Here is an 89,307-nt window from a genome sequence, read left to right on the forward strand (position 1 = left end):
ACCACCTGCAGCTATTTTTATGGGAGATACTGGTTCGTTGGCTCTTGGAGGATTATTAGGGACTGTTGCAGTCGCTACGAAGCACGAAATTGTTTTGGCTCTTATTGGTGGGCTTTTTGTTGTGGAAGCTTTTTCGGTCGTTATTCAGGTTGGTTATTTCAAATTAACAAGAAAACGAGTGTTTCTTATGGCACCGATACATCATCATTTTGAGAAAAAAGGCTGGACTGAAAGCCAAGTCGTGATACGCTTTTGGATTATTTCAATTGTTCTCGCTCTCATAGGTCTTTCAACACTTAAATTGCGGTGAGAATGTGATTTCTGTTACGTGTTATAAAGGTCAAAAAGTTGCTCTGTTTGGGTTGGGACAGTCTGGACTAGCAACGGCACAAGCATTGATGCGTGGCGGTGCAGAAGTGGTGGCGTGGGATGATAGTCCTTCAAGCGTGCAGATGGCTTTTCGGCACAATATTCCAACGCGAAATCTCCGTTATGAAGATTGGTCAGAATTTGTTGCATTGATTGTAGCTCCTGGAGTTCCTTTAAATTATCCTCAACCCCATTGGGTTGTTGAAAAAGCACGAAAAAAAAATATAGAAATTATCGGTGATATTGAATTATTTGTTCGTGCGCGCCAGCATTTTTTACAGCATTATGGTTTTTGTGACCAAGATGTTCCTTTCATTGCGATTACGGGGACGAATGGAAAGTCAACCACAACGGCTTTACTTGCGCATTTGTTGGAAAAAATGGGTTATGATGTGCAGGTGGGGGGGAATATCGGAAAGGCAATATTGACGCTTAAGCCATTTGTTAAAAAACGTATCTATGTGATTGAATGTTCATCATTTCAAATTGATCTTACTCCCTCTCTTCAGCCGACCATTGGACTTTTATTGAATTTAACACCTGATCATATTGATCGACATGGGAGTTTTGCCTGTTATGTGCAAACCAAAAGGCATCTGATTGCTCAGGCTTCTCAGGCTTTCATTTCAGTTGATGATGCAGCTTGTCGGGTTTTATATCAACAGTTACTTCATGATGGGAAGCAAATTGAGGCAGTTTCCAAGGATCATTTTGTTGAAAATGGTTTTTATGCAGATGGGACCAAGCTCTTTTCTGTTCGTCAAGGACAGCGCCATATGCTTGCAGATCTTGCTCCTATGGCGGTGTTACGTGGGAGACATAATGCGCAAAATGCCCTTATGGCATTAGCAACATTGCAGGCTTTAAAAATAACTGATCCTTCTGTGAACAAGCATTTAGCAAGTTATAAAGGGTTGGATCATCGTATGCAGCAGGTGCGTAAAATGGGGGCGGTTTTGTTTATCAATGACAGCAAGGCTACTAATGCAGATGCAACAGCTCCTGCGCTTTCCACCTTTAATGATATTTTTTGGATTGTTGGGGGACAGGCAAAAAAGGGAGGGATAGAGTCTCTTAGAGAATTTTTTCCTAAAATTCGTAAAGCCTATTTGATTGGGAGCGCGGCAGAAGAATTTGCTCGCACTATTGGATCTGCGTTTCCCTTTTCTATAAGTTTAACTTTGAAAAATGCGGTGCGTGAAGCAGCTGTTGACGCAATGGGTTGTAAGGAAAAAGAGGTGACGGTTCTTTTGTCACCTGCTTGTGCAAGTTATGACCAATTTAAAAATTATGAAATGCGAGGCGAAGCATTTGTCTCTTTTGTGATGCAGTTACAATAAAAAAGCATCAGTTATAAAAAAATATTTTTGCGTTAAGACTCCAGAATCTTTTTTTGTGTAATTTAGTTTTTAAAGTGTTTGTTAAACAGGCTGGGGAACCATATCACTTTGAGATAATTTATAAAATGGATAAGGTGGATATCATGGTGACGCGTGCAGATAGAGATCCAATTGCTAATTGGTGGTGGACGATTGATCGCTCTATCTTTGCAGCTTGTTTAATTTTAATGGGAATTGGCATTATGCTGTCTTTTGCTGCCAGCCCTATTATTGCAAAAAAAATCGGAATTGCTGATAGTTTTTATTTTGTTCGGTGGCATATCATTTTTAGCATTTCAGCATTTTTTACGATGGTTACCATTTCCTTTTTTTCGCTTTCTAATATTCGTCGTTTATGTGCTCTTTTGCTCATTGTAACGCTTGCTCTTATGGTTGCAACCTTATTTTGGGGTCCAGAATTAAAGGGAGCACGGAGGTGGATTCTACTATTTGGTTTTTCTGTACAGGCTTCAGAGTTTATGAAGCCAGCTTTTGTGGTTATGTCCGCTTGGCTTTTTTCAGAACAGATACGCAGGAGGGGAATTCTGGGTTATACGTTAGCGATTCTACTTTATGCCATTTGTTGTGTGCTTCTGGTTTTGCAGCCTGATATTGGACAAACAGTTTTAATAAGTGCAACATGGGGGGGGCTATTTTTTATTGCTGGTGTACCTCTTACCATTATTTTTCTCTTTCTCATTTTAGGCGTTGTAGGAATTATTTTAGCTTATCTTTTTCTGCATCATGTGCGCGAGCGTATTAATGGTTTTTTGACAGGTGAAGGGGATACGTTTCAAGTGGATGTAGGACGTGAGGCTATTTTGAATGGTGGTTGGTTTGGGCAAGGCCCTGGGGAGGGAACAGTAAAACGTATCATTCCTGATAGCCATACAGATTTTGTATTTTCCGTTGCTGCTGAAGAATATGGTATTATTCTTTGTTTATTAATTATGATGCTTTTTGGCTTTATCGTTATGCGTTCATTGTATATAGCCATGAATACACGTGATTCCTTTATACGTCTTGGTATTACTGGCATAGCAATGATGATTGGCTTTCAATCAGCGATTAATATGGCCGTTAATCTTCACTTAATTCCTCCAAAAGGCATGACATTGCCTTTTATTTCTTATGGTGGTTCTTCGATGGTGGCGATTGCGTTTTCAATGGGCATTTTGCTCAGTTTAACACGTCGTTGGCCAGAAGCGCGCCTTTCAGCTTTTTCTTCCTCTTCTGTCTTGGATACCCCTTATGAATGATAAAAAAGTTATTGTTTTGGTGGCTGGTGGTACAGGTGGACATCTTTTTCCTGCTGAAGCCCTTTCTGTTGAATTAAGGCAGCGTGGATATGATGTTCATTTAATAACAGATGAAAGAGCACGACCTTTTGTTCGGTGCTTTGATGAAGGGCATATTCATATCGTTTCATCGGCAACATTTACACGACGCCATCCTTTTGCTCTGATAAAGACGTTTTGGTCTTTGCTAAGGGGGATGGGGCAAACGTTGGCGTTGTTTTATAAATTACGTCCTGTTCTTGTTGGAGGATTTGGGGGGTATCCGAGCTTTCCTCCTCTTTTTATTGCGGCCTTAACGAGGCGTGTAACATTTATTCATGAACAAAATGCTGTTATGGGGCGTGCCAATCGGGTGTTGGCAATTTTTGTGCGTGCAATCGCTGGTGGTTTGTTGTCACCAAAAGGCGCTTATGCTCATAAAATACTTTTGACGGGGAATCCTGTCCGTGAGGCTGTGTTGAAGGCGGCCAAAATTCCTTATCATTCTTCAGAGGGAGAAAAGCCATTTAATTTTTTGATTTTTGGAGGTAGCCAAGGGGCTTCTGCTTTTTCACATATTGTTCCAGAAGCTATTGCTTTATTTGATGATAAGAACCGTAAACGTTTACGAATTGTACAGCAAGTCCGCGGTGAAGCAGGAAGGTTGATCAAAATCTATCGTGATATGGGCGTACAAGCAGAAGTTGCTCCTTTCTTTGATGATATGGCTGAACGTATGGCACATGCTCATTTTATTTTGTCGCGCGCTGGGGCTTCGTCCGTTTGTGAGATAGCGGTGATTGGTAGACCTGCTTTGCTTGTTCCCTATCCCCATGCTTTAGATCATGATCAGGCTGCCAATGCAGCTCTGCTTGCTCGTGTAGGTGGTGCGCAAATTGTATCAGAAAAAGATTTAAATGCACAAAAGCTTTTTTCTCTTTTAATGCACGCTTGTTGTGCGCCCCATTTATTGGAAAAACAAGCGCTTGCTGCAAAAAAAGTTGGACAACCTCATGCAACCCGTTGCCTTGCTGATATGGCTGAGTCCTTAATTGCAGGGCGATTGTTGTCAGATATAAAAGAGGAGCTTTTTAATGAAAATGCCACTTGATATAGGCGTTATCCATTTTATCGGAATCGGGGGGATCGGTATGAGTGGAATTGCGGAGGTTTTTTATAATCTTGGCTATAAAGTTCAAGGGTCAGATCAAGTTGAAAGTGCAAATGTTGAACGTTTGCGGAAAAAAGGAATTAACGTTCATATAGGTCATTGTGCTGAAAACTTAGGGAATGCAGAGGTTGTTGTTTTTTCTACTGCCGTTAAAAAAACAAATCCTGAGTATATTGCTGCAAAGGAAAGACATTTGCCGCTTGTCAGACGTGCAGAAATGCTGGCGGAGCTGATGCGGTTTCGGCGTGCAATTGCGGTGGGTGGTACACATGGTAAAACAACAACCACATCAATGGTCGCAGCCCTTCTTGATGCTGGTCATTTTGATCCAGTGGTGATTAATGGCGGTATTATTAATGCTTATGGTACGAATTCTCGTACAGGAGATGGCGATTGGATGATTGTTGAAGCTGATGAAAGTGATGGTACATTTTTAAAGCTGCCTGCTGATATTGCTGTTATTACTAATATTGACGCTGAGCATTTGGATCATTATGGAAATTTTGATGCTGTGCGTGAGGCTTTTCGGCAATTCGTAGAAAATGTTCCTTTTTATGGTTTTGCTGTTTTGTGTCTTGATCATCCAGAGGTTCAGTCATTGGCGGGCCGTATTGATGATCGTTGGGTGATCACTTATGGTGCAAATCCACAAGCGGATGTTCGTTTTCTTAATCTTTCGATGGATGGTCAAAAAACGCATTTTGATGTTCTTGTTCGCTCACGCAAAACAGGAAGAAAGATTGAGTTGAAAAATTTGCTTTTGCCCATGGCAGGGCAGCATAATGTTGCTAATGCAACGGCGGCGATTGCTATTGCGCATGAACTAGGCATTTCAAATGAAGCTATAAAAAGGGGCTTAGCAGAATTTGGCGGAGTAAAACGGCGTTTTACGCGAACAGGAAATTGGCGTGGCATTGAAATATTTGATGATTATGGACATCATCCTGTTGAAATAAAGGCTGTTTTGCGTGCAGCACGTGAGAGTGCAAAAGGGCGTGTTATTGCGATTGCACAACCCCATCGGTATTCACGTTTGTATCATTTATTTGATGATTTTTCTGCTTGTTTTAATGATGCAGATACAGTGTTGATTACGCCCGTTTATGCGGCTGGTGAAGAGCCTATTGTAGGATTTGGTTCTCAAGAATTGGTAGAGCATATTAAAATGGCGGGTCATCGTGATGTGCGCTTGATACATAGTCTGGAAGATGTCGTGTCTCTTGTCTCAAAATTTGCTCAGGCAGAGGATTATGTTGTTTTTCTTGGTGCTGGCAATATCACACAATGGGCTTGTGCGTTGCCTCATCAATTAGCGGTATTGGATGGTCATGGTAAATTTTCAGCACATTGATGGTGAGGCGCTATTGGCGCAATTGCAACCACTGTTGGGTGGCGTGAGAGGAAAGCTTACACCTAATGTTGAGATGCGTAAGGTAACGTGGTTTCGCACGGGCGGGTTGGCAGAGCTTTTTTATCAGCCTGTTGATGAAGAAGATTTGGCTCTCTTTCTTCAAAATTTGCCTGAATTTGTTCCTGTAACAATTGTCGGTATTGGTTCTAATCTTCTGGTGCGTGATGGGGGGGTTCCTGGTGTTGTGATTCGTCTTTCGCCAAAAAAATTTGGGCAAGTGAAGCAAGTTTCTCCAAAAGGCTTTTTAGTTGGTGCTGGTACGGCGGATAAACATTTAGCTGCTGCCGCTTTAGAAGCTGAGATTGCAGGTTTTCATTTTTATCATGGTATTCCCGGAGGTCTTGGAGGAGCTCTCAAAATGAACGCGGGTGCGAATGGTGTTGAAACTGCAGCGCGTGTTGTCGAGGTCTATGCGCTGGATCGTAAAGGGCAACGTCATATCTTGAGTGTGAAAGATATGCATTATTCCTATCGCCATTGTGATATTCCTAAAGATTTTATTTTTACGGCTGCTTTATTAGAAGGAAGAATCGGCAATAAAGATGATATTCGTGCTGCTATGGATGAAGTTGCCCTCCACAGAGAAACAGTGCAACCTATTCGCGAAAAAACAGGGGGGTCAACTTTCAAAAATCCTGAGAATACATCCGCGTGGCGCGTGATTGATGAAGCAGGGTGTCGTGGTTTACAGATTGGTGGCGCTCAAATGAGTGAAATGCACTGTAATTTTATGATTAATACAGGGCAAGCAACAGGATATGATCTTGAAGCATTGGGAGAAACAGTGCGTGCGCGTGTTTTTGCAAATTCAGCCCACCTTTTACAATGGGAAATAGAGCGTATTGGTCAATTTGAGCGTGGTCGAAGTGTTTCTCCTTTTGATCCATTTCATTGATTTATTGTTCACTAAAAAAGTGAAAATAAAAAATTGAGTCATTTCAAAGAGATAATAAAAAAATTCTATTAAGAATCAATAAATTAACAAAGAATCTCTTGCATCAGGCTTTTGAGTCTGATTCATTATGCAAAATGCTAGGTTATTGATTCGCAAGGATAAACTTTGTTTTTCCTGTATGTGGTGCTGATGTATTCTATATAGACTACATATAGTATGCGAAAGAGGGTGATTTATTATGAAAGATAAACATATAGCTGTGTTAATGGGAGGTTTTTCTTCTGAACGGTCTATAAGTTTATCTTCGGGGGCGGCGTGTGCTGATGTTCTAGAGGTGCAGGGGTATCGCGTGAGCCGCGTGGATGTTGACGCTCATATTGCTTCTGTTCTTGAACAGTTGCAGCCCGATATTGCCTTCAATGCATTGCATGGTCCATTTGGTGAAGATGGCCGGATCCAGGGGATTCTTGAATATTTAAAAATTCCTTATACCCATTCTGGTGTGATGGCATCCGCTTTGGCAATGGATAAGGGACGTGCAAAAATTATCGTTGAAAATTTTGGGGTTTGTGTTGCTCCTTCTCGTATCATGAGCCGCTTTGCTTTGGGACAAACGCATCCCATGGAGCCTCCTTATGTAATTAAACCTGTGTGTGAAGGATCAAGTTTTGGTGTTGTCATTGTCCAGGAAAATGAAGCAGCACCGCCGCATAGTATTGGGGGAGCTGAGTGGGGGTATGCTGATGAGGTGATGATTGAAAAATATATTCCTGGTCGTGAATTGACTTGTGCTGTTTTGGGGAATGAAGTGCTGGATGTGTGTGAAATTCTTCCCGATAAACACTTTCCATTCTACGATTATGACTCGAAATATAAAACGGGTGGTTCTCTTCACATTTGTCCTGCACAACTTTCACTAAATATTTACCAAAGTGTGCAAAGAATGTCTTTAGCAGCCCATCAGGCGATAGGGTGTCGAGGTGTTAGCCGTTCTGATTTTCGTTTTGATGAGAAAACGGGAGAATTGGTTTGGCTTGAAATTAATACGCAACCCGGTATGACATCGACGTCTCTTCTTCCTGATATTGCAAAAGCGAGCGGCCGTACTTACGGCGATATTGTTCAATGGATGGTGGAGGACGCATCATGTATGCGTTGAATGTTAATAAAACAAATGTTCCGATGGAGGTGCTTTCAGTGCCGGCTTTGCCACGTCTTTATCGTCGTTTTCTCCGGTTTATGTTTGAGTTTGTTTTTGTCAATATTCATATTCCACGCCATTTCGGCTCTTTTGCTGTTGTATGGTTTTTCTTTGTTACGGCTTTTTATGGACTTTCATCAAGTGGTCAGATGGCTGTGATCGTAAATACGATCATATTGGATAGTAGTTTTGTGGTCACTCATGTCGATATAAGCGGTAATAAGCGCTTGGCAAAGCAGGATATTTTTAAAATTTTAAAACTTGATGTTGCGCCTTCTATATTCACTTTTGATGTTGAAAAAGCACGTTCTCTTTTGGAAAAACAGGCTTGGGTGCAATCGGCTAATGTTCAGAAAATTTATCCCAATAGAATGCGCATTTCCATTGTGGAGCGTGAACCCTATGCCATTTGGCAACATGATGGCATAATGGATATTGTTGATAATACAGGTCGTGTCATTGTGCCTTTTAAAGGGGAAATTGTTCGGGATTTACCTCTTGTGGTTGGGCAGGGTGCACAAAATGCTGCTAAAGTGTTTATTCAAGCGCTGTCAGTCTATCCGGAAGTATATGATCGTATTCGTGCTTTTGTGCGGGTAGGTGATCGACGTTGGGATCTTGTTTTGAATAATGGAATGCGCGTTATGTTGCCTGAAAATGGTGCTCTTGAAAGGCTTTCTTCTCTTTTTTCGTCCGGTACAATGCAAGATCTTTTATCTCGCGATATTCTCAGTGTTGATTTACGTCTTGCTGATCGAATTACTGTTTCTTTATCAGATGAAACGTTGGAGCGTTATCATACTACTGTAGCAGAAGAAGAACGTATTTTAAAAGCGCGAAAGGCAGGAAGCCTATGATGCTGCTCAGATCACATCATTTGAAGGGGCGTAAAACACGTTTTTTAACGGTACTTGATGTCGGTTCAAGTAAGATTGTTTGTCTTATTGCTTGTTTGCGTCCTTTGAAGCATGCGCACTATTTACATGGTCGTACACATTCTACGGAAATTCTAGGCTTTGGAGTGCAGCGTTCACGTGGTATTAAATCTGGTGTTGTCATGGATATGTTTGCAGCAGAACAATCCATAAGATTGGCTGTTGATGCGGCAGAAAAAATGGCGGGTTTGGTGGTGGATTCAGTGATTGTGAATTTTTCCTCAAGTCGATTACAAAGTGCTTTGATTAATGGAAAGGTCCATTTGAATGGTCGTGAAGTCACCAAGCGTGATATGCGTATGGCCTTTTCAGATGTTTCGCGTAAAGCCTTTGATGCTGAACGTCATGTTATGCACTCAGTTCCAGTTTCTTATGTATTGGATGGAGATAAAGGAATTTTTGATCCTATTGGCATGGCAGGGGAAACATTTGGTGTCGACGTGCATGTGGTAACAGCAGAAACAGCCTCTTTGCGTAATTTAGAAACTTGTATTAATCGTGCACATTTGAGTGTTGAAGCAATGGTTGCTACTCCCTTTGCAAGTGGTCTTGCTGTCTTGATGAATGATGAGGCGCGTTTAGGGGCTGCATGTATTGATTTTGGTGGTGGAACAACAACATTTTCAGTGTTTTTTGAGGGGAAATTTATTCATGCGGATGCTCTTGCTGTTGGGGGGCATCATGTGACTCTTGATGTTGCGCGCGGATTTTCTATGTCTTTAACAGAGGCGGAACGTTTAAAAGTTGTTTATGGTTCAGCACTTTTAACAAGTGCTGATGAGCGGCAAATGATTAATGTAGCAGAAATTGGGAGTGAACAGCGTGAAACTCAATATCCTCGCGCGGTTCTTGGGCGTATCATTCGTGCGCGTGTTGAAGAAATTTTAGAAATGGTCCGTGATTGTTTAAATCGTTCTGGTTTTGGTCACATCATTGGTAAACGTGTTATTTTGACTGGGGGAGCAAGCCAGTTAACAGGATTGCCAGAAATGGCACGTACTATATTAGGAAGAAATGTTCGTATCGGGCGGCCTTTAGGTATTTCGAGGCTTCCTTCTCTTGCAAAAGGGGCGGCGTTTACATCTGCTGTTGGGTTGTTAATTTATCCGCAATTGGTGGGGTTTGAAGAAAAAACAATGCAGGCGGCAGGAAATCATTTATCGATGGGCACGCGTGGATATTTTCAGCGTGTTGGTCAGTGGTTGCGTGAGAGTTTTTAGTTAAGTGTCTAGTTGGATAAATTTCATCGCTTTGGCTTGCGGTGTCTTATGAGAAGGAAAAGAAAATGACGATTAATCTGCATCGGCCAGATATCGCGGAATTGAAGCCACGCATTACCGTTTTTGGTGTTGGAGGTGGTGGCGGGAATGCCGTGAATAATATGATAAATGCTGGTCTTCAGGGAGTTGACTTTGTTGTTGCAAATACGGATGCACAGGCTTTGGCTATGTCAAAGGCTGAACGTGTTATCCAACTTGGGGCAGCTGTGACAGAAGGTTTGGGTGCTGGGGCTTTGCCGGAAGTTGGACAAGCGGCGGCGGAGGAATGTATTGATGAAATTATTGATCATCTTGCAGACTCTCATATGGTTTTCATTACTGCTGGTATGGGGGGAGGAACTGGAACAGGAGCTGCTCCCGTTGTTGCTCGCGCAGCGCGTGAAAAAGGTATTTTGACTGTTGGTGTTGTGACAAAGCCGTTTCAGTTTGAAGGCGCACGTCGTATGAAAACGGCAGAGGCTGGTATTGAAGAATTACAAAAGTCTGTCGATACATTGATTGTTATTCCCAATCAAAATCTTTTCCGTATTGCAAATGATAAGACAACGTTTGCTGATGCTTTTGCTATGGCTGACCAAGTGCTTTATTCTGGTGTTGCTTCCATTACGGATTTGATGATTAAAGAGGGTTTGATTAACCTTGATTTTGCTGATGTTCGTTCTGTTATGCACGAAATGGGTCGAGCCATGATGGGAACGGGTGAGGCATCTGGTGATGGGCGTGCTTTGGCTGCGGCTGAAGCTGCTATTGCAAACCCATTGTTGGATGATACCTCTATGCGTGGGGCGCGTGGTTTATTGATTTCTATTACGGGTGGTCGTGATATGACTCTCTTTGAAGTTGATGAAGCTGCTAATCGTATTCGTGAAGAAGTAGATGCTGATGCGAATGTGATCTTTGGCGCTATTGATGATGAGTCATTGGAAGGTGTTATTCGTGTTTCTGTGGTTGCCACCGGTATTGATCGTGAAGTTAGTGATGTGGTTCAGTCCTCTCATCCTCAGATTCAAAGGACTGCTTCTTCAATACGCAAGAGCGATCCTGGAACGTCACACAGTTCTTTTCATGTTCAATCTTCGCCTCTGCGTTCTGAGTCAATGGTAGAAGTAATCGAATCACTTGAAATAGAGAAGGGTAAATCAACCGGAGAACAGTTCCGTCCCAAAAGTCAAATTTTTGCACATCCTGCAGACTCAATGACGACACGAAGTGCGACGAATGCTGTTGCGTATGGTTCAAATGCTGTTCAGGAACAGAGATCAAATGTGCCTCGTATGCAAGTAAGCCGTGGTTCTCAACAGGCGATGACGGCTCCTGTGAGTATGGAGGCAACAGCGCATGTTCTTGATGAGATGACAGGGCTTGTGAAGCAAAAAGAAAAGCCAGTGCAACCAAAACAAATGCAAGCGCGCGCTCCAATGCGTATGCCTGAGTTAAAGGATTTTCCACCTGTTGCTCATGGACAAAGTCAAAGAACATTTGTGACTGATCAAGGTCCTCGTAATCTTTGGCAGCGTTTGAAACAGAGCTTGACACATCGTGAAGAAGCTGAGCCAGAAGCGAGGCTGGAGCCTGCTGTTAGATCGTCTCAGCAGAAAGAGTCTCATGTTTACAATAAAAATTCTCAGGCGCTTTCTCAAGATGCTTCTGTTTATGTTCCACGTCGTTCTGGTGAGCTGCATCCTCAGGTACCACAAGATCAGCGTACATTTATAAGTGAAGAAGATCAGTTGGAAATACCAGCATTTTTACGTCGTCAGGCAAATTAATTGATGAAAAATGAGGTAAAGTAAGAAATTTTATTATTTCTTTAATGATCAGACAAAAATTATACAGTAAAATATATTACTGTTTTTTGGATAAAATACTTTGTTTAAAAAAAACCGCTTATAATAAGCGGTTTTTTTTTATTATTTACTATGAATATTTTTTATAGTTTTATAAATTTTGTTAAAAGATGTACAAGCAATTTAATAACATGATATGATGAATTTAGTACCAAAATATCAGTCTACTCTTAAAAAAGCAGTAACATTTAAGGGGATTGGCGTTCACAGTGGCTGTTTGTCAGTGGTAAAGATTTGTCCAGCGGATGTTGGGTGTGGTATTGTTTTTAAGCGTTGTGGATTAGACGGAACAGAGAAAATATTTCAAGCCCATGCATCGCAAACAGGAGAAACTGAATTATCAACAGTACTTGGAGATGAAGATGTAAGGGTTGAAACAATTGAACATTTGATGGCGGCAATTGCTGCTTATAATTTGGATAATCTTGTTATTGAAGTGTCACATAATGAGATTCCTATTTTGGATGGTTCAGCGTGGCTATATTGCCAAGCTTTTGAAGATGTTGGTATTGTACAGCAAAATGCGTTGCGTTCTTATTTCATTATAAAAAAGCCGGTGCGGGTTGAAGGAGCTCATGGTGTTGCAGAGCTTTTGCCATTCGATGGACGTCGTTTTGATATAACGATCTCTTTTCCTTCTTCTGCTATTGGTAAGCAACATTTCAGTTTTGATCTTACCACACGAGGGTTTAGGGATGATTTGTCACGTGCACGCACTTTTGGTTTTATCAAAGACGTGGAGGAATTAAGGCTTTCTGGAAAGGCGAGAGGTGCTTCTTTGGAAAATTCTCTTGTTATCGACCTTAATGATAAAATTTTAAATCCCGATGGTCCTTATTGGGAGAATGAATGTGTTCGGCACAAGATGCTTGATGCGATTGGTGATACTGCTTTGCTTGGGGCACCTTTTATTGGATTATTTCGTTCTTATTGTAGTGGGCATAGAATTAATGCGCAATTGGTGAAGGCTGTTTTGGCAGACGAATCATATTATGAAAAAAGCTTTTTAGAGAAAGAGTAAAAAAATTGACAAGATTTTTTTATCGTTTATTTGATTTTTAAGGGGATGATTGACCTAAACTGCTAAATTGGTTATGTGGATTTTAAAGTGATATGGTATAAAACCTTTGATAAATTGTTTTTGCTACAAGGTGATATTCTGTGGAGGCCGGAAAAACTATGAAAAAATCTCATGTGTGCATTGGAAATATGACATATAGAAAATCTAACATTGTACGCAAGATATTGGGGGTGGTGCTTTTGGGAAGCACCTGTATGTTAGCGGGATGCCTCTTTAAAGAGAAAAATACCCTTGATCCATCTGCTTATGTTTTGAAAATAGAGCCACCAGATGTTTTATATAATCAGGCGCTTGCTAGCCTTGAAAGTGGGCGGCTTGGGGACGCATCGAAGAAGTTTTTGAAGATTGAAAAACAGTACGCTTATACAGACTGGGGACGTAAATCTTTGGTCATGGGTGCTTTTACTAATTATCGACTCGGAAAGTATGATGATTCAATTAGTATGGCTCAACGCTATATTACTCTTTATCCAGGGTCGACTGACTCGGCTTATGCATACTATATTATTGGTCTTTCTTCTTTCCGTCGGATTCCTGATGTTACGCGTGATCAACGTGACACGAAACGTGCTATTGCTGCTATGCAGCTTCTTATAGAGCGTTATCCTAATTCTGAGTATGTCAAGGATGCTAAGGATAAAATCCGTTTTGGTCGCGAACAACTGGCTGGTAAAGAAATGCAGATTGGCCGTTATTATGAAGAGGGACGGCGCTATCTTGCGGCAAGTAGACGGTTTCGTACCGTGGTTGAGGAGTATTCTGATACAAATCAAATTGAAGAAGCACTTTTCCGCTTGACTGAAGTTAATCTTGCTCTCGGCTTAACGGCGGAAGCACAGACGGCAGCAGCTATTTTAGGACGTAATTATCCCAAAAGTGAGTGGTATAAATTTTCTTATAATCTCTTGCAGAAGAATAAAATATCGCCACGTGAGCATAAATCTTCTTGGATCTCAAATGCTTTAGGTGGTGACAAGAAGAGGATACGTTGATTCTCTATGTTGGTACAGCTTTCGATTCATAATATTGTTTTGATCGAAACGCTCGATATTCATTTTACAGCGGGGTTGACGGTTTTAACTGGAGAAACGGGTGCGGGGAAGTCTATTCTCCTTGATGCTTTATCACTTGCTCTAGGGGGGCGGGGTGATGCTTCGCTTGTGCGTCATGGGGCTGACCGCGGGCAGGTCACAGCTGTTTTTGATGTGTCTGTTTCACATCCTGCACGTCAACTTATTCGTGAGAATGGTCTTGATGATGAGGGTGATATTATTTTACGACGTGTGCAATCAAGTGATGGACGTAGCCGTGTTTTTATCAATGATCAGGTGTCTAGTGTTGCATTGATGCGGAGTGTTGGCCGTTTGCTGGTTGAAATCCATGGACAACATGATGATCGTGCGCTTGTTGATGTTGCTACACATCGCCAATTATTAGATGCCTTTGGTGGTCTTGAAGATGAAGTGGAAAATTTGCGTCAGTGTTATCACTCATGGCGTGAATTTGAGGAGCGTTTGCAACGGCAGCGTCTTAAAGTAGAGAGTGCTGTACGGGAGGTTGATTATCTTCGTGCGTGTGTAGAAGAGCTTGAAAAGCTTGATTTTAAAGTTGGTGAAGAGGAAGCTCTTTCTCTTCGTCGTGCTGATATGCTTAAATTAGAAAAAATAGCAACAGATATTAAAGAAGCGGATGATCTTTTAACGGGTCAAAAATCACCAATCCCAGTGCTTTCTAATTTGGTGAGGCGTTTGGAGCGGAAAATTCCTGAGGCGCAAGAACTTATTGCACCTGTGGTGAAATCTATTGATGAGGCATTGCATGCACTTGCAACAGCACAAGAAGGTATTGAGACGGCAATACGAGCATTAGATTTTGAACCTGATGAATTGGAACGGATAGAAGAGCGTCTTTTTTCTCTTCGGGGTTTTGCTCGTAAATATCAAGTTTCTGCGGATGAATTGATTCAGTTACGCGATAAAATGGACGCAGAACTCGCTGATTTTGAAGAGGCTCAGACTATATTGACACGTTTTGAAGATGAGGCAGAGCAGGCAAAGAAAAATTATGATACATTGGCGCAAGCCTTAACAATAAAGCGTCGGGAGACAGCAAAGCATTTATCTGAAAGTGTTATGGCTGAGTTGCCGGCATTGAAGTTAGAGAGGGCTGAATTTATTGTTGAAATGCAAAGTGATGTGGAAAAGCGGAGTGCAGAGGGATGTGATCGTATTGAATATTGGGTGCGGACAAATCCTGGAACACGTGCTGGGCCGATGCTTAGTGTGGCTTCTGGCGGTGAATTATCCCGTTTTTTGCTGGCATTAAAAGTTGTTTTATCTGATCGAGGATCAGCACCGACGCTGATTTTTGATGAAATTGATACAGGTGTTGGGGGGGCTGTTGCAGCGGCTATTGGGCAACGGTTGCAACGCTTATCAGAACATGTCCAAGTTTTCGCTATTACGCATGCTCCACAGGTTGCATCGAAAGCGCATGGTCATTTTCTTATTTCAAAAATTGAGAGTCATGATAAAGGACGCTTTGTTACTGCGATTCATAAAATGAAAGAGCATGAGCGTGCAGAAGAAATTGCCCGTATGTTGGCTGGAGAACAGATTACTGAAGAAGCGCGTGCAGCGGCTCAAAAGCTTCTCGCATAAAGGTAATTAGTCAGCGATAAAAATACTAGAAAGCTTATATTTATTGAGATTCACTTGATGAGGAGGCGTGGGAGGCCCTTGTGGCAGCGCTTGTAATTTGGAATAGATTTTATGAACAAAGATGCATATAAAAATCTCACAGCTGTTGAAGCAGAACGTGAATTAGAGTGGTTGGCAAAAGAGATTGCACGTCATGATGTGCTTTATAATCGTGATGATCAGCCTGAAATTTCTGATGCAGAATATGATGCTTTACGTCGTCGTAATGCAGAAATTGAAGCTCTTTTTCCAGAGCTTATACGTATTGATTCTCCTTCACATAAAATTGGAGCACCAATTTCTGAAAAATTTGAAAAATCTGTTCATGTACAGCCTATGCTTTCACTTGATAATGCGTTTAGCTCTGAAGATGTTACTGAATTTGTTGAGCGTATTCGTCGTTTTTTACGGCTTCCAGAAACACAAGTGTTGGAAATAACAGCGGAGCCAAAAATTGATGGTTTATCTTTGTCTTTGCGGTACGAAAAGGGGCAGCTTGTGCGTGCGGCAACGCGTGGGGATGGAACTGTCGGTGAAAATGTGACGGCAAATGCCCGAACAATTGCTGATATTCCACAAGTTTTGCAAGGTGATTTTCCTGGTATCATTGAGGTGCGTGGTGAAGTTTATATGGGGCGGGAGGATTTCCAAGCACTGAATATCAGCCAACAAGAGAAGGGCAAGTTAACCTTTGCCAATCCTCGAAATGCGGCGGCTGGTTCTCTCCGTCAGCTTGATTCACGGATAACCGCTAGCAGAAAACTTCAATTTTTTGCTTATGCTTGTGGTGAGGTGAGTGAAATATTGGCAGAAAGTCAAATGGAGATGATGAAAAAGCTAAAAGAGTATGGCTTTGTTATCAATCCATTAACAAAAGTCTTTAAGACAGTAGAAGACATTATTTGCTATTATCACGATATCGAAGAATGCCGTCATTCTTTAAGCTATGATATTGATGGCATTGTTTATAAGGTCAATGATTTGATGCTCCAAAAGCGCTTGGGGTTTGTTTCTCGTTCGCCGCGTTGGGCTATCGCCCATAAATTTCCAGCAGAAAAAGCGATAGCGCTTTTGGAGAATATTGACATTCAAGTTGGGCGCACGGGAGCTTTGACACCTGTTGCACGTCTTACGCCTATTACTGTTGGTGGAGTGGTGGTGACCAATGCTAGTTTGCATAATGAGGATTATATTAAGGGAATTGGTCATAAAGGAGAGCCCATTCGTGAAGGGCGTGATATCCGTGTAGGCGATAGCGTGATTGTACAACGTGCTGGTGATGTGATCCCTCAAGTTATTGATGTTATCATTGAAAAACGCCCGAAAGATGCTGCTGTTTTTATTTTTCCTCATTTGTGTCCAGCTTGTGGGAGTCATGCTGTTCGTGAAGTGGGAGAAGCCGTGCGTCGCTGTACAGGGGGGCTTATTTGTCCTGCACAAGCAATTGAACGTATTCGTCATTTTGTTTCACGCAATGCTTTTGATATTGAGGGCTTGGGTAAAAAACAGGTAGAGTTCTTTTTCCATGTTCAAGATGAGGCGCTTTGTATTCATACACCAGCCGATATTTTTACTTTACAACGGCGCCAAGAAAAATCTTTGATACGTTTGGAAAATATGGAAGGTTTTGGTACTGTTTCAGTGCGGAAATTGTATGATGCCATTAATGCGCGCCGAGAAATTCCGTTGAGCCGTTTTTTGTTTGCATTGGGGATTCGTCATGTTGGCGAAGTGAATGCACGCCGCCTTGCACGCGCTTATAAAAATTATACAGCTTTTGAGACTGCGGCTATGGAAGCACTTATGCCATGTGATAAGGAAAATGAAGAAGGAAATGAGGCTTGGATAGAGCTTACCAATATCGAAGGAATTGGACCACAGGTAGGGAGCGCAATTGTTGATTTTTATCAAGAAGCGCATAACCGTGAGATTTTATCTGTTTTGCTTGAAGAAGTAATACCTCTTGATGAGGAGCCTATCATAGCAGATTCTTCACCAATAGCAGAGAAGATCATTGTTTTTACAGGAACTTTGGCGCATATGTCACGCGATGAAGCAAAAGCATTGGCAGAGCGATTAGGGGCTAAAACATCTGGTTCACTTTCTAAAAAAACAGATCTTCTTGTTGCAGGACCTGGAGCGGGCTCCAAGTTGGCTAAAGCTGAGGAATTAGGTGTTGAGGTTATCGATGAAGAGGCTTGGCTACAGCTGATTGAGAAACATAATGTTTAGAGGGATTTTTCCAGAAGATCGTATGCTGTTTGTATGATTATCTCTCTTACATTTTTGGGGGGATGAAATCAAAAAGGGGGATAATAGGGGCTGTTTTTTGCAAAAACAGAGCGCCATATATTTTGATATTTATTAAGTTATTAAAAATGATTAACGTTGAACTTAAATATTAAACTTAAACTATTATGATGAAGAATATACAAGGTTATTATTAGTAAAAGATATAAATTATTACTGTGAAGAAAGGTAAAATTTTTGAACAAATATGTATAATTTAATCCAAAATGCCGTAATAAACCAATTATAATGACGTAATAGAAATATAACGCGGAAGATTACAAAATATAATAAAACATTCCGCTATAAATGAATAAGGGATATAACTGCGAGTTGTTTATTATGTTGAATTATAAAAGATTACTGGTATCTATGCTTATCAGGCATTATTAGATGGTACACTTGTCCAATTTCATTACAAAATTTCGGATATTCACTAATGCGTCTAGCAGCATAATTTTTTTTCTGACTTCCTTCATCTCTCTCAAATTTCTCAGCATAGGAAATTTCGTTTATTAGAGCTAGTATTTGGACTGAGAATATTTCAGAATTAAATACCATTCGTGCATATCTAAACATTGGATCTGTCGAGTTCATGACCAGATTTTTTGCCCAAATGAAATCGCTTTCTTTCCAATTATATTGAGAACGTAACTTATGTATGTAGGTAGGTAGGGATAATGCCGGAAATTTTTTATTATACTCTCTCTGTAATAAGTCCACAAGGCATGCACACCAAACAACTTTCGCATGGATAAGATTTATATTTTCAGGAATTAGCACTATCATACCAGGGTTTAGAACATGATATACACCATAACTCTTATTATCCAGATATTTTTTCGCAATTTCTAGACGCTCTTCGTATATATTATCAGGATATTGTGTCTTTACGTACTCTTCGTATAATTTATCGTACTTATTTGGAGTAATGACTTGATTTTCAGAAAATACAGCAATAGGAACTCGCTTAAATTTAGTAATTTCCTTCAATACAGAAGGCCCAATATAGTATCCAAAAATAATATTATGGAACAAAATAAAACTATACGCATTAGGATAATCACTTTATTTCTAAAATACTGGATAAGGATATAGCTTATTAAGATCTGTGCTTAAGATTTTGTTAACTAACAAGCCATAAGATACACGCTTTATTGTGTCTTTTTCAAAGTATTTGTGAAATTTTGTAGAGAGCTTGAATCTCCTTTACTTATGTGACTGTTTTTGTGTTATGTAGTTTTTCATATACTCTGTTATTGTTGTTAATTTTTTAGCTGAATGACATGTTCAGGTAAAAACATATACCTCCATATATGTTGTTTTCATACTGTGCAGTTGGAAACTATTTATATTGTGGATAACGTTTTTCAACAATAAGTAATAGTCTAGAAAATAATATTGTACTGTTAACTATGCAAATAAATAAAAAACCTTAACGCTGATGTTATCATCATGCTATTTCTTTTAAATTCTAAATACTTAACTTTTATTTCATAGCAGATTCTATTTTATTGTAGCAATATGTATTATAAGGAATTACAGCTGTTGAAAATAACTCAAGAATTTAAAAATATAAATTATCATTATGAAGCAAACAAAAAGGTAAAATTTATTCGAATAAATATGCAGAATTTTTGAATCCAAACAGCGTAATAAGCTGGTTATAATAGGTGTTTTAGAAATACGATGCGGAGGATTACAAAATATAACGAAAGTTTCCATATAAAAGAAATAGGGATATAATAATGTCTAGATGGAGATCGCCAAGATAAGTATTACCACGTATAGGTGTATCTCATCTTGCTTCACCGAGGTTAGCGTTTACCGTACCAGCAAAAAACTTGAAGTATCTTGTAGAAATATTTTTTGTATTTCCTGATGCAGATACATATTTTTCCCTTAAAAAGAGAAGATCCTGTGTTTTGTAGAAAGAGTAAAAGTTATACGTTGCTTCATTTAAAGGGGCATTGTTGCTTCTTTTGCCCATTTTTTATCTTCTTCGTTCAAGTAAGGTGCATTCATCTGATAAACGCGCGCATGGTAATCATTGAGCCATTGTCGTTCTTCTTGTGTCAAAAGCTCTGGAAGGATTAACCGTCGATCAATGGGGCAAAGTGTGAGTGTTTCGAACGAGAGCATTTCTATATCTCCACCATCAATTTTTTGTGCTGGCTTCACAATCATCAAATTTTCAAGACGGATACCAAAAGCGCCTTCGCGGTAATAGCCTGGCTCGTTTGAAAGAATCATACCGGAGATGAGTTCTTGGCACCCTTTGCGAGAAATATTTTGCGGTCCTTCATGGACAGAAAGATAAGATCCAACACCATGACCGGTGCCATGGGCATAATCAAAACCAGCTTTCCACAATGCAATGCGTGCAAGAGAATCAAGGTCTTGTCCTCGTGTGCCTTTTGGAAATCTGATAGTTGAAAGAGCAATCATGCCTTTGAGGACAAGCGTAAAACAGTGTTTTTCTTCTTCTCCAATATTCCCAATTGCTACGGTGCGTGTGACATCAGTCGTACCATCACGATATTGTCCACCTGAATCAACGAGGTAAAGTTCACCGGCTTTGAGTTGTTTATTTGTTTGCGTTGTTACACGATAATGAATAATGGCACCATTTTCTCCTGCTGCTGAAATTGTATCAAAAGAAAGATCTTTAAGTTTTTCTCCCATTTCTTTTGCTGTATTTATGCGAAATTCTTCTAATTTTTGAGCAGCGGAAATTTCACTTATTGACCCTGGTATTTGTTTATCTAACCAAGAAAAAAAACGGGTTAGGGCAACACCATCGCGTAGATGCGCTTTGCGTGCGCCATAGAGTTCTGTGTCATTTTTAATGGCACGTGGTAGAGCAGCAGGATCAGTAAGTGTGATAAAAGAGCTATTTTTTTCTTCAATAACAGTTCGTAATTTTTCGCATGTTAGCTGTGGATCTAAGGCAAACACTGTCCCTTTTTGAACATACTCTTTGATCTTGGGAATAAGCTGTTCTGGTTCATATAATTTTGCATAACGTTCTAGATATTGTTTCTGTTCTACACCAAGTTTTTTGTTGTCAATGAATAAAGCTGGTGTTTCGTTAAGTGGAATGAGAGCAAAACAAAGGGAAAAAGGCGTGTTGGAAACATCATTGCCCCGTATGTTGAATGTCCATGCAATGGAAGAGGGGTCTGTAAAAATAAAAGCATTTGCATGAGTTTGCTGTATATCTTTGTAAATCAAAGCGAGTTTTTCATTTGTATCGCACCCAGCATATTTGAGAGGGTGAATTGATAAGGCAGATTGTGGTAATTTTGGTTGATTATGCCAGAGCAGATCAATGGGATTATGTTGAACTTCTACAAGTTTTCCACCTGCTTTCATTTCTAATGCATTTCTCAATGCATCGGTGGCAGCAATCGTGTGGAGCCATGGATCAAAGCCAATAGAAAGTTTTTGACCATTTTTTTCAAGCCATTGTGAGGGAGGACAAGTTATGAGATCTTCATAATTAAAAATATCAGGATCAGTTTGTTGGCGAACTTGGAGCTTATATCGCCCATCTGTAAATATGATGGCTTTGTTTTTTAAAATCAGTGCAATCCCAGCTGAGCCAGTAAAGCCGGTTAGCCAGCTAAGACGTTGAGCATGAGGGGGGACATATTCTCCTTGATGCTCATCGCACCGCGGAACAAGAAAACCATCGAGTCCAAGGTGATTGAGTTCTTTACGAAGGCAAGAAATGCGTTCTGCTGCATAAGCAGGATTTGTTGTCGCCTCAAAAGATTGATACATAACGACGTCCTTTTCTTTTATTTTATTTTATTTCAGGTGTATCGTAACCCATCCTTGCCGGTGGTATGTTTCGATATGCTTCAGTCCTTGTTTTATATAAGTCTCCAAAACATGGGCATGTTGTTCTTCAAGAATTCCAGAGAGTATAAGTGATCCCTCTTTTTGAAGTGCCGTTACCACTTCTTGCGCAAGTTCAATAAGCGGATTAGCAAGGATATTGGCAACAATGAGATCAAAAGGGGCTCGTGATGCAATTGCATCATGGGCAAAACCTGTTGCTGTAATAGCTGTAACAAATTCATTGACATCATTGAATTCGATATTGTGTTGTGCAACTTGAACAGCAATTGGGTCAATATCGGATGCAAGCACAGTAATTGGTTTGAGCATTGCTATGCCAATGGCTAGTACACCGCTCCCAGTACCAAGATCAAGGGCATTTTGGGGATTTTCGTGTTTCATGACTTTGGCGATCATTTCTAAACAACCGGCTGTTGTTCCATGATGTCCGGTGCCAAAAGCTTGATTAGCTTCAATTTCAATAGGGAGAACATTTGCTGGAATGGCGTTTCGGTTGTGACTTCCATGAAGGAAAAAAGGACCAGCTTGCACAGGTTTTAGTCCTTCTAGGCTTTTTTGTACCCAATCAATGTTGGGTAAAATTTCCATATTAATTTTATCAAAATCTATAGAAAGAATTTTGGCAAAACGTTTCAATGCGTTCTCTTGATTGTCTTGATCGACATATAGAGAAAGCTCATATACAGCATTTTGTTCATCTATCTCTGTAAGAGCAAGAGGATAACCTTCTTCGTCAAAGGCTGTTTCTATAAGGGTATAGAACCGTTCTGCTTCATTTTTAGAAGCAGTATAATAGAGGCGAATTTGTTGCGACATGCTGTTCTTTCTTTTGATCGGCTTTTTTTAGTTTAAGATGAGTTTTTTTAACCGTTCAATGGCGATTTCATCTTTTAATTCGCTATCGCTTTCTTTCGTGTCATAACGGATAACGCCAGCTAATTTTCCACCTTTTTTGAGTAAAAAAACTGCTGCTGTATGGTTATATGTATAGTTTCCATCTGTTTCAGGAACTTTTTCAGCAACGATGTTGAAAGAATTGACCATTTTATGAACTTTATCAGGATCTCCACTAATGCCAACAATTTTATTGTTAAAATTACTGAGATAATCATGGAGTACTTTTGGTGTGTCACGTTCAGGATCAACAGTCACAAACCATATACCTAATTTATCAGCTTCAGGACCAAGGGCTGTAAGCCATCGATCAAGATTCATCAGTGTGGTAGGGCAGCTTTCAGGACACATAGTGAAGCCGAAAAAAATTATTGAAGGCTTGCTTCGAACATCAGCCTCAGTAATATTTTTCCCATTAGAATCAGTGAGAGTAAAGTTATCACCTAAAGGCTTATTTGTCAGCGTATCATAACTAAAAACACCTGCAAGAAATATGATTGTCAGCCCCAAGATGCGTATTACATTTTTCATAGTTTGACTCTCTTAGATAGATCGAGAAATTGTAACATCGGCAGGTTTGTTTTGCAATGTTTGTTTCATGGTTGATTTTATTGGCTTGATTGGTATGTCTTTCCATATCTATTGATGAAACATTGGTGAAAGATGTATGAATATTGAGAAAGATCTTCGATTTCATGAAAGTGAGCCTCGTATCCATACGACAGCGCGGCTGCATGGTTGTAAATTAGGGCGCTATGTGGAAATTAATGAGCGGGTGATTTTACGGGATGTAACCGTTGGAGATTTTTCTTATTTAGAGCGTAATAGTGAGGCTATTTATAGCGATATTGGGCGCTTTTGTTCTATTGCATCTCATGTACGGATGAATGCGTTGGAGCATCCTATGGAGCGCGTTTCAACGCATAAAATAACCTATCGTCCAAACGAATATTTTCGTTATATGGCATTAGATAGTGGTTTTCGTGAAAGGCGTTGTGCAAAACGTGTTATTATTGGGCATGATGTGTGGATTGGATATGGTGCGGTTATTATGCCTGGGGTGACAATTGGTCATGGCGCTATCATTGGCGCGAACGCTGTTATAACGAAAGATGTTTTGCCATATACGATTGTTGTTGGGGTGCCTGCTAAACGGTTGCGGATGCGTTTTCCCAATCATGTCATAGAATGCCTTTTAGATATGGCTTGGTGGGATTGGCCGCTTGATAAAATTCACAACGCATTGCCTGATATGCAAAATTTGCCCATTGAAGCTTTTGTTCGTAAATGGAAATGACATTCAGAATAAAATAAAGTGGTTTCTTGAAAAAACTGATCGTGGTTTACTTGTAATTAAGCTTTGTTTACAAAATTGTCTAGTACACGCTTTTCTCCGGCTTTTTCGAACATTATTGTCAATTTATGATCGTCTATTGTTGTAATACGACCATAACCAAATTTTATGTGAAAAATCCGATCATTGACAGAAAAATCTGATGGTACATGAGAGATTGATTGAGAGATAACTTTCCCTTCAATATTCTTGTTTTTTTGTGCACGCTTTTGTCTTGCTGTTGCATAGTCACTATAAAAGGAATCGTGATGTTGAAAGGAAGATTTTCCATAACCACCATAGGATGTTTCCATTTCTACAACTTCTATATGTTCTGCTGGTAATTCATCTAGAAAACGGGAGGGAAGAGCAGGTTGCCAAAGTCCATGAATTCTTCGATTCGATACAAACCATATATGCAAATATTTTTTTGCTCTTGTTAGACCTACGTAAGCAAGGCGCCGTTCTTCTTCTAATCCTGAACGTCCACCTTCATCTAATGAGCGTTGGTGGGGAAAGAGTCCTTCTTCCCAACCTGGAAGGAAAACTGTTTCAAATTCAAGTCCTTTGGCTGAATGAAGTGTCATGATGTTGACTGCATCCATATTTTCATTATTTTCCGTTTCCATAACGAGTGCAACATGTTCCAAAAAACTTTGAAGATTTTCAAATTGTTCCATGGAACGAATCATTTCTTTAAGATTTTCTAGTCTTGTAGGAGCCTCTGGTGAACGATCTTCTAACCACATGGTTGTATAACCAGAATCATCAAGGACGATCTCGGCAAGTTCTCTATGAGGAGTGTCTTGAAGCATATTTTGCCAGCGGCGGAAGTTTTCAATAAGGCTTCGTAACGCACTGCGTGCCTTAGGCTTTAATTCATCTGTTTCAATGATGTCAGCGGCAGCAGAAAAGAGAGGAACAGCACGTGCACGTGCACTCTCATAAAGAATGCGCAGGGTTGCATCTCCTATGCCGCGTTTTGGTGTATTAATAACACGCTCAAAAGCTAAATCATCAGTAGGTTGGACAACAACGCGTAAATAAGCCATGGCATCACGTATTTCCATTCGCTCATAAAAACGAGGACCACCAATGACGCGATAATTAAGGCCAAGTGTTACAAAACGATCTTCAAATTCACGCATTTGAAATGATGCGCGTACCAATATAGCCATATGATTTAATGCATGACCGGTTTGTTGTGCGCGTTCGATTTCTTCTCCGATTGCTCGTGCTTCTTCTGCCGAATCCCATGCTGAATGAATTTTTACCTTTTCTTCCTCACTCTTTATTTGAGCAGAAAAAAGGACTTTTCCCAGTCTTTCTTCATTATGAGCAATGAGATGGGAGGCGGTTTTAAGAATATGAGATGTTGAGCGATAATTGCGTTCTAGACGAATAATTTTAGCAGAAGGAAAATCTTTTTCAAAACGTAATATGTTTTCGACTTTTGCACCACGCCATCCATAAATGGATTGATCATCATCACCAACACAACAAAGATTAACATGTTGACCTTGAGGATGTTGGGCCAAAAGGCGAAGCCAAAGATATTGTGCTGTATTTGTATCCTGATATTCATCGACAAGAATATAACGAAATTGAGAATGGTATTCGCGAAGAATATCTGGATTATGTTGGAAGATAGAGATAGAATGAAGTAGAAGGTCACCAAAATCACAAGCATTAAGATTTTTTAATCGATTTTGATAACTGTGATAAAGTTCACGTCCCATGCCGTTACCAAAGGAATGAGCATCACTTTTTGAGATATGTGTTGGTGAAAGTCCTTGATTTTTCCAAGAATCAATCATCATGGCAAGGTTTCGTGCGGGCCAACGCTTATCGTCTAATCCTTCAGCTTGAATAAGTTGTTTTAAAAGTCGAAGAACATCATCGCTATCGAGAATTGTAAAGTTTCTTTTTAAATCAACAAGCTCTGCGTGACGGCGTAAAATTTTAGCTCCAGTGGAATGAAAGGTTCCAAGCCAAGGCATACCTTCAACAACTTCTCCAATAAGTTCACCAATACGTATTTTCATTTCACGTGCTGCTTTGTTGGTGAAAGTGACAGCAAGTATTTGCTGAGGAGAGGCAAGTCCAGAGCGTAAAATGTGAGAAATACGGGTTGTTAAAACGCGCGTTTTTCCTGTACCAGCACCTGCAAGAACTAAAAGAGGCCCCTCAGTATTCATAACAGCTTGTTGCTGTTCTGGATTGAGTTGTTCTAAATAGTCTGTGTTATATGATTTTTGTTCTTTTAGAGTATGGGAGAAAAAATCAGAGCTCTTCTTATCATGGTCTGGAGGGGAATCTTCTTCAAAGAAAGGTATGGTGTGATCAGAAAAATTACTCATTATATCTCTTTTGTAGTCTTTTTTTCATTGAAGTTCTAGATTAAAAAAAACTTCTCTTAAAAAGTCACAACAGTTTCAGTTGAACAGACAGAAAGAGAACGTAAAAAAATAAGCACAAACATTAAAGGCGTTGGGTGAGAACGCTTTGAAGGGCATAAACGCGTAACGAAGCCGAAAGATTTACTTGTTGTGGTCTTTTGCTATCAATATCGGTAATAATAAAGGCTAAAGATTGTCCTTTTTTGCGGGCTATATCTTTTAGAATATCTAAAAATGGTGGTTCTAAAGAGACGCTTGTTGCGTGTCCATCAACGCGAACAGATATCTTTCGTGGAATGACTTTTGACCAATCGATAGAATTATTTTCGTGCATTTTTCCACCTTTATTCGTCGTTTCGCAAACGATTTTGATCAAGAAATTTTTGCATTTTTAAAGATTTTTGCTGCTCAAAATTTTTTTCAGTTTTTGTTCGTCCAAAACGATAACGATTTTGCTCAGCACAAAGAGATTTTTCTGTAAGTTTTTTTTGTTTTCGAAATTGGCGAAGATTAATCAATTCAGTCATGAGAAAAATTATTTTTTCCGAAAGGAATCTAAAGAAACAACATCAGCACTTTGATTTTGTTTTGCATCGTTATTTGAAGGTTCTTTATTTGTACTGAGATTTTGTTCTTTTGTAAGCGTATTTTCTTTTTTTTGTTTGTTTGATAAGGTAATGGGCGTAGTTGAGGTATTTTCTGAATTTTCACTTTCTCCAGAGGTCAGATTTGAGGGCAGATCAAATGCTGCTTCAAATGCTGCTACAGGATCGTAAAAGACCTGAATGGAAGTAAAAGGAATCACGAGCTTTTCGGTTATTTCCCTGAAAGAGAGAGTTACTTCGAAAGCTGTTTCTGAAACACTGAGATCTCTAAATTGATGCTGTAAGACGATTGTCATTTGCTCGGGATAGCGATTTTTTAGCCGAGGAGAAATTTTAACGCCTGGGGCATTTGTCAAAAAAGTTATAAAAAAATGATGATTTCCCGGAAGACCTGCTTTGGCAACTTCCGATAAAACTTTACGGATAACTCCACGAAGCGCATCCTGAACGAGAATATCGTAACGGATTTGATCTTTAACCATCGAAGTTTATTCCTTTTATTTCACGTAGCAGAATGGGGCGTATTGATATTGTGTGATAGAATATATTTTAAATTAGCAGATTTTTTCTACGATGCACCTCAATAAATCGAATAAATACGAAACTCTATGGTAAATAATGTCTGATAATGTCTGAAAGATCAATCAACAACATTTAAAAAAGTGAAGGCTTCTGTTGCCAGGTGCCTCCGAACCCCGCTTAAACCTGCGACGGTTTAAGGCTCAAATTGAAACATTCACACCACCTTAAGCGGCGAGACGTGCTTCCGCATAGTTGTCATTTGCAACTACTCATTTAGCCCGATAACGGTGGTACAATGCCGAGTAAAAGAGCGATCTTTACACCCTTGTCGATCCTATTTCGCCCCCACCAAAATATAACTTTGGTTTCTTATATTTTGGTGGAGGCGCCGGGTACCGCCCCCGGGTCCAATAGGTTTATTTCACCGTCCATTTATTACCATAGCTGGTAAACCAGCCCTCTAAATATAGATGAAGAACAGTCTTAGGAAAAGGGGGGGTTGTTAATATTTTTAATCCTCTAATTATTTATGGAGCTATATGGTGCGGCTGTAAAATATAGTCCGCTCATTTTTGGAGAGGAGATGATGCAAAATGACAAATAATTTAGCAGATATTAAACTATATGATTCAAATCCCGATGAAGCAGCAGTAGAACGACTTAGCCGTCGTTTAGCTTTGGTGATGAAAAAGCAGGATGCGGCGCTTGTTGCTACGTCGGATCCAAAAGAGTTAGAACGTGTTGAAAAATGGGTTCAAGATGTTTTAGAAGCTGATGAGAAGAGTGCTAAAAGGGCTGTTTCAAAAGTGGCTGAGATGATGTCTGGAGAGCGTAGAAAAAGTCGTATGACTTTTTATTATCTAGTTGCTAAGCAACTTAATGCACTTCATAAAATTTAAACAATATTAAATTTGTGATAATGATAAAAAAAGCCCAATTTTTTGGGCTTTTTCGTTGATAAAAAGGATTAATGTTTTTCATCCTCTTGGAGGTAGCCTCCTTTACGCATACTTGGGACAAAGAGAAGAGCAATGAATGCCATGATCATCACGACGGTTATATAAAAATAAAAGAGTGATTCATAACCGTACTTTTTTAATCCAAGCGCAACGTATTCAGCAGAACCACCAAATAAGGCGTTACCAATGGCATGAGAGATGCTAACGCCTAATGCGCGTATTGAAGAGGGAAACATTGCTGATTTTACGACACCAGAGATGGATGTATACATGCTCATAATGAAGAGCAAGCCAATAATGACGGAAAAGGCAATCCATATACTATGCGTATTACCGATTATCCAGAGTCCAGGAAATGTAAAGATGACAGAGAGTATACTCCAAATGATAAGTAAAGTTTTTGTTCCAATTTTATCGGCTATGATACCAGCTATGGGTTGGAATAGGATGAAAATAAATAGTACAGCTGTCATAATCGTTGTTGCGGTATGTTTATCAAAGCCGGTAGTTGTGATCAGATATTTTTGCATATAAGTCGTAAAGGTGTAAAATGTGAGTGATCCTCCTGATGCAAAGCATGCAATTACGACAACGGCTTTTGTATGCTTGGTGAGTAGTTCCTTAAGACTGCCAGAGTGTTTGTGAGAGCGGCTTTCTTTCGTGGTTGTTTCGTGGAGAGAACGACGCAGATAAATCGCAATCACTGCCCCGAATCCACCAATTACAAAAGGAATGCGCCATCCCCATGCTTTTAACTGATCTTCAGAGAGATAAGATGCTAGAATAAATATAATGAAGCTGGCAAGAAGTTGACCTGTAATAAGGGTGGCAGATTGGAAAGAAGCAAAAAGCCCACGATGTTTTTTGAGGGCAACTTCGCTCATATAAGTGGCTGCTGTACCATATTCACCACCCGCTGAAAGTCCTTGCATCATCCGAGCTAAAAGTAAAAGGATTGCTGATGTTATTCCTAAGGTTTCATAGGTGGGAAGTATGGCGATGAAAAAAGAGCCACCACACATCATAAAAATGGATATAAGCATCGAGCGTTTACGTCCATAACGATCGGCGACAAACCCTAAAAACCAAGCTCCAATAGGGCGCATAAGAAAGCCAATAAAAAACACACCTGCGGTTTTTAACAGTGGCGTAATCGTATCACCATCGGAGGGAAAGAATTGTGATGCAAAATAAATTGATGTAAATGAGTAAACGTAAAAATCATACCATTCTACGAGATTTCCTGATGCGCTTGCTATAATAGAAAAAACACGTTTTCTTGCATCCTGTGATGCTGAAGTTGTTTCATTTTTCATGAATTGTTCCCCTTTTGGATTTATAGTTCATATTTTCTAAACATAATTGTTTATGATTTCCAGAAAAATTCAATTGTATTACAACAATTTCTTAGGGAAACTCTTTAAGATGATTTATTAGAGTTATGTTGTCATTCGTTTTAAGATTTTTACTTGTGTTGTAGAATAAAAATTTATCACATTGCATTTAAAGGGAGAGAATATTGAAAAGTAGATCAAGATACCTTTAAACTTTATGAGAAGAATGCAATTATTGGCATAATACCGGAAGATCATAGAAGAGATGGTCTTTATGAGCAGAAAGCCCCAAAACTGAAAATATTTCAAAAAGCTTAAGTAATGTAAAAGGGGATTTTGTGTCCTTACTTGTCTTATTGTATCATAACACATCATCATTTAGGAGGGTGAGGTAAGCCTCAGATAAGGTTTTCCGTATGAGGTGTTTTTTTAGATATCGTGATAAATATTTAGGGTAGGGCTGCCCATAGAATCTTATCAAGTAAATTACATAAAGAGGGCAGTAACTATAGACAATTTAAGAGAAACTGAGTTGTTTGTAAGACGAATGCGGGGCGGGCTTTTCGTTCTTTACTAGGGTGGAGAGGAGATCAAAAAAAGCCCAATTTCTTGGGCTTTTTTTATCCAGAAAATAAGTTTAATGAAGTCTATCATCTTTATCGAGATATCCTCCTTTATCTATATCGGGCATAAGAAGAATAGAGATGAGTGCAATGACCATCATACCAACGATGTAAAAAAAGAAAACAGATTCGTATCCCATATTTTTTAATCCAAGCGCTACATATTCAGCAGAACCGCCAAAGAGTGCGTTGCCAATGGCAAAAGCAAATCCAACACCAATTGCTCGGATTGAAGCAGGGAACAATTCTGCTTTTATGATACCAGCAATGGACGTATAAAAACTCATAACACAGAGTATTCCAATAATAATTAAGAGTGCTGTCCATGGATTATGGGCATTACCGATCATTTTAAGTACAGGAATGGTGCAGATAATGGATAATGCCCCCCAACTAATGAGTGAAGCTCTTGCTCCAATTTTATCGGCTAGGGAACCAAAAAGGGGTTGGAGTAGCACAAAAACAAAGAGGGCGGCAGTCATTATCGTTGTTGCGGTTTGTTTATCAAAGCCCGTGGTTGTGATCAGATATTTTTGCATATAAGTGGTGTATGTATAAAATGTGAGTGATCCACCAGCTGTAAAGCCAACAACCAAAAAGAAAGCTTTTTTATGATTGCGAAAAAGTTCTCGAAGACTACCAGCATGTTTTTCAGAGCGGCTTTTGTGGGTTGTTGTTTCATGGAGCAAACTACGCAGATAAATTGCAACGATTGCTCCAAAGCCACCAATCACAAAAGGAATACGCCATCCCCACGCTTTTAACTGATCTTCAGTAAGGTAAAGGGCTAAAATAAATATTATAAAACTTGCGAGAAGTTGACCTGAGATCGTTGTTGCATATTGAAAAGAAGCAAAGAGCCCGCGACGATTTTTCGGTGCAACTTCGCTCATATAAGTTGCTGCTGTACCATATTCACCGCCAACGGAAAGTCCTTGAAACATACGGACTAAAAGGAGAAGAAATGCTGCTGTTATTCCCAAGGTTTTATAAGTGGGAAGTATGGCAATGAGAAAAGAGCCACCACACATCATAAAAACAGAAATAAGCATTGAGCGTTTGCGTCCGTAACGATCGGCAATGAAGCCAAAGAGCCATGCTCCAATTGGACGCATAAGAAAGCCAATAAAAAAGATTCCTGCCGTTTTTAACAGTTGTGTAACAATATCTTCATCTTCAGGAAAAAACTGTGATGCAAAATAAACCGATGCAAAGGAGTAAGCATAAAAGTCGTACCATTCTACCAGATTTCCTGATGCGCTGGATATGATAGCAAAAATACGTTTCCTTGTATCATGTGGATCTAAAGTTGTTTGATTATTCATGAAGTATTCCCCTTTTAGATTTATAACTTTTCTTCTTTTTAAAGCTATTTACGATGTGCATTATAAAAACGCCATTGTACCATGATAATTTTTCAGGGAAACATAAAGATTTTTTCTAGAGCTATCAGTGGTGTTTTGGGCTCATGGTGTTGTTATATTGCGTAAATCATACGCTTTTTACTATCCTTAAGGAAATATTATTTTTTGTTTGATTGTGAATTATTTGCATATGCAGAGTGTTTATGAAGATATGATACTCTTTAGTTTATATGCTTGATGTTGTTTCGTAAAATGATGTTATTGACTATTGCATGCGAGGTTGGTGTATCTGTTAAAATACTTTTTATGAATGATCTTAAGTGTTAAGGGGGAGTACAATATTAAGAGTTCATCAATAGTATAATGATAGCGGCTTGCACTTTTATTAAGTGTAAAGAGAGTAGTGCCCATGTTTATACTTTACGGGGCTTTTACGTTATGTCATTCACGAGTGCCGTTGTGAAATGGAGTTGGGTGCATTGAGAAATGTTTCTCAAAAAAGTGTGTGAATTCATAATATAATGGTATTTTCTATTTTTCATGAAAGGATTTGTGTTGCATGAGGGGTACCATTAAGAACGTATTAAACAAAATCATGAGTGTAATCTTTATTATTGATAAAATTTCTTGAAAGATAATCACTTGTCTTCGACTTTGAGTGGGAATGGGAATATTAAAATAAATCAAACGTTTTTTATCTTCAGTGAACTAAATTCAGCAAAAGAAGTATTTATTACATAATAATATGAAGCCATTTATTTTTATAAGCGGCGTGTGCAGGAGGGAACATTGCTTTTTTAGAGTGTTTGAAGGGATAAAAAAATTGTGAGCTTTAAACTGCTATCGGAAAGGATATAAAAAAAGCCCAGAATACTGGGCTTTTTTGTTAAAATCCTTGTTTGTTAACATTAAAGGTTAATGAATATCGTCTCCTTGTAAATACCCTTTTTTGCGAGCATCTGGCATTAAGAGAACAGCGATGAATGCAATAATCATCATGCCGGTTATATAAAAATAGAAGACAGATTCATATCCAAGATCTTTTAATCCAAGCGCGACATATTCAGCAGAACCGCCAAACAGTGCGTTGGCAATAGCATAAGAGAGCCCAACTCCTATTGCTCGTACTGAAGCGGGAAACATTTCTGATTTTACAATGCCAGAGATAGATGTATAAAAGCTCATAATGCAGAGCATTCCAGTAATGACTGATAAAGCAATCCATGTACTATCAGTACTACCAATCATATTAAGTCCAGGAATGGTAAAGATAATAGATAAAACACTCCAAATAAGGAGTGAAGTTCTTGTTCCAATTTTATCTGCAAGAGCACCAAAGAGGGGTTGGAGTAACATGAAAACAAAGAGTGCAGCTGTCATGATTGTTGTGGCTGTATGTTTATCAAAGCCAGTGGTTGTAATCAGATATTTCTGCATGTAAGTCGTATAGGTGTAGAATGTGAGCGATCCTCCAGCTGTAAAGCCAATAACCAGAAAGAAAGCTTTTCGGTGGTTGCTCAGAAGTCCCCTAATACTACCAGCTTGTGCACTAGAACGACTTTCTTTGGTCGTTGTCTCATGGAGTGTGCGGCGTAGATAAATCGCAACAATTGCTCCTAGTCCACCAATGGCAAATGGAATACGCCAGCCCCACGCTTTTAGCTGATCTTCGGTGAGATAAAGCGCTAAAATAAATATAACGAGACTGGCTAGAAGTTGACCACCAATCAGTGTGGTATATTGGAAAGAGCTAAAAAATCCTCGGCGATTTTTGAGGGCGATTTCGCTCATATAAGTTGCTGTTGTACCATATTCACCACCGACAGAAAGCCCCTGAAGCATTCTGAGTAAAAGTAAAAGAATTCCTGCTGTCACTCCAATGGTTTCATAGGTAGGAAGTAGGGCGATTAAGAACGAACCACCACACATCATAAAAACAGAGATAAGCATTGAGCGTTTGCGTCCATAACGATCGGCAATGAAGCCAAAAAGCCATCCGCCGATTGGGCGCATAAGAAAACCAATAGCAAAAACACCCGCCGCTTTTAAAAGTTGCGTAACGTCATTGCCATCTGAGGGAAAGAATTGTGATGCAAAATAAATAGATGTAAAGGAATAAACATAAAAGTCATACCATTCTACTAGATTACCTGATGCACTGGACACGATAGCCCAGATACGTTTTCTTGTATCATGTGGTTTTAAAGCTTCTTGTTTTTCCATAGTCGATCCCTTTATTTCATGTTCATCCATCTTTGTTCATTTATGTCATTTTTTTAGAAGCTGTCTATAGTATTTTATCTTTTGCATCAAAAATTTAGTCAGATCATGATAATTTCTTGTGTAAGATGTTTTTGGAAAAAGATTTGAATTATCTTTGTACGGATTTTACAGTTTTTATTTTCTATAATGAGAAGAATCGGTCATAATAGCCCTATGAAATCATATCTTGCTCTTTTATCTCACGTTTTAAATCAGGGTATTGATCGGACAGATCGAACGGGTGTTGGAACGCGATCTATTTTTGGGTATCAGATGCGCTTTGATTTACAAGCAGGATTTCCGTTGTTGACAACAAAGAAACTACACTTACGTTCAATTATTTATGAACTTTTGTGGTTTCTTAAAGGCGATACAAATATCGCTTGGTTGAAAGAGCATGGTGTGTCAATTTGGGACGAGTGGGCTGATGAAAAGGGAAATCTTGGTCCTGTTTATGGTTATCAGTGGCGTTCTTGGCCTGCTCCTGATGGACGCCATATTGATCAAATTAACAATCTTTTAACGATGATTAAGGAAACGCCAGATTCTCGTCGCTTGATTGTGTCAGCTTGGAATCCTGCATTAATAGAGGAAATGGCGTTGCCTCCGTGTCATTGTCTTTTTCAATTTTACATTGCGGAGGGGAAATTATCTTGTCAACTTTATCAGCGTTCGGCGGATATTTTCTTAGGTGTTCCATTCAATATTGCATCCTACGCATTGCTAACGATGATGATTGCGCAAGTAAGCGGTCTTAAAGTAGGCGATTTTATTCATACTCTGGGAGATGCTCATCTTTATTCTAATCATTTTGAACAGGCAAAATATCAATTGTCTCGTATACCAAATGCTTTGCCATGTATGCGCATAAATCCAGCGGTAACAGATCTTTTTTCTTTTCAATTTGAGGATTTTGAGTTGCTTAATTATGAAGCACAACCCCATATTAAAGCGCCGGTAGCAATATGACGATTTCCATTTGTTTAATTGCTGCTGTTGCAGAAAATGGTGTTATCGGTCGTGAAGGTGCAATGCCGTGGCATTTATCGACGGATTTGCAACGCTTTAAAGCTTTGACGTTGCGTAAGCCCATTATTATGGGAAGAAAAACTTGGGATTCTATTGGGAGACCTTTACCAGGGCGTACAAATATCGTCATTACGCGTGATTGTACCTTTTGTGCTGAAGGGGCTGTTGTTGCTCACTCTTTATCGCAAGCTTGTTCTCTTGCAACAAATGTTGCTTCTCAAAATGATGTAGAGGAAATTTTTATTATTGGTGGGGGTGAAATTTTTCAACAAGGGTTGCATATGGCTGATAAAATATTCCTTACAGAAGTTTTAGCTTCTATAGAAGGTGATAGTTTTTTTCCTGTTTTTGATAAAGAAAAGTGGACTATTGTGCAAACACAAGATATTCCAAAAGGGGATAAAGATAGTCATCCGACACGTTTTGTTGTTTATGAGCGGAAATAATTTTTTGTAATATGAAGTGGAAGGGTTTATCAGTTGTATTGTAATGAGGTAAGAGACACCCTATAAGATCAAGCAAATGGTTGGTGTTCGAGTAGTGGTAATCAGTTAAAGAGGTGATAATGCCCTGGACAAATCAAAATGGTGGTGGCCCGTGGAGTGGCGATAAAAACAGTGGTGACAAAAAAACACCAGCTAAGAATCTCTTTGGTTCTGGTGGCGGTAATGGTGGTGAAAATGGTCCTAATCTTAATGAAATTTTGCGCAAAGGGCAGGATCAGTTTAAACAATTCGGGAGAAGCAGTTTTTCTGTTTTATTCCTTCTGCTTATTGTGTTTTTTTGGCTATATCAGTCAATTTATATTGTTCAGCAAAATGAACAAGCGGTAGAGTTGCGCTTTGGCATCCCTAAAGAAGGCATTATTGGCGATGGGTTGCATTTTCATTTTTGGCCAATTGAGACCTATATGAAAGTACCTTTAACGGAAAAAACAATCGCGATTGGTGGGAAGCCCGGTGAGGCGCAACAAAGTGATGGTTTAATGCTTTCGAGTGATCAAAATATCGTTAATGTTAATTTTTCCGTTTATTATCGGATTTCATACCCTAGTCAGTTTTTATTCAATGTGAATGATCAAGAGGGAACTGTCCGCCAAGTTGCTGAGAGTGCAATGCGTGAGGTCATTGGTTCGCGGCCGGTTGATGATGTTTTACGTGACAAGAAAGAAGAAGTTGCTAATGACGTTAGAAAGATTATCCAGTTGACTGTGGATAAATATCAACTTGGTGTCGAAATAAGCCGTGTTTCTATCAGTGAAGCTGCTCCTCCGACAAAGGTTGCTGCTGCGTTTAATTCTGTTCAGCAGGCGGAGCAGGAACGTGGAAGAATGATTGAAGAGGGGAATCGTGTGCGTTTTACGAAAATTGGTTTAGCAAATGGTGAAGCTTCACGCACACGGGAAATCGCAAAAGGTGAAAAGGCACAAATGGTTGAAGAGGCAACAGGGCGTGCTGAACGTTTTCAGGCGATAGCTCGAGAGGCTGCGATTTCACCAGAAGCTGCTCGCTACCGTCTCTATATGGAGACGATGGGGCGGATTCTTTCTTCACCAAATAAGCTGGTTCTTGATCAGGCAAATTCTCCAGCGATGCCTTATTTGCCTTTGAACGAATTGTTGCGTAGCAAGTCATCGGAAAAAGTAAAGGCAACATCAGCGCGTCCTGCGTTACTCTTAGATTCTCGTATTTCTGGAGGAGATTAATTATGCAGCAATCTCGCTTTTTGTTTGTTTTTAGTGCTATAGTGTTTGTTTTGATGATTTTGTGGATGTCCGTTTTTATCGTCTATCCTCGTCAACAGGTAGCAATTAAGCGTTTTGGACAAATTGTTCAGGTAGAATCTAATCCTGGAATCTATTTCAAGGCGCCCTTTATCGATAAGATGATCATTGTTGATAATCGGTTATTGCGTTACGATGTTCCTACACAATCTGTACAGGTTCGTGGTGGTGCGTATTATGAGGTGGATGCGTTCTTTATTTACCGTATTACAGATCCTAAGTTGTTTTTACAGCGCATTGCTTCTGGGCGTCCACAAATTGCGGCACGTGAAAACCTTGCACCACGGTTTATTGACGCTTTGCGTGCTGTTTATGGTAAGCGAGAATTTAAAGCAGCCTTATCGGATGAACGAGGCGCGATGATGGCTGAAGTACAGAAGCAATTTTCTGTAGATGCAGGTTCGTTGGGTATTGCCATTGTTGATGTGCGTATTCGTAAAACCGATTTGACTGATGCTGTTTCAGAAGATGTCTATCGGCAAATGGCAGCTGAACGTGAAGCTGCTGCGGAAAATATCCGGGCTCGTGGTCAGCAGGAGCGAGATCGTATTGTGGCAGAAGCTAATCGTGAATATGAAGAAATTGTAGCAGCTGCAAAGCGTGATGCTGAAATTACCCGTGGTGAAGGTCAAGCTGAAAGTATTCGTCTTTTATTGAATGCGAGGGAGGCTAATCCGTCTTTTTACGATTTTTGGTTGGCGATGGAACAATACAAGAATTTAGAGCGTACTCCGATGGTGATTTCTCCAAATGAGGATTTCTTTTTCTATTTTCGTAATCCGCCGCAGGCAAATAAAGCATTCTTACCGACAATGAATACTGGCCTCAGTAAAACTGATCCAAAATCGGGAGAGAATAGATAAAATAATGGATTGCAGATACGAGATTTTGCATGAAAAGAATGATCTGTGACCATTTTCTTTTATGGTAAAAGTGGTAGAGAGTATCGAGCCGTGCTGGTTTTCCGTATATAAATTTAGTGGGGCTCTTTGCATCTTTGATTAAAGGCATGTCATGGATAGAAGTGTCGTGAGTAAAAATACGTTTTTAAAGTTTTTTATCACAAGAGTTGTTTTTTGTGTGACTTTGTTTCTATCAGGATCAGTGAGTTTGTCTTGGGGAGCCGAGACAAGCAAGGCATTGCTTTCTATTCCTGATTTAGCTTCTGAGCTTTTGGAAACAGTTGTGAATATTTCCACGGCGCAGACTGTTGAAGGAACAGAACAGGATGCAAACACCTCGGTACCCGTTATTCCAAAAGATTCATTGCTGGAGGAATATTTTAGTGATTTTTTTATACCCAAGGATGGTCAAAAAGATAGTCAATTTCAAAAGGTGCGTTCTTTAGGGTCTGGTTTTGTGATTGATGCGCAAAAAGGGATTATTGTTACAAATTATCATGTTATTGTAGATGCTGATGATATTGAAGTTAATTTTACGGATGGTACAAAACTAAAGGCAAAGCTTCTTGGAAAGGATAGCAAAACTGATTTGGCGTTGCTTCAAGTCGATGCAGGAAGTAAAAAATTAAAAGCTGTGCGTTTTGGTGATTCAGAAAAAGCACGTATTGGTGACTGGGTTATGGCTATTGGTAATCCTTATGGTTTTGGTGGAAGTGTGACGGTTGGTATTATTTCTGCACGTAACCGTGATCTTAATGCTGGTCCCTATGATAATTTTATTCAAACAGATGCAGCAATTAATCGGGGCAATTCTGGTGGTCCGTTATTTGATAGAAATGGTGAAGTCATTGGCATTAATACAGCAATTGTTTCACCTTCGGGAGGATCTATCGGTATTGGATTTGCTATTCCATCGGATATGGCTCTTTCTGTTATTAATCAATTGCGTAATTTTGGAGAAATAAGGCGTGGTTGGTTGGCTATTCGTATTCAGCCGGTAACAGAGGATATTGCAAAAAGTTTAAAATTGGACAATGCTGTGGGAGCATTGGTGGCTGGTAAAATAGAACAGACGGAAGAAAATAATGTAGATAATAGCCAGTTACAAACTGGAGATGTTATTCTTTCCTTTGGTAATTCCAAAATTAAGCATGCACGTGATTTGCCGCGTTTAGTTGCAGAAAGTTCAGAAGGAAAAGTGGTGGACGTTACTATTTTACGGAATGGGCAAGAAGAAACAGTAAAAGTTAAGCTTGGACGTTTGATTGAAACAGATCCAAATGAAGATACAGAAGAAGTTGATGATAAAAAAAATCAAGATCTGTCGAAAAATGTGACAATGCAATTTATGGGAATGACGTTATCTGAACTGACAGAGGATTTGCGTCATCGTTATTCAATTTCAGATAAACTTCGAGGACTAGTGGTGACATCTGTTGCACAAAATAGCGCAGCGGATAAAAAGCGTATTCGCGTTGGTGAAGTGATTGTTGATATCAATCAGAGTTCTATCACAACAATTGATGAGGCTAAAAAACGTATTCATAAATTACGTGAAGCTGGACGCAAAAATGCTCTATTTATTGTAGCGCGTCCAGATGGAGAGTTACGGTTCGTAACGCTCCTAATGGATTGATCCTTAAAATTATTTTTTTGTTTTTTATCAGCCTTAGTAATGGGATATTTTGCAAGTCAGGCATGTGATGTCCAATGTTTCTCAAGCTCATTTCACGATAGAGAGCATGGGGTGTGCAATATAAAATCCATTGGGCAGCTCTGTTTCTACGTTAAATAAAAGTACAAGTTGGTACCATCATAGATTTGCTAGTTTCCAATCTTGTAACAGCCTAGACTTTGAAATGCTGCATAAGAGATCTATGTTTTGTGTTTAAGTCAATTATTATTATAAATAATGTTTTATTTAGTGAGACTTTTAGTCCTTTGTGATTGTACTTTATGTGCTATGGAGAACGTTTTTTTTCAATTCAGTTTGAAAAAAACTATCTTAGAGAAAAATCATATTAGACTAAATTAGTTATATATATATATTTACACCTTTCTTGGTGATGGATGAAGAAATAGTTATAAAAAAGAGAGCGTGAAGAAGACAATTTCTGAATCTCCTATTATAAATCAGATTAGTATACTGTTTTTATAGGAAAAAATAAAGCTGTTTGATTGTATAGGTTAAGCTCAGTATTATTTTCATAAATAATGACAAAGAATATGTTTGTTTTTAATGGACTAACGGACAGAATTATTATGGCTGTAGTTTACTATTGAACTATGATAGCAAAAATGCTTGGAAATTCCTTTGGTGTTGTTATTAAGCCCATTTTTTATAAATTTCATAGGGGGCTTTGGTGGTGTCTGCATGTTGCAATAAGTTATTGATTGGGAGAAATTGCTATTCATGACACAGAGAACAGTTACATTAATAGCGGGGCCAACGGCAAGTGGGAAGTCAGAACTTGCCTTGCAAATGGCTCAAGAAAAGAATGCTCTCATTATTAATACTGATTCAATGCAGGTTTATGATGTTTTAAATATTTTAACGGCACGGCCGGGGGAGGCTGATACCGCGATTGTTCCCCATTATCTTTATGGTCATGTGAGTCCTACTTTGAATTATTCAGTAGGGCAATGGTTGTGTGATGTCGAGAAGCTATTGGCTACTTTTTCTTTAAGATCAGTTATTTTTGTTGGTGGGACAGGACTTTATTTTCGTGCTCTTTTAGAGGGGATTTCGGAAATCCCTCATGTTCCAAATGTTGTGCGGCAGAAGTGGCGTTTGCTGCTTGATAAAGAGGGACCTGAAAGTCTTTATCGCCAGTTGTTGCAGATTGATGCTGTTGTTGCTGAAAAAATTTCTTCGCACGATAGACAGCGTATTGTACGTGCTTTGGAAGTTTATGATGCAACCGGTAAGACGCTCAGTTGGTGGCAGAAACAAAAAACAACACCTATCATTGCGCCGAATTTGACCGAAAAAATTCTTCTCATGCCACCACGTTCTCTGCTTTATGAACGTATTCATAAACGCTTGGATTCTATGATTGAAAGAGGAGCTTTAGAAGAAGTGGTGGCTATGAAAAAACTTAAACTTTCCTCTTCATTACCAGCAATGAAGGCTATTGGTATACCTGAGTTTATGGCTTATTTGGATGGATATAGAAGCTTTGAGAATGCTCTTGAAGCGGTGAAAATACAAACGAGGAGATATGCAAAAAGACAAATGACATGGTTTCGTAATCAATTTGATGAAGAATGGATGCTTACTTTTTGATAAAAGAGTTAGAGCTTTGCAAAGAAACTTATCGAAAGATAAAAGATAATTCGTGAAAAAGAAATTTTTTAGAAAATATAATTTTTTATTGACGAATGGTATCAATGGAATTAGAAATCTTCCTACAAGGAATTTTTTATATATTTTATACGTCGGAATAATGGGGGTAATCATACAGTATGTGTTGTGTAATGGGCTCCTTTGGGGTCTTTTTTTATGGGCTCCGTTAGGGGCTTTTTTATTGTCCTATAAAGTAGGTGAGTGGGAAAAATGAGAAATGATCCAAGAAAGCAAGAGAGTGCAGATGGAAAAATAATGTCGGGGGCTGAAATAGTGGTTCAGGCTCTTATAGATCAAGGGGTTAAACATATTTTTGGTTATCCTGGTGGGGCTGTTTTGCCTATTTTTGATGTTCTTTATCATCAAGATATACTCCAGCATATTTTGGTGCGCCATGAACAAGCCGCAGGGCATGCGGCTGAAGGCTATGCACGCAGCACCGGGAAGGTAGGGGTTATGCTTGTGACTTCTGGTCCAGGCGCAACGAATGCTGTGACACCTTTGCAAGATGCACTTATGGATTCGATACCTCTTGTTTGTTTTTCTGGGCAGGTGTCAACAACGGTGATTGGAACAAATGCTTTTCAAGAGGCTGATACAGTTGGAATTACAAAGTCTTGTACGAAGCGTAATTGGTTGGTTAAAAATGTCAATGATCTTGCGGCTATTATTCATGAAGCTTTTTCTCTTTCTCAATCAGGCCGTCCTGGACCGGTTTTGATTGATATTCCTAAGGATGTTCAATTTGCTTTAGGATTTTATAGAGCACCTCAAGTTCAGGAGTCTTTACATTCTTTTCCATCGTTGAAAGGGAATACTAAGGCTATTGAATCTGCCGTTTCTCTTTTAGTTGAGGCAAAACGCCCTATTATTTATTCTGGTGGAGGTGTAATTTCATCGGGGATGAAAGCTATACAGCTTTTACGTAATTTGGTTCAGTTGGGAGATTTCCCCATTACTTCTACCTTAATGGGACTTGGTGCTTATCCTGCTTCTGGTAAAAATTGGCTTGGAATGCTTGGAATGCATGGAACCTATGAGGCTAATATGGCCATGCATGATTGTGATGTCATGTTAGCTGTTGGAGCACGATTTGATGATCGTATCACGGGGCGCCTTGATGCATTTGCACCTCATGCGCGTATTATTCATATTGATATTGATCCTTCTTCCATCAATAAAATTGTAAAAGCAGAAGTTCCAATTATTGGTGATGTGGCGCATGTTTTGGCAGATATAATGCAACATTTGCATAAGGAACAATCAAAGTTCGATAAAGAAAGTCGTAAACCATGGTGGGTGCAGATTAATCGCTGGAGATCACGCAATTCATTGGCATATATGAAAAAAAAAGATGTTATCATGCCTCAATATGCTCTTGAACGGCTTTATGCTCTTATCAAAGATGCCCGTGCTTATATCACAACGGATGTCGGACAGCATCAGATGTGGGCAGCACAGTATTATCATTTTGATGAACCAAAACATTGGATGACTTCTGGTGGTCTTGGAACGATGGGGTATGGTTTACCTGCTGCTATAGGTGTTCAAATAGCGCATCCTGATGCGCTTGTTGTGTGTATTTCTGGTGATGCCTCCATTCAGATGAATATTCAAGAGCTTGCAACAGCTATTCAGCATGACACACCGGTGAAAATTTTCATTTTAAATAATCAGTATATGGGAATGGTCCGCCAGTGGCAGCAATTGCTGCATGGTAATCGTCTTTCTCATTCTTATACGGAATCTATGCCTGACTTTGTGAAATTGGCACAAGCTTATGGAGCCGTGGGAATTCATTGTTCAAAACCCGATGAACTTGATGATAAAATTCAGCAGATGATTGATTGTGATAAGCCTGTTCTTTTTGATTGTCGTGTTTATCATTTAGAAAACTGTTTTCCTATGATCCCATCGGGATGTGCCCATAATGAGATGTTATTACCCGATGAGGCAAGCGAAGAAGCTATTGCAAATGCTATTTCTTCCGATGGAAAGATTCTTGTATAAAATGAATATGTTAACAAAATGGTGATGATGAAGTCTTTGGAGTCTTCATCTCTGTCTCTTCTTTGTGGAGAGTTCCTATTATCCTTAGAGCTCATTTTATGATTTTCATTCTTTGTTTAAAGACATGGGGTGTATTATTATTTGTTCATCTAAAAAATGTTATAAGTCGTGTGCACAATTATGTTTGAATTTATTTGTACGCGATGTTTGTTTTTTTAATTCATATGTTCACATTAATAGCTATTTCGTTGCATTTTTTAGATAATACATTGAATTATCTGTTATAAATTAATTATGTTGTCTCATATATGAAAGATTCCATCGTGCAAGAAAAAAATCCACTGTGCTTGAAGGGTGCAACCATGCAAACCGTCATGCCTATGAAAACAATAGAAAAGTTTGTTACTATGTTTTGGTTTTGCATTATGAAATTACTCCAAATAGCTCTTTCAGGGGCTTGATAGGAAAATCCCCCTAGCGGCTTGAAAGGAAGGGAAAAAATAACAAAAATCAAATGCAGCCATAGAAAACCAATAGGTCACCATAGCTTATAATCAGGTATGATTATGCGGGAGAAACCTATACATATGAGATGTATCGTCAATATATAAACCAGAATAATACTCAACATCATATCATTATCAGGATATTAACATTGAAAATTAAATATTCTTTCTTTTATTTGTTCTATATATCTATGATTCCATAAATCTGCAGACACAAACACTCTTTGAATCCATCGCATTGGATTTTCATAACTATCAAATGATCCAAAAAATTTATCTCTAGAGTGTAGGGCCATTCTATTATCAATGTATAATAATCTTCCTGGTTGTACATCAATTCCAAAAGATATAGCCTTAATAGCTTCATAAAAATGATCTAAAGCTTCCTTGGCTTTTTTTGACTGTGGCTCTAACATGCCTGGATAAAAAACAGCGCTGATATCTGGGAATTCACCGTCCCCTTGAACGAGGGGCACTTTACTTGTAGAAGTTACCCCATTTTTTCTCCATCTATAGGGAACATTAATTATATATAAATTATCCCTGAAGCTCCTCAAATCCTCCTCACTTAAAAGTTTTAAAGCTAGACGTGCATCAGATATTCTCGTTAACGGACCATCAACACCATTGCGAACACCAGATAAAAGTATCCCCTTTAGGAGATAAATTTAAATCCGTTATAAATTTTAGTGCAGCATTTTCATATGAAAATCTAACTCAACTTCAGATCCTAATCCTGTATAATCTTTTTTATTATCCTCTAAAGGAACTAGGTTATTTACTATATGTTCGCCTTCAAACTTAATTGAATAAGGCTCTCCGATCAATAAAGAAAACATCATAATTAAATTTTCGCTAATATAGCCACTTTTACAAGACTCATCTAAATTGTAAGGATTAGGTGACATATTAATTTGTCTATCAACAGGAAGGTTTTCAAAGATTAAATATGGTTTAGGGGTAATAGACACCTTTTGATTCATAAGAATTGTTAATATTCTATGGGGTAGCAGCGAAAATGCTATTTTTTTTAGCTCAACCGAATATTCAATACCACCGTATGGATCATAAATAACATGGTCTAAAGCCTCCCAAAGTTTGTCTCTTTCGAGATTGCTCAACTCAAAAGTATTTTCATTTATCATTATAATTTCCTCCCCAATTATCTTTCCCTACTTTCTTATTAAGAAAAGTGAAAAAATAATAATTAAAATTAAAATCAGCCATGTTAGTAAATAAGTTTCTGTAAAATCTTGGATTAATCCAAATAATGGTGGAGCAGTAATAATTGCGATTTGATTTATAGACATTGCTAACCCCAGAGAAAAGCCAACGCTTTCTTTTGGTGAAGAGTCTACAATATAGGCGACCCAAGGGCCATACCATCCCAATCCAAAAAAACCTAACCAAGCAGATAAAATAGTTAAATAAATTATGGATCCACTCATGCCTAAAATTAATATTAAAAATCCAAAAACGACTGCAATCATGCAAAACAAGACAGGAAAAAATCGTCCTTTTCTACAATGATCACTCCACGCTGCTAAAATAATTCTTCCTAAGGCACCAGAAGCCTGTGAAACAAAAAACAAATAAGCACTTTTATTTAAGGACAGCTGATAGATTCTATAAAAATAAATCGTTATAAAAATGGTTAAAACATATTGAACGATCACAAGTGAAACGCCTGAGAAAATAATATTCTTCATATGCGGTGCAGTTAACATCGCAAGACGAGACTTTACATTTGCATAGAACGAAACTTTTTCTTTGCTTTCTGGAACGATAGCGACAACTTTTTCTGGTGAGTGATAAAAAATAATAAATATACATCCCCCTAAAAAAGAAACGATGGCACCGACCAAAAACGCACCTTGTATGCCATAGACAAGCGCACTCGCAGGAAGAACTATTCCAGCTAATGCCCCCACAACCTAATGTTAACCCCGCCTGCCTTATTCCCATTGCAAATCCGCGCTGCGATTGTGGAAACCATGAAGAAACAGATTTAGCGCCACCGGGTTGAGCAGAACTATAAAATTCCCCTATAATTAGCAAACAAACCAAAAGGGAAATATAGTTATCTGCGATTGCTCCCAACAAAAGGGCGACAGAAACGCCGACCGCGCCAACTCCAACAATATAGCGCTCGTTAAACTTGTCTAGTAATTCGTCAGCTACAAGTAAGCCAATAATAGGTAGGAACTGCGCGGCTGAAGACAGCAAACCTATCTGAGAGTTACTAAGCGAGAAATCTTTCTTAAAAAATTCAGCTAAAGGACCAATCCCTTGAACAAAGAAGCAGGCTGATGCTTGAGCGATAGTGGCAACAAGCAATACAATCCATCTATAATAATTTTTTCTATAAATTTATTATTGCTCACTCAGCCTCCTCCAATTAAAGTGTATTCCAATGAGGTAGCCTTTTTTAATGATTGCAATAATAAATTGTGTATTTTATGCTGATTACATAAAAATCTGTCCATACTATTGGTATTAATATGAAAACTAAGGAATATGCTTCATTTAAGGAAATAAGCTATTATGTGTCGTGCAAATTTGATACGCTAGCGATATAAGATAAATTTTACAAACATTGGCTCAGCCGGCATTAAGCGCTCTTCATAAAAGATGCTATATTTTGGCAAGCTTTTTCAATATAATTCTCAAAGCTTTCTTCAGTCACATAGCCCAGATGTGGCGTGCAAAGAACTCTATCTGATTGCAATAATTTGCTCTCATATACTGGCTCGCTGTCATAAACATCCAGTGCAAAGTAAGTTGAATTTTCCAAACTGAGTATTTTTTCTATCGCCCCTTTTTCAACCAAAGCTGAACGCGCTGTGTTGACAAAAATAGCATGAGGTTTCATGCTCAATAGATCATCTAATTTTATGATTTCTCTAGTTTTATCACTTAAACGTAAATGGATGGATATAATGTCAGGACGTGTAAAAAATTCTTCTTTTGAATGCGTAAAATGATAACCTAAATTTTTTGCTTCTTGCGTTGAACGCTCGCTCCCATAAACCAAAATGGACATGCCAAAAGCTTGAGCATATTGAGCAACCATTTTACCAATACGCCCAAACCCGAATATTCCAAGAGTAGCCCCTTTCATTTGGTTGCCAAATGTTGTTTGCCATCGTCCTTTTTTCATATCAGATACAGATTTACAGAGTTTTCTACGCGCAGACATAATTAAGAGCCACGCAAATTCAGCAGCAGAAGTTGGATCTCCACCACCGTCTAATATTTCAATTCCCAAGTCTCTACAAGCTTCTATATCAATATGTGAACCTATAGGGCCTGTTTGGCAGATTAATTTTAAATTTGGCAGTTTTAGGAGAAGATTTCTATCAACTATAGTCCGTTCTCTGATTAAGATAAGAATATCTATCTCTTTGAGCTTATCTTCTAAATCACATTCTTTAGCTAAATTATTTATAACCAGCACTTCATGCGATTTCATTAATTTTGTAATAGACTGTAATGTTAGGGTGGCTTTTTGATAGTCGTCTGGAATTAATATTTTCAATTTAAACCTCCTGTTTCATTCATCAATATTTGAGTTCATTATTTCATTTCTAAAACAAACAAAAAGCAATATCACCGCTGATATTTTGGCATAACGCCAAGCCTATTAACAAATTATCCCCCTTGGTTTCATTGTTATTTTAGCAATAAGAATAGCATTAATCAGTTAGTTTTTATAAATTTTAAAACATTGCGACAAAAAAGTTTGACTCAGTAGATGGAGAATTGCGCTTTTCTCATATTCTAGAGGACGAATCTGAAGTGCTACGCTGGACTGAAACCATATCCCAGTTTTCTTATAATAGACTACCAAGAAGGCCATACTTACGAACCAGATTTTATTGTTGAAACAGAAAAAGCTACATATTTGTGCGAGATAAAGCGTGCTGCATATAAGTGTGATATCTCTCTTTATTCGTTGAGATACCACTTAATTTGTAGCATGAAGAGTAAATTTATTAAAATCATGATAAGAGGACGATAGGAACTTTATAGGTGTATCATCATAGGATTAAGTCGTTTTGTTGAGAGCTATTTCTATTTCTGCCAAGAGGTTTTCGATATATTTAATTATTATTTCGTAATAGTGGATGTACTTTATTTTTATGTGCAAGAAAGCTGATTGATTGTGTAAAATAGTATTCATAAAATGACATTATTCTTATCCTGTTAAGGACATTTTTTCTAGTGAGGTTTTTGCAATTGCAATGCTCTTTTTCTTATTCTAAATTTTGGTTAAAAAAAGCGTATATAGGTGTTATTTTAAATTTAAGATATGCATATTCCATTGTTGGTGTTACTGTTGTAAAAAATGATATTTTATTTGATAAGTATAAGGTGTTACCAAGAAGATCGATGTATAGATAAAATTTAGATTTTTACAATATCTTGAAAAAGCAATGGGTAAATAATTGATAATTGTGCTACGAAGGTTGTTAGATGGGCGTGTGTCAGCAATTCTTAATAAAAAGGTTTTTCTTGATAGTCGTTTTTTTTCAAAATACTGCTCTTCTTATGCAAATCTTATGTTGGTAAGCTATGCAGTTTTCACGGGAACAGGATAATGCATTAAAGGCTGTTGCCGCGTGGTTGAGGGAAGGGCGTTCTCCTCTTTTTCGCCTTTTTGGCTATGCGGGGACCGGTAAGACGACGCTTGCGCGCTATTTTGCAGAGACAGTTGATGGTTCTGTTCAATTTGCTGCTTTTACAGGGAAGGCGGCGCAGGTTTTGCGTTCTAAAGGTGCAAGCAATGCTTGTACGATTCATTCGCTGATTTATTGTCCGCGTGGAGAAGAGGAAGTTTCCGATGAAATAACAGGAAAAAAGTCTATTGCTCCAACATTTACATTAAATCGAAGAAGTGCTGCTGCACAAGCTAAACTCATTATTGTTGATGAGTGCTCGATGGTTGATGAACAATTGGCGCGTGATTTAATGAGCTTTCGAACGCCAATTCTTGTTCTTGGTGATCCAGGTCAATTGCCTCCTATATCTGGTGGGGGCTTTTTTTCTAATGGGAAACCAGATTTTCTTCTTTCAGAAATTCATCGGCAAGCGCGCGACAATCCGATTATACGTCTTGCTATGGATGTACGTGAAGGACGCGATATTGCTTATGGTGACTATGGAGAAGCGCGCGTTGTGACACGTAAAGAGGTCAATCAACAATTGGTTTTGGATGCTGATCAGGTCTTGGTAGGGGTTAATCGTACACGCCACCTTTATAATCAGCGTTTGCGTGTGTTAAAGGGATTTACAGCAGATTATCCGCAAGCGGGAGATAAGCTGGTGTGTTTGCGAAACGATCCTATTAAAGGTTTGTTGAATGGCTCTTTATGGAAGGTGATGACTTCACAGAAGGAGACCGTTAAACCAAGTATTAATCTTCTTGTGAAACCAGAAGAAAGTGAGCGTGGGGTAGCAAAGATTAAACTTTTAAAAGCAGCGTTTGAAAACCCTGATCAAGAAATTTCATGGCAATTAAAAAAGCGATATGATGATTTTGATTATGGGTATGCATTAACGGTTCATAAGGCACAAGGTTCTCAATGGAATAATGTCGTTTTGTTTGATGAAAGTTTTGCATTTCGTGATATGTATGCGCGCTGGCTTTATACGGGAATTACGCGCGCAGCAGAGCGTTTAACGATTGTTCGATAGAAAAAAATGTGTATATCATCTAAGTTTCAGATGGAAAATGCCTTTTTTCTATCTTGTTACATACTATAAAAAAATGGAAATGGGCATGGCGGTAAAACTTTCGGTTAATCTTAATGCTGTTGCTGTTTTGCGTAATCGACGTAATCTTCCGTGGCCAAGTATAACGAATATTGGGCATATAGCGCTTGCTGCTGGAGCAGCAGGTTTGACGGTTCATCCGCGCCCTGATGAAAGGCATATTCGTTTTGCGGATTTGCCAGATATATACTGTTTAATCAAGAACACTTTTCCTACAGCTGAGTTTAATATTGAAGGTTATCCCAGTGATCAATTTTTGGATATCGCTGAAAACTATGCGGATCAGATCACCCTTGTTCCTGATGATCCAGATCAGTCAACGTCTGATCATGGTTGGAATTTTGCTCATGATGCAGAATTTTTAGCACCTATTATTCAGAATTTAAAAAACAGAAAGATTCGTGTATCCCTTTTTGCTAATCCTACTGTCGATGGTCTTGATATTGCTAAAGCAATGGGCGCTGATCGTGTGGAATTTTACACGGGACCTTACGGTGGTGCATTTCAGGATAAAACAAAACAAGATCAAGAGCTCAATAAACTTGTTTTAGCAGCAAGAAGAGCAAAAGAGTTGCAGTTAGGTATAAACGCAGGGCATGATCTGACACTTATGAATCTTCCTGCTCTTGTCAAAAATATTCCTTGGCTTGATGAAGTTTCTATTGGCCATGGGCTCATTGCTGATGCATTAGAGTATGGAATACATGAGACTGTTCAGCGTTTTATCCGGTTATTATCGTAATCTTTTTCTCTCTATAAAAATTGGAAAAGAAATTTTTATAGAGGTTTGCCAATTTATCTTAAAAAACAATATATGCTTAGATAAATAGCACTATTATCGTGCATTATAAATATTCTATTGTTCCTCTATTTATTGGTTGCTTTCTATCTTTTGTTTTTGAGTGTATGCGATGTTTTTTATTTGTACTATCCATTATGAGGAAGTTTTAAAATCTTCTTATTATAATTTCTTTGAATGGAGAAGAGATAGGGTTTTGAAAGTATTTCCATTATAAAGGAGTGCGTAGGATTTTAATGGATCAATACACAAATTTTCTTGATATTTGAGCTCATTTTTGGGTTATCTGTAAATAGTATAACGTAAAATCTCCTTATGAATAAGCTTAATGCAATAGGAGCTGTTAAATAGAATGATGATATCGACTTGTAGCTTTATGAAGTAAAGAGAGTGATGTGCAATAAATCTTACACTATTATAGGGAATTCTTGAAAAGGGCTTGAGCATATTAAAATTTTTTTATAAGGCGCCATAAATGGATAACATAATGGACGTATGGGGGCTTCTTCGCGTGAGAGGCGTGGATATTAAAGAACGTAAAAAGTAAAAACATCCTCTTTATTATTCTAAAGATATTGTTGTATATGCTTTTGAAAGTTGTATTAACACAATACTTGTTATTTTGTAATTTTTCTTGCTATCTGTATTGATTTGGTTCATGTTAAAAATTGTATGTTGTATCTTAATTTTTAGAATATAGCGTTTTGTTGCACGATAAAAGAGTAGAATATTAGCTAAATTTTCTTTAGAAATCTTATTTTGTGTAATTATTGTTTTTGTAGAATAGCAGTTGAAGTTTATTTGGGGATCCGTATATGTTTTAGGAATGTTTGGGGACTACAGTTTTTTCTATGCAATATGTAAACTTTAAAATTATTCAATTGCTGTGTTCTTATAAGCGGTGTTTTTTGTCTTTATAAGTGTGTGATGCACTGTAGATAATGTTTCTTATTGAATAAAAATAATCTGAAATCCAGTTTAAATAGAGAAAGAAGGAATTTTTTTATGCGTGTTTATTATGATCGTGATGCGGATGTTAATCTCATTAAAGGGAAAAAAGTAGCCATTGTTGGTTATGGTTCTCAAGGGCGTGCACACGCTTTAAACTTGAAAGATTCTGGTGTTAAAAATGTGCAAATAGCTTTGCGTTCAGGGTCGGAAACAGTTAAAAAAGCCATGGCTGATGGTTTTGAAGTGGTGAGTGTTGCTGAAGCAGCAAAATGGGCAGATCTCATCATGATGGCAACACCAGATGAATTGCAAGCTGATATTTATAAGGAACATATTCATGATCATTTACACGATGGGGCAGCGATTGCTTTTGCGCATGGTTTGAGCATTCATTTTGGCTTGATTGAACCTAAAAAAAACGTTGATATTGTGATGATTGCTCCTAAAGGTCCAGGGCATACAGTTCGTCATGAATACCAACGGGGTTGTGGTGTTCCTTGCTTAATAGCGGTGGCGCAAGATGCTTCAGGGCATGCACATAATGTAGCATTATCTTATGCGTGTGGACTTGGTGGTGGACGTGCTGGGGTGATTGAAACAACATTTAAAGAAGAGTGCGAAACTGATCTTTTTGGTGAACAAGCGGTTCTCTGTGGAGGTCTTGTTGAACTGATTCGAGCAGGTTATGAAACATTAACACAGGCAGGTTATGCGCCGGAAATGGCTTATTTTGAGTGTTTACATGAAGTGAAACTGATTGTTGATCTCATGTATGAAGGGGGCATTGCAAATATGAATTATTCGATTTCTAATACAGCTGAATGGGGTGAATATATCTCTGGTCCACGTGTGATTACGGATGAAACTAGAGCAGAAATGAAACGTATATTGAAAGATATTCAAACGGGTAAATTTACATCGAATTGGATTCAAGAATATAAAGCTGGTGCTGCTCATTTTAAAAGTATGCGGCGTTTAAATGATAATCATCCTATTGAAGAAGTTGGTAAAAAACTTCGTTCTATGATGCCTTGGATAAAATCTAACGCTTTGGTTGATAAAGAGCGTAATTGAAGCTTCTACAGAGATATTTTGTCAATAGCTTTTATAATTTTATAGATAAATATCAAAAAAAGGGTAACTTTAGTTACCCTTTTTTATATGTTTTTGGAAACATAAGCTTTATTTTTTAATTTTTTGCATAATTCTTTTTTCCAAAAAGAAAGTATACAATTCCTAAAAATATGAACCACGCTGGAGTGTATTTTAAAGCTATGGCAGTGTCGGCTTCTAATGACAATAAATAAATAATGAATGCAAAGAAAATAAGAAGCGCCCAACACATAACAACACCTCCAGGCATTTTATAAGGAGAGACAGTATGCTGGAGAGGACGATTGCGGCGATAGACGATATAGCTGATCAAAATGATAGACCATACAAATATAAACAAAGTTGCGGCAATTGTCGTAACAATTGTAAAAGCAGCTATGAGTGTTTGAGATAACGATACAATTGCATAACCAAATAAGATGCATATACATGAAAAGAATAATGCGTTAGCTGGAACGTGGTTACGAGAAAGTTTTCCTAAAAATTTAGGAGCACCTTTTTGTGTTGCTAGCCCATATATCATACGGCTGGTAGAAAAAATTCCACTATTTGCTGAAGATGCGGCAGCTGTGAGGACAACAAAGTTCATCAAACCTGCAGCAGTTGGAATACCAATAAGTGCATACATTGTTACAAATGGGCTTTTTTCTGGACTGATTTGATCCCACGGCGTCACAGACATAATCACAAGAAGAGAGAATATATAAAAGAATACAATGCGGATTGGTATTGAATTAACAGCTTGTGGTAGAGCTTTTTGAGGTTCTTTTACTTCAGCAGCAGCTGTTCCAGCGAGTTCAATGCCAACAAAAGCAAAAATAACAATTTGAAATCCAGCAAAAAAGCCTGTAATTCCTCGCGGAAAAATATTCCCACCGTTCCATATATGGCTAAGAGAAGCAACCGTACCGTTTGGAGAGACAAAACCGGTAAAGATCATATAAAATCCTACAACGATTAAGACTAGAATTGCTACGATTTTGATAAAACCAAACCAAAACTCAAGTTCGCCAAATAGTTTTACTGCGACGAGGTTAAGAATTAAAAAGGACATAAGACCAATTATAACAGGAATCCACGGATTGAGTTCAGTCCACCAAAAGTGTGTATAAGTGACAATAGCAATAATTTCAGCAGTTCCAGTGACAATCCAACACAACCAATATGTCCAGCCGATAAAGAATCCGGCACATGGTCCTAGAAGATCGGTTGAGAAGTCAATAAAAGATCGGTATTGTGTATTAGAAAGCAATAACTCTCCCATAGCACGCATGACAAAGTATAGAGCACAACCAATAATTGCATAAACGAGTAGAATCGAAGGCCCTGCTACACTGATTGTTTTTCCTGATCCCATGAAGAGACCTGTTCCAATCGCTCCACCGAGGGCTATAAGTTGTATGTGTCGGTTATGTAGTCCACGTTGTAATTTCTTCTTAGGTTTTTTTTCTAAATTTTGTTTGTTCATTTTTGGGGAGTTCTCCTTAGTTATTTTTAAATAAAATTACCCTAAAAAAGGTAATTCCTTCTATCGGAACACGCTATGGTTAAGGAGTAAAGGAATTTTTTTCTATGACTATATGTGAATAAAGCAAGAACATTATTCATTAATGGAATAATTATTTTATATATAAGAAACAAAAGATAAATTGTATTATATTTTTTTTGATTTTTATGTTTTATACATAATTAATATTAATTATGTATAATATAATTTATTTTATACATAATTATTATTTGTATATAAACAATAATTATATTTATTTATAGTAATTTTTATATAAATATATTTATATTTAAAATTATTTATTTATTTATATTTTTTATATATAAAAATATAAATAAAATTGTAAATTTATTAAATATAAAACTTTATTTATAAATAAAATAAGTTTAAATTGTTAAACTATTATTTAAATAATTAAAAAATATATTTAAAATTTACATTTAAGTATTAATATTTAAAATTTATTACAAATAGAAAAATATTTTCATAGAATCTTTTTTTATTGCAGATAGCTATTAAGATATATTCTGTTTAGAGCTACATTTTTAATTTTGATAAAAAATTGAATATAAATTTTTTTGGGGGGGGAAGTTTTAGATAAAATCTCATGTTTTATTAGTAAACAATGTCAGTGAAGTTTATAGAGAATTCTTTACAGAATAGCTCGTTCTTATCCTATTATACAGTAAAATACTGTTGTGTAGAGTAGTGATATAAAGCATATAACATTTTACACATTAAGTATTTTTAGAATGTGTGGTGAGTGTTCAGGGCAGGGCTAGCCCATAGAGCCTTATGTAGGTGAACCATATAAATGATCAGCAGCATTCCCTCTTAATAAGCTGGATTGTTCACAAACCGGCGCTGGTAGGAATCGTCGTTTTTTGATGTTTGGGGAGGAGGTTAAGTAGAAAAAGGGTAACTAAAATTACCCTTTTTTGAGATGTTTTATGTATAGACTTTATTTGTTACCTTGAGTCATTTTTTTCTTTACAAATGTAAAATAGGTTATGCCTAAGCAAATAAACCAGAATATACCGTATTTTAAAGCTGTTAGGGTGTCTTCTTCTAACGTTAACAAATAGAGCATGAAAGCAAAGAAAACTAAAATTATCCCGCACACGATAACTCCTCCTGGCATTTTGTAGACGGATTCAGCATGCAAATGAGGGTGATTGCGACGATATACAATATAGCTAACCAAAATTACAGACCATACGAATAAAAATGCAATAGCTGAGATGCTCGTCACAATTGTGAAAGCACTTATGAGGCTTGGAGAGAGTGAGGCAATTGTATACCCTATTAAAATACATAAGCAGGAAAAGAATAGAGCATTGGCTGGAACATGATATTTGGAAAGCTTACCTAAAATTGGAGGAGCACCTTTTTGTGTTGCAAGCCCATATATCATGCGGCTAGTAGAAAAAATACCACTATTTGCCGAAGAAGCAGCCGAGGTGAGAACGACAAAGTTTACCAAACCAGCAGCTATCGGAATACCAGCAAGCCAAAACATCGAAACAAAGGGGCTTTTATCTGGAACAATTTGATCCCAAGGTGTGACTGACATAATCACGATGAGAGAGAAGATGTAAAAGAGTACAATACGTACTGGTATTGCATTAATTGCTTTTGGTAGAACTTTTTTAGGATTTTTGACTTCAGCTGCAGTTGTTCCTGCAATTTCTATACCAACAAAAGAAAAAATGGCAATTTGAAATCCAGCAAAAAAACCTGTCATTCCTCGCGGAAAGATATTTCCATCGTTCCATACGTGATTGAGAGAAGCAACAGTACCATTGGGAGAAGTAAAGCTCGTAGCGATCATATAAAAACCAACAACAATTAATGCTAAAATTGCTACGACTTTGATAAGACCAAACCAAAATTCAAGTTCACCAAATAGTTTTACGGCAAAGAGATTAAAAATTAAAAAGAAACCAATGCAAGAAAAAACGGCAATCCATGGATTAAGCGTTGGCCACCAAAAGTGCATATAAGTGATGATGGCAATAATATCTGCAGCTCCAGTTACAACCCAGCTCAACCAATAGCTCCAGCCTACAAAGAAAGCGATTCCCGGTCCTAGCATATCGGTTGAAAAATCAATAAGGGACCGGTACTGTGAATTAGAAAGCAATAATTCTCCCATAGCACGCATGACAAAGTATAGGGCACATCCAATAATAGCATAAACGAGTACGATGGAAGGGCCTGCTACACTAATTGTTTTTCCTGATCCCATGAAGAGTCCTGTTCCAATAGCTCCACCGAGGGCTATAAGTTGTACGTGACGGTTATCTAGGCCACGTTGTAGTTTCATCTGAGGACCATCTTTTAAATTTTGTTTATAGCTCATTTTTTGGGGGTTCCCTTTAATTATTTTGAGATTAAATTACACTAAAAATGCATTGTTCTGTATCGAAGCATGATATAAATGAGGTGTAAAGGAAAAAAACGTTTTTTATGATTTTGTGTGGATAAAGAAAAGAATATGTTTTAGGAATATGGTTTTGAAAAAAGAGAATGTTTTTCTCTTAAATAACGTAACAGATATTTGAATAGGGAGCTTTTTATTGTTATTAATAACAAATTAATTGTTCATTAAAAGACGTGGGGCTTTTAAAATTATTTCAGAAAACTGTCAGGAGTTTTTATAATTTTTTGAAACTTATTATTTGTAATCAGTGCATTATTTATTATTATTCATAATGGTGAGAGTTTTAATTTTTGCTCAAATAGCACTCGAGAGTTCTCATCTTAGTTTAAGAACAATTTGTAATGGAAAATTAAAATGATTTTTAAAATCATTTTTTTGTTTGTATGGTGCTATCATAAATCAAAAAGTTACTTTATGTTTCATAAACGAAAAGAGGAATATCATAGCTTATTTTTTAAAGTGATGAATAAGGATTTTGTTTAGATATTGGTAACATTTTATAAAATATTGCGAGAAACTCACATTGTTTACACAAACGTCCTTGAGAGTATGATAAAGAAATGCAACGTAATTCAGTTATACAAAGAAAAAAAGAACTGGGGATTGTATAAGTTCTGTTAGAGATTGAGCTATTCATAGTGAGAGACAGAATCAGGAAAAGATTGCTCTATTAACTTTACAATTTGTTATCAAAAGATAAAACTATCCAAAGAAAATGAAAAAAGAAAACAGAGATAAAACTGTTCCTGTCGCAATGTTAATCGAGCCTTTTACCCGCTGCTTTTTTAAGGCGGTACTGGCAAATGATATAAAAATGGTCATTAAAGTAAACCATGCAAAGATGTTGAAAGAATGTATGGTTACAAGTTCAAAACCTTTTTTAATGCTACCACCAGAAGCTAAGAATTTTGGAAAAGTTGCTATGTAAAATATAGATACTTTGGGTTTAGTATTTGTGTCAAAAAACCGTCCATATAGCTGGTTAAAAGCTTTGTTTCACTCGTAGCATGCTTTTCATTCGTTGAACTTCTTTCTTTTGAATTTAAGCTGTGTATTCCAGATTTAATTGATTTAAAGCCCATGTATAATAAATAGCTGCCACCCATGAGTTTTACTAAAAAAAACAGCGTTTTGTTGTTGAGAATGAGCGCTGATACACCTAGTATGGAAAATGCCCCATGCACATATGTTGCTGTACACAATCCTAAAACGTTTACAAATGCGTTCTTTCTTCCCAATCTCGTTGCATTATCGATGATAAGGGCCATATTCGGCCCCGGTGAGATGACTAAAAAAATGAAACAATGAAAAAGGTCAGTATTTGATGATTCATTTTACTTTTAGCTCTGAAATTAATTGATTTTCGAGATACAATTCTATTCTGTCAAACTGAGAAAGTTTTCCGACACCCTGTGGAGTGCCTGTGTATATGAGATCACCACGTCTTAGCTGAATGTAGTGACTTAAAAATGAGATTATCTTCTCAAAGCTAAAGATCATATTTTTCGTATTGCCAACTTGTCTTGTTTCGCTATTCAACTTCATTGCAAAGGTTATTGGGTTGTTTATTTTTTCCTTGTTTATGAAGTCAGAGACGTATGCAGCGCCTTTAAATCCTTTCGATAAAAGCCAAGGAAGCCTTTTTCCTTTCAGTTTTGTTTGCAAATCCCGCGCGGTGAGATCAAGACCTATTGCTACGGCATCATAGCATTCTTCTGCTTCTGCCTCCATGATCATGAAAGCGTCCTTTGAGATTTTGAGCACAATTTCAGTTTCAAAATGTATTTCTTTGGAAAAATCAGGGAGATAAATTTCATTACCTAAAACGAGTGAACTTTTTGGCTTGCTAAAGATAACGGGTTCATCTTCAACAACATTGCCTAGTTCATGAACATGTTCAACATAATTGTATCCAACACAGTAGATGTCATTTATCATGGGAGCCCTCCAAATTTTTCATTTTCTCTTTGTATAGGCAAGAGAAAACTTTACAAACAACATTTTTTCTTATATCGCGTTTTGCGTTTTCTGGAAAAGAAGCATTATGTGGGTTAATGACTAACCACGATGACAGCCCTTCGCATTATCCTTTTTTGAAGAGTGCCCAATCTTATAGTCTTTGAGATTATTTTAATTTTGATTGCCAATTTCCTGAAATTACTTTATTACTTAAAGAGTGATTTTGCTCGTCTACGCAGCGATTAGTAGGGTCTGAAAGCCCTAAAGTTCGATCATAAATGAGCCCACTCTGTGGGTGTCTCGGAATTATGGGATATTTTTCTATGTCTAGGTGCTATGAGCACTAAAAGCAAAAATCTGTTTCGTATTAAATACTTTCAGGCTTTCGGAATACTAATGCGAGGGTGCTCGCGCCCAGCGGGGGGAGCTTAAGAGTGAAAAGCAAAAAGCTACATTTTAACGGCATTTCTATAGGCAAAAAATCGCTTTCAAAGAAAAATGCTGGGAATGTCGTAAAAGCAATTAGGGCATCAATTAGGGATAACTTTTCAACAAATCCAAAAATATGAGAAAGTCTGTGATGGTTTAAAAGAAGCAGATCGTGGAAAACTTATTGTGGCATGTGGAACGGAGAAGATTTTTACCAGCTTTAAGATAGCAGAACAAATAACCAGAACTGGCAAGCGTGTTTTGTTTTTCGTGCCTTTTCTGGCTTTGATGTCACAAAACGATAAGAGAATGGACACGCTATACAGAAGTACCGTTTCATTCCTTTGTGGTGTATTCTGATACATAAGTTGGCAAGCGTCGTAAAAACAAAGAAGCTGCTGCCGAACTCGATGTCTCAGATCTCGCTCTATCAGCTATCAACTGATGCTTAAAAGCTTTGAAAAAAAGCAAATAAAGTCTTAGTAAATGCAATGACTGTGGTGTTTGCTACTTACCAATTAATCCAAGTTATTGCGGATGCGCAAGAGAAATACGGTTTATCAGAATTTGATCTGATCATTTGTGAAGCAGCGCAGGTTAAGGCAGATAAAGTAGAACCTTTGGTTGTAGAAGCCAAGGAAGTAGCTGAGACTGCGAAGACAACAGCGGAAGAAGCGAAGAGTGTTGCGGAGCAAGCAAAAGAAGAAGCTGATACGACGAAGTAAGGGCTTGAAAGAGGTCAAGAGTTCATTAGACACGGCGACAGCAACGACAAATTCTGCGAATACAGCTGCCTTTGAGATAAAAGTGTTAGCGGAAGAAGCGAAGAGTGCATTGATAGAAGTTCAAGAGAAGGCACAGAGGAACAGTGACAGTCTTTCTGAACTTCAAGGTAAGGTAGGTTCTCTTTCCACTAAATTTTTAGAGGATGTGCGTTTTCATCAACCTGACAGAATTCTGGAAGCCGATCCGAAAAATAGAAAAGGTCTTGTGATCAATGACGGGGCATGTTTTCGCTTTTATCATGGTGAAGAGAATGTGGGGGTAGGTACTTCTTTTACCGCGTTCCAGGGCGTGGAAGGATGACTTTTGACGAAGATCTTGAAGCAGGAAAGGATTATTATATATATCTCATCTTAAAAGATCANTTAGGTTTAATGGAGGAATAAAGCAGATGAAAATACCTGATCATAGTCATGAGTATCTGATACCAATAGCCACGAAAGAGGAAATCAGAGAAGGAACTTCGCAAGATAGCGTTGTTGTTCCGAAGATTTTAGGGACGGCATCTTTGTATTCGTATGAAACCTTTGCGCCGTTAGAACAGGTTGTGAATGCAAGGCAAGAGTCGGAAAAAGCCATGGCGCGTGCGAATGGTGCGCAACAGGTTGCAGAAGAATCGAAATCTATTGCTGAACGTGCAGAACAAACAGCGAAAGATGCTTCTCAAACAGCAACAGAGACAACCCAAGTAGCAGCGACCGCGGTAGCGACGAGTCATGAAGTTAAGACGATAGCAACACAAGCAAGTCTTAAGGCGGATGGCGCAAAACGGACAGCTGATGATGCCAAGGATATTGCAGAAGAGGCAAAGGCTCTTTCAGAACAATCCAAGAATGCTTGTGCTGAAGTCAAGGAATCTGTTGCAACTGTTAAGAGAGTTGCCGAATCGGCGCAAACAGGAGTGGAACAAGCCTCGCAAACAGCTTCAGAAGCGAAGGGTTTGGCGGAAGCGGCGAAAAGTGCAGCAGAGAGTGTAACAGAGAAAGTAGATCAAGCACTAAGAGAGGCTAGCGATGCAAAATCTAAAGCAGAAGGCTTAGAAACAATAGCCAATGAAGCAAAATCCACGAGTGATCATGCAAGCCAAACCGCTTTGAGTGCAAAAAGTTTATCAGAAGAAGCCAAGGAAGTAGCCGAGACTGCGAAGTCGACAGCAGAAGAAGCGAAGAGTGTTGCGGAGCAAGCAAAAGAAGAAGCTGATACGACGAAGCAAGGGCTTGGAGAGGTCAAGAGTTCATTAGACACGGTGACAGCAACGACAAATTCTGCGAATACAGCCGCCTCTGAGGCAAAAGTGTTAGCGGAAGAAGCGAAGAGTGCATTGACAGAAGTTCAAGAGAAGGCACAGAGGAACAGTGACAGTCTTTCTGAACTTCAAAGTAAGGTAGGTTCTCTTTCCACTAATTTTTTAGAGAATGTGCGTTTTCATCAACCTGACAGAATTCTGGAAGCCGATCCGAAAAATAGAAAAGGTCTTGTGATCAATGAAGGGGCATGTTTTCGCTTTTATCATGGTGAAGAGAATGGGGGTAGGTACCTCTTTTACCGCATTCCAGGGCGTGGAAGGATGACTTTTGACGAAGATCTTGAAGCAGGAAAGGATTATTATATATATCTCATCTTAAAAGATCAGACGAATGAGCTATCCTTTGAAATTTCGCAAAATCCGACGGCTCCTGATGGCTATACAAAGGATAATTCTGAAAAGATCGGTGGATTTCATACGCTATGTGCGGATGTTGGTGAGATTGAAGGTCATCTCTTATCGGGTTATCAAGCGGGGGATGTTTTGCCCAAGTCTGTTTGGTGTTTAAATCACCGCCCACGTAGTAGTCCAGAAGGGATGGTTTACAATCCGTGGCATAATATTTGGGTTGATATTTATCTTCAATCAGGGACAGGTGTAAATGCAAAGTCTGCCTATGGTGTTCCGATTACGAGCAATCGTAGCTATGCGGATCATGCATTTGATTTTTGGTCTGTTAGTAAGAGATTTTTGACGAGTGATGAGTTTTCGCCAAGCATGNGCTTTCGCAAAATCTGATGGCTCCTGATGGCTATACAGAGGATAATTCTGAAAAGATCGGTGGATTTCATACGCTATGTGCGGATGTTGGTGAGATTGAAGGTCATCTCTTATCGGGTTATCAAGCGGGGGATATTTTGCCCAATTCTGTTTGGTGTTTAAATCACCGCCCGCGTAGTAGTCCAGAAGGGATGGTTTACAATCCGTGGCATAATATTTGGGTTGATATTTATCTTCAATCAGGGACAGGTGTAAATGCAAAGTCGGCATATGGTGTTCCGATTACGACCAGTCGTAGCTATGCGGATCATGCATTTGATTTTTGGTCTGTTAGTAAGAGATTTTTGACGAGTGATGAGTTTTCGCCAAGCATGTATGGAAGTAATCAAGCAACCAGTATTGTCGGCAATCAAGCGCCTTCTCTTAAGACGTCTGGAGGACACGTTGATACAAACAATAGACGGATGATTTCGCATATCGGTTGTGAGGATGGTTGCGGTTATGTTTGGCAATATTTGTCTGGTTGTTATCCAGTGACTAAATGGCATACAGGGGAGCAAGGAAGCAGTTTACGTGTAGACATAAATATTNAGTGACTAAATGGCATACAGGGGAGCAAGGAAGCAGTTTACGTGTAGACATAAATATTATGTTGGGAGGAGGTGATTGGACTGGTGGCGCTAACAATGATTATCTTGTGCGGAACTTTGCGCATTCTCGTTATGTAGAAGATGAAAAAATAGGCGCTCGTGGATGTAGCGAGCCATTTTATTATAATTAGCGCGAGATTGATTAGAACATCATTTTATCCAGCCTCACTTTTGTGGGGCTTTTTTTATGGAGCGTCAGATGAGAAAGATATCGAAAGAAGGATTGACACTTCATCTTGAAGTTTTAAAATCAAAGCTTTTTCTACTAAACTCATAATATCAACCAGAGCAGCACAATCTTATCACTCATATTTTCATGCCTAGAAAATTGAGATAATGCCATCCATAAATCGCATAAGAAGTTAGTATTTACCTTCATTGCACACCTCCATGGATTTGTTCTCTCAAACGTGCCGCCAATCCTTTAGGTGTGATTTTTGTTGAAGGCAGCACCTTTTCTGTTCCATCCGGTTTTTGAATGGTGATGGCAGAACAGTCCATGAATCCTTTGTTGATTTTATCCTGATTAAAGGTAACAATGGACCACTTGGAGCACGTCGATACACCCAATCATTTTTACGCAAGTAATCTGTTAAATCCTTTGGTCTTATCTCCAACATCTTCGCGGCTTCAATCAAACCAAACAAACCATCAGAGCGTTTTAAGCCTTCTAAAGCTTTTGCTTTTGGTGCTAATTCTGAAATAACATAGCTTCTCTGCTTAATTTGATTTTGTAGATGATTTAAGGCGCCAAGTAATACTTCGGGTTTGGAGTAATCAATTTGTCGAATAGCTACTTGTCTTTCCAACTCTTTCCAACGGTCAATTATCTTTGCTCGTAAGGCAGTGCTGTAACTAGAAACAAGAATTAAGCATTCACGCTTTGGCAGGTTATAACAAGGGCGGCTTTCACCTTTGTTATCAAGGTAGTGCCCACCAAAATCAACCTCCTCAAATTTGAGGGCGTTAAGTTCTTCAAGCGTTTTCTTGATGTCACGCATAATATTGTCATGCCTTTTGCCACATAATTCAGTAATTTTAATAATGGTATTCATAAAGAATTCTTAGATGTTAGACGTTCTTTAATGATATTTTAAAAGAGTGCTGGGCACTAAGAAACACGGCATCTAGTCCGTCGTTACGCCTTTCCCCGAAGGGGGTATATGGCATAGCCACACTTAACAAAGCTATTATATGCATGTAGCACACAATGAGTTAAAGCTTTTAAATTGCGGAAGATTAGTTATTTCGGCAACTAATCCGCTAGTTGTTTTAAGGTGTTTTTGAGGCACCTGATTCGAAAATACCTATTAATATAGAATTGTTCAGCAACAAAAATTACTTTTTGCTAAGAAAACGTTTCACATATTGTACAGTGTACATATTGAAATTATTATTTATCAATGAGCTAAGTGTACAATGTACAGTCAAATTGAAAATTCTGTCGTTAGCGATAGTTCGCACTAGTCTGCCCCGCAAAGAAGCCAACCCGCTGGGAAGTGCATTTTGCATTGATTTTATTGACTTTTTTATGGAAAAAACAAAACATAAGTGATAATCTGTTCTTAAAATTGCAATCAAAGTGTATAATACATAACTCATAAGGATATGGAATAGATAGATAAAGCTTAAGAACATAATCTAGCTTTTCTTGTTGGCAGCGTATTCATGATGAGCAAGTTGGCACTGTATATTGGCAATTAATCTCTCATTAGCTTTTTTACAATAGCACTTGTAATCTCTGGCTTTGACATCACCCTAGCAATTGAGGGTTCCTCTTGTTTTGCGATAGGGAATTGATCTCCATCCGCTCTTTGAAATACATTACCCTTCAGCTTTTTTAAATCAACACGCTTTGGAAAACTCCCATCCTTGATAAAAACATGGGCAAGATTTGTTTTTTTCCAAACAGTTGTGTAAGTCACGCCGCGTTTTGTTCTTTTGCTTTAAAAAATTTAAGAAGTATCGGTGTTCCAGAACGAATGATATCTATCTCAAGAAACCTTGCTGTCGCCTTTTCTTTAATATAAACACCTTGCTTAACACGCTTTGATTGGGCTGATGAGATGTCGGCAATTTGCTTTTCAGTAAAGCGTTCGACTGTTTTACTGCGGTGTTTAGAGCATTACGCAAAGCCCAATTAAGGCGTGGTGCTTGAAGACTGGTGAAGGTATCCTTTACCTGTTGAAGATACCATTTTGGGTAGATGATTAACTTCAACTTCTAAGCCTTTTTAAGAGTAGGTGTTGATGATTGAGAGACCTTAGATGCTTTTGGTTTTTCGAGAGAGGTTTCTTCAGTCATTGGTTCAGATGATGTTTGTGTGGCTTCTTGTTCTATCTGCTTAATTTGTTCAATTGCTTTGTCAGGCTTTGCTACCATCTTGGCCTCAACAAGAAGTTTTGCAGCATTGGCGCGCTTGAGACGTGCGTAGATCTGATTAGAAACTTCAACAAATGGATTATTGGGTGTTGATGGTTCAAAGCGAACAGTGCTTTTATTGTCGCCAACAACACACATTGGCTTAGTGATGACAGCTTTCATTATGGCTCCTTTTGAGTCATAATTAATGACATCATTAGTCAAATATTGATTTTTATTCTGTGAAAAATTGATTAGCCGATTGTCAACAGAAAAAATCATGATCTTATGCTTTTTTACTTTTTACCTAAAGTTGGTGTTTTTAAACATTAAAAATTGTAGAAAAAATTCAAGTAAGAAATGTTGATAACTTTGCTAAGACTTCGCCCATTACGCGCTACTATATCTAAAGAACGCGGTTGGTCGCAGCATATCACACCTGTTGTATGCAGCCCTGTTCCCACCAATGAAACAGCAAAGTCTGCTATTCTAGCAAAATTTCCTCCACTCGTAATGGGCAAAACAATGAGTGTTTTTGTTAAACGATTAAACGCCTCCGGTGACACAATCAGTACAGGATGCATTCATTTTTCTCATAGACAGAGGTTGGGTCAAGCGATACAAACCAAATTTACCCCGCTTCATTACAAGAGCTCTCTCCCAACAAGCTTAGCATCAAACCACTCTACATCTTTATCCGCAAAATCGTCCGAAGTATTACATTGGGCTAACAATTCTTCAAGAGTGTAATTTTGCGATATCTATAGCCAAACCCACTTGCATATTTCAGTAAGATGAAGAACATCAAGCAATGCAGGCGGTGTAGAGAGCATAACTGATCCTCCAACTTTACGTAATTTCGTTGTATGCATAAAACGCCCTCTCTAATATTATATAAAAATATAACATAAAGCCCATGATTCAATAGCTTTTTATGCTTTTGTGTAAATGTTTAAGAAGCGCATTTAGAGCAATACGCAATATACTCTGAATAAAGTCAATATTTTTTATCTCTCTGTTGATCTCGTCTATAAGAGGTTCGTAATTGAGAATGCTTTTCGGAATATCACCACCGTAAACCCATGCTTTTACTTGCGCTTTGGTGCTAAAATCCGCATTCTTAGGTGTTTTGTAATACTGACCACCATCAAACTTTTCACACTCTCTTGTGCCGTCTTCGTATTCGTAGAGGTTGTAAAAATACTCCTCTGTCCCATCCCCCATGGGGCATACCCACTGCCGTTGCAACAAACCTCTTTCGCATGGGTTGTTTACGGTTTTTTAAGAATAGATGTTTTAAAATGAACATGCTTTAATCCTAATTTTACAAATTTGTCTATTTGCCTTAAATTTGACCGTACAGAGCGTTTTATATGATAGATTTTTTATCATAAAATCTTTAAATCACTCTGTACGGTGCCATTTTGTCGATTTAAATGCACATCCAATCACAAAATGATCAGCAATTTTCACTAGTTTGCTAACCTGCAATGTTTTTCACTTGCTTTTCAACCAACGTGAGTGGTCTTGAATTCTCTCTCATTGCCTTTTCTTTCAGCCTTTTTTCACGGGTGTTCAAAACAGCCTGGTGTACAAGATTGGCTTTTGTCAAAAGACTATTTTCCAAATCACGACATAATTTTACTAACTCACGAGTGTTTGGAAAAAACGTATCCGATAAACCTTCTACCTCATCGCATAAAATCCGTTTAACCGTTTTTATGAGTGACCACGCAGAAACACTTTCCAAAACCATTCCATAGGTAAGCGCCATACCTTCATGATCTGCCTGTTGTGAAATTTTTTGAACCACACGAAAGCATCCGAATTGCCTTGGTTATGTCCTCTTTACTCACTTTTATTGAAAACAATTCGTGAAGTTGATCACACGCTTCTAAGGCAATCGCTTCCTGCTGTTGTGTCAATGCTTGCCACTTTTCAAAACTAAAGGAAACTCCGGAGTTATCATCTCGTGAATGTGTTTCAAAGTGACCTCGAGGCCCGATATCAAGGATACTGTCTGAGATGCGTTCATCTACACTTTTTTGCCTTTGAGAGTGATTTCCATAGTTTTTTCCGTTCTCTAAATCCTCGATAGCTTTTTGCACCCAGTTGCGCCACATTGCTTTCCAATCCGTTTTGCGTGCATCTTTGCCTGTTCTAGCTTTCCAAAAATCTCGAAATTTTGCCATTTCGGCTTTGACACGCTCTGGAGGCAATCCCTCTTCGATTGCGAAATCATAAACAGGTTCGAAATCATCAGGGGTACGACAGCCACTGTCATTTCTAACCCGTTTAGCTTTTTCGTAATGTTCTCTTGCTCGTGAATGGAAGGTTGGTTTTCTACACCCGTTTCGATTTGCTCTGATGTGGCCTCAACAGCAGCAACCTCTGTTGGTTCGTCAACCTGTTCGTTTGTTTCTAAATTTTCAGAAGCAGTTTTTTTTTGCTAACTAAAATGATAGTTTTAGTTTATATATATTCTTATTCTGTTTCTTTATAGCTTGGTTTTGCTTAGCGTTTGCTTCAGCAAAATCATTAAAGTGTTTTTATAGCGTTTTTTATTGTGCACCTTTTTTCCAGCCTCACTATGAATTTGCGATATGTGCACTTTTTTATCAGTAAAATCTTTTAGCTCTTCTTCAACGCGCGTATTCGACAAACCATTATCTTTCTCAATAAGTTTATCATTCTTTATGAGATATTCGACAATAGTTACAAACTTTTTTGCGAGCAATTGCAAGCGCGGGCAAGCATTTCAAAATCTGTTTTAATTGGTGCTTTTTTGTCATACATGCGAATGAAAAGCGTTATATAAATGCCCCTTTGCTCTCATGTCATTCCATCGATCTCACTGTTCCAGTCATTCAAAAGGAATCTTATCCATGGCATTGCATTAGACATGCGCATTCCCTTCTTTAACTAAATATAAAATTGCTAAAGCATTTGCTTCGTTGTCATCTTTTGGATTGTATCCTTTTGCACACACCGTCTTAATCATCTCTTCTTGTGAGGCATTGACTTTATCTGTTGTGATCTTCATTTTTGTAAGCCATTGCTGAAAACGCAAATAGCGCATACTATCGCCTTTAAAACGACAAAATTCAAAATTGACAAGTGCTACTTGTTATACTGCTGTCTACACGAGAAATCGCCCAGCCTGTCTTAGATCTAGATCAAGGCAGAGAACGGTTTGTGTATTGATGATCATCTTCCCCCATGAAGGCTGTTGCGTATTTATATGTGCGCTATGACAGAGCGTGTTGTGATTGCCTGTCTTGAAAAAATGGTCGTGAGAAAGTACTTGAAACTACTTTTGGGCCAATTTTTTACTGCCATTCGAGGAAAAATAATCTTAGAAGCAGTTGATTTTCGATTTAACTCTTCTTGTTTTTGAATCACATCTTTTTGTGCACGTATTTTTTCAGCTTCTTTATCTATTATTTTGTCTTTTGCATCTATCTCTTTTCTGAGCTTTTGCGTCGTTTTACAAGAGTCATGAAGAGTATAAGCCAATCCCAAATTAGCAATACTGATTGCCTCTCCATCCTATAAAGACGAGGAGGAGGTCAAAGTGCTAAAAAGGTACCTCAAAAAGCAGCAATGATTCGTATTTTAGTACCACCGCGGTGCCGTCTTATAGCGTTATAATAAAGTTACGAAAGGTGGTTTAGAAGGTGCTTTAATTTTTTTTGACTTTTAATAAATCATTGGAAAATAAGAGAGATTAAGATAATATGGTGCGGACGGCGGGACTTGAACCCGCAAGGTCTTCGACCGGCAGATTTTAAGTCTGCTATGTTTACCGTTTTCATCACGTCCGCGATGTGAGTTCTCTCATAAGCTATATCTTTTATTGAATCAAGAATTAATGACAAAAGAAACATTTTTCATTTTTTAGTGAAATTTTGACTGACAATAGTTTCCTTTATCGATAGAAAAAGCTTTTATAATGTAAATAAAGTATGAAATGATTAGTGTTATGAGTCAATTTATTCAAGACGTCACAAAAGCTATGGTGGGATTGCATCACGTGTTTGCTGAAACACCACTTCAAAGAAATGATTTTCTTAGTCAAAAGTATGATGCAGAAATTTATTTAAAGCGTGAAGATTTAACACCGGTGCGGTCTTATAAGATTCGTGGTGCTTTCAATTTTGTTTCAGAAATGCTTAGCTGTATATCACCAGATTCTGCATTTGTTTGTGCTTCAGCAGGGAATCACGCGCAAGGGGTTTCTTTTGTTTGTCGTTATTTTAAACGTAAAGGCGTGATTTTCATGCCTATGACAACGCCACAACAAAAAATTGAAAAAACACGTATTTTTGGTAAAGAATTCATTGATATTCGTTTGGTTGGTGAAACATTTGATCAATGTTATGAAGCTGCGCAATCCTTTGTCGTAGAGAGCGGTGGTGTAATGGCTCCACCTTTCGATGATATTCGCATTATTACAGGGCAGGCAACAGTGCTTTGTGAAGCTGCTTTACAATGGAAAAAACTCAATGGAGAAAGTGAGCCAGATTTGATGATTGTGCCGGTAGGGGGTGGTGGTTTGGCAAGTGGAGTGAGCAAGTTTTTACATGAATATGGTTGGAAAACAAAGCTTCGTTTTGTTGAGCCGCAAAGAGCTGCAAGTTTGCTTGCTTGTTTGGAGAGTGGAAAACGCGTCAAGCTTGAAAGCATTGACACTTTTGTAGATGGTGCTGCTGTGGCTGAAATTGGTGCTCTAAACTATACAATTCTAAAGCAATTTCCCCCTGATTCTGTCATTACGGTTCCTGAAAACCGCGTTTGTTCTACGATGGTTGAAATGCTTAATGTTGAAGGTGTGGTTCTTGAACCGGCTGGTGCTTTATCGATTGATGCGCTTAACAGTATTCCTCCTCAAGAGTTAAAGGGGAAAAAAATTCTTCTCGTTATTTCAGGAGGTAATTTTGATTTTGAGCGTTTGCCAGAAATTAAAGAGCGTTCTTTACGTTTCCAAGGGCTGAGAAAATATTTTATTTTTAGTTTTCCGCAACATCCTGGTGCATTGCGTCATTTTCTTTCCACATTATCATCAGATGATGATATCGTACGTTTTGAATATCTTAAAAAGTCAGCGAGAAACTTTGGTTCTGTATTGGTTGCGATTGAAACAAAAAAATACGGTAATTTTTGTCTTTTAGAGGAAAAATTTCAAGCGTTAGGTTGGCGTTATCGTGATATTACTGATGATCAAACGTTATTTGATTTTGTTATTTGAGAAACTGAAATTTTACTAAAACAAGAAGTATAATGATGAAACCTATTTTTTATTCGGTGCTGAGTCTATTTTTCTTTTTGATTGTTAATCAACAGAGTTTAGCATCTCAGCCAACAATAGTACAAAAAGATGAACTTTCAAGAGTCGTTGTTGATGTCAATAATGCTATAAAAAATGGGGATTTTATGCCTATTTCTCGTTATATGCCTGAGCGGCTTTATAAAGAGATGGCACATCGATTGAATACAACAGAGAGTGCTTTACGTAGTGATTTTCTTCAACAGTTGCATAAGAAATTTGAGGGGTTGCCTTCTGGTGCTTATTATTTAGATAAAGAAAATATAGAGTATTTACAAACTGATAACGGTACTTTGTATGCTTTAATTCCAACAGTTCTTGAGATGAAAGATCGCATCATTCAATATAAAACTTTGGCGATTTTTGATAAAAACCAATGGTATTTAATTTATGGCGGTCAAAAAACTTTACAAAATCCAGTTTTTCTCGAGATTTATCCTGATTTTATCAAGGTACATTTACCGATGGACACAATCATCAAAAAGTAAACGATCTAAATATTGTTTTTATTCATGATAAATGTATTTCGTAAAGTTCTTGCTTTTTTATCATAATCCAAAGATAATAGAGGTGAAGGCATTTAGGCTGGTTTGTTGGCTTTTTGTAAAGTGAAGTTTATACGCCTTTATCTTGATTTCAAGGTGTTCATGAGTTGCGCAAGCCGCTTTTTAGGCGTTGCTTCATTTAAAATGTCAGGGATTTCTCTTGCGCGGATTCTTGAGTGGAGAGTTCAGATGGTTACTTCTTTTGAGTTCTTCAGCTAAGGAAAGATTTTATTTTGCCTATAAAAGAAGAAAATGTTTTTACAAAGTTAGGTTTGCCTACTCTTTTGATTAAAAATTTACTCATTGCTGGGATGAGTAAACCTAAACCTATACAAGAACAAGCTATTCCAGTTATGTTGAAAGGACACGATATTTTAGGTGTTGCTCAGACAGGTTCTGGAAAAACCTTGGCATTTAGTTTGCCTATTTTAAGTCAGATTTTGGCTTTAGGTGATAAACGCTGCCCTAAAACTGCACGCGCTTTGATTTTAGCTCCAACGCGTGAACTTGCTGTTCAGATTGATGAAACGATTCGCACTGCGGCGAAAGGAGCACATCTTTCAACATGTCTTATTTTTGGGGGCGTATCACGTTTAAAACAAATTAAACGTATGGAAGCAGGTGTGGATGTTTTGATAGCGACTCCAGGGCGTTTGAGAGATCTTGTTCGTGAAAAGTGTGTTGATCTTTCCCAATCTCGTTTTTTGATTTTGGATGAAGCAGATCGTATGTTGGATATGGGGTTTATTCATGATGTTAAGCAAATTGCAAAGCTTTTGCATCAAGAGCGTCAGACAGCACTCTTTTCTGCAACAATGCCGAGGGAAATTGCTGTGCTTGCAAAATGTTTACTCAATGATCCGGTTAAAATTGAAGTTGTTCCTCAAGGTACTACGGCTGTAGAGATTTGCCAAAAATTATATTGTGTTCCTACGAATGAAAAAAAGAGTGTTTTAAGTAAACTTTTGACAAATCCAGCTTTTGATTCGGTTATTGTTTTTACTCGAACTAAACATGGGGCAGATGCTGTCACACGTAGTTTAGAAAAGGTAGGATATTTAGTCGCAACAATTCATGGAAATAAATCACAAGGTGCTCGCCAGTCTGCTTTAAAAGCTTTTCGTGAAAGATCTGTGCAGATCCTAGTGGCAACAGATATTGCTGCACGCGGTATTGATATACCAGGGATAAGCCACGTTATTAATTACGACTTACCAGATGAAGTTGAAAGTTATGTACATCGTATTGGTCGTACAGGACGTAATGGCGCATCTGGTGTAGCACTTACGCTTTTTGATGAGAAGGTAGAAAGGTCCCGCTTGCGTGCTATAGAGCGCTTGATTCGTATGAAATTGGTGGCTGAGGCTGTTCCAGAACAATTTGCAGCGTTTCCAGAAAAGCCAATTGTACGAGAAAGTAAAGAAAAAGAAAACGATAAGGAACGCCGTTTTAAAAAATCTAAACGTCAAAAACAGTTTTTAGGTCGAAAAGATGATGCTGCACAGTTGCAACGAAAGAATTCTTCACCTCAAAATGAGAGGCATCAAAAAGCAAAAGCGGTAGTAAAGCGTGCAAAGACTTTTCGTTTTCGGAAATCAGTTAAGAAGGCTGCTTAGATAAAGTCTTGAAAAAAGATCATGTACAGGAGATCTTTTACTTTTGTTGATTTATTCTCAATTGAAAAGAGTTAAAAGTAAGAAGATCCTTCAGAGGTTTTCATTTTTTAGAAATGAAAACTTCTAACTTTTTGGATTTATTAAAAATCTTTATTGTAGAGGCAATTATTTATTTGCTTTATTCCCATTTTTTTAATGGGAATAAAAGTAGATTTTATTTATATAAAATTATTTTTATAAAGGATGTGTTTTATCTTTAATGATAACTTTTAATTTTAAAAATTGATGTCTAATAATAACTCATTGTTTTATATATTTAATAATTCACTATATCGTATTTTTTTCATTTTTAAGTTATTTATGCGGATCAATCAAAAGTATTCGCTTGCACGTTATGTGTGAAGTTGTCATATAAATAAACATTTGAAAAATAAATAAAATAATTTTTATAAACTCTTTCAAAGGCAATGGGGGATTGCTGAGATTGAGAGTTGGAAAATAGTATGATGGTATGGCTTTTATTATAAATAAAGATGGGGCTGATCAATCGATTTCATTTTATACCATTTACGGGTGTCATTGTGAAAGAGTCTTGGGGGGATTTAAGAGATATCTCTTTAAAAAAGCATGTGACTGCATAATACAATAGCGAGAATGTCATGATTTCTGAAGGCTTTCTCAGGACTCTTAACAATTTAGCTTGTTATCTTGGTTTTTACTGTAAAACACTATTATTTGGGGGATATAAAGTATTTGGGGATATAAAGCCTATAAGATTTATGTATTAAACGTTTTATGACAGTGTGGTGAACAAGGCAAGGTTGTTTGTAAAGCGTTGAAGTGGCTAGCAGGAGGCAACCTGTTAGATAAGACGTCGGAGTGTTTACAGACTTGTTTTATGTTTTTTGCTTTTAGGATGGGGAGGAGGTTATGTGGGGTGTATGGAGATAATATATGACCTTGATTATTGTTTCTTCCATTTTTCAAAATGATTGCTTCATGAGCAGGTTTTTAAGTTTAATTTCTTTATTGAGTATAAATCATTCTTTCTTTGGAAAAAAAATATGAGACAGTTTCATTGCTGATGGAGCTTAATAATTCATCTTTGATGAAAGAAATCGTAATTTATAATGTGCAAATAATTGCAGTGCCCTCTTATAGAGGTGCGGTGGTTTGAGAAAAGTAATCTTATTTGTGCTATTTTAAAATGAATCAATAGTTTTTTGCGTTCATTGCAAAAAACACATCCCGTAGGATATTGCGTTTCTATTTTATTGCAAAAATTCTATTCCATCACTTTTATTAACGAATCCCTCATATCTAAAAGCTTGAGAAAGAACAATAAACTACGTGGAATAAAAGAAAAGTGGCTCCCCGGGCCGGATTCGAACCAGCGACCAACCGGTTAACAGCCGGTTGCTCTACCGCTGAGCTACCGGGGAATGGTGCCCAATCATCTCATTGAAAAGGCTATAGCAAAGCAATACTGATTTGCAAAGGATAAAATTACTTTTTTAAAAAAAATATGATAAATTGTGTAATAAGAGGAAAAAAGGCGAGAGAATATTTCTACACCTTGACGGATGCGTTGCCTTCCCTTATTGAAACCTTTATGTTTGTTGACGAGGCCTCGTGGCGGAATGGTTACGCAGAGGACTGCAAATCCTTGTATCCCGGTTCGATTCCGGGCGAGGCCTCCAGCCGATTTTAAACGAAACGGCTTTTAGGGGAGATGAGGTATAGAAAAATAGATTATTTCCCTCTATTCTTGTGAAGACACTTTTGTATGAGAGATTATACAGTTAAAATCTAATTGTTGACTGTAGCATCCTTTTTTCTAACACCCATAGTTTAAGAGATCTTCGTCCCTTGTTGTCGTTGTTTTGTTTGTTTTTTGTAGGTTAGGAGAAAATATTCGTTATGGTTGCAGATTTTGCTGAGCTTCGTCGCAAAATGGTTGACAATCAAATTCGTACAGTCGATGTAACGGATTTATCAGTTCTTGAAGCCTTTTTAACGGTATCTCGTGAAGATTTTGTATCGGAAGATATGAAAGTGTTAAGTTATCTTGATACTGATATTGTTCTATGTCCAGTGCCAGATGGGGTTCCTGCACGCTATTTGATGAAACCTGCGTCTCTAGCGAAATTACTACAGCTTGCCGCTGTAAAATCATCAGATGTTGTTTTAGATATTGGTGCAAATAGTGGTTATTGTGCAGCGTTGCTTGCAAAACTTGCAGGGTCTGTGATTGCGCTGGAAAGTGATAAATCTCTCTTTGAACGTGCTCTTGAAGCTTTAGAACGTAATCAATGTGATAATGTGGTTGTCGTTCATGGTCCATTAGAGCAAGGATATGCCGTTGAGGGACCTTATGATGTGATTTTCATTGAGGGATCTGTTGATTTTATTCCTCAAGGTATCTTTGATCAAATGAAAGACTGTGGACGTCTTGTTGTGGTTGAAGGGCATGGAAATGCTGCTGTTGCACAAATCTATATAAAAGAAGATGGGATCATCTCGGCTCGTCGTGCTTTTAACCTCGCTGTAAAGCCTCTTCCTTGTTTTTTCAAAACACCTGGTTTTGTGTTTTAGTGCTTGTTTGTTTTGTGAATAAAAGATAATTTTGTAATTTATTTGGGGTTTGTTATTGTGTGTATTATGTTTAGAGTAAACAAGAAGTTTCAGGCGTGTTTATTGCTGGTGTTGAGTGTTTTTCTATCAGAGGCTGTTTGTGCTGAAACATTGATGGATGCCTTTTCTAAGGCTTATAAATATAATGCTAAGTTGAATAGTGAACGTGCAGCTGTGCGTATATCCAGTGATGATGTTGTCATTGCGCGATCGGGGCTATTGCCACAAGTTGAGGGAGTTGGGAACTATGGGCGCAATAAGTCTTTTACAGGTCCTTATGTCACTTCTGGATCTATAGGAGTGAGATTAAATCAAAGATTATTTGATGGTTTTATCACGCAAAATATCTTTTCTTCAGCTCAAGTTAAGTTGCAGGCTCAGCGTGAATATCTTCGTAATGTTGAACAAAATACGTTTCTGGAGGCGGTGACCGCTTATGCTAATGTCTATCACGCACGTCGTGTTGCCGATCTTCGGAGAGAAAATTTGGCAGCTCTTGAGGAACAAGTTCGTTCCAATAAAGCAAAATTTGATGTGGGTGAAGGAGGGCATGTTGATCTTGCTCAAGCTCAAGCTGCACGTTCCGTGGCGGTTTCAGAGCTGAGTCTTGCTCGTGCTGATGTAAAAGCAGCAGAGGCAGTGTATCGACAAGTTATTGGTTCTGATCCTGAAAAGTTAAAACGCCCACCTGTAGCCAAAGATTTTCCCGTCAACCTTGATATGGCTTACCAAATGAGCGTTGTGATGCATCCAGCAATCCTTTATGCTAAATATTTAGTCGATGCGAGTGTTTATAATGTAAAGGCGAAAGAAGGGGCATTGCTCCCTAAAGTTGATTTTTCTGCAACTGCATCTTATAATCGAATCTACAGCGGGGTTGGAGAAGATGGCATTTCTAAATCGATAGGGTTGTCAGTAAGTGTCCCAATCTTTGAAGGAGGGCGTACGTCTGCGCAAATTCGCCAATCAAGGGAACAGCTTGGACAGGCGCAGCTTCAACTCGATTTGGCGCATAGTAATACGCGACAAGCACTTACTTCTGCTTGGTTTCAGTTGGAGGGCGCACGCTCATCTGTTGTTGCTTACCGTGAAAGTGTTCGTGCTGCTGAAATTGCTCTGAAAGGTCGTGTTCAAGAAAATCGCGTAGGGCAAGCAACGACGCTGGATGTTTTAAATTCTCGTACTCTATTGATTAATGCTCAGATTGCGCTTGCAATGGCAGAGCGTAATGCTGTTGTGGCGAGCTATAGTGTTCAATCTTCTATTGGTAAATTGACTGCAAGTTATTTAGGTTTAAAAACAATTAAATATATCCGATAATACATAAAAGTATCTCTTTGAATCTTATTAAATTATTTTAGTTTTTAAAAGCTTAGTAAATCAACAGTTGAATATGTTGAAAGATATTGCGGCGAGATATTATTTTTATAAGTGTAGAAAACTGTGTGTAGCGCCCTCTTTATGACAAGCATATTTGAAAATATCGTAGGAGGCATGTTGATCTTATAATTCTTTTGCATACACTGAAAATATGATTCTATTTGTTGTTGCGTCTTTGAGAGGTTGTAAAGTATGGTACAGAGTTCAAGCGTGTTACGTGAGCCAAGTATGGATGAAATTTTAACATCTATTCGTGAAATAATTGAAGAAAATGCGGTTCAATCTGATCACTTTTTAAATGAAGATGTTGCAGTGAATGCTTCAGAAGTGGCATCCGAGGGTATTTATGATACAACCTTATCGGTTGATGATGCTATGAAAGCTTTAGCTGATCGTATTGGTCTTTCTTCTGAAAATCAAGGAGGGAAGATAACGCAAGAGAAAGAGGATATAGAGGCAGAAAATAATACAGTTGGTATGGATATGCAAAAGATGAAGCTTTCTTCTGAAGAACGGAATTCTGTTTATAAAGCAAAAGAATATGAAGATGAGATAAGGAAATCACAGTCAGACGCTGGAAGGGATGGTCATGTGGAATTGTCTGCATATTGTATTTCTTCTGCAGAAAAGATTGCAAAGGATGTGTTGCGTCCTGCTATAGCAGAATGGTTACAGTCTAAATTGCCTATTTTGCTGGAAGATATTTTGCGTGAAGAGATTATGAAGGCGATTAAAAAATCGTCTTAATTATTTTTACATTATTTTTATGTTTTTCATTTTATGAGAATTTTGTTTGCGATTTTGCGAGCTCTCTAGTGAATGGCTGAGATTCACGAGATTCTGATCAGGTTTTGATCATATATTGTGTTTTTCAGCGGCGTTATGGATGGATAGAATGTTAGAAAAAAACTATGATGCTGCCTCTATAGAGCAACGGGTTGCAAAGAGATGGGAGACTCGTGGGGCTTTTAAAGCGGGAGCTGGTTCTAAAAGCGGTGCAGAACCTTTTTGCGTTATGCTTCCTCCTCCTAATGTTACGGGCTCACTTCATATGGGGCATGCGCTCAATACGACAATTCAAGATATAATAGTTAGATTTCAGCGGATGCGTGGCAGAAATGTGTTGTGGCAGCCTGGTATGGATCATGCTGGGATTGCTACGCAAATGGTAGTGGAGCGTCAACTTGCAGAACGCCAAGAGCCAACGCGTCAAGAAATGGGGAGAGAAAAGTTTATTGAGCGTATTTGGGAATGGCGTTATGAAACTGGAGGCGTTATTGCAAACCAGTTGCGTCGCCTTGGGGTTTCATGTGATTGGTCGCGTGAGCGGTTTACAATGGATGAGGGGTTGTCGCAGGCGGTTCGTGAAGTCTTTGTCACGCTTTATAAGCAAGGGTTGATATATAGGGATAAGCGCCTCGTCAATTGGGATCCTAAATTGTTGACAGCTATTTCAGATCTTGAAGTTGAGCAAAAAGAAGTTCAAGGACGTTTGTGGCACTTTAGATATCCACTTGAAGGTAAAATTTTTGATCCAAATGATGCGACAACTTTTATAACAGTGGCGACAACACGACCAGAAACAATGCTTGGTGATACAGGAATTGCTGTTAATCCTGAAGATGAGCGTTATAAAAATCTTATCGGTAAAAATGCTCTTTTGCCGCTTGTTGGTCGTAGGTTATTAATTGTTGGTGATAGCCATGCTGATCCTGAAGCTGGAAGTGGTGCTGTAAAAATCACACCAGCTCATGACTTTAATGACTTTGAAGTAGGACAGCGTAATCATTTACGCTTGATCAATATTTTTACCCAGCAAGCCGAGATTTTTCTTCGTGAAAATGAAGCATTTTTCGATGGTTTGATTTTATCAGATGAATTAAAAATGTTAGTAGAAAATCTCGATAAATCTGATCGTTTTGTTGCTCGCCAGAAGATTGTTTCTTTGATGGAAGAACAGGGATATTTAGCTTCTGTTGATGATCATACCCATATGGTTCCTCATGGAGATCGCAGTGGTGTCCCTATTGAGCCTTTTTTGACAGATCAATGGTATGTTCATGCTGCTGAATTAGCAAAGCCAGCGATAGAGGCTGTTCAACAAGGCAAAACGCAGTTCGTTCCCGATAACTGGAAAAAGACGTACTTCAATTGGATGGAAAATATTCAACCTTGGTGCATTTCTCGCCAATTATGGTGGGGACATCAGATTCCTGCTTGGTATGGTCCTGATGGAACGGTTTTTGTTGAAAAAAGTGAAAAAGAGGCTTTAGATTCAGCTTTTGCTCATTATGGTGAGGTTGTTGAATTAATCCGTGATCCGGATGTTTTAGATACTTGGTTTTCATCAGCTCTTTGGCCTTTTTCAACATTAGGATGGCCAAATAAAACGACTGAATTATCTACTTTTTACCCAACATCTTTATCTGTGACAGGATTTGATATTATTTTTTTCTGGGTTGCTCGTATGATGATGATGGGACTTCACTTTATGGGTGACGTTCCTTTCCCAACGATTTATGTGCATGCTCTTGTACGGGATCAAAAGGGTGCAAAGATGTCAAAATCAAAGGGAAATATTATTGATCCCTTAGAGCTTATTGATCAATATAGTGCTGATGCACTTCGGTTTACTTTAGCTATTATGGCAGCACAAGGTCGTGATGTAAAACTTGATGTTTCCCGTATTGCTGGTTATCGTAATTTTGCTACGAAATTGTGGAATGCTACCCGATTTGCACAGATGAATGGTGTGAAGCATGATCCAACTTTTAAACCAGAACAAGCAAAATTGCCGCTTAATCGTTGGATTTTAACAGAGTTATCTAAAACAATTTCAGCGGTTACGACTGGTATTGAACACTATAAATTTAATGAGTCAGCTGCCACTCTTTACCGTTTCATTTGGAATACATTATGTGATTGGTATTTGGAGCTTCTCAAACCTATTTTTCAGGGGGAAAATGAAGATGCTAAAAATGAGGCTCAAGCTTGTACTGCTTGGGTTTTAGATGAAGTTTATAAACTTCTTCATCCTTTTATGCCTTATATGACGGAAGAGTTGTGGTCTCTTACAGAAACGCAAGCCATCAAGCGTGAGGATATGCTCGCATTGACAAAATGGCCAGAGAAAACATTGATAGATGAAGAAGCTGCTGATGATATTAATTGGCTTATTGATGTCGTCACGGGGATTCGGTCTGTACGTTTTGAAATGAATATTCCAGTGGCGACACAAGCACCTCTTGTTGTTGTCGAAGGAGGGGAAGTAACGCGAGAGCGTGTGAAGCGTTATGATGCACTTCTTAAAAAATTAGCGCGTATTGAAGTTATTGATTTCTCTGATAAAGTTCCGGAAGTATCGGCACAAATGATTTTGGGAGAGGCTGTTTTTTGTTTACCATTAGGACAGTTGATTGATTTGGAGGCTGAACGTGTTCGTTTGAGGAAGGATGTCAGTAAAATTGAACAAGATATTGAAAAAATATCGCTTAAGTTAAACAACCCCCAATTTATAGCAAATGCAAAAGCAGAAATTGTTGAGCGTGAGCGGAACAGGGTTGTAGAACTGCGTGCAGCGCAGAAAAAAATATTTGTTGCTTTAGAGCGGTTAGATTGATTTCAACTTTTTATTTTTTGATGGATGATTTCATACCATTAGGGCTGGTGTAGATCTTCTTTAAAGAAACTTTTTCTTTTGTTAGTTTTTCATGAACGATCATAAAATCTCTACTGAAATCCATTGTTTTATGTTTATCATTAAAGAGACATCTTTTAAGGTACTCGAGCCTATTTCACGACGTAGATCATGAGTGGTATAACGGTAAATCCATTGAGCTTCCCTTCTTTATGCTTGTGAAGTAACAAGCGCCGGGGGGGCACCATTCTGTCCAATATCCGGACAACCCTTAGCTCAAACCGTTCGTAAGAGGCATTTTTAGTTCTTTCTTACACAGAGTTTTTATCCACATAGCTCTCTCTGCTTGTAATGTGCAAGCGGATGGTTTTGATTGATTTAACATGGAACAGGTTTGGAATGAGAGAATCTTACGATATTCGAGGTCCTCATTCAATATGCAAAAAGGTAAATTATCATTATAAATCAAAACATTGTTTTATTTCTGTAAAATATCATCATTTAGAGTAGCAATATAAGGCATGTAAAATTACACATGTGGTATTTTTTGTATGTAGTGGTGAGTATTCTGAGGTAGAACTTGTGTGTAAAGTATGAAGTAACCCCATGTGAAATGATGTCAGGTGCAATCCGTTAAACAAAAAGCTTGTATTGTTTATAGATTGACGGAGACAAAAAACTTCATCTTTAAGGTGGTAAGGCAGTCGTGAAGTTATAAGTTAACTATCATCATTATATTTATCCATCTTTCGTATTGTTTTTTATATTTAAACGCTTACCATTCATCATGTATTCTCTTCATTCTCAAGTTGCTGTTTAATGTACGTTATTTTATTGAACGATTTTTACTCATACGTATAAAATTTTAAGATCGATAAAGCTTAGAATGTTAAAGGATGTGTTACAAAATATAGAATGATGATTTATATTTAAAAATCAATTTGTTGTATATAAAAATGGATACTTAATTTTATCGAACATTTTGGATGATTTTTATCTATTTGTCTTTTCTTTTAAAATTTTTACTTTAAAATCGCGTATGCTTCTTACTAAGAAAAAGAGTTTAAATATCTACAAAGAAATTTGTAACAGATATAATCATTAAAATTGAGATAGGGGGGGGAAATGGTTAATAGGTTTCAGATATGGAAAAAAGTCACGATTGTTGTGATTTTAGGGGGATTCTTTTCGACTGTTTATGTAATAGATGTCAATAGCTTGCAAGAAGCGAATGATGGTTCGTTTTATTTTTTTAAACGTGGCATGTCTGCTTATAAAAATGGGCATATAAATCAGGCTATTGCAGCATTACGTTGTGCAGCTAAGAGAGGCCATATTGGTGCGAATTGGAAACTTGGCTCTATCTATGCAAACGGTGATGGTGTCCCTAAAAATGATTATAAGGCATATAATTTTTTTGCATATATTGTTGAAAAAGGTGCTGATCTTGGTTCAGAGGATGAAAGTTATGTTTCTGATGCATTGGTTAAACTTGCGAGATATATAAAAAAAGGTATTCCTCAATCACCTGTGAAACCTGATCCTTCTTATGCTGCTCATCTTTATATGCAGGCTGCGGTAAACTATGGAAATCCTAAAGCTCAGTATCATTTAGGAAAAATATTTTTAAAGGGAGAGGGAAGGGAGAAGAATCTTATACAAGCAGCACGATGGTTTCAACTTTCAGCAAAAAAAGGAAATCCTTCTGCCCAAGCAATGCTTGGAAATATACTGCTTCAAGAAGGAAAAATTGTCCGTGGGGCAGCAATGTTAACTGCTGCCTATGAAAAAGCTAACGTAAAAGACAAAAATTGGATTCATCCTTTGCAAGAACAGGCTTTTGCTCTTTGTAATGAATCTGAGAGACGTACAGCAATTTCACTGGTTGCTGAGATTTTAAAGAATAACAGTTTTTAAACATCTGATTGTAATATTTTTACATTCTCTCATCTTATATTAAACTCTGTTTTCTTGTATACAAGTTCATAGTAAAGATAGCTTTTTTTGATAATCTAATGGCTAATGACTTAGGATTTTAGACAAAAATTCTTGCGTTCTCGGTTTTCTTGCTTGCGGATCAGAAAAGAACTCTTTAGATGAACAGTCTTCAAGAATTGTTCCTTGATCTATGAAAATAACACGCTCCGAGACTTTTTGTGCAAATCCCATTTCATGGGTTACACAAATCATCGTCATACCTTCTTCTGCTAAGCTAATCATGACATCGAGTACTTCACCTACCATTTCAGGATCTAGAGCAGATGTTGGTTCATCAAAAAGCATGACAAGTGGATCCATAGTTAAGGCACGTGCAATAGCAACACGTTGTTGTTGCCCTCCAGAAAGTTGACCAGGATATTTATCTTTGTGTTCAATGAGTCCAACGCGTTCAAGATATAACAATCCACGTTCAAGTGCTTCTTTTTTGCTTCGTTTTAGGACTTTGATTTGTGCAATTGTCAAATTTTCTGTGACAGATAAATGGGGGAAAAGCTCGAAGTGTTGAAACACCATTCCTACCTGACTTCGCAATTTAGGCAGATTCGTTTTTTTTGAATGAACAGGTATTCCATTAATCCAAATTTCACCTTTTTGAAAAGGGACGAGAGCGTTAATAGTTTTAATGAGTGTTGACTTTCCTGAGCCTGATGGACCACAAACGACAACGACTTCTCCTTTATTAATGTTGGTTGTACAGTTTTTAAGGACTTTAATTTCGCCATACCAATTAGAAACATTTTTTATTTCGATCATATGAGTAGACATTTTTTTTCCTGTTAGCGAATAATGGATACTTTTTTTTGTAAATACAAAACTATTTGTGACAGTGTAAAACAGATAACAAAATAGAAAACAGCTGCTAAGATATAAGCTTCTTGCTTTACACCAAAATTATTAGCAGCAATATCAAAACCATTCAAAAGGCTATGACCACTGATGGCATAAACAAGGGTTGTATCCTGAAAAAGGATAATAACTTGTGTTAAAAAGACTGGAAGCATATCTCTAAAGGCTTGAGGAAGAATGACAATGTACATACTTTGCCAATATGTCATTCCAAGAGCTTGTCCTGCATATTTTTGTCCTTGCGGAACTGAATTGATTCCAGCACGCATAATCTCAGCAAAATAAGCCGTTTCAAATGCGGTAAAGGTAATGAGTGCTGATTTATTTGCACCAATGGATATACCAGTTAAAAAAGGCAGAAGCACGAAAAACCATAAGATAACCATCACAAGTGGTATTGAACGCATAGCTGTTATGTAACTGATTGCAAACCAAGAAAGAAGTTTTATGGAAGAAAGGCGCATCATTGCTAAAAGTGTGCCGAAAACAAACCCCAATATCGTTGCAAAAAGAGTTAGAAAAACGCTAAAGAGTAAACCTGATAAAATGTAAGAACGAAATACATCAAAGGTAAAAAAGGAAAAATCAAAGTCGGAAAAATTGAAAGGAGAATAAAGTCCAAACTGAGAGCTTATGAAATTCATCATATTCAATTTCCCTTTATTTGAAAATTAGGAATTTTGAGTATTTGTTCAATGACTGTCATCACAATGAATACGAATAAGGCTATTAGAATATAAAGGATCGTAACAAGTAAATAATTTTCGTAAACATGGCTTACCTCTTCAATTGCTTGGTATTGAAATTGCATGAGCTCATTTATTGAAACGGCGAATGCTATAGACGAATTTTTCACAATCCCCATTGCTTCTGAAGTAAGAGGTGGCATAATTGCACGTATAGCACGTGGTAGTATAATATAGCGATAACTTTGATAAGTTGTAAACCCCATTGCCATAGCAGCATAGCGTTGTCCAGAAGGAATCGCTTCAATGCCTGAACGAACCTGTTCAGCAATGCGTGCAGATGTAAAGAATCCCAATGCGCACGTTATTAAGAGAATGGGGGAAAATTTCATCGCTGGTGGATAAATCTTCGGAACAACAAAATACCACAAAAACACTTGTACAAGGAGGGGAATATTACGCATAATCTCTACCCAAATAGTACCGATAGTGCGAAATATATAATTGATTATGGATGTTTTGGGTAAAGTGCGCATTGTTCCTATAATAACACCACACAATACAGCTAAGATAAGTGAAGTGATAGACAATATAACCGTATTTTTAAAGCCATCGAGAAGTGTATCTAAATAGGTATGGCTCACACCGGGAGTTCCCAAGCATCCTGTTACCAATGTTTGAGTAAGGTCATCTCTACAAAGGAAAGAAAAGTCCATTAATTGATATTCCCTCAAATTAGTCATTCACAAATAGGCAATAAACCAAGCGCATCTACATAGGCCAAATTTATTAAAAAGTGAATTAAAATATAAATCACACTCAATTTCAAAAGAGTGTGGTTCTTCTTTATTAAATTCTATAAATCTTTTTCTGCGTAGCTTTCTCGAGGCTTATTATTTGGGTGATCCCAAGCATATCTTGTTTGTTTTGACAAGGGAAGGTTCATAACAGTGTTAGCAGGTGGGATCGGTTTCATAAACCACTTATTATAAAGCTTTTCCAGTGATTCATCTTTAATCTGACGTACGATACTATCGTTGATTGTTTGTTCAAATTTTTTGTCATTTAATCTGAGCATACAGGCAATAGGTTCGACTGAAAGTACAGTATCAAGAATGACATAATCAGATGGATTCTTTGATTTAGCAATATGTCCAGCAAGAATTGAAGCGTCCATGACAAAAGCATCTGCCTTACCAGATTCTAATAATAAAAAACTATCTCCGTGATCTTTCCCCTTTAAAACTTTAAACTGAATGTTTTTTGCACGTTTATTTTTACGAATAAGTTGAACAGATGTTGTACCGGTGGTCGTTGCAACTGTTTTTCCATTTAAATCCTCAAGAGATTTAATGTTAGAGTTTTTCTTTACAGCAATCCGAACCTCTTCAATGTATGTCGTATAAGCAAATGCTGCTTCTTTACTGCGGGCAATATCATGTGTTGTTGAGCCGCACTCAAAATCATAGGTTTTATTTTTTAAGAGAGGAATTCTATTTTGAGAAGTGATGGGAAGATAATGAATTTTAATTGGTTTACCAATTTTTTTTGAGATATCATCAATGATCCGTTCTGCCATTTCTGTATGAAAACCTACATATTTATTATTACCAAGGGCGTAGGCTAAACCAGATGATTCACGGACACCTAAAGTAATTTCACCTGTTCGTTTTATTTTTTCAAGAGTATCATGTTCAGCATGCGCGAAACTTGAGAATCCAATGGACGTTGCTGCAATAAGCATTAATAATGATTTCTTCATTTATGTCCTCCATTCATTTATTTTTATTTTATTTGCTTAAGATATACTGTTTATATGCTGTAGCATAGTTATTATTTTTGAGTGGAATTTTTTTGTTGTCTCATGAAATGAGGATTTTACTTTCTTAATTGATATTAAGGTTAATCCAAACAGGAACGTGGTCGGATGGTTTTTGATAGCCCCTTACTTCTGTTTGGCTATGAGCGCAAATTAATTGATCAACAGCTTCTGGTGATAATAATAAATGATCAATGCGAATCCCATTATTCTTAGGCCAAGCACCTGCCTGAAAATCCCAAAAACTGAAGGAGGGAGTATCGGTGACATTCCGGATAGCATCATAAAAACCTAAATGGAGGATACGTTGGAATGCTTTTCTTGTTTCTTGAAGAAATAAGGCATCTTGATACCATTCTTGAGGTTTTTTTGCATCTAATGGAGTGGGGATGACATTATAATCACCTGCTAGAATAAGAGGTTCTTCATACGCAAGCAATGATTTTGCATGTGTATATAATCTTTCCATCCATTCTATCTTATAGGAATATTTTTCACTCTCAATAGGATTCCCATTTGGCAAATAGAGAGATGCAACACGAACAACACCTTTGTTTGTTGAATAAACAGCTTCAATGTAACGTGTTTGTTTATCATTATCATTGCCTGGTAATCGACGGATCACTTCATCTGGTGTTTTTTTAGAGAGAATCGCAACGCCATTAAAACTTTTTTGTCCGTGTGTTTCTATATGGTAACCTAAACTTTCAATTGCATCGCGTGGAAAATTTTCATCGATACTTTTAATTTCCTGTAAACAGACTATGTCCGGCTGGCTTTGCTGCAGCCATTGACATAATGTTTCATGTCGTGCTTTTATCCCGGCAATATTCCACGTTGCTATTTTCATGGCGCTCATCATTAGATATCCAATATGCAATTCAATTTACTGCATTTATGTTTACTACAGTCACATCGCTGTTTTTTTGTTTATAGGGGATATTACTATGGTAAATTGATTTATCAAGAGTAGCGGTAAAAGCAAATTTAAAGTTTTAAAATTTAATTTATTTTCATTTTTAAAAACTTTCTGCTGTTTAGTTCTTGACGAATGTACGTGTTCTCGCTATTAGAGATGGACATAACCGATGTGAATGTAATCAAGTGTTTTGGATATGAACCGGATCATTCACAGGTGTTAAGAAGATTAAAAGCAAATGCTAGTGCAAAAGGCTATTGCCTTCTCTGCTTATGGTCGGGTAAACTGTTTTTTGCAGGTGTGCCCGATTTTGTGTGTAGACTTAGATATCTGTTCCGATTCTGTTGGGGTGGATAGAAATAAAAATAGAAAAGCCCGATTGGGTGAGACCAATGTAGATCGAAAAGAGGAAGGTTGCATGCCTACCGTAAACCAGTTGATTCGCAAGCCGCGTGTGGCGCCAGTTAAACGTAATAAGGTTCCTGCTCTGCAGTCGAATCCGCAGAAGCGTGGTGTCTGTACGCGTGTTTATACAACAACACCGAAGAAACCTAATTCTGCTCTTCGTAAAGTTGCTAAAATTCGCTTGACGAATGGATTTGAGGTAATTGGTTATATTCCTGGAGAGGGACATAATCTTCAAGAGCACTCTGTTGTAATGATTCGTGGTGGTCGTGTGAAAGATTTGCCAGGAGTTCGTTATCACATTATTCGTGGTTTACTTGATACGCAGGGTGTCAAGAATCGTAAACAGCGTCGTTCAAAGTATGGCGCAAAGCGTCCAAAATAATATTGAGAGACAAAGCTAATGTCCCGTCGTCATAGAGCAGAAAAGCGTGAGATTAATCCAGATCCAAAATTTGGTGATTTGGTTATTATGAAATTTATGAATGCCATTATGTTTGATGGTAAAAAATCAGTTGCAGAGCGTATTGTTTATGGTGCGCTCGATTCTGTGGAAAAAAGAGTAAAAACAGATCCTGTGGCTCTATTTCATCGAGCTTTAGAGAATGTTGCTCCTCATATTGAGGTTCGTTCACGCCGTGTTGGTGGCGCTACTTATCAAGTTCCGATTGATGTTCGTCCTGATCGTCGTCAGGCTCTTGCTATTCGTTGGTTGATTGCGGCGGCACGTGGTCGAAATGAAACGACGATGGTTGAGCGTTTATCTGGTGAATTGATGGATGCGGCTAATAATCGTGGTTCTGCCGTGAAGAAGCGTGAAGATGTTCATCGTATGGCTGAAGCTAATCGTGCTTTTTCTCACTATCGCTGGTAGAAGTTTTAAACTAAGGCAAATATAATGGCTCGCGAATATAAAATTGAAGATTATCGTAATTTTGGTATTATGGCGCATATTGATGCTGGTAAAACTACGATGACTGAACGTATTCTGTTCTATACCGGTAAGAATCATAAAATTGGCGAGACCCATGATGGCGCTTCTACAATGGATTGGATGGAGCAGGAGCAGGAGCGTGGTATTACGATTACGTCTGCTGCAACAACGACATTTTGGGAAGGGCAAGATGGTCGGAAGCGTCGCTTTAATATTATTGATACGCCAGGGCACGTTGATTTTACGATTGAAGTTGAGCGCTCTTTGCGTGTTCTTGATGGTGCAATAGCCTTGTTGGATGCAAATGCTGGTGTGGAGCCTCAAACGGAAACTGTTTGGCGGCAAGCTGAGAAGTATCGCGTGCCTCGTATGGTTTTTGTTAATAAAATGGACAAAATAGGAGCTGACTTCTATCGTAGTGTGGAGATGGTTGGTTCTCGGTTAGGTGCTAAAGCGCTTGTTTTGCAGTTGCCGATTGGTGCTGAAAATGACTTTGAAGGAGTTGTTGATCTTGTAGAAATGAAGGCTTTAAAGTGGGATGGTTCTATTGGTGCCTCGGCAGTGATAAGTGAAATTCCCTCTGAGTTAAAGGAGAAAGCTGAAGAATATCGCGAGAAATTGATTGAGATGGCTGTGGAGGTTGATGAAGCTGCGACAGAGGCTTATTTGGAAGGTGTTATGCCAACCAACGAGCAGCTTGTTTCTCTCATTCGTAGGGGGACAGTAGAAGTTCAGTTTCATCCGGTTCTTTGTGGTACGGCTTTTAAAAACAAGGGGGTGCAGCCACTTTTGGATGCTGTTGTTTCCTATCTTCCTTCTCCAATTGATATTCCGGCGATTAAGGGTATTGATGTAAAGGATGGGGCTGAGACGACACGCGAATCTTCTGATGATGCTCCGTTATCTATGCTTGCTTTTAAAATTATGAATGATCCTTTTGTTGGTTCATTGACGTTCTGTCGTATTTACTCAGGTAAAGTTCAGAAAGGTATTTCTCTTGAGAATACTGTGAAAAAGAAAAAAGAGCGTTTGGGGCGTATGCTTCAAATGCATTCAAATTCTCGTGAGGATATTGAAGAAGCATTTGCTGGTGATATTGTTGCTCTTGCAGGACTTAAGGAGACGACAACAGGGGATACTCTTTGTGATCCTTTGAAGCCTGTTATTTTGGAGAGGATGGAATTTCCAGAGCCTGTTATTGAGATTGCAATTGAACCGAAGACAAAAGCAGATCAAGAAAAAATGGGTATTGCTCTTAACCGTCTAGCAGCCGAAGATCCTTCATTTCGTGTTAAATCGGATGAGGAATCTGGTCAGACTATTATAGCTGGAATGGGTGAGCTTCATCTTGATATTATTGTTGATCGTATGCGGCGTGAGTTTAAGGTTGAAGCAAATGTTGGGCAGCCTCAAGTTGCTTATCGTGAGTCAATTACTAAAATGGCGGAAATTGATTATACGCATAAGAAACAATCGGGTGGTGCAGGTCAATTTGCTCGTGTGAAAATTGTTTTTGAGCCTCATGATGGTGATGACTTTATTTTTGAGTCAAAGATTGTTGGTGGTGCTGTTCCTAAAGAATATATTCCCGGTGTCCAAAAAGGGATTGAGAGTGTTATGGGGTCAGGTCCTCTTGCGGGCTTTCCTATGCTTGGTGTAAAAGCGACTCTCATTGATGGTGGCTATCACGATGTTGATTCTTCGGTTTTGGCTTTTGAGATTGCTGCTCGTGCGGCTTTTCGTGATGGGGCAAAGAAGGCTGGTGCACAGCTTCTTGAACCGATCATGAAGGTGGAAGTTGTTACACCAGATGATTATGTTGGTGATGTTATTGGTGATCTCAATTCTCGTCGGGGACAGATTTCAGGAACTGAAGCGCGCGGCATTGCAACGGTTGTGAATGCAATGGTTCCTTTGGCAAATATGTTTGGTTATGTGAATACTCTTCGCTCTATGAGTCAGGGGCGTGCGCAGTATACAATGCAGTTTGATCATTACGAGCCTGTGCCTTCAGCTGTTGCTTTGGAGATTCAAAAGAAATACGCGTAATTTCAGGTTGGTAATTAATTTTTAACTTAGTCCTTGGCTTGGACGGAAAATGGAGAGCTCAAATGGCGAAGAGCAAGTTTGAACGAACAAAACCGCATGTTAATATTGGTACGATTGGTCACGTTGATCATGGGAAGACCTC

General features: G+C 38.1%; 70 protein-coding genes, 3 tRNA genes, 1 other RNA gene and 8 pseudogenes (1 of these 82 cut by a window edge). 45 read left to right on the forward strand and 37 right to left on the reverse strand.

The genetic code is table 11. The features are described 5' to 3' along the window. The 14 genes from mraY to ligA all read left to right on the forward strand — a co-directional run. Positions 1–310: the 3' end of a phospho-N-acetylmuramoyl-pentapeptide-transferase gene (gene mraY / locus ACFIME_RS06165; protein ID WP_375633003.1), read on the forward strand. Its footprint begins 761 nt before the window's first position; the window shows 310 of its 1,071 coding nt (coding positions 762–1,071); its start codon lies off the left edge, out of view; the stop codon is at positions 308–310. A 4-nt stretch (positions 311–314) separates the two neighbouring features. Further along, positions 315–1,709, forward strand: coding sequence for a UDP-N-acetylmuramoyl-L-alanine--D-glutamate ligase (gene murD / locus ACFIME_RS06170; protein WP_375684655.1), 1,395 nt, complete (start codon positions 315–317; stop codon positions 1,707–1,709). Between the two features lie 143 nt (positions 1,710–1,852). Further along, positions 1,853–3,007 (forward strand): FtsW/RodA/SpoVE family cell cycle protein, encoded by a 1,155-nt coding sequence (locus tag ACFIME_RS06175; protein WP_015856642.1) that lies wholly within the window; start codon positions 1,853–1,855, stop codon positions 3,005–3,007. After that, positions 3,000–4,136 (forward strand): undecaprenyldiphospho-muramoylpentapeptide beta-N-acetylglucosaminyltransferase, encoded by a 1,137-nt coding sequence (gene murG / locus ACFIME_RS06180; RefSeq protein WP_375662081.1) that lies wholly within the window; start codon positions 3,000–3,002, stop codon positions 4,134–4,136. The genes ACFIME_RS06175 and murG overlap by 8 nt, the downstream gene beginning before the upstream one ends. Beyond that, positions 4,120–5,547, forward strand: a complete 1,428-nt coding sequence (murC, locus tag ACFIME_RS06185) for a UDP-N-acetylmuramate--L-alanine ligase (protein ID WP_375662082.1) — start codon at positions 4,120–4,122, stop codon at positions 5,545–5,547. Before murG ends, murC begins: the two co-directional genes overlap by 17 nt. Further along, positions 5,525–6,502: a UDP-N-acetylmuramate dehydrogenase gene (gene murB, locus ACFIME_RS06190; protein ID WP_375662115.1), complete on the forward strand. Its 978-nt coding sequence runs from the start codon at positions 5,525–5,527 to the stop codon at positions 6,500–6,502. The genes murC and murB overlap by 23 nt, the downstream gene beginning before the upstream one ends. Before the next feature lie 238 nt (positions 6,503–6,740). Next, on the forward strand, positions 6,741–7,661 hold the full coding sequence (locus tag ACFIME_RS06195; RefSeq protein WP_375662083.1) for a D-alanine--D-alanine ligase: 921 nt from the start codon (positions 6,741–6,743) through the stop codon (positions 7,659–7,661). Next, the gene (locus ACFIME_RS06200) at positions 7,649–8,560 is read left to right on the forward strand and encodes a cell division protein FtsQ/DivIB (protein WP_375684656.1); all 912 of its coding nucleotides are present in this window, start codon (positions 7,649–7,651) and stop codon (positions 8,558–8,560) included. The genes ACFIME_RS06195 and ACFIME_RS06200 overlap by 13 nt, the downstream gene beginning before the upstream one ends. Next, positions 8,557–9,858 carry a cell division protein FtsA gene (gene ftsA / locus ACFIME_RS06205; RefSeq protein ID WP_375613372.1) on the forward strand — a complete coding sequence of 434 codons (1,302 nt, stop codon included), beginning with the start codon at positions 8,557–8,559 and terminating at the stop codon, positions 9,856–9,858. The genes ACFIME_RS06200 and ftsA overlap by 4 nt, the downstream gene beginning before the upstream one ends. Positions 9,859–9,923: 65 nt before the next feature. After that, the gene (gene ftsZ / locus ACFIME_RS06210; RefSeq protein WP_375632991.1) at positions 9,924–11,687 is read left to right on the forward strand and encodes a cell division protein FtsZ; all 1,764 of its coding nucleotides are present in this window, start codon (positions 9,924–9,926) and stop codon (positions 11,685–11,687) included. 214 nt (positions 11,688–11,901) lie between these two features. Continuing rightward, complete coding sequence (gene lpxC, locus ACFIME_RS06215; RefSeq protein ID WP_375632989.1) at positions 11,902–12,786, forward strand: UDP-3-O-acyl-N-acetylglucosamine deacetylase; 885 nt, start codon at positions 11,902–11,904, stop codon at positions 12,784–12,786. A 158-nt stretch (positions 12,787–12,944) separates the two neighbouring features. Continuing rightward, positions 12,945–13,838 (forward strand): outer membrane protein assembly factor BamD, encoded by an 894-nt coding sequence (locus ACFIME_RS06220; protein WP_375632987.1) that lies wholly within the window; start codon positions 12,945–12,947, stop codon positions 13,836–13,838. Positions 13,839–13,844: 6 nt separating this feature from the next. Further along, positions 13,845–15,506, forward strand: coding sequence for a DNA repair protein RecN (gene recN, locus ACFIME_RS06225; RefSeq protein WP_375655100.1), 1,662 nt, complete (start codon positions 13,845–13,847; stop codon positions 15,504–15,506). A gap of 111 nt (positions 15,507–15,617) precedes the next feature. Beyond that, on the forward strand, positions 15,618–17,777 hold the full coding sequence (gene ligA / locus ACFIME_RS06230) for an NAD-dependent DNA ligase LigA (protein ID WP_375662084.1): 2,160 nt from the start codon (positions 15,618–15,620) through the stop codon (positions 17,775–17,777). Positions 17,778–18,194: 417 nt separating this feature from the next. Here ligA and ACFIME_RS06235 read toward each other — a convergent pair whose 3' ends face one another. The 4 genes from ACFIME_RS06235 to ACFIME_RS06250 all read right to left on the reverse strand — a co-directional run bounded on the left by ACFIME_RS06235 (position 18,195) and on the right by ACFIME_RS06250 (position 23,126). Then, on the reverse strand, positions 18,195–18,827 hold the full coding sequence (locus ACFIME_RS06235) for a hypothetical protein (RefSeq protein ID WP_375662085.1): 633 nt from the start codon (positions 18,825–18,827) through the stop codon (positions 18,195–18,197). 966 nt (positions 18,828–19,793) lie between these two features. Further along, complete coding sequence (locus ACFIME_RS06240) at positions 19,794–21,620, reverse strand: aminopeptidase P family protein (protein WP_375684657.1); 1,827 nt, start codon at positions 21,618–21,620, stop codon at positions 19,794–19,796. 27 nt (positions 21,621–21,647) lie between these two features. Further along, positions 21,648–22,517, reverse strand: coding sequence for a 50S ribosomal protein L11 methyltransferase (locus tag ACFIME_RS06245; protein ID WP_375684658.1), 870 nt, complete (start codon positions 22,515–22,517; stop codon positions 21,648–21,650). A 27-nt stretch (positions 22,518–22,544) separates the two neighbouring features. After that, positions 22,545–23,126 (reverse strand): SCO family protein, encoded by a 582-nt coding sequence (locus tag ACFIME_RS06250; RefSeq protein ID WP_375662088.1) that lies wholly within the window; start codon positions 23,124–23,126, stop codon positions 22,545–22,547. A gap of 136 nt (positions 23,127–23,262) precedes the next feature. On the opposite strand from ACFIME_RS06250, the gene ACFIME_RS06255 reads away from it, so the two are divergent. Next, on the forward strand, positions 23,263–23,892 hold the full coding sequence (locus ACFIME_RS06255) for a DapH/DapD/GlmU-related protein (protein WP_375632975.1): 630 nt from the start codon (positions 23,263–23,265) through the stop codon (positions 23,890–23,892). Positions 23,893–23,948: 56 nt separating this feature from the next. On the opposite strand, the gene ACFIME_RS06260 is transcribed toward ACFIME_RS06255, so the two are convergent. The 5 genes from ACFIME_RS06260 to ssrA all read right to left on the reverse strand — a co-directional run bounded on the left by ACFIME_RS06260 (position 23,949) and on the right by ssrA (position 27,950). Continuing rightward, the gene (locus ACFIME_RS06260; protein ID WP_375684659.1) at positions 23,949–26,288 is read right to left on the reverse strand and encodes an ATP-dependent helicase; all 2,340 of its coding nucleotides are present in this window, start codon (positions 26,286–26,288) and stop codon (positions 23,949–23,951) included. 121 nt (positions 26,289–26,409) lie between these two features. Further along, positions 26,410–26,661 carry a ribbon-helix-helix domain-containing protein gene (locus tag ACFIME_RS06265; protein ID WP_273788067.1) on the reverse strand — a complete coding sequence of 84 codons (252 nt, stop codon included), beginning with the start codon at positions 26,659–26,661 and terminating at the stop codon, positions 26,410–26,412. Positions 26,662–26,671: 10 nt separating this feature from the next. Beyond that, entirely contained in the window at positions 26,672–26,854 is a 183-nt protein-coding gene (locus tag ACFIME_RS06270) for a DUF4169 family protein (RefSeq protein WP_375684660.1), read from the reverse strand. Between the two features lie 8 nt (positions 26,855–26,862). Next, positions 26,863–27,414 carry an SspB family protein gene (locus ACFIME_RS06275; RefSeq protein ID WP_375612012.1) on the reverse strand — a complete coding sequence of 184 codons (552 nt, stop codon included), beginning with the start codon at positions 27,412–27,414 and terminating at the stop codon, positions 26,863–26,865. A 179-nt stretch (positions 27,415–27,593) separates the two neighbouring features. Next, positions 27,594–27,950: a transfer-messenger RNA gene (ssrA, locus tag ACFIME_RS06280) on the reverse strand. A gap of 97 nt (positions 27,951–28,047) precedes the next feature. Between ssrA and ACFIME_RS06285 the strand changes: the two genes are divergently transcribed. After that, the gene (locus tag ACFIME_RS06285; RefSeq protein WP_375662090.1) at positions 28,048–28,353 is read left to right on the forward strand and encodes a DUF2853 family protein; all 306 of its coding nucleotides are present in this window, start codon (positions 28,048–28,050) and stop codon (positions 28,351–28,353) included. 68 nt (positions 28,354–28,421) lie between these two features. On the opposite strand, the gene ACFIME_RS06290 is transcribed toward ACFIME_RS06285, so the two are convergent. The 3 genes from ACFIME_RS06290 to ACFIME_RS06300 form a co-directional block, all read right to left on the reverse strand. Then, entirely contained in the window at positions 28,422–29,729 is a 1,308-nt protein-coding gene (locus ACFIME_RS06290; protein WP_375684661.1) for an MFS transporter, read from the reverse strand. A gap of 655 nt (positions 29,730–30,384) precedes the next feature. Then, positions 30,385–31,695: an MFS family transporter gene (locus ACFIME_RS06295; protein ID WP_375662092.1), complete on the reverse strand. Its 1,311-nt coding sequence runs from the start codon at positions 31,693–31,695 to the stop codon at positions 30,385–30,387. A 954-nt stretch (positions 31,696–32,649) separates the two neighbouring features. Further along, positions 32,650–33,957, reverse strand: a complete 1,308-nt coding sequence (locus ACFIME_RS06300; protein ID WP_375655094.1) for an MFS family transporter — start codon at positions 33,955–33,957, stop codon at positions 32,650–32,652. 213 nt (positions 33,958–34,170) lie between these two features. Here ACFIME_RS06300 and ACFIME_RS06305 point away from each other — a divergent pair, with 213 nt between their 5' ends. The 7 genes from ACFIME_RS06305 to ACFIME_RS06335 all read left to right on the forward strand — a co-directional run bounded on the left by ACFIME_RS06305 (position 34,171) and on the right by ACFIME_RS06335 (position 43,066). Beyond that, positions 34,171–34,965: a thymidylate synthase gene (locus ACFIME_RS06305; RefSeq protein ID WP_273722957.1), complete on the forward strand. Its 795-nt coding sequence runs from the start codon at positions 34,171–34,173 to the stop codon at positions 34,963–34,965. Continuing rightward, on the forward strand, positions 34,962–35,471 hold the full coding sequence (locus ACFIME_RS06310) for a dihydrofolate reductase (protein WP_375655093.1): 510 nt from the start codon (positions 34,962–34,964) through the stop codon (positions 35,469–35,471). The genes ACFIME_RS06305 and ACFIME_RS06310 overlap by 4 nt, the downstream gene beginning before the upstream one ends. A gap of 119 nt (positions 35,472–35,590) precedes the next feature. Then, positions 35,591–36,730, forward strand: a complete 1,140-nt coding sequence (gene hflK, locus ACFIME_RS06315; RefSeq protein WP_375684662.1) for an FtsH protease activity modulator HflK — start codon at positions 35,591–35,593, stop codon at positions 36,728–36,730. A 2-nt stretch (positions 36,731–36,732) separates the two neighbouring features. Then, positions 36,733–37,671: a protease modulator HflC gene (gene hflC, locus ACFIME_RS06320; RefSeq protein WP_375662095.1), complete on the forward strand. Its 939-nt coding sequence runs from the start codon at positions 36,733–36,735 to the stop codon at positions 37,669–37,671. 151 nt (positions 37,672–37,822) lie between these two features. After that, positions 37,823–39,346, forward strand: coding sequence for a Do family serine endopeptidase (locus tag ACFIME_RS06325; protein WP_375662096.1), 1,524 nt, complete (start codon positions 37,823–37,825; stop codon positions 39,344–39,346). Positions 39,347–40,123: 777 nt separating this feature from the next. After that, entirely contained in the window at positions 40,124–40,996 is an 873-nt protein-coding gene (miaA, locus tag ACFIME_RS06330) for a tRNA (adenosine(37)-N6)-dimethylallyltransferase MiaA (RefSeq protein WP_375662097.1), read from the forward strand. Between the two features lie 270 nt (positions 40,997–41,266). Beyond that, the gene (locus tag ACFIME_RS06335; protein WP_375684663.1) at positions 41,267–43,066 is read left to right on the forward strand and encodes an acetolactate synthase 3 large subunit; all 1,800 of its coding nucleotides are present in this window, start codon (positions 41,267–41,269) and stop codon (positions 43,064–43,066) included. Positions 43,067–43,715: 649 nt separating this feature from the next. Here ACFIME_RS06335 and ACFIME_RS06340 read toward each other — a convergent pair. The 5 genes and pseudogenes from ACFIME_RS06340 to ACFIME_RS06360 all read right to left on the reverse strand — a co-directional run bounded on the left by ACFIME_RS06340 (position 43,716) and on the right by ACFIME_RS06360 (position 47,110). Continuing rightward, positions 43,716–44,240, reverse strand: a complete 525-nt coding sequence (locus ACFIME_RS06340; RefSeq protein ID WP_375684676.1) for a TauD/TfdA family dioxygenase — start codon at positions 44,238–44,240, stop codon at positions 43,716–43,718. An 18-nt stretch (positions 44,241–44,258) separates the two neighbouring features. Beyond that, the gene (locus tag ACFIME_RS06345) at positions 44,259–44,717 is read right to left on the reverse strand and encodes a hypothetical protein (protein ID WP_375684664.1); all 459 of its coding nucleotides are present in this window, start codon (positions 44,715–44,717) and stop codon (positions 44,259–44,261) included. A 27-nt stretch (positions 44,718–44,744) separates the two neighbouring features. After that, positions 44,745–45,503: an MFS transporter gene (locus ACFIME_RS06350; RefSeq protein ID WP_375684665.1), complete on the reverse strand. Its 759-nt coding sequence runs from the start codon at positions 45,501–45,503 to the stop codon at positions 44,745–44,747. Positions 45,504–45,564: 61 nt separating this feature from the next. Further along, positions 45,565–45,909: pseudogene (locus tag ACFIME_RS06355) on the reverse strand (MFS transporter); the annotation flags it as partial. A 274-nt stretch (positions 45,910–46,183) separates the two neighbouring features. Continuing rightward, positions 46,184–47,110 carry a D-2-hydroxyacid dehydrogenase family protein gene (locus ACFIME_RS06360; RefSeq protein ID WP_375684666.1) on the reverse strand — a complete coding sequence of 309 codons (927 nt, stop codon included), beginning with the start codon at positions 47,108–47,110 and terminating at the stop codon, positions 46,184–46,186. Positions 47,111–48,147: 1,037 nt separating this feature from the next. Between ACFIME_RS06360 and ACFIME_RS06365 the strand changes: the two genes are divergently transcribed. The 3 genes from ACFIME_RS06365 to ilvC all read left to right on the forward strand — a co-directional run bounded on the left by ACFIME_RS06365 (position 48,148) and on the right by ilvC (position 52,171). Beyond that, complete coding sequence (locus ACFIME_RS06365; protein ID WP_375632949.1) at positions 48,148–49,269, forward strand: ATP-dependent RecD-like DNA helicase; 1,122 nt, start codon at positions 48,148–48,150, stop codon at positions 49,267–49,269. An 85-nt stretch (positions 49,270–49,354) separates the two neighbouring features. After that, positions 49,355–50,089 (forward strand): pyridoxine 5'-phosphate synthase, encoded by a 735-nt coding sequence (locus ACFIME_RS06370; RefSeq protein WP_375632947.1) that lies wholly within the window; start codon positions 49,355–49,357, stop codon positions 50,087–50,089. Positions 50,090–51,151: 1,062 nt separating this feature from the next. Continuing rightward, positions 51,152–52,171: a ketol-acid reductoisomerase gene (gene ilvC, locus ACFIME_RS06375; RefSeq protein ID WP_375632945.1), complete on the forward strand. Its 1,020-nt coding sequence runs from the start codon at positions 51,152–51,154 to the stop codon at positions 52,169–52,171. A gap of 115 nt (positions 52,172–52,286) precedes the next feature. On the opposite strand, the gene ACFIME_RS06380 is transcribed toward ilvC, so the two are convergent. Together ACFIME_RS06380 and ACFIME_RS06385 are read right to left on the reverse strand one after the other, a co-directional pair. Beyond that, positions 52,287–53,678, reverse strand: a complete 1,392-nt coding sequence (locus ACFIME_RS06380; protein WP_375655087.1) for an amino acid permease — start codon at positions 53,676–53,678, stop codon at positions 52,287–52,289. A gap of 1,000 nt (positions 53,679–54,678) precedes the next feature. Further along, complete coding sequence (locus tag ACFIME_RS06385) at positions 54,679–56,079, reverse strand: amino acid permease (RefSeq protein WP_375632941.1); 1,401 nt, start codon at positions 56,077–56,079, stop codon at positions 54,679–54,681. 796 nt (positions 56,080–56,875) lie between these two features. Here ACFIME_RS06385 and ACFIME_RS06390 point away from each other — a divergent pair. Continuing rightward, positions 56,876–57,088 (forward strand): hypothetical protein, encoded by a 213-nt coding sequence (locus tag ACFIME_RS06390; protein ID WP_375632939.1) that lies wholly within the window; start codon positions 56,876–56,878, stop codon positions 57,086–57,088. Here ACFIME_RS06390 and ACFIME_RS06395 read toward each other — a convergent pair. Both ACFIME_RS06395 and ACFIME_RS06400 read right to left on the reverse strand, forming a co-directional pair. After that, on the reverse strand, positions 57,081–57,428 hold the full coding sequence (locus tag ACFIME_RS06395) for a LysE family translocator (protein WP_375684667.1): 348 nt from the start codon (positions 57,426–57,428) through the stop codon (positions 57,081–57,083). The two genes, ACFIME_RS06390 and ACFIME_RS06395, sit on opposite strands and share 8 nt — an antisense overlap. A gap of 61 nt (positions 57,429–57,489) precedes the next feature. Beyond that, entirely contained in the window at positions 57,490–58,098 is a 609-nt protein-coding gene (locus ACFIME_RS06400) for a fumarylacetoacetate hydrolase family protein (RefSeq protein WP_375684668.1), read from the reverse strand. A gap of 588 nt (positions 58,099–58,686) precedes the next feature. On the opposite strand from ACFIME_RS06400, the pseudogene ACFIME_RS06405 reads away from it, so the two are divergent. From ACFIME_RS06405 to ACFIME_RS06425, 5 genes and pseudogenes are all read left to right on the forward strand, one after another. After that, a pseudogene (locus ACFIME_RS06405) lies at positions 58,687–59,141 on the forward strand (DEAD/DEAH box helicase family protein); the annotation flags it as partial. Between the two features lie 136 nt (positions 59,142–59,277). Further along, positions 59,278–59,634 (forward strand): hypothetical protein, encoded by a 357-nt coding sequence (locus tag ACFIME_RS06410; RefSeq protein WP_375684669.1) that lies wholly within the window; start codon positions 59,278–59,280, stop codon positions 59,632–59,634. A gap of 88 nt (positions 59,635–59,722) precedes the next feature. Continuing rightward, positions 59,723–61,375: an alanine-zipper protein gene (locus ACFIME_RS06415; RefSeq protein WP_375684670.1), complete on the forward strand. Its 1,653-nt coding sequence runs from the start codon at positions 59,723–59,725 to the stop codon at positions 61,373–61,375. Beyond that, the gene (locus tag ACFIME_RS06420; RefSeq protein ID WP_375684671.1) at positions 61,375–61,953 is read left to right on the forward strand and encodes a hypothetical protein; all 579 of its coding nucleotides are present in this window, start codon (positions 61,375–61,377) and stop codon (positions 61,951–61,953) included. Before ACFIME_RS06415 ends, ACFIME_RS06420 begins: the two co-directional genes overlap by 1 nt. Then, the gene (locus tag ACFIME_RS06425; RefSeq protein WP_375684672.1) at positions 61,950–62,138 is read left to right on the forward strand and encodes a hypothetical protein; all 189 of its coding nucleotides are present in this window, start codon (positions 61,950–61,952) and stop codon (positions 62,136–62,138) included. The genes ACFIME_RS06420 and ACFIME_RS06425 overlap by 4 nt, the downstream gene beginning before the upstream one ends. Positions 62,139–62,382: 244 nt before the next feature. Here the strand turns inward: ACFIME_RS06425 and ACFIME_RS06430 are convergent. The 10 genes and pseudogenes from ACFIME_RS06430 to ACFIME_RS06475 all read right to left on the reverse strand — a co-directional run bounded on the left by ACFIME_RS06430 (position 62,383) and on the right by ACFIME_RS06475 (position 68,192). After that, positions 62,383–63,062 (reverse strand): annotated as a pseudogene (locus ACFIME_RS06430) (phage antirepressor KilAC domain-containing protein). A gap of 586 nt (positions 63,063–63,648) precedes the next feature. After that, positions 63,649–64,227, reverse strand: a pseudogene (locus ACFIME_RS06435) (hypothetical protein). 3 nt (positions 64,228–64,230) lie between these two features. Continuing rightward, on the reverse strand, positions 64,231–64,551 hold the full coding sequence (locus ACFIME_RS06440; RefSeq protein ID WP_375655084.1) for a hypothetical protein: 321 nt from the start codon (positions 64,549–64,551) through the stop codon (positions 64,231–64,233). A 146-nt stretch (positions 64,552–64,697) separates the two neighbouring features. Further along, a complete protein-coding gene (locus ACFIME_RS06445; RefSeq protein ID WP_375632933.1) occupies positions 64,698–64,952 on the reverse strand; it encodes a type II toxin-antitoxin system PemK/MazF family toxin in 255 nt (84 codons plus the stop codon). 60 nt (positions 64,953–65,012) lie between these two features. Beyond that, a pseudogene (locus ACFIME_RS06450) lies at positions 65,013–65,240 on the reverse strand (antitoxin). A 49-nt stretch (positions 65,241–65,289) separates the two neighbouring features. Continuing rightward, positions 65,290–65,677: pseudogene (locus ACFIME_RS06455) on the reverse strand (hypothetical protein). 171 nt (positions 65,678–65,848) lie between these two features. After that, a complete protein-coding gene (locus tag ACFIME_RS06460; RefSeq protein WP_375632931.1) occupies positions 65,849–66,181 on the reverse strand; it encodes a hypothetical protein in 333 nt (110 codons plus the stop codon). Beyond that, positions 66,147–66,560, reverse strand: a complete 414-nt coding sequence (locus ACFIME_RS06465) for a hypothetical protein (RefSeq protein WP_375684673.1) — start codon at positions 66,558–66,560, stop codon at positions 66,147–66,149. The genes ACFIME_RS06460 and ACFIME_RS06465 overlap by 35 nt, the downstream gene beginning before the upstream one ends. Positions 66,561–67,264: 704 nt before the next feature. Further along, positions 67,265–67,579: pseudogene (locus ACFIME_RS06470) on the reverse strand (hypothetical protein). 527 nt (positions 67,580–68,106) lie between these two features. Then, positions 68,107–68,192 (reverse strand) — tRNA-Leu (locus tag ACFIME_RS06475). Between the two features lie 146 nt (positions 68,193–68,338). On the opposite strand from ACFIME_RS06475, the gene ilvA reads away from it, so the two are divergent. From ilvA to ACFIME_RS06490, 3 genes are all read left to right on the forward strand, one after another. Then, a complete protein-coding gene (ilvA, locus tag ACFIME_RS06480; protein WP_375655081.1) occupies positions 68,339–69,616 on the forward strand; it encodes a threonine ammonia-lyase IlvA in 1,278 nt (425 codons plus the stop codon). Positions 69,617–69,651: 35 nt separating this feature from the next. Beyond that, positions 69,652–70,182 (forward strand): hypothetical protein, encoded by a 531-nt coding sequence (locus ACFIME_RS06485; RefSeq protein WP_375607472.1) that lies wholly within the window; start codon positions 69,652–69,654, stop codon positions 70,180–70,182. A 290-nt stretch (positions 70,183–70,472) separates the two neighbouring features. Further along, positions 70,473–71,855, forward strand: coding sequence for a DEAD/DEAH box helicase (locus ACFIME_RS06490; RefSeq protein WP_375684674.1), 1,383 nt, complete (start codon positions 70,473–70,475; stop codon positions 71,853–71,855). Between the two features lie 1,367 nt (positions 71,856–73,222). Here ACFIME_RS06490 and ACFIME_RS06495 read toward each other — a convergent pair. Further along, positions 73,223–73,297: transfer RNA gene (locus ACFIME_RS06495), tRNA-Asn, on the reverse strand. Between the two features lie 184 nt (positions 73,298–73,481). Between ACFIME_RS06495 and ACFIME_RS06500 the strand changes: the two genes are divergently transcribed. The 6 genes from ACFIME_RS06500 to ACFIME_RS06525 all read left to right on the forward strand — a co-directional run bounded on the left by ACFIME_RS06500 (position 73,482) and on the right by ACFIME_RS06525 (position 81,423). Next, a tRNA-Cys gene (locus ACFIME_RS06500) sits at positions 73,482–73,555 on the forward strand. Positions 73,556–73,775: 220 nt separating this feature from the next. Beyond that, positions 73,776–74,450, forward strand: coding sequence for a protein-L-isoaspartate O-methyltransferase (locus ACFIME_RS06505; protein WP_375662109.1), 675 nt, complete (start codon positions 73,776–73,778; stop codon positions 74,448–74,450). A gap of 66 nt (positions 74,451–74,516) precedes the next feature. After that, the gene (locus ACFIME_RS06510; RefSeq protein WP_375662110.1) at positions 74,517–75,809 is read left to right on the forward strand and encodes a TolC family outer membrane protein; all 1,293 of its coding nucleotides are present in this window, start codon (positions 74,517–74,519) and stop codon (positions 75,807–75,809) included. 252 nt (positions 75,810–76,061) lie between these two features. Beyond that, complete coding sequence (locus tag ACFIME_RS06515; RefSeq protein ID WP_375632919.1) at positions 76,062–76,616, forward strand: DUF2497 domain-containing protein; 555 nt, start codon at positions 76,062–76,064, stop codon at positions 76,614–76,616. Between the two features lie 148 nt (positions 76,617–76,764). Continuing rightward, a complete protein-coding gene (locus tag ACFIME_RS06520) occupies positions 76,765–79,488 on the forward strand; it encodes a valine--tRNA ligase (protein ID WP_375684677.1) in 2,724 nt (907 codons plus the stop codon). 1,143 nt (positions 79,489–80,631) lie between these two features. Beyond that, on the forward strand, positions 80,632–81,423 hold the full coding sequence (locus tag ACFIME_RS06525; protein ID WP_375618569.1) for a tetratricopeptide repeat protein: 792 nt from the start codon (positions 80,632–80,634) through the stop codon (positions 81,421–81,423). Between the two features lie 102 nt (positions 81,424–81,525). Here the strand turns inward: ACFIME_RS06525 and ACFIME_RS06530 are convergent, their stop codons facing one another. From ACFIME_RS06530 to xth, 5 genes are all read right to left on the reverse strand, one after another. Then, complete coding sequence (locus tag ACFIME_RS06530; RefSeq protein ID WP_273791447.1) at positions 81,526–82,272, reverse strand: amino acid ABC transporter ATP-binding protein; 747 nt, start codon at positions 82,270–82,272, stop codon at positions 81,526–81,528. A gap of 11 nt (positions 82,273–82,283) precedes the next feature. Beyond that, complete coding sequence (locus ACFIME_RS06535) at positions 82,284–83,000, reverse strand: amino acid ABC transporter permease (protein ID WP_375662113.1); 717 nt, start codon at positions 82,998–83,000, stop codon at positions 82,284–82,286. 2 nt (positions 83,001–83,002) lie between these two features. Continuing rightward, entirely contained in the window at positions 83,003–83,755 is a 753-nt protein-coding gene (locus ACFIME_RS06540) for an amino acid ABC transporter permease (RefSeq protein WP_375662114.1), read from the reverse strand. Between the two features lie 140 nt (positions 83,756–83,895). Further along, positions 83,896–84,801 (reverse strand): transporter substrate-binding domain-containing protein, encoded by a 906-nt coding sequence (locus ACFIME_RS06545; RefSeq protein WP_375634815.1) that lies wholly within the window; start codon positions 84,799–84,801, stop codon positions 83,896–83,898. 124 nt (positions 84,802–84,925) lie between these two features. Next, a complete protein-coding gene (gene xth / locus ACFIME_RS06550; RefSeq protein ID WP_375634813.1) occupies positions 84,926–85,708 on the reverse strand; it encodes an exodeoxyribonuclease III in 783 nt (260 codons plus the stop codon). A gap of 487 nt (positions 85,709–86,195) precedes the next feature. Between xth and rpsL the strand changes: the two genes are divergently transcribed. The 4 genes and pseudogenes from rpsL to ACFIME_RS06570 form a co-directional block, all read left to right on the forward strand. Next, on the forward strand, positions 86,196–86,567 hold the full coding sequence (gene rpsL / locus ACFIME_RS06555; RefSeq protein ID WP_005773262.1) for a 30S ribosomal protein S12: 372 nt from the start codon (positions 86,196–86,198) through the stop codon (positions 86,565–86,567). An 18-nt stretch (positions 86,568–86,585) separates the two neighbouring features. Continuing rightward, positions 86,586–87,056 carry a 30S ribosomal protein S7 gene (gene rpsG / locus ACFIME_RS06560; RefSeq protein ID WP_273791452.1) on the forward strand — a complete coding sequence of 157 codons (471 nt, stop codon included), beginning with the start codon at positions 86,586–86,588 and terminating at the stop codon, positions 87,054–87,056. Between the two features lie 24 nt (positions 87,057–87,080). Beyond that, complete coding sequence (gene fusA, locus ACFIME_RS06565) at positions 87,081–89,165, forward strand: elongation factor G (protein WP_375655072.1); 2,085 nt, start codon at positions 87,081–87,083, stop codon at positions 89,163–89,165. A 62-nt stretch (positions 89,166–89,227) separates the two neighbouring features. Continuing rightward, a pseudogene (locus tag ACFIME_RS06570) lies at positions 89,228–89,307 on the forward strand (elongation factor Tu); the annotation flags it as partial.

This window comes from Bartonella sp. AP1QHHD (assembly GCF_042196265.1).
Classification (GTDB): domain Bacteria; phylum Pseudomonadota; class Alphaproteobacteria; order Rhizobiales; family Rhizobiaceae; genus Bartonella.

Coding starts and splice junctions, on each gene's coding strand:
- recN (WP_375655100.1), top strand. CDS start 13,845: ATGTTGGTACAGCTTTCGATTCATAATATTGTTTTGATCGAAACGCTC.
- hflC (WP_375662095.1), top strand. CDS start 36,733: ATGCAGCAATCTCGCTTTTTGTTTGTTTTTAGTGCTATAGTGTTTGTT.
- murC (WP_375662082.1), top strand. CDS start 4,120: ATGAAAATGCCACTTGATATAGGCGTTATCCATTTTATCGGAATCGGG.
- ACFIME_RS06485 (WP_375607472.1), top strand. CDS start 69,652: ATGAAACCTATTTTTTATTCGGTGCTGAGTCTATTTTTCTTTTTGATT.
- xth (WP_375634813.1), bottom strand. CDS start 85,708: ATGAAAATAGCAACGTGGAATATTGCCGGGATAAAAGCACGACATGAA.
- ACFIME_RS06540 (WP_375662114.1), bottom strand. CDS start 83,755: ATGGACTTTTCTTTCCTTTGTAGAGATGACCTTACTCAAACATTGGTA.
- ilvC (WP_375632945.1), top strand. CDS start 51,152: ATGCGTGTTTATTATGATCGTGATGCGGATGTTAATCTCATTAAAGGG.
- ACFIME_RS06195 (WP_375662083.1), top strand. CDS start 6,741: ATGAAAGATAAACATATAGCTGTGTTAATGGGAGGTTTTTCTTCTGAA.
- ACFIME_RS06300 (WP_375655094.1), bottom strand. CDS start 33,957: ATGGAAAAACAAGAAGCTTTAAAACCACATGATACAAGAAAACGTATC.
- ACFIME_RS06295 (WP_375662092.1), bottom strand. CDS start 31,695: ATGAATAATCAAACAACTTTAGATCCACATGATACAAGGAAACGTATT.
- ACFIME_RS06445 (WP_375632933.1), bottom strand. CDS start 64,952: ATGCATCCTGTACTGATTGTGTCACCGGAGGCGTTTAATCGTTTAACA.
- rpsL (WP_005773262.1), top strand. CDS start 86,196: ATGCCTACCGTAAACCAGTTGATTCGCAAGCCGCGTGTGGCGCCAGTT.
- ACFIME_RS06365 (WP_375632949.1), top strand. CDS start 48,148: ATGCAGTTTTCACGGGAACAGGATAATGCATTAAAGGCTGTTGCCGCG.
- ACFIME_RS06370 (WP_375632947.1), top strand. CDS start 49,355: ATGGCGGTAAAACTTTCGGTTAATCTTAATGCTGTTGCTGTTTTGCGT.
- ACFIME_RS06310 (WP_375655093.1), top strand. CDS start 34,962: ATGACGATTTCCATTTGTTTAATTGCTGCTGTTGCAGAAAATGGTGTT.
- ACFIME_RS06175 (WP_015856642.1), top strand. CDS start 1,853: ATGGTGACGCGTGCAGATAGAGATCCAATTGCTAATTGGTGGTGGACG.
- ACFIME_RS06530 (WP_273791447.1), bottom strand. CDS start 82,272: ATGTCTACTCATATGATCGAAATAAAAAATGTTTCTAATTGGTATGGC.
- ACFIME_RS06335 (WP_375684663.1), top strand. CDS start 41,267: ATGAGAAATGATCCAAGAAAGCAAGAGAGTGCAGATGGAAAAATAATG.
- ACFIME_RS06220 (WP_375632987.1), top strand. CDS start 12,945: ATGAAAAAATCTCATGTGTGCATTGGAAATATGACATATAGAAAATCT.
- ACFIME_RS06260 (WP_375684659.1), bottom strand. CDS start 26,288: ATGAGTAATTTTTCTGATCACACCATACCTTTCTTTGAAGAAGATTCC.
- ACFIME_RS06390 (WP_375632939.1), top strand. CDS start 56,876: ATGAAAAAAGAAAACAGAGATAAAACTGTTCCTGTCGCAATGTTAATC.
- ilvA (WP_375655081.1), top strand. CDS start 68,339: ATGATTAGTGTTATGAGTCAATTTATTCAAGACGTCACAAAAGCTATG.
- ACFIME_RS06440 (WP_375655084.1), bottom strand. CDS start 64,551: ATGAAAGCTGTCATCACTAAGCCAATGTGTGTTGTTGGCGACAATAAA.
- ACFIME_RS06285 (WP_375662090.1), top strand. CDS start 28,048: ATGACAAATAATTTAGCAGATATTAAACTATATGATTCAAATCCCGAT.
- ACFIME_RS06505 (WP_375662109.1), top strand. CDS start 73,776: ATGGTTGCAGATTTTGCTGAGCTTCGTCGCAAAATGGTTGACAATCAA.
- ACFIME_RS06305 (WP_273722957.1), top strand. CDS start 34,171: ATGAAATCATATCTTGCTCTTTTATCTCACGTTTTAAATCAGGGTATT.
- ligA (WP_375662084.1), top strand. CDS start 15,618: ATGAACAAAGATGCATATAAAAATCTCACAGCTGTTGAAGCAGAACGT.
- ACFIME_RS06395 (WP_375684667.1), bottom strand. CDS start 57,428: ATGGCCCTTATCATCGATAATGCAACGAGATTGGGAAGAAAGAACGCA.
- ACFIME_RS06275 (WP_375612012.1), bottom strand. CDS start 27,414: ATGGTTAAAGATCAAATCCGTTACGATATTCTCGTTCAGGATGCGCTT.
- ftsA (WP_375613372.1), top strand. CDS start 8,557: ATGATGCTGCTCAGATCACATCATTTGAAGGGGCGTAAAACACGTTTT.
- ACFIME_RS06245 (WP_375684658.1), bottom strand. CDS start 22,517: ATGTCGCAACAAATTCGCCTCTATTATACTGCTTCTAAAAATGAAGCA.
- lpxC (WP_375632989.1), top strand. CDS start 11,902: ATGATGAATTTAGTACCAAAATATCAGTCTACTCTTAAAAAAGCAGTA.
- ACFIME_RS06535 (WP_375662113.1), bottom strand. CDS start 83,000: ATGATGAATTTCATAAGCTCTCAGTTTGGACTTTATTCTCCTTTCAAT.
- ACFIME_RS06380 (WP_375655087.1), bottom strand. CDS start 53,678: ATGAACAAACAAAATTTAGAAAAAAAACCTAAGAAGAAATTACAACGT.
- rpsG (WP_273791452.1), top strand. CDS start 86,586: ATGTCCCGTCGTCATAGAGCAGAAAAGCGTGAGATTAATCCAGATCCA.
- murG (WP_375662081.1), top strand. CDS start 3,000: ATGAATGATAAAAAAGTTATTGTTTTGGTGGCTGGTGGTACAGGTGGA.
- ACFIME_RS06200 (WP_375684656.1), top strand. CDS start 7,649: ATGTATGCGTTGAATGTTAATAAAACAAATGTTCCGATGGAGGTGCTT.
- ACFIME_RS06525 (WP_375618569.1), top strand. CDS start 80,632: ATGGTTAATAGGTTTCAGATATGGAAAAAAGTCACGATTGTTGTGATT.
- ACFIME_RS06265 (WP_273788067.1), bottom strand. CDS start 26,661: ATGCACGAAAATAATTCTATCGATTGGTCAAAAGTCATTCCACGAAAG.
- fusA (WP_375655072.1), top strand. CDS start 87,081: ATGGCTCGCGAATATAAAATTGAAGATTATCGTAATTTTGGTATTATG.
- miaA (WP_375662097.1), top strand. CDS start 40,124: ATGACACAGAGAACAGTTACATTAATAGCGGGGCCAACGGCAAGTGGG.
- ftsZ (WP_375632991.1), top strand. CDS start 9,924: ATGACGATTAATCTGCATCGGCCAGATATCGCGGAATTGAAGCCACGC.
- ACFIME_RS06325 (WP_375662096.1), top strand. CDS start 37,823: ATGGATAGAAGTGTCGTGAGTAAAAATACGTTTTTAAAGTTTTTTATC.
- ACFIME_RS06385 (WP_375632941.1), bottom strand. CDS start 56,079: ATGAGCTATAAACAAAATTTAAAAGATGGTCCTCAGATGAAACTACAA.
- hflK (WP_375684662.1), top strand. CDS start 35,591: ATGCCCTGGACAAATCAAAATGGTGGTGGCCCGTGGAGTGGCGATAAA.
- ACFIME_RS06400 (WP_375684668.1), bottom strand. CDS start 58,098: ATGATAAATGACATCTACTGTGTTGGATACAATTATGTTGAACATGTT.
- ACFIME_RS06515 (WP_375632919.1), top strand. CDS start 76,062: ATGGTACAGAGTTCAAGCGTGTTACGTGAGCCAAGTATGGATGAAATT.
- ACFIME_RS06545 (WP_375634815.1), bottom strand. CDS start 84,801: ATGAAGAAATCATTATTAATGCTTATTGCAGCAACGTCCATTGGATTC.
- ACFIME_RS06510 (WP_375662110.1), top strand. CDS start 74,517: ATGTTTAGAGTAAACAAGAAGTTTCAGGCGTGTTTATTGCTGGTGTTG.
- murB (WP_375662115.1), top strand. CDS start 5,525: ATGGTAAATTTTCAGCACATTGATGGTGAGGCGCTATTGGCGCAATTG.
- ACFIME_RS06270 (WP_375684660.1), bottom strand. CDS start 26,854: ATGACTGAATTGATTAATCTTCGCCAATTTCGAAAACAAAAAAAACTT.
- ACFIME_RS06240 (WP_375684657.1), bottom strand. CDS start 21,620: ATGTATCAATCTTTTGAGGCGACAACAAATCCTGCTTATGCAGCAGAA.
- ACFIME_RS06250 (WP_375662088.1), bottom strand. CDS start 23,126: ATGAAAAATGTAATACGCATCTTGGGGCTGACAATCATATTTCTTGCA.
- ACFIME_RS06520 (WP_375684677.1), top strand. CDS start 76,765: ATGTTAGAAAAAAACTATGATGCTGCCTCTATAGAGCAACGGGTTGCA.
- ACFIME_RS06465 (WP_375684673.1), bottom strand. CDS start 66,560: ATGGCAAAATTTCGAGATTTTTGGAAAGCTAGAACAGGCAAAGATGCA.
- ACFIME_RS06345 (WP_375684664.1), bottom strand. CDS start 44,717: ATGATAAATGAAAATACTTTTGAGTTGAGCAATCTCGAAAGAGACAAA.
- ACFIME_RS06255 (WP_375632975.1), top strand. CDS start 23,263: ATGAATATTGAGAAAGATCTTCGATTTCATGAAAGTGAGCCTCGTATC.
- ACFIME_RS06290 (WP_375684661.1), bottom strand. CDS start 29,729: ATGAAAAATGAAACAACTTCAGCATCACAGGATGCAAGAAAACGTGTT.